Consider the following 113,229-nt stretch of genomic DNA (forward strand, 5'->3'; position numbering starts at 1 on the left):
GAGGCCGTACGGGAGCTGCGCGCTCTCGGCCTGTCGCCGGTGCTGCTGACCGGCGACAACGAGGCGGTGGCCCAGGCGGTGGCCCGCGAGGTGAGTATCGACGAGGTCGTCGCCGAGGTCATGCCGGAGGACAAGGTCGCGGTGGTCAAGCGGCTGCAGTCCGAGGGCCGTACGGTCGCCATGGTCGGCGACGGCGTCAATGACGCGGCGGCGCTCGCTCAGGCGGATCTGGGGCTGGCGATGGGGACCGGTACGGACGCCGCGATCGAGGCGGGCGATCTGACTCTGGTACGCGGTGATCTGCGGGTGGCGCCGGACGCGATCCGGCTGTCGCGGCGGACCTTGAGCACCATCAAGGGCAATCTGGTGTGGGCCTTCGGCTACAACGTCGCGGCGCTGCCGCTCGCCGCCGCCGGGCTGCTCAATCCGATGATCGCGGGGGCCGCGATGGCCTTCTCCTCGGTCTTCGTCGTAACGAACAGCCTCCGGCTGCGCGGCTTTCGCTGAGGCCTGAACGCGAGGGCCTGAACGCACGAGAACGCCCCGTCGCGAGTCCCCCCACGGGCCCGTTGACGGGGCGTTCTCTTTCCCGGTCGGATTCCCCCCACGGGACCCGAGCCGGGGGCCTGCTGGCTGCGCGTACATACAGGGTGGCCGCTCAAAGCTCCCCGGCACATCAGCCCTTGCATGGCATCAGCTCCGCCGGGTGCGGATGCCACAAGGTGAGACCCACGACCCCTACGATCGGTTGTACACCCACCCCCTGTGACCTACATCACCAAGCCCCAGTGGGGACTCCCCTAACCCACCCCTTCCCAGAACTGGGGGCTGCCGCCCCCAGACCCCCACCCTGTTGTGGGCACTCGGTCCGCCCGAGGGGCGGAACGGGTGGGCACAACACCCGGCCACCGGCCCGCACCCGGCCACCCCCGGGGCCCCGGGGCAAAGCCCCGGTTCCCGGGAAGGGGCGGGAATGGGGAAACCACCCCCGGCACCCCGCAGCCGGGCGAAGCCCCGCCACGCGGCGCAGCCGCACACCGGCACAGCCGGGAAGAGGCGGGAATTGGGGGAACCCACCCCGGCACCCCGCACCCGGGGCGAAGCCCCGCCGCGCGGCGGAGCCGCATACCGGCACAGCCGGGGAGGGGCGGGCCAAGGGCGCGAGGGGGAAACGCGAGGGCCCCGGTTCGCCAGGAACCGGGGCCCTCAGCGCGGCAGCCAGCCGCTCAGCGCTGCTCAACCGGAACGTAGTCCCGCTGCACCACACCGGTGTAAATCTGCCGCGGGCGCCCGATCCGAGCCCCCGGCTCCTTGATCATCTCGTGCCACTGAGCGATCCACCCCGGCAGCCGCCCCAGCGCGAACAGCACCGTGAACATGCTGGTCGGGAAGCCCATCGCCCGGTAGATCAGCCCGGTGTAGAAATCGACGTTCGGGTAGAGGTTGCGCTCGACAAAGTACGAGTCGCTGAGCGCGTGCTCCTCCAGCCGCAGGGCGATGTCCAGCAGCTCGTCGGACTTGCCGAGCGCGGAGAGGACATCGTGCGCCGCCGCCTTGATGATCTTCGCCCGAGGGTCGAAGCTCTTGTAGACGCGGTGCCCGAAGCCCATCAGGCGGACACCTTCCTCCTTGTTCTTCACCTTGCGGATGAAGCTGTCGACATCGCCGCCATCACGCTTGATGCTCTCCAGCATCTCCAGCACAGCCTGGTTGGCGCCGCCGTGCAGCGGACCCCAGAGGGCGCTGATGCCCGCGGAGATCGAGGCGAACATATTCGCCTGGGAGGAGCCGACGAGCCGCACGGTGGAGGTCGAGCAGTTCTGCTCGTGGTCCGCGTGCAGGATCAGCAGCTTCTCCAGCGCGCTGACCACGACCGGGTCCAGCTGGAACTCCTCGGCGGGCACCGAGAAGGTCATCCGCAGGAAGTTCTCCACATAGCCCAGGTCATTGCGCGGGTAGACCACCGGGTGGCCGATGGCCTTCTTGTAGGCATAGGCCGCGATCGTCGGCAGCTTGGCGAGCAGCCGGATCGTGGAGAGGTCGCGCTGCTCCTCATCGAAGGGGTTGTGGCTGTCCTGGTAGAACGTCGACAGTGCGCTGACCACGGAGGACAGCATCGCCATCGGGTGTGCGTCCCGGGGGAAACCGTCGTAGAAACGCTTGACATCCTCGTGCAGGAGGGTGTGCTGGCTGATCTTGTTACGGAAGCCCACGAGCTCATCGACGGTGGGCAGCTCGCCATTGATCAGCAGATAGGCCGTCTCAAGGAAAGTGCCGCGCTCGGCAAGCTGCTCAATGGGGTAGCCGCGATAGCGGAGGATGCCCTGCTCACCGTCGAGGTAGGTGATCGAGGATTTAACGCCAGCGGTATTGCCATAGCCGGTATCCAGGGTCACCAGACCGGTCTGGGCACGGAGCTTGCCGATGTCGAAGCCACGGTCGCCGACCGTGCTGTCCACCACCGGGTAGCTGTACTCGCCATCTCCGTACCGCAGTACTACTGCGTCGTCGCTTGCGCGGTGTTCGCTCACGTCATCCCTCACCGACGTAGTGCCTCTTCTTCGAGGTGCCCTGACTGCCTCCACTGTCCCGCATTTGATGCCGTGCGGTGCACTCGGGGTCGGCCAAAGGGCTCCTAAATGGCACGGAGTGCCGCCTGAAAGCTACGCGCCGCCGACCGCGCCACGCAATCGGTAGGCCAGGGCGGTCCCGCGCCGACCGGCTGAGACGGTCCGTACGGCCTGGCCAAGCGCCTTTCGGGAGCCCACCAGCACCACTAGACGCTTCGCCCGGGTGACGGCCGTATAGAGCAAGTTTCGCTGAAGCATCATCCACGCGCCCGTGGTGACCGGAATCACCACGGCCGGGTATTCGCTGCCCTGGGAGCGGTGGATGGTCACCGCGTAGGCATGGGCCAGCTCATCCAGCTCATCGAAGTCATACGGCACCTCCTCGTCCTCGTCCGTCAGCACGGTCAGCCGCTGATCGTCGAGGTTGATGCCGGTGACCACACCGACGGTGCCGTTGAAGACACCATTGGCACCCTTCTCATAGTTATTACGGATCTGCGTTACTTTGTCCCCTACCCGGAAGACCCGCCCTCCGAAGCGCTTTTCGGGCAGTTCCGGCCGGGCCGGGGTGACGGCCTGTTGAAGCAGGCCGTTGAGGGTCCCCGCGCCCGCCGGGCCACGGTGCATCGGCGCCAGCACCTGGACATCCCGGCGCGGGTCCAGACCGAACTTGGCGGGGATACGGCGGGCGGCCACATCGACGGTGAGCCGCCCGGCCTCCTCGGTGTCCTCCTCGGCGAAGAGAAAGAAATCCGGCATCCCCTGGGTGATGGGCGGCACCCCGGAGTTGATGCGGTGGGCGTTGGTCACCACCCCGGACTGCTGGGCCTGCCGGAAGATCCGGGTGAGCCGCACGGCCGGGACGGGCCCGCCGTCTGCGAGCAGATCCCGCAGCACCTCGCCCGCGCCGACCGAAGGCAGCTGGTCGACATCGCCCACCAGCAGCAGATGGGCGCCCGGCGGCACCGCCTTGATCAGCTTGTTGGCGAGCAGCAGATCCAGCATCGACGCCTCATCGACGACGACCAGATCGGCGTCGAGCGGACGGTCCCGGTCATACGCCGCGTCGCCGCCCGGCTTGAGCTCCAGCAGCCGGTGCACGGTGGATGCCTCCGCCCCGGTCAGCTCCGCCAGCCGCTTGGCGGCCCGCCCGGTGGGGGCCGCCAGGACGACCTTGGCCTTCTTCGCCCGGGCCAGCTCGACCACCGACCGCACGGTGAAGGACTTACCGCAGCCGGGACCGCCGGTGAGCACCGCGACCCGCTCGGTCAGCGCCAGCTTCACCGCGTCCCGCTGCTCGGGGGCGAGATCCGCCCCGGTGCGCTGGGCGAGCCAGGCCAGGGCCCGCTCCCAGTCGACGTCCGCGAAGGCGGGGATACGGTCCTCCGGGGCCCGCAGCAGCCGCAGCAGCTGGGCGGCGAGCGAGATCTCGGCCCGGTGGAAGGGCACCAGATAGACCGCGGAGATGGTGCGCGCCCCCGCTGGGTCAGCCGCGGCCTGCGGGTCGGGCACCTGCTCCCGTACGACCCCCTCCTCCTCACCCGCCAGCTCCCCGAGGCAGTCGATGACCAGGCCGGTGTCCACCTGGAGGAGCTTGACGGCGTCCGCGATCAGCTGTTCCTCGGGGAGATAGCAGTGCCCCTGATCGGTGGACTGGGACAGCGCGTACTGCAGCCCGGCCTTCACCCGCTCCGGGCTGTCGTGGGGTATACCGACCGACTGGGCGATGCGGTCGGCGGTGAGGAAGCCAATGCCCCAGACCTCGGCGGCCAGCCGGTAGGGCTGGTTCCGCACCACGGAGATGCTCGCGTCGCCGTACTTCTTGTAGATACGGACGGCGACAGAGGTGGAGACCCCGACCCCCTGCAGAAAGACCATCACCTCCTTGATGGCCTTCTGCTCCTCCCAGGCAGCCGCGATCTTGTCCGTCCGCTTGGGACCGAGCCCGGGCACCTCGATCAGCCGCTTGGGGTCCGCCTCGATGACATCCAGGGTGTCGGTGCCGAAGTGGTCGACGATCCGCTCGGCGATCCGCGGACCGATGCCCTTGATCAGGCCTGAGCCGAGATAGCGCCGGATACCCTGCACGGTGGCGGGCAGCACGGTGGTGTAGTTCTCGACGGTGAACTGACGGCCGTACTGCGGGTGCGAGCCCCAGCGGCCCTCCATCCGCAGCGATTCCCCTGGCTGCGCGCCCAGCAGCGAGCCGACGACCGTGAGCAGATCGCCATCGTGGCCCCGGTCCTTCCGCTTCAGCGGCGCGATCCGCGCCACGGTGTATCCGTTGTCCTCATTGGCGTAGGTGATGCGCTCAAGGACCCCCTCGAGCACCGCGGGTGGGAACGACATGTCACTGACGGTAGCGCCCTCCTCTGACAGAGCCGTCCTCGATACACTGCGTTGCCAGAAACGATCTCTCTGTATCGCTTCCTGACACCGTCGTCACTCTCAACTGCCGCCCACTGCAAGGAAAACGCAGCATGAGCAAGAAGAAGAGCACGACCCCCACCACAGCACTCGTCACCGCTCTTGTCACAGCCCTCGCACTCGCGCTCGCCGGTTGTGGCTCCGAAAATGCCGAAGGGACCAGCCCCAGCGCCGGGAAACCGTCCGCCATCACCCTGGGTCTGTCCATATCCGACCTCGACACCCCCTTCTTCGCCGAACTGCTGGCGGGCGCCCAGGCCGAGGCGAAGGCCCAAGGGGTGAGCCTGCGCGTGCGGGACGCGCGCGATGAGGTGTCCCGGCAGCGGCAACATCTGCTGGAGTTCACCGAGCAGAGCCTCGACGCGGTCGTCATCAACGCGGTGGACGCCGTCAAGGCGGCACCCGGGGTGAAGGACATCGGTAATGCGGGCATACCGGTGATCGCCGCCGATCGCATGATCGACAGTTCGGCTGTCGTCTCCACCGTCGCCTCCGACAATGTCCCGGGAGGGCAGCTGGCCGCTGAGGCCCTGGCCGAGGAGCTGGAGGGCGAAGGCACCGTCGTGGTGCTGCGCGGCGGCCCCGGCATCTCGGCCTCCCGGGACCGTGGCAAGGGCTTCACGGACGGGCTGAAGAAGTACCCGGACATCAAGATCGTGAACACGAAGGTGGCCGGCTTCGACCGGGATGAGGGCGAGAGAGCCATGGCCGGTCTGCTGGCGGCCCATCCCGACCTCAGCGGGGTCTTCGCGGAGAACGACGAGATGGCGCTCGGCGCCCTCAAGGCGCTGGGCTCCAAGGCGGGGAACGACGGGGACAAAGTACGGGTCGTGGGTTTCGACGGCACTCCGGCCGGGCTGCGGGCCATTGAGACGGGCACCCTCGCCGGGTCCGTGGCGCAGCAGCCGAAGGAGCTCGGCAAGGTCGCGGTGCGCAACGCCGTACGCGCGGCCCGGGGCGAGCCCGTGGACGCCGAGATCCTGGTACCGGTGCGGGTGGTCAACAGCCGGAACATCAGCGAGTTCAGCTGAACCGCGAGGGGCCCGGCCGCCTGGCGGCCGGGCCCCTCGTCTCCCCCTCGACCTCCGTGGTTCTCCCCTCCCAGGAGGTCCTACGGCGGGTTAGACCCACGACCGTCCGAAAGGGTTGTACGACGGTACGTAATTTTTTTCCGGGAATCTCCATCGGCCTCAAGATGCCGCCGAACGGGGACAGCTCTAGCGTTTGCCCTATGACTGATCAAGCACTGGAAGGCGACGTACTGGATGAACTGGGCCCGGACCGGATCCAGGAGATAGCCGACATCCTCGGTACGGATACCGCAGGGGCCATAGAGGTGATCCGCACCTCCCTGGCCTACGTCAGCAGCGCCTTCGGCAGGACCGCGACCACCGGGGACAGGACCAAGGCGCTCACCCACCCCGCGGCCGAGTCGGTGGTTCACAAGACCGGACTCCCGGACGAGGCGGTGGTCGCCGCCATGGAGCGGCTGGTCCCGATCATGCTGACCGTGCTCGACAGACGCGGTAGCGCCTGACCGCGCACCGTTACGGCACGGGCCTTGTCGGACAGTACCGGCATCTGATCCTGTGACCCCATGCGACTGGCTTTCTCCACCCTCGGCGCCCCTGGCCTGCCCATACGCGATGTGGTGCGGCTCGCCGCGGACTGCGGCTTCCATGGGGTCGAACTGCGGGCGCACCCCGAGGAGCCGGTGCGTCCCGGGCTGACGCTGAACCAACGGGTGGACGTGGTGGAGGCGTTCAGGAGCGCCGATATCCGGATCCTCGCCCTGGCCGGTTACACCCATGTCGCCGAGCCCGGCGCGGACGAGCCGGTGCTCGCTGAGATCCGCCAGCTGCTGGAGCTGGCCCGGGATCTGGGCGCCCGGTATATCCGGGTCTTCCCGGGCGGTGGGGACAGCTCCCCGGTGGAGGGCGAGGCCACCGCCGCCCGGCGGCTGGGGGAGGTCGCGCCCTACGCCGCCGATCTGGGCGTGCGGGTGCTGCTGGAGACCCATGACTCACACCGCACCGGCGCCGCGGCGGTCCGCTGTGTGCAGCCGGTGGGGCACGGCAGCGTCGGCGTGCTCTGGGATGTACTGCACACCTGGCTGGGGGGCGAAGCCCCGGCGACCACCCATGAGCTGCTCGCCCCGTATCTCGGCTATGTGCAGGTGAAGGACATCGCCGCCGCCGGGGACACCACACCGCTGCCGCCGGGCACCGGCGTGCTGCCCCTCGCCGAGGTGATCGGGCTCCTCAGCCGCGCGGGCTGGGACGGCTGGCTGTGCTGGGAGTACGAGAAGCGCTGGTATCCCCGGATTCCGGAGCTGGCCGGGCTGTTGCCCGCCGCCCGGGCCCATCTGCTGCGCCTGCTCGCGGGCTGCGCGGACCACGCAGATCACGAGGACTCCCCTGAATGACCCGTGGGCCCGCCCCGAAGGCATCCGCGCACAGCTGAATGAACCAGCGCAGCCCGGGCACGATCAGCAGCCAGCCCAAGAGTGCCCAGCCAAGGTGGAGATGGCCGAGCATCCGGCCAACCGCCGCGACCCCCTCAGCCCGTACCGCTCCATCGTCCGACTCATAGGTGATACGCCGCAGCGCCCGTGGATGCTCCTCGGCGGGGACGAGCCGCAGCCCGGCCGGCCGGCGCCGCGCCACCCAGCGGCCAAAGGCGCTGCACGGACCACAGCTCCGCGCGACATACAGCCGGGCGGCCGCGGTGCCGGACCACGGCCGCCAGCGGGGCAGCCAGGGCCGTACCCCGGCGCGATACGCCGTCCACCGCTCACCGTGCTCCGTACGGAGCCGGGCACCCTCATGCCAGTCGGCGAGCCCGGCGCCATAGGCGAAGGCGGTACCGGCGGCGGCCAGCAGCCGCCAGTCGGTGGCCAGCACCCCGATCAGTCCATAGCTGAGCACGATGGACAGCTGCATCGGGTTCCGTACATACGCGTACGGCCCGCTGGTGACCAGCCGTTTCGGTGGGTCGTACGGGAGGGGTGTGCCGCCGCCCCGCTGAACGAACTCCCGTACCGCGACGGCCCCCAGAAGCAGCGGCAGTGCGACCAGCTGAACGGTGAGCGAGAGCCCGGCAGCGCCGCCCGACAGCCGCGGGGCGGCGAGGGCGAGCGGCAGCGCGAGCATCAGGGCACCGCTGAGCAGCAGCTGTGCCCCGGCTCGCCAGACCAGCCGCTGGGACCGCAGCGTCCAGCGGGCGAGCAGCAGCCCGGGAAGCAGAGCAGCGGCGATGGCCAGCGCCTCACCCAGCAACCAGGCATCACCGAGCCGGACCACGGGCCCGGTGAGCGGCATCGCCAGCAGATCCAGCCAGCCCAGCACGGCGACCGTCAGCGGCAGCGGCAGCCGGTCGGCACCCAGCAGCACGGGCAGCGCGCCCCACAGCAGCGCCCAGCCGAGCAGCAGATCCACCGGCAGTCCGGCCACCGCACCGCCCTTCACATCGAAGCTCCACCAGCCCATGGACACCGCCACCAGATTGACGGCGGGCAGCCAGGCCAGATTCCAGCCGGTGGCCAGCAGCGCGGCGGCCAGCGCCCGCTCACCAGGGGGTCGCCGGGCCGCGGCGAACGCGGTCGCCAGCAGCGGCACAAAGAGACAGCCAGCACGGACGAGGCCCAGGTCAGCGCCGGTCATCGCCGCTCCCCCGCTCCTTCCGGGGTGAAGGTGTCGGCGAGATAGGCGGCGGCCTGCGTCATGCCGTACTGCTGAATCGGGCCGAAGTACCAGCCGGGGTCGAAGGTGCGCTGGTAGTCGAGTGTCCAGGTCATCTCGGTGGCGCGGCCACCGGCCGTGGACCGCCAGCGGACCTCGGCGGTGCGCAGATTGAGCCAGCGGGCGAGGGTGCTGTCCTGCCGGACATCGAAGACCACCCGTCCGGGCTCGCTCTCGGTGATCACCAGCCGCATGGAGCGCGGGGTGGTCGTGGCGCCGATACCCAGGGTCTTACGTGGATTGAAGGTGATCAGCCGCTGATCGCCGGTCTCCAGCCCGGCGCCGGTGGCCCGCTGGGGCTTGGGGAACGGAATCTGCCGGAGGAAGACCGGCTCGGGGTCGGCGAAACGGGGTGGTGCGGCGAGCGCCCGCGCCAGCTCGTCGGGGGTGGCGGAGACCGTACGGGTCACGCTGGCGGTGTTGTCGCGGGGCAACTCGTAGACGCCGCTGCCCTCCAGGGCGAGGCCGAGTACGGCGATCAGCGGGACGGCTGCGAAGGCGTGGAACCGGTCGTCGTAGCGCCGGAGCTTGTCCGCGAGGGCGCCTATGACCGCCGCGAACAGAAAGAACAGCGGCGCTGCCATGACCAGGCAGATCACTCCCTCACCCAACATCGCACCGGCCAGCGTGAGCCCCACCGCGGTGCAGGCGAGCGCGGTGCCGGTGACGCTCTTCGGGCGGGCCCACAGGGCGATCGCCAGACCGATGAAGGCGGGCATCCCCACATAGAAGAGCGCCGTCTGTTCCAGCTTTCCGGCGTGCAGCATCTGATACAGCAGCATGGCGCCGAAGAGCACCGCCAGCACCCCGACCAGGGTCCAGCGCGCCCGGGAGGGCCGCTGCCGCTCCTCCCCCCGGTCCTCCCCCTCCGGCTCGCCCGCACCCGGACCCTCGCCCGCACCCTCGACTATGCCGTTCTCGTCCATGACCCACCGCCCCTTCATTTTTCATCGACCGGTTTAATCAAGCGATTAAACCGTATGATGAAGCACGGCGAGAGGAAGGTCAAATGGCAGAGGACACCAAGGACCGGCTCATCGAGGCGGCGGCGACCGTGCTCACCACGCACGGCTATGGCGGCACCAGTGCGCGCACCATCACCAAGGAGGCCGGGGTCAACTCGGCGCTGGTCTTCTACCACTTCGGCGGTGTCGACCAGCTGCTGCTCGCCGCGCTCGACCGCTCCTCCGCCGACCGGATGGCCAGACACCGGGCCACCGTCGCCGAGGTGCGCACCCTGGAGGAGCTGGCCGAGGCAGCCGCCCAGATCTACCAGGACGATCTCGAAGGCGGACACATCACGCTCTTCACCGAGCTGGTCGCCGCCGCGCTCGCCAAGCCCGAGCTACGTACCGAGGTCACCAAACGGGCCGAACCCTGGATGGAGTTCATTGAGACCACCCTGGAGCGGGTGATCGGCGGCACCCCGCTCGCCAAGCTCACTCCGCCGCGCGATCTGGCGAACGCGGCGATCACCTTCTACCTGGGCGTCAATCTCTTCACCGTGCTGGACGCCGACCGGTCCCGTACCGACTCGGTCTTCGCGATGGCCCGGCGGCTCGCCCCGCGCGCCAGGCTGCTCACCATGCGCCTGCCCCGACGACGGCCCAAATCGCCCGGGGCGGAACCTGGTTAGGCCACCGTACGTCCCACCAAGGTGCCCCGGAGGGCTACCGCGGTGCGGTGTCGGCCTCGCTACTGGCGGCGTCGCTGACCATCCTCTCCCCCGCCTCGCGGCCGGGCACTCCGCCACCGGCGCGCACCTCCGATGTGCCGGTGGCGGACCCGCGCGGCGGCGCAGTGCGGCCACCTCGCGCTCCCGGCGCACCACCGGCTAATCAGTACATATGCCGGGCGCCCCTGGCGAGTCGCCGCTTGGCAGGTCACGCTGGACGGGGCGAGCGGGGGGACATGCGTATGCGGATCCATCGGGTGCGGGCTGCCGTGGCAAGTGCGGTGCTGCTGGCGCTGGCGGGAGTCACCGGCTGCACACAGCAGGCCCGTGGCGCACCCGGGGACGAGGTCACCCGGTCTGCTGCGACATCTGACCCTCGCGCGGTCTTCCTCGACGACGGCGAGTGCGGCACCCGCGAGCGCAGACACTTCCGGCAGGTGCCCTGCGACAGCGAACGGGCGGTCGCCCAGGTGATCGCCCGGCATCAGGGCCGCCAGCAGGACGGTCCGCGCTGCCCGGCCCGTACGGACTTCGTCCTGCGTGTCGACGACCAACACCAGGTGGGCTACGCCTGTATGCGCAAACTGCGGCCCCCGCATCCGGGCGACCCGGGCAGGGGCGGCGGGCCGCGCACCATCGCTCAGGACTGTGTCTACACCGCACGCAAGGGCCAGGTGAAGGAGACCGCGTGCGATGGCTCGGGGCAGCATCCACCCGAGTACCGGATAACCAAGATCGTGCCGAAGCGCTCCGGCTGCCCCGCGGACACGGCACTCTATGTGGATGTCGGCGGCAGCGCACCGGTGGGCTGCGCCCGGCCGTATCGAGGCTGACCGGGCGCAGCGATTCCCTACGGCAGAGCCGGGGGCCGCTTGTCGACCATCGGCTTGTCGAGCTTCGGGTCATGCGGGACCAGCGGCTGAGGTGACGCCGAGCGCATCGACGGCTCCGCGTAGTCCTGGCCGGCCCAGCGCAGCAGCGTACGGGTTGCCGCCAGCCGGTCGTCCTGTTTCAGCCTGGCGATGTTCGCACCGTGGTTGGCGCCGGGCGCGACATAGATATGCGTGTCCTTGCCGTGCTTTCCCACCCGGAAGGGCTCGGCGCGCCAGGGGTCGTTCTCACCGTTGATGAAAAGCATCTCCGAAGAGCGCTTGTACACCCACCTGTCGATGTCGCGCATCGCCCTCTTGTCGAAGGACGGCATCGGGATGTCACGCGGCACCACATTGCGCGGGTGCTGGATCCCCGGGTAGCGCAGCAGGCCGTCCAGCTGCGGGGTCTGCACGGTGGGCCAGCCGAGCTGGGTACCGGCCTGGTAGTAGTACGGAGCGTACGGCGACACGCCCTGGTCGGTGCCGAAGTCAAAGCCCACGACCCTGTCCATGAACGCGTACAGCTCATCGGTGGGCACATCGGGGTCCGGCACATCCTTGCACTGTGCCTCGTCCTGGTACTGCCAGAAGGCCCACACCAGGTCCAGCGCGAGCACCTCGTACGCCCGGTCCGCCGACCCGTACAGATCGAAGGTGTAGCCCTCGTCCGTGGCCCACTTCTCGTACCGCTCGACCATCTCGTCGCGCCGTACCAGCGACTCCCGCTCCACGGCGGCGAGCCGCTTGCGGCATTCGGGCGTGGAGACACCGGCGAAGAACCGGTCGTAGGACGAGTCTTCCTTGTTCCGCACATTGTTGGGCGCGACATAGGCGACCGTGCCGTCCATGTCCTGCGGGTAGAAGCGACGGTAGTACGTCGCCGTCATACCGCCCTTACTGCCGCCGGTGGACACCCACTTCTGGTCGTAGATCCCGCTGAGCGCGGTGAAGATCCGGTGCTGGTCGCTGGCCGCCTGCCAGATGTCCAGCTTGGTCCAGTCCGCGGGGTCGGGGCGGGACGGCGAGAAGAACCGGTACTCCATGGAGACCTGGTTGCCGTCCACGATGCGGGTCGGCTCACTCCGCGACGGGTTGGTGCGCAGCCCGTATCCGGAGGTGAAGAAGACGGTGGGCCGGTCCTCGGACTTGTGCAGGATGGATATCCGCTGCTTGAAGGTGCCCAGCTTGGGCTGCCGATGGTCAATCGGCTGCTCATAGTTGAGGACGAAGTAGCGGTACCCCTCGACCGGCTTCTCCTCGACGAGGCTCATGCCCTCGATCGCGAGGATCCGGTCCTTGATGTCGGTCTTCGCCGCGGTGGCGGCACCCGCCGACGCGGTGCCGAGGCTCGCCGTGCCGATGAGCACGACGAAGGCCAGCACCCATCTGAGTGCTTTACGCATACGTAACTCCCCTGGTTCGCAAAGGTCGTCGCGAACCTATCGGCGCAACTACCCTCACGCCACCCCCACTTACCCGCCAGCCCTCGGCGGCCTTCCCCAGCCCCGCCCCTTCCCGGCTCTACCGATATGCGGCCCCGCCGCGTGGCGGCACTTCGCCCGGTTGCGGAGGTGCCGGGGTGGGTTTCCCCGTATCCCGCCCCTTCCCGGAACCGGGGCTTCGCCCCGGGGCCTCGGGGGTGGCCGGTGCGGGCCGGTGGCCGGGTGTTGTGCCCACCCACAGCCCCTCGCGGGGCTGCGAGTGCCCACAACACTCGGGGGTCTGGGGGCGGAGCCCCCAGGTTCGGGAAGGGTGGGTCAGGGGAACTCCCACCTCGGGCCGTACCGCATACGCTCGGCCCATGACCGACAAGCCGCTGGCCACCGGCCCGCGCCAGATGGCGCTGCTCGCCTTCGACCAGGTGCCCGAGGGGACATTCCCCTCGGCCTATGTCCTGGTCGCGCTCTGGCACCAGGAGCGGCTGCTCCTGGTGCATGTGCGGCACCGCGACTGCTGGGAGCTCCCCGGCGGCGGGATCGACCCCGGCGAGACGCCACGGGAGGCGGCCGTAAGGGAGCTGTACGAGGAGAGCGAGCAGCGCGTCGCCCCCGACGCGCTGCGGTTCGTCGGCTACGCGACCACCGCCATCGGCCCGGACCAACTCGTCCTGCGCGGCGCCGTCTTCACCGCCGAGACCACCGACCCGCAGCCGTTCCTCCCCAATGACGAGATCGCCGCGGTCCACTGGCGCGAGACAGCCGAAGAACCCCCGGGTACCGCCCGCGTCCAGACGGTCGACACCTATCTGGCCGCCCTCACCCGCCCCTGAGCCCCCTCAACGCCCTGAGCCCCCCGAAACCCCTGTCCCATGAACGTCCGCCACAGCTCCGCGTAGGGGCCCTCCCGCGCCACCAGCTCCGTGTGAGTGCCGTCCTCCACCACCCGGCCGTGGTCGAGGACCACCACCCGGTCCGCGCGGGCCGCCGTGGTGAGGCGGTGGGCCACCACCAGGGTCGTGCGGCGCCCCGCCAGCCGGTCCGTGGCCTGGTTGACCAGCGCCTCGGTCGCCAGGTCCAGCGCGGCCGTGGCCTCGTCCAGCAGCAGAATGCCGGGGTTGACGAGCTCCGCGCGGGCGAGCGCGATGAGTTGGCGCTGGCCGGCCGACAGATTACGGCCACGTTCGGAGACCGGATGCAGGTAGCCCTCGGAGAGGGAGGCGATCATGTCGTGGGCGCCGACCGCGCGGGCGGCGGTCTCCACTTCGGCGTCGGTGGCGTCCGGACGGCCATAGGCGATGGCGTCGCGGACCGTACCGGGGAAGAGGTAGGGCTCCTGGGGGACGACGCCCAGGCGCTGACGGTAGCCGGTGAGGTCCAGATCCCGTAGGTCCATGCCGTCCGCCAGGACCGCGCCCGAGGTGGGGTCGTAGAACCGGGCGACCAGCTTGACCAGGGTGGACTTGCCCGCACCGGTCTCGCCAACAAAGGCGACCGTCTGTCCGGCGGGAATGGTCAGATCGATATCGGAAAGCGCCTCTTTCTCTCCGTCTGTCTTCCCGACTGGCTCCCCGTCTGCCTCGCCGCCCGGACTCATCGAGCCGCCGTAGCGGAAGCTGACCTGCCGGAAGGTGACTTCACCACGGAGGGAGTCAACGGGACGCGCTCGCCGGGCCGCCGGTGTCGTTGTCTCTTCCCGCAGCAGCTCCTGAATACGGCCGAGGGAGACCGCCGCCTGCTGGTAACCGTCAAAGACCTGGGAAAGCTGCTGCACAGGCGCGAAGAACAGCTCGATATACAGCAGATAGGCGACCAGCCCACCCGCTGTCAGGGTCCCGGCGCTCACCCGGCCCGCGCCGACGATCAGTACCGCGGCCGTCGCCAGCGAGGCCAGCAGCTGGACGAAGGGGAAGTAGACCGAGATCAGCCACTGGCCACGCACCCGGGCCCGCCGGTAGCCGTCGCTGCGTTCGGCGAAGCGGTCCGCGCCAAGGTCCTCACGGCGGAAGGCCTGCACCATACGGAGACCGGCGACCGACTCCTGCAGGTCCGCGTTGACGACGCTGACCCGCTCACGCGCCAGCTCATAGGCCCGGACGCTGTGCCGCCGGAAGAAGACCGTGCCGATGATCAGTGGCGGAATGGTGGCGAAGACCACCAGGGCGAGCTGGACGTCGATCGCCAGGAGGGCGACCAGGATGCCCAGGAAGGTGAGCAGCGAGACGACCGCCGTCACCAGACCGGTCTGCAGGAAGGTGGACAGGGCGTCCACATCCGTCGTCATCCGGGTCATGACCGCGCCGGTCAGGTGGCGCTCGTAGTAGTCGAGCCCAAGCCGCTGTAGCTGCGCGAAGATCTTGACGCGCAGCGCGTAGAGCACCCGTTCACCGGTGTGCCCGGTGAGCCGCATCGCGGTGAACTGCGCGGCCCACTGGCCGATGACGACCAGCAGCGCCAGCGCGGCGGCGAGCCAGACCGCGCCCAGGGCGGCCCGCTCCACGCCCTCGTCGATGCCGTGCCGGATCAGGATGGGCAGCAGCAGCATCGCGATGGCGTCGAGGGCGACAAAGGCGAGGGCGACCGTGAGCGGTGCGCCGAAGCCGCGCAGCAGCCTGCGCAGGCCATACGATTCCTCGCGGCGTTCGGCCGCCGCCTCATCCACATCAGGGGTGTCGTTGGCGGGCGGCAGTGCGGCCACCTTGGCCAGCAGCTCGGGGCTGCCGGGCAGATTGGCCATCTCGGCGGCGAAGCTGCCGGGGCGGCCGCTCTGCGCGGCCGCGGTGCCACGGCCATCGGCGCCGACGGCCGACTGTGCGGAGCCGTTCTTACGGACCCATAGCTCGGGGGAGACGCCGTCGACGCGGCGGTGCTCATCGTGGGACGCCTGCCCGGCCGGGTCACGCTCGATCTGGCCCAGCTCATCGGGGTCGGTCAGCAGCCTGCGGTAGAGCGCGCAGCGCGCGGTGAGCTCCTCATGGGTGCCGACATCGGCGAGCCGTCCGCCGTCCAGGACGGCGATCCGGTCGGCGAGGGCCAGCGTGGACTGGCGGTGGGCGATCAGCAGGGTGGTGCGGCCCGCCATGACGCTCCGCAGCGCCTCGTGGATCTCATGCTCGATCCGGGCGTCAACGGCGGAGGTGGCGTCGTCGAGGAGCAGCAGCCGGGGGTCGGTCAGAATCGCCCGGGCCAGGGCGATGCGCTGCCGCTGGCCACCGGAGAGGGTGAGCCCCTGCTCCCCGACCGTTGTCTCATATCCCTGGGGCAGCTGCGAGATAAAGCCGTCGGCCTGGGCCGCGCGGGCCGCCGCCCGTATCTGCTCATCGTCCGCACCCGGTGCGCCGAAGGCGATGTTCTCGCGTATCGACTCGGAGAACAGGAAGCTGTTCTCCGGCACCAGCCCGATGGCGGAGCGCAGCGAGCCCAGCGTCAGATCGCGCACATCGTGGCCGCCGACCCGCACCGCGCCGCCGGTCACGTCGTAGTAGCGGGGCAGCAGCAGGGAGACGGTGGACTTGCCGCCGCCGCTGGTGCCGACCACGGCGACGGTCTCGCCGGGCTCGATCCGCAGGCTGAAACCGTCCAGCACCGGGTGCTCCGGATCGTAACCGAAGGTGACATGGTCGAATTCGACCGAGGCGTCGGCCGCCGCGGGCAGCTCATGGGCGTCCGCCCGCTCGGCCATCCGTGGCTCGGTGTCGATGAGGTCGAAGACCCGCTCCACACCGGCCCGTGCCTGCTGGCCGATGGTCAGCATCATGGCGAGCATCCGGACCGGCCCGACGAGCTGCGCGAGATAGGTCGAGAAGGCGACGAAGGTACCCAGGGTGATCTGCCCCCGTACGGCCATCCAGCCGCCGAGCGCCAGCATGGCGACCTGGCCGAGCGAGGGGATGGACTGCAGGGCGGGGGTGTAGCGGGCGTTCAGCCGTACGGTGCGCATCCGGGCGGCGAAGAGGGTGCGGCTGATGTCACGCAGCTTCTGGGTCTCCTGCCGCTCCTGACCGAAGCCCTTCACCACCCGTACGCCCGTGACGGCCCCGTCCACCACCGAGGCCACGGCTCCGGCCTGCTGCTGGGCGTACCAGGTGGCGGGGAAGAGGCGGATGCGGCTCAGATTGGCGATCCACCACAGCAGCGGGAAGACGGCGAGCGAGACCAGGGTGAGCAGCGGTGACAGGCTGACCATCACGACCAGTGCGACGGCGAAGAGCAGCACATTGCCGATCATCATCGGCACCATGAAGAGCAGGCTCTGTACGAGCTGGAGGTCGCTGGTGCCCCGGCCGACGACCTGGCCGGTGGACAGCTCGTCCTGGCGGCGCCCGTCGAGCCGGATGATCGCCCGGTACATCTCGGTGCGCAGATCGTGCTGGACGTCCAGTGCCATCCGGCCGCCGTAGTAGCGGCGCAGATAAGTCAGCCCGTAGATCACCAGCGCGGCGGCGATCAGCAGCCCGATCCACAGCGCCATGCCGCCGCCGTCACCGATGACGACCTCATCGATGATCACCTTGGTCAGCAGCGGGACGAGGGCCATAATGCCCATCCCGGCGAGCGAGGCGCCCAGCGCGAGCAGCACATTGCGCTTGTACCGCCAGCAGTACGCGACCAGCCGGCGCGCCCATCCGGGTCGCCGTTCCCCCGACTCCGTCCCCACCACGCCGCGTCCTTCTTCCGATGATCCGACTAACGCTGCTGCCGGATGATCTAACGCTGGCCCGTGCGGATTTCATCCCGCCATCCCGCCATAACGCCGCAGATTCGGTGGCTCACTCTTCGCTACGGCCCTCGCTGGCACGCAGACCGACGGCCTCCAGCCAGGACGGACCGCTGCCGCCAAGGATCTCGGCCAGCAACAGCAGCCGGGTGAGCGGGTCCCAGTCGGTGTCCCCGGCGGCTCCGGCGGCTCCGGCGGCTCCGCCGCCGTACTGCTCGCTGTACGGACGTATCGCGCAGTCAGCGGAGAACTTGGCCCATACGGCCTTGCCGGAGGGGCCCGGCGTGGTCCAGCCCCAGTCGTCGCTGAGGCAGTCCACGATATGCAGACCACGCCCTGTCTCGGCGAGGTCATCGGGCCCCCGGACCATGGGGACCGTGCTGCCCGGGTCGACCACCGCGCACAGCACGGTGGGCCCCTGCCGCAGCAGGCTCAGCACGACCGGCTGTGGGGTCGCGGGATCGGAGGGACGGCTGCCGTACCGAAGTGCGTTGGTCACCATCTCGGACACGGACACCGCGATGTCGTCAACGAGCTCGTGCATGCCCCAGCCACAGAGGGCGGAGCGTGCGAAGTGCCGTGCTATGCCGGGCGACTGAGGGTCGGGCTCAAGTGTCCAGGCGGCGAATCCCGAGGTGTCGACGGGCTTGGCCTCCGGGCTCGCCGCCCGCACCAGGGACAGCGATGGGTGTGCTCCGAAGCCGTTGACGGGTCTGCGGGCGTCATTGACTGCCCACCTCGCCGATTGTGCCGCCATGACGAACCCCGCAGCCGTCTCTTGGGTGCCGGTGTACCACGCTTGCGGACCCCATACTCTGCTATCTGTACTTACGGCTGCAAGTGCAGCTGCAAGTACAGCTGCAAAAACAGCTGTGCGTGAGGCAGTATTCGGCCAGTGATCACGGTGGTGTGCGAGTGACGGAAGAGGCAGAGATGCAGCAGGTTGACAACGGCGTGCAGGCGGCCCGCCTTGAGGGCGTCGTCTGGCGGAAGAGCCGCCGCAGCAACCCCAGCGGTAACTGCGTTGAGCTGGCCCTACTGCCGGACGGCGGGGTCGCGATGCGCAACTCACGCCACCCCGCGGGCCCCGCACTGATCTATACGGACGCCGAAATCGCCGCATTCATCCTCGGCGCCAAGGACGGCGACTTCGATGACCTCGTTGACAGCAACTGACAGCAACTGACAAACGCACATGACCCCCGCAACTGCACGGCTGTACAGGCCTGGTGGGGGGTGGGACACTGAGCGGTCGTTTCTTCACTCAGAGCAGCGGGAGCAGGCACCATGTCAGCCCAGCCGGAACACGCTTCCTCGATGCGGCGGGTCCTCGACCAGCCGCGAGGCGGACCGACGGTGCTGCGTATCGTGCTCGGTACGCACCTTCGGCGGCTCCGTGAGTCCTGCGGTATCACCCGGGAGGCCGCCGGAGAGGCGATCCGGGGTTCACACGCCAAGATCAGCCGCCTGGAGCTGGGGCGGGTGGGCTACAAGGAACGCGATGTAGCCGATCTGCTGACACTGTACGGCGTACGTGAGGCGGCACAGCGTGAGGAGTTCCTCAGCCTGGCCCGGCACGCCAACACCCCCGGCTGGTGGCACAAGTACGGCGATGTGCTGCCGAGTTGGTTTGAGACGCTGCTCGGCCTTGAGGAAGCCGCCTCCATTATCCGCACCTATGAGGTGCAGTTCGTTCCCGGTCTGCTGCAAACCGCCGACTACGCCCGGGCCGTCACCATGCTCGGGCACGCCTCCGCGCCGGAGATCGAAATCGAACGACGCGTCAGCCTGCGGATGCGGCGCCAGCAGCTTCTCGCCCAGCCCGCCGCACCCAAGCTGTGGGCGGTGATCGACGAGGCGGCGCTGCGCCGGCCGCTCGGCGGAGTCGCGGTGATGCGGGCTCAGATCCAGCATCTGCTGGACATCGCCGAGCAGCCGAACATTACGCTTCAGGTCGCCCCGTTCCGTATAGGAGGCCTCGCGGCGGCGGGTGGCCCGGTCACGATCCTGCGGTTCCTGGAACCCGATTTGCCGGACATCGTCTATCTCGAACAGCTGACGAGCGCTCTCTACCTCGACAAGCGCACCGAGGTGGAGGCCTACAAGCTGGTCATGGACCGGCTGTGCGCCTCGGCCGAGACCCACCAGAGCACCACCGCGTTCCTCACGGATCTCCTCAAGGAGTTCTAGAGCTCAAGGAGTTCCAGGGCGCTGATGCCTTACGGACCTGCCCTCACGGACTCGCCCTCACGGACTCGCCCTTACGGCTTGCGTCCGACGCCACCGAAGGCGTCCAGCTCGGCGGGGGTGCCAGCGCTGCCCTCGGGTCGCCACAACGGGCAGGAGACCACCCCGGGCGCCACAAGTTCCAGCCCCTCGAAGAAGCTCGCGATCTCCTCCGGGGTACGGAGGGTGTACGGAATCGCGCCGGTCTCGTTGTAGCGGTCCTGCGCTTCGGCCACCTCGGCGGCGATGACGCTGGTGCCGTCGTTGATGGAGACATAGCTGCCGGACGGCAGCTCCGCCAGCAGCCGGCGCACAATCGACCGCGCCTCATCGGTGTCGGAGACATGCCCGAGGATTCCGCTCAGAATGAGGCCGACCGGCTGGCTGAGATCCAGTGTGTCGGCGGCGGCTGCCAGGATCTTGTCGGGCTCCCGCAGATCCGCGTCGATGTACTGGGTCACTCCTTCGGGTGCGCTGGTGAGCAGGGCACGGGCGTGCGCCAGCACCAGGGGGTCGTGATCCACGTAGACAATCTTCGACTCCGGAGCCACCCGCTGGGCGACCTCGTGGGTGTTCTCGATGGTGGGCAGACCGGTGCCGATATCCAGGAACTGCCGGATCCCGGCCTCTCCCGCGAGATAGCGGATCGTACGCGTGAGAAAGCTCCGGGAAGCGCGGGCGACCTCGACCACACTCGGAGAGACCTTGCGGAACTCATCGCCCGCCACCCGGTCGACCTCATAGTTGTCCTTGCCGCCCAGCCAGTAGTTCCAGATCCGCGCCGAGTGCGGCACCGTGATATCGATCCGGGCCAGTACATCCTGGTCGGGAGCGGTTGCAGAGGTAGCCGACTCGTCTGCCATGGGGTCTCTCCTGCGGTGCGTCGCGCCAACTGTCACCGCACAACGTAGGCGCATGAGCACAACACGGCTAGATGGCGCCTTAAACGGGCGGTATCCGCCAGTTCCACTCCACCACGGGCGGACGCGACGCCATCCCCGCACGGCCGGTGGCCCAGCGCAGCACCTGCCATGGGCTGTCGGCTCCCACCTCGGCTTCCGGCAGCAGCCGGGCGAGGAGCCAGCGGCAGGTATCCGGTGGAGCGTCAAAGGGAACGCCCAGGGACGCGGTGATGTCGTCGGTGTGCAGCAGTGTTTCGGCGGCACCGAGGGCGATCAGGCTCTCGGGGTCGGTCATGCCCGCCGGATGGTAGGCCCGGGTGGACTCCGCCACGGTGGCTCCCACCGTGGCGAGCAGCTGACCGCCGGCCAGGATCACCTCGGTGAGCTGCTCAGGTGAGGCGTCCTCTTCGGCGCGCACCAGAAAGGCGAGACGTTCAGTGGCCTGCCGGGCGAGGGAGGCGGCGTACCAGATGAGATTGTCGGCAATGTGTTCGGCAGCGGCCCGGCAGTCGTTCTCCAGCCCTCGTGCCCGCACGCCCCAGTCGCGCGCCGTGGCGCCGCGCAGGGTCTGGACGCTAGTCTCCACCGCGGCCAGCAGTTGCTCGGCGGGGGCCACCCGGCCGGACTGCTCGGTCATCCAGGAACTCCTCGCCAGTCCGACAACCAGAGCCGGAACCAGAGCCGGGAACGGCCCCAGAGAGTCAGGCCTCTCTCCAGGGCCGTTCCCGCAGAGGTGTCGCGCTGGTGGCACAGGCGGACCAGCACCCCCCACAGGGCCAGCACCGCCGCCTAGCGACTCGACACCCCGTCCCGCGGGTTGCGAACTGAGTCTGTCGAGAATCTCCACGTCTCGCACATCGACCGAACAGAATCAGTAACGTTGCGTATTAAATAAGTGGCAGGAAGTGATGCGCTGAGGCCAGCGTGGCATATCCGGAGACCCACGCCCACCAGCACTGTTCCTCCGCCACCGCCCCGCCGTGTGCGTTACGTGATGTCAACAGGGGGATACGAGCCGCATCGAACACGGCTGGAAACAGTCGGAGACGTTGCCGAAATCGACCGGTTCGCTGGCTGACTACCGGCGCTGCCTGGCGGCAGCACTGTAACTACCGGCGCTGCCTGGCGGCAGCGACCTGCCGGGACATGATCGTGGTCAGCTCGTACGCGGTGTGGGATGCCGCCACCGAGGTGATCTCGGCGTGATCGTACGCCGGGGCGACCTCCACCAGGTCGGCGGAGACCAGGTGGCAGTCCGCCAGCCCACGCAGGATCTCCAGCAGCTCGCGCGAGGTGAGCCCGCCCGCCTCGGGGGTGCCGGTGCCGGGTGCGTGGGCCGGGTCCAGCACATCGATGTCGATAGATATATAGAGCGGCCGGTCACCGATACGCTGCCGGAGCTGGTCGGCCACCTCGTCCACACCCCGGCGCATGACATCGGCCGAGGTGACGATGCCAAAGCCCATCTTCTCGTCGTCGTCCAGATCCTTCTTGCCGTACAGCGGACCACGGGTGCCCACGTGGGAGAGGGCGGAGGTGTCCAGGATGCCCTCCTCGACCGCGCGCCGGAACGGCGTGCCATGGGTGTACTCCGCGCCGAAGTAGGTGTCCCAGGTGTCCAGATGGGCGTCGAAGTGCAGCAGCGCGACCGGGCCGTGCTTACGGGCCACCGAGCGCAGCAGCGGCAGCGCGATGGTGTGGTCACCGCCGAGGGTCATCATCCGGGCACCGCTGTCCAGGATGTCGTCCGCCGCGGCCTGCACCGTCTCGACGGCCTCATCGATGTTGAACGGATTCGCAGCGATGTCCCCCGCGTCCGCGACCTGGGCGAGCGCGAAGGGAGAAGCGTCCTGCGCCGGGTTGTACGGGCGCAGCAGCCGGGAAGCCTCCCGGATGGCGTTGCCGCCGAACCGGGCCCCCGGCCGGTAGGAGACGCCCGTGTCGAAGGGCACACCGACCACCGCGACGTCCGCCCTGCCGACCTCATCGAGGCGGGGCAGCCGGGCAAAGGTCGCCGGACCGGCGTAGCGCGGGATACGGGAGGAGTCGACGGGGCCGACCGGACCGCTGGGCTGCTGGGGGATGGTCTCGCTGCACATACGCTCGAGCGTAGGCAGCGACGGGGTCACCACCACATGGACGTTTCTGAGCGGGCGGGCGCCACCTTTTGGACACTGCGTCCATCTACTGCTCGTACGAGCGACAATGACCCTATGTCTCTGCCCTCAACATCCTCAGCGCCGTCCCGCCCGGAGCTCATAGAGCACCTCGTAAGCACCAGGATCGCCGGGGATGTCGCCACCCCGCGGGACAACAACCTCGCCCACTACCGCAAGCTCGCCAATGGCGACCGGCACTACTGGCTCGGTCTGGAGCTGGGCGACCGGTGGACCGATGAGCAGGACGTACTGGCCGTGATGGCCGAGCGCTGCGGGGTCGCCGACGACCCCGACCACCGCTTGGGGCAGGACACCATCGACCCCGGCCTGACCGTCGACGCCCTTGACCGGGCCGCGGTCCGGCTGCGCAAGGCGGCCGACGACAGACAGCGGGTGCTGTTCGCCACCGGCCACCCGGGTGGGCTGCTGGATGTCCACAGCGGCGTCGCAGCCGCGCTGCGCGCCGCCGGGTGCGAGATCGTCCGTATCCCGCTGGGGCTCACCGCCGACCAGGGCGTGGTCGTGCAGCTCGCCGATGTCGCGATGCATGAACGGGGGGCGACGCTGTGGCACACGCACTCCCCGGAGCCGATGAAGGAAATCCTCGACGCGCTTCAGCGGGAGGGCGAGCCGCTGCCCGACCTGGTCTTCGCCGACCACGGCTGGGCGGGCTGTGCCGGGCAGCGCGGGATCGACACGATCGGCTTCGCCGACTCCAATGATCCGGCGCTCTTCCTGGCCGAGGCGGAGGGGACGCTGGCGGTGACTGTTCCGCTGGACGACCATGTGCTCAACCCGCGCTACTACGAGCCGATGACGGCCTACCTGCTGGCCACGGCGGGGCTGACCAGCTAGCTCTGCACCGCCATCAGCCGACACGCGGCTCCGCCGCGTGCCGGGGGTTCCGCCCCGGCTGCGAGCGCGCCGTGGTGAGTGTCCCCGTATCCCGCCCCTTCCCGGTTGTGCCGATATGCGGCTCCGCCGTGTGGCGGGGCTTCGCCCGGTTGCGGGGGTGCCGGGCTGTGGGTTTCCCCATATCCCGCCCCTTCCCGGCAGTACCGATATGCGGCTCCGCCGCGTGGCGGGGCTTCGCCCCGGGGCCCCGGGGGTGGCCGGGTGCGGGCCGGTGGCCGGGTGTTGTGCCCACCCTCCCCCATAGCCTTAAGGGCATGGGGGGACCCCCATCGCCCCTCGGGCGGCCCGAGTGCCCACAACACCTCGGGGGTCTGGGGGCGTCAGCCCACAGTTTCGGGAAGGGAGGGTTAGGGGAATAGCCCCCGGCCGGGAACAGATGGGCGGCCCGGGATCGCGCGCCACCAAACGCGATCCGGGCCGCCTCCCCTGTGCCGACGTCGCCCATCACGCCGGCAGTGGGCTGCCTGAAGGGGACCGTCACCTCCCGTTCGGCAGCACGCTGCCAGCTATATGCCCAGCGCCGGCACACAATGCACCAGCTACTGGCGGGTAGATTAATCGATTCCCTTACGCCCAGGGGAAGTTGGGCCGAATCCGCCGAGTCAGCCGAATCAGGGGATGACGACCACGGGACGCTGGGCGCGGCGGGCGAGACGGCCCGCCACCGAGCCGAAGATCCGGCCGACCAGGCCATGCGTGGAGCCGACCACAATGGCGTCGGCCTCGTACTCCCGGCCGACCTCCTCCAGCTCATGGCAGATGTCGCCGCCCCGCTCCACGAGGATCCACGGCACCTCGGCCAGATAGTCCGCGCAGGCCAGCTCCAGGCCCAGCACCTCGGTGCGGTGGTCCGGCACATCGACAAAGACCGGCGGCTCGCAGCCCGCCCAGACGGTCGTGGGCAGCCGGTTGGCGACATGGACGATGATCAGGCCCGAGCCGGAGCGCCGGGCCATGCCGATGGCATAGGCGAGCGCCCGCTCGCTCGACATCGATCCGTCAAAGCCGATCACGACGCCATGCTGAAAGGCGGGATCGCAGGAGTGGCGGGCGTCTTCCGCCGTCTCGGGGATCGCCGAGGGATCGGCGACCTGCTTGCGGTCCGCTGGTTCGGGGATCTCGTGTCCGGCCATTGGCGTCTCGGCGGGGAGTCCTCTTACGGAGGGAACGACGGATAACGGATAGTTGCGAGCTCAATAAAACGTCTGGGAAACGTCTTCCCAACGCCCTTACCCCAAGGGTAAGGCGCTACACACCCCGTGCCCAGAGGTTGATGCCGCAGCATGCCGGAGCGTGGCGCGTAGCGCAATGCCGCCTGGTCGCGCCCATGAGCGCTGATGCGCCCCCTGGGGGTGACCTGAGGGGCAGGTGCGGCGTTGGACAGGGTATGTCCGGCCCTCCGTCCGTCTCCGGCGCCCACGGCCGTCGGCACGCTGAGCGTCCCCAGCCGTCGGCGGGGAGGTCCGATACCGCTCGGCGTCCCGGCACGAGCGATCAGGTGGCGGAAGTGGTCCGCTGGGGTGCCTTCAGCTGCGCCCTGGTGCCGGTCGTCCTCTTCATCTGCGGCTCCTCACCCGGTGGCGCCCTCGGCACGGCGTTCGGGCTGGCGGTCGTCACCGCGGTCTGCCGGGCGCTGCTGCGGCGGGCGGAGCGTGTCTCCGTGCGGCTGGCGGCGGAGCGGGCAGGCGGCTCACACCGTGCCCGCACTGGCGCACGCCCAGGCGGGGGCGGGCGACATGGACGCGACTAGCGCGGGACCAACGGCCCGGGCGTACGCTCGGGTATGAACGGGTCGCACATCTGATCCGGCATTCTTTTCGGCCAACTTGCAACCGTGGTACACACCTTGCCAGAGGCGACCCACAACACCCGTCTCACCTGGGCGGAAAGGAGCACTGCGGGCGTGTGCACCCTACGGGTAAGGGGCAGTGGGGCTAGGCGTACTTCCCAGCGGCGCCGACGAGTGGAACGCTTCGTGATCGAATGCTTTACGCCAAGTTGTCTTGTCGACATAGCGCTGAGTGTTGAAGTTGTCCCGTCAGCCTCATTCGACGCAGTAGATTCGATCTTGGCAAAACCACGGCGGGGGAAACCGTGCAGTACCGAGAGGAAGCGACCACTGAGGGGGGCTTAGAAGCATGAGCCAGGACCCAACGCACGGCCCCGCGTCCATCCGAAAGCTGGCAGCGCGCCGCCGCCGCGAGATCGTTGCGGTGCTGCTCTTCGGAGGAGGCCCAATTTTCGAGAGCTCGATTCCGCTCTCCGTTTTTGGAATCGACCGGCAGGACGCCGGTGTCCCCCGCTACCGCCTGTTGGTGTGTGCGGGCGAGGACGGCCCTCTGCGCACCACCGGCGGGCTGGAACTGACCGCGCCATACGGACTGGACGCGATCTCCCGGGCGGGTACGGTCGTCGTCCCCGCCTGGCGCTCCATCACCCAGCCGCCACCGCCCGCCGCGCTTGACGCGTTGCGACGGGCGCACCAGGAAGGAGCCCGGGTGATCGGCCTGTGCACCGGCGCCTTCGTACTCGCCGCGGCCGGGCTGCTGGACGGCCGTCCAGCGACCACACACTGGATGTACGCGCCAACGCTCGCCAAGCGCTATCCGGCTGTCCATGTCGATCCCCGAGAGCTCTTCGTGGACGACGGTGACATCCTCACCTCGGCAGGCACCGCGGCCGGTATCGACCTGTGTCTGCATGTCGTGCGCACCGATCACGGCGCCGAGGCCGCCGGCTCGCTGGCCCGCAGGCTGGTCGTGCCGCCACGGCGGGGGAACGGCACCGATGTGGGGCAGATGCGTCACTTGGACCGTTCTTTACCAGAGGAGATCGGTACCGACCCGCTCGCCGAGGTCGTCGCCTGGGCTCTGGAGCACCTCCACGAGCAGTTCGATGTGGAGACGCTCGCCGCCCGCGCGTATATGAGCCGCCGGACCTTCGACCGCCGGTTCCGCTCGCTGACGGGCAGCGCGCCGCTGCAGTGGCTGATCACCCAGCGGGTGCTTCAGGCACAACGGCTGCTGGAGACCTCTGACTACTCCGTCGATGAGGTCGCCGGGCGCTGTGGCTTCCGCTCGCCGGTCGCCCTGCGCGGCCACTTCCGGCGGCAGCTCGGGGTCTCCCCGGCCGCGTACCGGGCCGCCTACCGGGCGCGCAGGCCGGACGGGACGGGCGGGGACCCCATGGACGGCCTGGAGGGCGGACCACCGGGCGAGTGCCGGGTCCCTTCCGCGCGGACGGAGGCGGCGTCCCACAATTCCGGACTGATAACCGCACCCGCGACCGAGCCGGGTAAACCGGAGGCTGATGTGTACATCCCCAGGCTGCCCGGTCAGCGTAGACGCACTTCGCCGTGAGCGACGTAGGGTGACTCGCATGAACGATCGCATGGTGTGGATCGACTGCGAGATGACCGGTCTCTCGCTGTCCGACGACGCGCTCATCGAGGTGGCCGCGCTGGTCACAGACTCGGAGCTGCAGATCCTCGGCGAGGGGGTGGATATTGTGATCCGCCCGCCCGCCGAGGCCCTGGCCAGCATGCCCGAGGTGGTGCGCGAGATGCACACCGCCTCCGGGCTGCTCGCCGAGCTGGATGCAGGAACCACCCTGGCGGATGCCGAGCAGCAGGTCCTTGCATATGTGAAGAAGCATGTCCCGGAGCCGGGCAGGGCGCCGCTGTGCGGGAACTCGGTCTCCACCGACCGTGGCTTCCTGCTGCGGGACATGCCGACCCTGGAGGATTACCTCCACTACCGGATTGTGGATGTCTCCTCGATCAAGGAACTGGCCCGCCGCTGGTATCCGCGGGCCTACTTCAACAGCCCGGAGAAGTGCGGCAACCACCGTGCGCTCGCTGACATCCGGGAGTCCATCGCCGAGCTGCGTTACTACCGCGAGGCGGTCTTTGTGCCGCAGCCCGGCCCGGACTCGGACACCGCGAAGAGCATCGCGGCCAAGCATGTCCTTCCAGCGGAACCGACTGCCTGAAAAGGCGTGCGCAAGCACCCTCGCTGACCCTGTACACTCGTATCCGGCCGGTGCGGGAAGCACTCTCAAGCACCGGTCATGGTGGGTGTAGCTCAGTTGGTAGAGCACCTGGTTGTGGTCCAGGTGGCCGCGGGTTCAAGTCCCGTCACTCACCCTGAAAGATCAAGGCCCGGCCTGCGAAATCAGGCCGGGCCTTCGTCATGCCCGGGCGCGTGGGAGCACCACGGGAACACGACGCGCACAGTAGGTCGCCATGGGCTCAGCGCACGCCGCTTAGGGGATCCAGCTCTGGACAGTTCTTCTAACCCGTGGGTAGCTTGACCACTGAGCAAGCGCTTAGACGAGAGCGGTACCAGCCCAGGGAGGCGTGCATGCGTCGCACGGTGTTCAACGAGGACCATGAAGTGTTCCGGCAGACCATCCGTGAGTTCATCGCCTCCGAGGTCGTGCCGTACTACCACGAATGGGAGCAACAGGGCTTCGTCCCCAGGGACTTCTACAAGAAGCTGGGCGAGATGGGCGTCTTCGGCATCGAGGTGCCCGAGGAGTACGGCGGCGCGGGGCAGCACGATTTCAAGTTCATTGCGGTGATCACTGAGGAGTGCGCCCGCGCCGGGGTCAGCTTCGGCGGCTCCAGCGTGCACACCGGGCTGTGCCTGCCCTATCTCCTCGCGTATGCCACCGAGGAGCAGAAACGGCGCTGGCTGCCGCCCTTTGTCTCCGGCGACATGATGACCGCCATCGCCATGACCGAGCCCGGCACCGGCTCGGATCTGGCCGGGATGAAGACCACGGCCAGGCTCTCCGAGGACGGCACGCACTACATCCTCAACGGCGCCAAGACCTTTATCACCGGCGGAGTGCAGGCGGACAGGGTGCTGGTCTGCTGCCGCACCGCGCCGCCCACCCTGGAGGACCGGCGCGGCGGGATCTCCATTCTGGTCGTGGACACCAAGAGCGAGGGCTATGTGGTCGGGCGTACGCTCGACAAGCTCGGCCTGAAGACCTCTGACACCGCGGAGCTCTCCTTCACCGATGTCAAGGTGCCAGTCGAGGACCTGCTGGGCGAGGAGGGCAAGGGCTTTGAGTACCTCTCCCACAATCTGCCGCAGGAGCGGCTCGGCATCGCGGTGGGCGCCTACGCACAGGCGGCGGCCGCGGTGCGGTTCGCCCAGGAGTACGTCCAGGACCGTACCGTCTTCGGTAAGTCCGTGGCGTCCTTCCAGAACACCAAGTTTGTGCTCGCCGACTGCAGGTCGGATGTGGACGCCATGCAGGCCGTGGTCGACCGCGCCCTGGAGGCGCATGACGCGGGCGAGCTGAGCGGCGCCGACGCCGCCTCGGTCAAGCTCTTCACCACCGAGACCGCGGCCAAGGTCATCGACAAGTGCCTGCAACTGCACGGTGGCTATGGCTATATGCGCGAATACCCCATCGCCCGGCTCTACGCCGACACCCGGGTCACCCGTATCTACGGCGGTACCAGCGAGGTCATGCGGTCCATCATCGCTAAGTCCATGGGCCTCTGAGGCAACTGACCGAACTGAATATCGTTGAACCATGGACAATGCCCTGAGGTCTCTGCTCGATCTGCTCGATCTCGAACGGATCGAGGAGGACATCTTCCGCGGCGCCAGCCGCCCGTCCGTGGTGCCGCGCGTCTTCGGTGGCCAGGTGGCCGCGCAGGCCCTGGTCGCGGCCACCCGGACCGTACCGGACGACCGGCTCGCCCACTCCCTGCACGCCTACTTCCTGCGGGCCGGTGACCCCGGGGCACCGATCGTCTATACGGTCGACCGCATCCGCGACGGACGCTCCTTCACCACCCGCCGGGTGGTCGCGGTCCAGCACGGACAGCCGGTCTTCCACCTCTCGGCCTCCTTCCAGGTCTACGAGGAGGGCCTGGAACACCAGGAGCCGATGCCGCTCGCGCCTGACCCGGAGACGCTGCCGACCGCCGCGGAGATGCTGCCGCGCTACGCCCACCTCTTCCGCGACCCCGAGGTCGCCCGGCGCCTGGCCCAGGCCCGTGGCGCGGTCGATCTGCGCTACGTCAACGAACCGCCGTACGCCACCGCCGGCCAGCGCCCGCGCGAGGCGCGCTCACAGGTCTGGTTCCGTACGAACGGCAAGCTGGACGGCGAGCTCGACCAGCCGATGCTGCATATCTGCCTGGCGACGTATGTCTCCGATATGACCCTGCTCGACTCGGTGCTGCTCGCCCATGGCCGGGGCGGCTGGGCGGTCGGCGATGTGGTGGGCGCGAGCCTGGACCACGCGATGTGGTTCCACCGGCCGTTCCGCGCGGACGAGTGGCTGCTCTACGACCAGGAGAGTCCCACGGCCCAGGGCGGCCGGGGGCTCGGCAAGGGCCGTATCTTCACCGCCGACGGTCAACTGGCGGTATCGGTGATCCAGGAGGGCGTGGTGCGGATCCCCCGGGACTAGCCCCGCGCCCCTCAGAGACCAGCAGGATTGTCCTTGTTGACCAAGTTGCCCCTATTACCCCCCAAGCCCGGACATAAGCGACTGACTGGGGCCTGCCTGAGGCCCGTCGGTAACACCCGCGGTACAGACTTGCCCGAAACCGGGCAGGATTCTTGCGAAAACCTTCGTGCACCCGCAGTATCGACGGGTGCTCGAACGCCGGACGCCACATCATGACGACCTCATTGACCACTTGGTCCGCACAACCGCGCTGCAGCGTGGCGAAGCGGCCCGGGTCGTCCTTGATGTGCTGGCGTATTTCGACGAGACGGCCGAGGACTACGTACGCCGCCGCCACCGGGAGCTGCAATCGGGTGGGCTGACCAATCCGGCGATCTTCGAACAGATCATGGCAGAGCTGCCGCATCGCGCGGTGGCACCGCCTGAGCTCTCACTGCGGCAACTGCGCCGCATGGTCTACGGCTGACCGTTTCCGGCTGGGCACCCATGAACGCTGAAGAGGGAGAAGTGATATGTGCGGGATTGTTGGATATATCGGGAAACGGGATGTTGCCCCACTCCTCCTGGAGGGCCTTCAGCGACTGGAGTACCGCGGCTACGACTCGGCCGGTATCGCCATCCACAGCACCGGCACAGGCAAGAGCGCGGGGCTGAAGACGGCCAAGGCCAAGGGCCGGGTCCGGGAGCTGGAATCCCGTATCCCCAAGCGCTTCGCGGGCACCACCGGTATCGCGCACACCCGCTGGGCCACCCATGGCGCCCCCAGTGACGAGAACGCCCATCCGCACCTGGACACCGAGAACAAGGTCGCGGTCGTCCACAACGGCATCATCGACAACGCCAGCGAACTGCGCGCCAAGCTCACCGCCGACGGGGTGACCTTCGCCTCGGAGACCGACACCGAGGTGCTGTCCCACCTCATCGGCGGCTCCCAGGCCGAGACGCTGGAGGAGAAAGTCCGGCACACGCTCGCCGTTGTCGAGGGCACCTACGGCATCGCCGTGCTGCACGAGGACTTCCCGGACCGTATCGTCGTCGCCCGCAATGGCTCCCCGGTCGTGCTCGGCATCGGCGAGCACGAGATGTTCGTCGCCTCCGATGTCGCCGCGCTGGTCTCACACACCCGCCAGGTCGTCACCCTCGACGACGGCGAGATGGCCACCATCAAGGCCGATGACTACCGCACCTACACCACCGAGGGCTCCCGTACCGCTCCCTCGCCGACCACCGTGGAGTGGGAGGCCGAGTCCTACGACATGGGCGGCCACGACACCTATATGCACAAGGAGATCGCCGAGCAGGCGGATGCCGTCGACCGGGTGCTGCGCGGCCGGATCGACGACCGTTTCGCCACCGTCCACCTCGGCGGGCTCAACCTCGACGCCCGCGAGGCGCGCGGAGTACGCCGGGTGAAGATCCTCGGCTGCGGCTCCGCCTACCACGCGGGCATGATCGGCGCCCAGCTGATCGAGGAGCTGGCCCGTATCCCGGCCGACGCGGAGCCCGCCAGCGAGTTCCGCTACCGCAACGCGGTCGTCGACCCCGACACCCTGTATATCGCCGTGAGCCAGTCCGGTGAGACGTACGACACCCTCGCCGCCGTCCAGGAACTCAAGCGCAAGGGCGCGCGGGTGCTGGGTGTGGTGAATGTCGTGGGCAGCGCGATCGCCCGGGAGACCGACGGCGGAGTCTACGTACACGCGGGCCCGGAGGTCTGCGTGGTCTCCACCAAGTGCTTCACCAATACGGCCGTGGCCTTCGCGCTGCTCGCCCTGCATCTGGGCCGCATCCGGGATCTGTCGGTGGCCGACGGAAAGCGGATCATCGCGGGGCTGCGGAAGCTGCCCGAGCAGATCGCCGAGATCATGCGGAGCGAGCCGGAGATCGAGCAACTGGCCGCCGACTACGCACAGGCCAAGTCAATGATGTTCGTGGGCCGGGTGCGCGGCTATCCGGTGGCGCTGGAGGCCTCCTTGAAGCTCAAGGAGGTGTCCTACATCCACGCCGAGGCGTATCCGGCGTCCGAGCTCAAGCACGGTCCGCTCGCGCTGATCGAGCCCGCGGTGCCGACCGTGGCGATCCTGCCGGACGACGACCTGCTGGACAAGAACCGCGCCACGCTGGAGGAGGTCAAGGCCCGCAGCGGCAAGATCCTCGCGGTCGCGCATGGCGAGCAGGAGAAGGCCGACCACACAATCGTGGTGCCGCGCAATGAGGTGGAGCTGGATCCGATTCTGATGGGCGTCCCGCTTCAGCTGCTGGCCTACCACACGGCTCTGGCCCTGGGCCGCGACATCGACAAGCCGCGCAACCTGGCGAAGTCGGTAACGGTCGAGTAGTCCGCCTTGGGGCTCCGCCCCGGAACCCCGACCAGGCCCGCGGGGTCGGCGGGCGGTGTCGCGCCCGCCAACCCCGCACAGTGCGGCCCTTACGAGCGCTGGCCCTCTGCCCGGACGACCGCACGTGCGGCTTTCCATGCTTGATAGAGGGCCCGTCCACGGGGGCAGCACGCGCCGCCCACCGTATGGCAGCGCTGGCAGGCCTCAGCGTGCGCCAGCCACCGCCCCCACCGCGAACGCTCCAGCTCCTTACCGGTCATGGAGCACTCCCCTCACCCAGGAGCTCCCGCAGCTGCTCCGCCGCGAACAAGACTGACAGCGCGTATTCCAGCTCCGGGCTGGCGATCACCGCGAGCGCGTCACGGTGAGCACCCGCGTGCCCGGCCTCCCGAAGGCACGGCATCCCCTGCCAGCCCGGACTGTGCACCCCGCACAGGGCCTTGCCAATGGCGTTCACCGGGCCACCTCCACACCGTGGACGGCCCATGGCCCCACATCGATGCCGTCCAGCGCCAGCACAAGGGCGGCCCGCCGCTCCTCCTGCTCCTGCGCCACCAGATACGGCCGGACCATGGCGACGGCGTCACCATCGATCCGCCCGGCATCCCGCTTACGCAGCGCAGCGGGCAGGTACGGCGGGTCCCACGGCCGCACCACGGCCCGACGGTGTACGTGACGCACCTCGGCGACCGGGAGATGCGCTTCGGCCGCCCGTCGGCGGCCGGTACCCGGACCGAACAGGGCTCTCGCCCATTCGACCAGGTAGTGGATAATCGTCAACGTCATCAGCTCCTTTGCAGCTGCTGGCCACGCCCCGGGGTCGTGCAGGACTGCCGGGGTTTCTTTCTGACCATCCCAACTTGGCTATGCAAGCAAGGTATCGACTTCACCTTGGGTATACAAGTGGCTAACCAAGAGTGCCGATGACTGGCAGTCCAGAGGTACCGTTCATGGCATGCGGTTGACGGAGAGCGAAGCCATCGACCGGTTCCTGGCTGCCCGAGTGCTGCGGCTGGCAACAGCGGACACCCACGGGCACCCGCATCTCATTCCCGCGACCTTCGCCGAGTCCGGGGGCAAACTGGTGATCGCGGTGGATCACAAACCAAAGCGGCACCAACGCCTTAAGCGTCTGCGTAATATCGCCGAGAACAGCTCCGTCTGTGCTCTCGTCGATGTCTACGATGACGACTGGAACCGACTGTGGTGGGTCCGCGTGGACGGAGAGGCAGCCATGCTGGAGGATGCCGCAGCCAGAGCCGAGGCGGCGGACCAGCTTGCGGCGAAGTACCCGCAATACCGTGCAACTCGACCGGACGGACCGATTATCGCAATCTCGGTGCACCGCTGGAGCGGATGGTCGTACACGGAGACCTGAGTCCTCAGGAGGCGTGTCAGCAGGGTTACAGTGCCCTCCGCATTCATGCCAGGCCAGGAGTCTTCCCATGCCCGACAGCCACCCGAACCCGCCACGGTTCAGGGAGATCGCGGATGCTCTGCGGCGAGAGATCCACAGTGGCGTCCTTGCCTCTGGAGACCGAATTCCTTCTGAATATCAGCTGGTGACACGCTTCAGCACCACGCGATCCACCGTGCGGAAGGCCGTCGCGCTGCTACGAGCGGAAGGGCTCGTCGTTTCACATCAGGGCAAAGGAGCCTTCGTCCGCACACGTCCTCGTGTGCGGCTGCTCTCCGCCGGGTCACGCCACCGGCAGCACAGAGATTCCGGTGCGCCGAACTACAACGCGGAGGTGGAAGCGCAGGGACGGCACGCTGCACAGCAGCTCCGCGAGGTCGCCGAAGTCGCCGCCCCGGACGAGATCGCAGCACGGCTGGAGATCGCGCCCGGCACACCCGTCATCGTGCGCCGCCGACGTTTCACGGTTGATGACGAGCCCATGCAACTGGCGGACGGCTACTACACAACAGCCATTGCCCTCGGTACTCCGATCGCCGAGCCACGGCGCGTCAAAGGCGGTGTGCACGCCGTTCTTGAGGATCCTCAGGGACCGATCCGCCGCCGTGTCGCGCGCTTTGTCGAGGATCTCGACATCCGGATGCCTACCCCAGCCGAGTCGGAGCTGCTGGCCGTTCCCCCGGGTGTGCCCGTCGCGCGCATCCTGCGCACCGCTTACGACACGGACGGTGCGGCGCTGGAAGTGCTCGACTCCCTGGTGCCCTGTGACCGGCACATCTTCCGGTATGTGATCGACGTACCAGCGTGTTCATGACTCGCTGTTCCTCCACCGAGGCACTGCTGGTGGCCCCGCGACCGACGTGGTCCTCCGCGTCTGCGCCGCCCATGCCATGCGCCGATTACCCGACGCCGAGTTCGCGGGCGATCAGCATGCGCTGGACCTCACTCGTGCCCTCGCCGATCTCCAGGATCTTGGAGTCCCGCCACATCCGGGCGACCGGATACTCGTTCATAAAGCCGTAGCCGCCATGAATCTGCGTGGCCTCACGGGCGTTGGTGACGGCGATCTCGGAGGAGTACAGCTTGGCGATCGCCGCTTCCTTCTTGAACGGCTCCTCGGCGAGCAGCCGGGCCGCCGCGTCACGCCAGGCGATACGAGCCGTATGCGCCCGCATCTCCATATCGGCCAGCTTGAACTGAATGGCCTGGTTGGCCCCGATCGGCTTGCCGAAGGCGATCCGCGTCTGGGCGTAGGCCAGCGACTCATCGACACACCCCTGGGCCAGCCCGGTGGCCAGAGCGGAGATCGCAATCCTGCCCTCATCGAGGATGCGGAGGAACTGGGCGTAGCCGCGGCCCTCTTCGCCGAGCAGGTTGGCCAGCGGGACCCGGACGTCGGAAAAGGACAGCTCGCGGGTGTCGGAGGCGTTCCAGCCGACCTTGGAGTAGGGAGCGGCCACGGTGAAGCCGGGCGTGCCCGAGGGCACCAGGATGGTGGAGATCAGCGGGGAGCCGTCGTCCTTGCGTCCGGTGACAGCGGTGACCGTGACCAGGCCGGTGATGTCGGTGCCGGAGTTGGTGATAAAGCACTTGGTGCCGTTGATGACCCACTCATCGCCATCCCGGACGGCCGTGGTCTTGGTGCCGCCTGCGTCCGAGCCGCACCCCGGCTCGGTCAGCCCGAAGGCGCCCAGTGCCTCGCCGGAACAGAGCCGGGGCAGCCACTCCCGCCGCTGCTCCTCGGTGCCGAAGCGGTAGATCGGCATGGCGCCGAGTGACACTCCCGCTTCCAGGGTGATCGCCACCGAGGAGTCCACCCGGGCCAGCTCCTCCAGGGCGAGACACAGCGCGAGATAGTCGCCGCCCATGCCGCCGTACTCCTCGGGGAACGGCAGCCCGAACAGGCCCATACGGCCCATCTGGCGGACGATCTCATACGGGAACTCATGCCGCTCGTAGTAGTCGCCGATCTTCGGCGCGACGACATCGTGCGCGAACTCCTCGACGGTGCGGCGCAGTTCCTCGTGTTCGGGGGAGAGTCGGTGGTCCAGGGCCATGATGGTCACTGCTCCTTGTGGGGCTGTGTTACTTCAAGAGAGCGCACGTACGGTGCGGGATGGGCTGGGTCGGCCCAGTCGGTCGGCCATCCACGCGCTGGTGGTGGTGAGATGGCCGAGGTCGACCCCGGTTGCGATGCCAAGGCCGTGCAGCATCCATACGAGGTCTTCGGTGGCGAGATTGCCGGTGGCGCTCTTGGCGTAGGGGCAGCCGCCGAGGCCACCCGCGGAGGCGTCCACGGTGGTGACGCCGTGCTGGAGCGCGGCGAGGGTGTTGGCGAGGGCCTGGCCGTAGGTGTCGTGGAAGTGCACGGCGAGGCGGTCGGTGGGGATGTCCGCCGCGTTGAGGGCGGTGAGCAGGGCGGTGACATGGCCTGGCGTCGCGACGCCGATGGTGTCGCCCAGGCTCAGCTCATCGCAGCCCAGCTCGATCAGGCGGCGGCTGACGCGGACCACCTGCTCGATGGGGACCGGGCCCTCCCAGGGGTCGCCGAAGCACATGGAGAGATAGCCGCGGACGCTCGCGCCCGCCTCCTTGGCCTTGGTGACGACCGGCTCGAACATGGTCAGGGCCTCGTCGACCGTACGGTTGAGGTTGGCCTTGGCGAAGGACTCGGTCGCGCTGCCGAAGACGGCGATCTCCTTGGCGCCCAGGGCCAGCGCGCGGTCGAGTCCGCGCTCATTGGGCACCAGGACGGGCAGCCGGACGCCTTCAAGCTCGGCGAGCCGGGGGAACAGCTCCTCCGCGTCGGCGAGTTGGGGCACCCACTTGGGATGCACGAAGCTGGTCGCCTCGATGGTGGTCAGACCGGCTTGGGCGAGGCGGTGGATGAACTCCGCCTTGACCTCGACGGGGACGGCGACCTGCTCGTTCTGCAGCCCGTCCCGGGCGCCCACTTCATGAATACGGACCCGGGCGGGCAGTCCGTCCATCGGAACCCGCATCGGCAGCCCAGTCATGAGGTCACTCCTCCTCACGTCTCCTCAAAGGGATCGACCACGGCGAGCACCTGGTCCATGGCGACGGTGCTTCCGGCGGTGACGTCCAGCTCGGTGACGGTCCCGGCGTGCGGCGCGGAGATGACGTGCTCCATCTTCATCGCCTCGACGATGAGCAGCGCCTGTCCAGCGGCGACCTCGTCCCCGACGGCCACCTTGACGACGGTGACGGTGCCCGGCATGGGGGCGGTCAGGGCGTCCACGCCGTGGGCGCCGGGGCCGCCTTGCAGTGCGGCCGCCACGGGGTCGTGGTCCTGTACGTGCCAGGAGTCGCCGTCCCGGCCGAGCCATACGCCCTCCGGGCTGGGGGCGGCGGCGAAGGTGTGCGTGGCGCCGTCCCAGATGACGGTGACGATGTCGGCGGTGGTTTCCCCAACCCCTCCCCTTCCCGGAACTGGGGGCTCCGCCCCCAGACCCCCGAGCCGGACTTCCCCGTCCGCTGCGCTGCCGCGCACCCAGACGGTCACCGGCTCCTGACCGGGCACCCGGAAGTGGTGTGCCGTCCAGGCGGCTTCGCCGCCCAGGCGCCAGCCGCTCGGCACCGAGAACGGGTCGGTCCAGCTGCCAACCACCCCGCCCGGCTCCAGCGCCGCATGCCGCAGCAGCGCGGCGGCCACGTACACCTCGCCCGGCACATCCCGTACGACCAGGCCGTCCACCTCACGCTCGACCAGCCCCGTCTCCAGCTCACCCGCCACCACCGCCGGGTGAGCCAGCAGGCGGCGCAGGAAGCCCGTGTTGGCCGGCACCCCGAGGATGACCGTGTCGGCGAGCGCGGCACGTAGCTTCCGCAGGGCCGCGGCCCGGTCCGGGCCATGGGCGATGACCTTCGACACCATCGGGTCGTAGAGGCTGCCGACCGCCGTGCCCTCGGACAGGCCGGAGTCGGTCCGTACGCCGTCGCCCTGCGGCTCACGCAGGGCGAGCACCGTGCCGCCGGAGGGCAGAAACCCCCGCGCGGGGTCTTCCGCACAGATACGGGCCTCCACCGCGTGGCCGTCCAGGGTGATGTCCGCCTGCCCGAAGGGCAGCCGCTCGCCCGCCGCGATCCGCAGCTGCCACTCCACGAGATCAAGCCCGGTAATCATCTCGGTCACCGGGTGCTCGACCTGCAGGCGGGTATTCATCTCCATGAAGAAGTACGAGGCCGGGTCGCTGCCCGGCACGATGAACTCCACCGTGCCCGCGCCGCGGTAGCCGCACGACCGGGCGGCGTTTACCGCCGCCTCGCCCATGGCCGTCCGGATCGCCTCGTCCAGCAGTGGGCTGGGGGCCTCTTCGATGATCTTCTGGTGGCGGCGCTGGAGCGAGCACTCGCGCTCGCCGAGGTGCACCACCCCGCCATGCCCGTCGGCCAGCACCTGGATCTCGATATGCCGGGGCCGGTCGATCCACCGCTCCACCAGCAGCGTGTCGTCGCCGAAGGAGCCCCGCGCCTCGCGCCGGGCCGCCGCGATCTCCTCCGCCAGCGCCCCCTCGTCGCGCACCAGCCGCATGCCCTTGCCACCGCCGCCCGCCGAGGGCTTCAGCAGCACCGGCATTCCGGTCTTCCGGGCGGCCTCGGCCAGCTCGGCGTCGGTGAGCCCTCCCCCGGATGACCCGGGGACGACCGGCACCCCTGCCGCCCGTACCGTCTCCTTGGCGCGGATCTTGTCGCCCATCAGCTCTATCGCGTCGGCGGGCGGACCGATGAAGGTGAGCCCGGCCTCCGTCACCGCCCGGGCGAAGGCGGCGTTCTCGGCGAGGAAGCCGTAGCCGGGGTGCACGGCCTGGGCGCCGGTACGGGCGGCCGCCGCCAGCAGCGCCGCGCCGGACAGATAGCTGTCGGCGGCGGCCGCCGGGCCGATACGTACGGCCGTATCCGCCTCCCGTACATGCAGCGCGTCGGCGTCCGCGTCGCTGTAGACGGCCACCGAGCGGATGCCCTGCGACCGCAGGGTGCGGATCACCCGGACGGCGATTTCGCCCCGGTTGGCGACCAGTACGGTGTCGAACATCCCCGCCGTCTCCGTCATCCCCGCCGTCTCCGTCATCCCAGCCATCGCAGTCATCGCAGCCATTGCCCTCACATCCGGAATACGCCGAAGCCGGGCTGGCCGAGCGGCGCGTTGGCGCAGGCCGTGAGCGCCAGGCCCAGCACCGTGCGGGTCTCCAGCGGGTCGATCACGCCGTCGTCCCAGAGCCGTGCGGTGGCGTAGTAGGCGTTCCCCTGGGTCTCGTACTGTTCCCGTACCGGGGCCTTGAACGCCTCTTCCTCCTCCGCGCTCCACTCCTCGCCGCGCGCCTCCAGCTGATCGCGCTTGACGGTCGCCAGCACGGATGCGGCCTGCTCGCCGCCCATGACCGAGATCTTGGCGTTGGGCCACATCCACAGAAAGCGCGGTGAATAGGCCCGCCCGCACATGGAGTAGTTTCCGGCGCCATAGGATCCGCCGATGACGACCGTCAGCTTGGGCACCCGGGTACAGGCCACGGCGGTCACCATCTTGGCGCCGTGCTTGGCGATACCGCCCGCCTCGTAGTCGCGGCCGACCATAAAGCCGGAGATGTTCTGCAAGAAGAGCAGTGGCACGCCCCGCTGATCGCACAGCTCTATGAAGTGTGCGCCTTTCTGAGCGGATTCGGAGAAGAGAATGCCGTTGTTGGCGACGATACCGACCGGGTGGCCATGGATCCGGGCGAAACCGGTGACCAGGGTGCTGCCGTACTCCGCCTTGAACTCCTGAAAGCGTGAGCCATCGGTGATCCGGGCGATCACTTCCCGTACGTCGTAGGGCGTCCGCGAGTCCACCGGCACCGCGCCATAGAGCCCGGCCGGGTCCACCTTCGGCTCCTCCACGGGCCGTACCGACCAGGGCAGCGGGCCACGCTCCGGGAGGGTCCCGACGATGTTCCGTACGATCCGCAACGCGTGCGCGTCATCCTCGGCCAGGTGATCGGTCACCCCGGAGACGCGCGCATGCACCTCGCCGCCGCCCAGCTCCTCCGCCGTGACGACCTCACCGGTCGCCGCCTTCACCAGCGGTGGACCGCCGAGAAAGATCGTCCCCTGTTCCCGCACGATGACGGCCTCGTCGCTCATCGCGGGGACATACGCGCCACCCGCCGTGCAGGAACCGAGCACGGCGGCGATCTGCGGAATGCCCGCGCCGGACATCCGGGCCTGGTTGTAGAAAATCCGTCCGAAATGCTCACGGTCCGGGAAGACCTCGTCCTGCATCGGCAGAAAGGCACCGCCGGAGTCCACCAGATACAGACACGGCAGCCGGTTTTCCAGCGCCACTTCCTGTGCCCGCAGATGCTTCTTCACCGTCATCGGGTAGTACGTGCCGCCCTTGACGGTGGCGTCATTGGCGACGATCAGCACCTCGCGCCCGGAAACCCGCCCGATTCCCGCGATCACCCCGGCGGCCGGTGCCTGGCCGCCGTACATCCCGTCAGCGGCCAAGGGGGCGAGCTCCAGAAAGGGTGAGCCGGGGTCCAGCAGCGAGTCCACCCGGTCACGCGGCAGCAGCTTGCCGCGCGCGGTATGCCGGGCGCGGGCCTTCTCGCCCCCGCCAAGGCGCGCCCCGGCCAGCTTCTCGCGCAGCCGCGCGGCCAGCTCCCGATGCGCGGCCTCGTTGGTACGCCACGCCTGAGATGCCGGGTCTACGGCGCTGACCAGCGGTGGTGCCTGCTGCATGCCCTGAGCCCCCTTGCTCGCGGTTAATAAGCGTTAACCTGCTTCCCAGGTTAACGCTGGCTAACACCGTTGTCTAGAATCGTCTTCATGAGCACGAAAACCGGGCCCGGCGGGCTCACCCCGCCCGCCGCCCCGAACCGCCGCCGGGAGCAGATCCTGCGTGAGGCAGCCCGCCTCTTCGCTGAGCGCGGCTTCCATGGCGTCGGTGTCGATGAGATAGGCGCGGCTGTCGGCATCAGCGGCCCCGGCCTCTACCGCCACTTCGCGGGCAAGGACGCGATGCTGGCCGAGCTGCTGGTCGGTATCAGCGAGCGGCTGCACACGGGCGGCCGGATGCGGCTGGCCGAGGCGCGCGCCGCCGGACTCACCCCGGAGGCGGCCCTCGACGCGCTGATCGAGGGCCATATCGACTTCGCCCTCGATGACCGCTCGCTGATCACCCTGCACGACCGTGAGCTCGACCGGCTGCGCGACGCCGACCGCCGAAGGGTCCGCCAGCTCCAGCGGCAGTACGTAGAGCTCTGGGTCGGGGTCGTACGGGAGGTCCACCCCGCGCTGCCGGAGCAGGAGGCCCGGATCGCGGTGCACGCCGTCTTCGGCCTGCTCAACTCAACCCCGCATCTGAGCCGCCCCGCCGCGCTGCCGAGCCGCGAGGTGACGGCCGCGCTGCTGCACCGTCTCGCCCGGGGTGCCTTCACAGCAGCTGAACGCCCTTGCTCGCCAGATAGCTGACGGGGTCGATGTCCGAGCCGTAGTCCCGCTTGGTGCGTACCTCGAAGTGCAGATGGGGGCCGGTGGTCCGGCCGCTGGCACCGGTTTCCCCCAGGAGGGTTCTGGCCTGCACCTTCGCCGCTTTCTTGACCGAGATCTTGGACAGATGGGCGCTGAGGACAAAGTGGCCGTCATCCATCCGCAGCATCACCGCGTAGCCGTACTCCGAGTAGTACCGGGCGATGTCCACCGTGCCGGAGCTCACGGCGTAGACGGGGGTCCCGGCCGGTACCGCGAAGTCGATCCCGGTGTGATGACCCGCCAGCCACTTGCCCTTGATGCCATAGGCGGCGGAGACGGGGTACTTGTCCGACAGCGGGCGGGTCCAGACCGGCGGCCCGCCCAGCGGTTCATCCAGCTCACCGGACCCCGCTGACGCGCGGTGCGCACAGCCCAGTGCCGGGAGGAGCCCCAGTGCCGCCAGCGCACCACCTCGCAGCAGGATCCCCCGCCGGGGCAGCGTTCCTTGCCAGTCTCCACCCTGTGTACACATCCGGCCGTCCTCCCGTGCAGCGATGTCTTCACTGCGAGGACACGCCAGCCACCGGGCCGCTGCATCTTCTGGGCCGCCCGCCAAAGGACCGAACGGCGTACGCCACATCCGCCCCTGGATCGCCGGATAAGGCTCCTGCCTGGTGAGTTGTCACACCGGAAGCCATCCTGCGCAGCTCGCCCCGTACAGGTGAATGGAGTGGACCATTACCGGTAAATCAGGACTTCACGACTTCACGGGCGGTCAGTTGCACCACCAGAGGATGCAGTTGGTCTCCGAGGGCTCCGGCTCGGGAGGTGGTGGGGTGGAGGCGGGTGGTGGGGGCTCGGGCTGACTGGTGCGCGTCGACGACGGTCTGGGGGCGGGGCCCTGGGTCCCCGGAACCGCGGAGGTGGTGGCCGTAGCTGAGGAGGGCTCAGCGGACGCCCCCTCGCCGGGGCTGGCGGAGGCGGAGGCGGACGCGGAGGCGGAATCCATGACGCTGTCCGTGGGGGTGGCCTCGGGCCTGTCGGGCTGCTCGGCTATCGTGTCCGCCGGGCCTGTCTCCGGCAGAACACCCTCCTGGGGGGAGTCGGAGGGCACGGCCGTACTACCGCCCCCGTCGGGCTCCTGTCCGGGCAGCACATCACCGGCTTCGACAGCTATGCCGGTGAAGACGGAGCTGATGATGGCCGCGCCGATGGCAATACGCCGCCGCTTACCGCGTCGGCTCGCCCGGTGCGAGGCACGCCGCGACGCCCGGCCGGACGGGGATTCCGCTTCCGGTTCGTGGGCTGGTTCGCGGGGCGCTTCATGGGCTGGTTCGTGGACCGGTTCTTGGACCGGCTGGGGGAAGGGTTCGTGGACCGGCTGGCGGAACGGTACGCCTGCCGGTTGCCAACCCGGACCGGGTTCCGCTTCTGGCCCCGCTCGTGGACCTGGGGCGGTCTGCCGCAGCGGCATCGGCGCACCTGCCTGTGCCTGGCCGCACCCCGGGCACACCAGAGCCCCGTTGAGGTGGCGGCAGCAGGTCAGGCAGTAATCCACAGGACCGTCTCCAGCGGCGGGCAGCGAGGTGGCGGCCACCATACTGGGTAGTCGTAAACAGCAGGAGTCCTGCCCTCGCACTCCTTCCGCCGGGGCCCTGATTCATTCCGTTTCGGGGTGCTCTGGCTGTCCACCATCAGGATGAACCGCGCTGGATCAGCTCTGTCGGCAGCATCGTCCCGCCCACGGGCGAGTCTCGCCGCGCGAGCCGCGCCAGCAGCGTGCGGGCCATCTCCTGACCCATCTCCTCGATCGGCTGCCGGACACTCGTCAGCGGTGGATCCATATGGCGGGCTACGGCTGAGTCATCGAAGCCGACAAGCGCCACCTCCCCGGGCACTGAACGGTGTGCCTCGCGCAGGGCCAGCCGCGCGCCGGAGGCCATCACATCGGAGGCGCAGAAGACGGCGTCCAGCTCCGGGCGCCGAGCCAGCAGCTCCCGCATGGCGCGGTGTCCGCCGTCCTCGGTGAAGTCGCCATCGGCGATCAAGAGCTCATCCGGCGTCCGTCCGGCCGTATGCAGCGCCGCACGGTAGCCCGCCACTCGGCACTGGGCGACATACATATCCAGTGGCCCGGTGATGGTGGCGATCGTTCGGCGCCCGCGGTCGATCAGATGCTCGACGGCGGCCCGAGCGCCGCCGACATTGTCGGAGTCGACATACGGCACCGACTCCCCGCCGGAGCGACGGCCGCCCAGTACGGCGGGCATCTCGATCCGCTCCAGCAGATCCGGCAGCGGATCATCGGCGTGTACGGAGACCAGCAGCACACCGTCGATCCGGTGCGCGGAGGCGAAATGTGCGAACCGCTCCCGCTCCTTCGGCGTACGGATGAGGGTGAGCAGCAGCTGTATGTCCGTATCCGCGAGCACCGAGCTGACGCCGCGGACGATGCCGGAGAAGTACGGCTCGGCGAAGAGCCGGGTCTCGGGCTCAGGTATGACCAGGGCGACCGCGTCCGCGCTGCCGGCCGCCAGGGCGCGGGCGGCGCGGTTGGGGATGTAGCCCAGTTCAGTGACGGCGGCCTGGACGGCGGCCCGGGTCTGTTCGCTGACCCTCGGGGAGCCATTGATCACCCGGGAGACGGTCCCCCGGCCGACCCCCGCACGCGCCGCGACCTGCTCCAATGTGGGTCTGCCCCGCCCCGTACGGCGCATCGCCATGCCTGCCTCCCCTGCAGTATTCGCATGTACTGATCATTCAACTGCACGGCGTTTCTCAGTAGTTGTCGTCCGCCGCCTTGACACTCTCTCAGGTGTCCGGAACTCTTCAACTCATCATATCTGGGAGCGCTCCCAACGGACCTGACCCTTTCACATCCCGTACGTTCGGGAGGACGCGATGCACGGCAGGATCCACCCATGTCTGACCATCAGCCTGGCCGCCGCACTGCTCGCCGGGTGCGCCTCGGACAGCTCGGACGGAACTGACAACAAGGTCACGCTCTCCATCGGTGTCTTCGGGGTCTTCGGCTATAAGCAGGCCGGACTCTACGACGAGTACGAGAAGCTCAATCCGCATGTGAAGATCAAGGAGAACTCCACCGAGCGGAACGAGGACTACTATCCGGCGCTGCTCCAGCATCTCTCCGCAGGCAGCGGGCTCGACGACATTCAGGCCGTCGAGGTCAGCAATATCAATGAGCTGGCCACCATTCAGGCGGCCAAGTTCGTTGATATGGCGAAGGCCGAAGGGGTTGAGGAGAGCAGTTATCTGCCCTGGAAGTGGGAGCAGGCCAAGGCCGAGGACGGCAGGGTCATCGGGGTCGGGACGGACATCGGCCCCATGGGCGTCTGCTATCGCAAGGATCTCTTCGCCAAGGCGGGACTGCCGACCGAGCGCGCCGAGGTCGGCACAATGTGGCGGGGCGACTGGGAGAAGTACGTCGACGCCGGTGAGACGTATATGAAGAACGCCCCCAAGGGCACCAGTTTTATGGATGGCGCGGCAGGCCTCTACAACGGCTCCATCTCCAGCTACGCCGAGAAGAACTACAACGCCGACGGTGAGCTGATCTACCGGAAGAGCAAGGCCGTCAAGGCCTCCTGGGAGCTGGCGATGCGGGCCATCGAGGGGAAGATGACCGCCCGGCTCAAGCAGTTCGACACGGCCTGGGACCAGGCCTACGCCAATGGCACCTTCGCCACCGTCGTCTGCCCCTCCTGGATGCTCGGCTATATCAAGGAGAAGTCCGGGAAGAAGGGCGAGAACCAGTGGGATGTGGCACCCGCGCCCAAGCCCGCCAACTGGGGCGGTTCCTTCCTGACCGTGCCGGAGAGCGGAAAGAACAAGGACGAGGCGGTCAAGCTCGCCGCCTGGCTGACCGCGCCCAGGCAGCAGGCGAAGCTCTTCTCCGCACAGGCCAGCTTCCCCAGCTCCGCGGCCGCACTGGAGCTGCCCGAAGTGAAGGGCGCCAAGCATGGCTACTTCGGCAATGCCCCCATCGGGGAGATCTTCTCTTCGGCAGCCAAGGGCATTCCGACCGCGATACTGGGCCCCAAGGACCAGATCATCGGGCAGAACATCTCCGATGTCGGCATCCTCCAGGTCGAGCAGCAGGGCAAGTCGCCCGAGGCGGGCTGGAAGGCCGCGGTGAAGAAGATCAACGACGCGGTCGACGAGTGACCGGGGCCGTCGTATGACCTCCGAACGCCTCGACACCGCGCCCACCGCTCCGCCGCAGGGCGCGGTACCGCTTCCTCCGCTCCGGCCCGGACCGGCCGCCGGGCGGGAGCAGCGCAGGGCCGCACGGCGCAGCCGCCGCTATCAGCGAGACGCCCGCTGGAGCCCGTACGCGCTCATCGCGCCGTTCTTTGTCTTCTTCGCCGCCTTTGGGCTCTTCCCGCTGCTCTATACGGGCTGGGCCTCACTGCACCGGGTCTCGCTACACACCCCGACCCGGATGGAGTGGGCCGGGCTGCACAACTACACCCGGCTGCTGGAGGATGAGTTCTTCTGGAACGCCCTGCGCAACACCTTCACCATCGGGCTCATCTCCACCGTGCCGCAGCTGCTGATGGCGCTCGGCCTGGCACATCTGCTCAACTACCGGCTCCATGGCTCCATGTTCTTCAGGGTCGCGATGCTCACCCCGTACGCCACCTCGGTGGCCGCCGCCACGCTGGTCTTCGCGATGCTCTACGGGCGCGACTTCGGGATGATCAACTGGGCCCTGGGCCTGGTGGGCATCGACAGTATCGACTGGGAGAGCGGCACCTGGACCTCACAGGCAGCGGTCTCCACGATCGTCATCTGGCGCTGGACCGGCTACAACGCGCTGATCTATCTCGCCGCGATGCAGGCCGTGCCGGACGACCTCTATGAGTCGGCGGCGCTCGACGGGGCCTCACGCTGGCAGCAGTTCATCCATGTCACGATCCCCTCACTGCGGCCGACCATCCTGTTCACCGTGGTCGTCTCGACGATCGGCGCGACGCAGCTCTTCGGTGAACCACTGCTGTTCGGCGGTTCCCAGACCGGTGGCGCCTCGCACCAGTACCAGACCCTGGGGCTCTACCTCTATGAACAGGGCTGGTTCAACTACCACTTGGGCCGGGCCGCCGCCATCGCCTGGTCGATGTTCCTGATCCTGATCGTGATCGGCCTGCTCTACTGGCTGGTCGCCCGACGGCTGCGGAAAAGCCACTGAGGGGGATCCATCATGGCGTTTTTCACCACCCGGGTGAGCCGTGCGGGAAAGCATCTGCACGGCGGCCGGTTCACCTACGCCGTGCTGACCCTCTTCACCATCGGCTCCCTCTTCCCGCTGGTGTGGACGGCGATCGCGGCTTCCCGCAGCAGCGCCCGGCTCGCGGAAACTCCACCGCCGTTCTGGTTCGGCGGGAATCTGCTCAGCAATCTGGGCGCCGCGTGGAGCGACGCCAATATGGGCAAGGCGCTGTTCAATACGGTGTTTGTCGCGGGCACCATCGCGGCCAGCACCGTACTCTTCGCCACGCTCGCCGGATTCGCCTTCGCCAAGCTCCGCTTCCGGGCCAGGAATCTGCTGCTGCTGTTGGTGATCGGCACCATGATGGTGCCACCACAGCTCAGCGTGGTGCCGCTGTTTATGGCGATTGCCGAGCTGCAGTGGACCAACCAGCTGCAGGCCGTCATCCTGCCGATGATGGTGAGCGCCTTCGGCGTCTTCTTTATGCGGCAGTATCTGATAAGCGCGCTGCCGACCGAACTCATTGAGGCCGCGCGGGTCGATGGCGCGCACAGCCTGCGCGTGATCTGGCATGTCGTCTTCCCCATCGCCCGGCCCGCGATGGCCGTACTGGGCATGCTGACCTTCGTAATGGCCTGGAATGAGTTCTTCTGGCCGATCATCGCGCTGACCCAGGACAACCCGACGGTGCAGGTGGCGCTGACCGGCCTGGGCCGTGGCTATATCCCCGACCAGTCCGTGATCACGGCTGGTGCGCTGCTTGGCACCCTGCCGCTGCTCGCCGCATTCGCCCTGTTCGGCAAGCAGATCGTCGGGGGCATCATGCAAGGAGCGGTCAAGGGCTGAACCGGCGAACCGGCGAACCGGCGGAAAAACTCACCGTACGACTAGGAGCGCTCCCAGAATGACCTTCCCCGCTGATTTCCTCTTCGGCTCCGCCACCTCCGCCTATCAAATCGAGGGCGGCGTCCGGGAAGACGGCCGCACGCCGTCCATCTGGGACACCTTCTGCCACACTCCGGGCAAGGTGCTCAGTGGCGACCATGGTGATATCGCCGTGGACCATTATCACCGCTGGCGGGAAGATGTAGGGCTGATGGCCGAACTCGGCCTGGACGCCTACCGCTTCTCCGTCTCCTGGCCCCGGGTACAGCCCACCGGGCGCGGCCCCGCCGTGCAGCGCGGGCTGGACTTCTACCGGGCCCTCGTCGATGAGCTGCTGGAACGGGGCATCACCCCCTGGGTGACGCTCTACCACTGGGACCTCCCACAGGAGCTGGAGAACGCCGGTGGCTGGCCGGAGCGGATCACCGCGGAGCGCTTCGCCGACTACGCCACGCTGGTCGGCGAGGCTGTCGGCGATCGCGTGACGGACTGGACCACCCTCAACGAGCCCTGGTGCAGCGCCTTCCTCGGCTATGGCTCCGGGGTACACGCCCCCGGCCACACCGACCATGCCGCCGCGCTGCGCGCCGCACACCATCTCAACCTCGCCCATGGCCTGGGCACCCAGGCGCTGCGCGCCGTGCTCCCGGCCCGCGCCAGGCTGGGCATCAGCCTCAACCCTGCCGTGGTCAGGGCTAGTACGGACGCCCCCGGGGATCTGGACGCACAGCGCAGGATCGACGGGCTCGCGAACCGTATCTTCGAAGGCCCACTGCTGCGCGGCGCTTATCCCAAGGACCTGCTCGCCGATACCGCCCGCATCACCGACTGGGGCTTCGTACGGGACGCAGACCTCGCCACCATCAAACAGCCCCTCGACATGCTGGGGGTCAACTACTACACGCCCTTCCTGGTGTCGGCCGATACGGAGAGCCGCACGGTCGAACGGCACGACGGCCATGGCGCCAGCGAGCGCTCCCCCTGGCCGGGGGCCGCCCAGGTCGCCTTCCACCAGACCCCCGGCCCCACCACGGAGATGGGCTGGACGGTCGACCCGACCGGGCTGTACGAACTGCTGCTGCGCTACCGCCGCGAGGCCCGTGGGGTGCCGCTCTACATCACCGAGAACGGTGTGGCCTGCGATGACAAGACGGCCGCCGACGGTACCGTGCACGACCCGGACCGGATCGCGTATCTGCACGACCATCTGGCCGTGGTGGAGCGGGCCATCGCCGATGGCGTCGATGTGCGCGGCTATTTCCTGTGGTCGCTGCTGGACAATTTCGAGTGGTCCTATGGCTACAGCAAGCGCTTCGGGCTGGTGTACGTGGACTTCGAGACCCAGGACCGCACCCCCAAATCAAGCGCCGCCTGGTACACCCAGCTAACCCGTACCCACACCTTCCCACCGGCTAAGCCTTTCCCCTGACCCTCCCCTTCCCGAACTTGTGGGCTGCCGCCCCCAGACCCCCACCCTGTTGTGGGCACTCTCCCCCAGCTAACTCCCCCAGCTAACTCCCCCAGACTTCGTCTAGGAGGTGCCCCCAGGGGTGCCCCCAGGAGGTGCCCCCAGCCCCGCGAGGGGCGTGGGCCCGCCCTGCTACGCAACCACCCACCCACCCCAGCCACGACGCTCCGGCCAACCCCGCAACGGAGCTCGCGACGCTTGGTGGGCACAACACCCGCCCACCGGCCCGCACCGGCCACCCCCGGGGCCCCGGGGCAAAGCCCCGGTTACGGGAAGGGGCGGGATACGGGGACACCCACGCCCCCAGCACCCCCGCAGCCGGGCGAAGCCCCGCCCCGCGGCGGACCGCAGATCGGTACAGCCGGAAAGGGGCCGGGACCGGGGAAACCCCGGCTGGCCGACCTCGTGTCTCAGAGGTGTCATCGACGCGCGTACAGGTCGTCACCACGCCACAGCGTCGGCGCCCCCTCAGTAGGGAGCTGAAGCTGCCGGTACAGCGTCGCCCGCATCTCACGCGTATACACAGGCTCAGGCATATCCGCGAACCGCAGAACAGCTCCCCGCACGCCACACCACTCAGCGAACTCAGCGGGATCGGCCATCACAATGTCCAGAACGCGCTGTGATGGAGTGATGAACATCAACGGGCGGGGGTCATCCTCACGACCCCAGAGCATCGCCTCACCGCTGCCACATTTAGCAGTCGAGATCTGCTCGTTCACCTCGTGGCCGCCGTGCTCACGAGCCCACGTACGGCACATCAGCATCTGACCGGCTTCATCCACGATCCAGGGGTCGGCATCAAGCTGCTCGGACGCGACCAAGCTGGTCAAGGCCACGGTTCGGTACTCGGGCATCAGATCCTCAGCTCGGGCTGGCGTAACCGCAGGAATGGCAGACCTTCCATCCGTCCTGGTTGACGGCGAGCACGCCGCCACACTGAGGACAAACCTCTGACGTGGGAGGCTCAACGTCGGGGTCGGCCGGACTCGGCAGGGTTGTTGTAGTTGCCACGCTAGTTCCTTTCCAGCATGGGATGAATACTGCCAGCTTGCGACCAAGGGGTCATGCCCAGGATCTCCCGCAGCTGCTCACCCCCGAACAACCGTGCTCAGCCGCCGACGGACGGTGCCCGGCGGCGGCGCCCCCGGCGCCGCTCGCCCCGGGGTGCCCCGTCACCGTGCAGGGCCAGCCAGAGCCGTACCTCCGTACCGCCCAGCACCGACCGCCCGATCCGGACATCACCCCCCGTGGACTCGGCGACCCGCCGCACAATGTCCAGGCCCAGCCCCGTAGAGCCCGGCCCGCCGTCGCCGTGACCACGGCGCAGTGCCGCGTCCGGGTCGGCGATACCCGGCCCGGCGTCCGATACCAGCACGATCACCGCGTCGCTGGCGGCCCCACCGGTGTGCACATCCACCGCGAAGGCCGTGCCCTCGGGAGTGTGCCGGAAGACATTGCCCAGCATGGCGTCGAGCGCGGCAACCAGTTCGGCGCGGCCGACCGGCACCCGCACCGGCCGGTCCACCCCGGCGACCCGCGTCTCGCGGCCTTCGTCCTCGGCGAGCGCGGACCAGAAGTCCATACGCTCCCGGATCACTTCGGCGGCATCGCTGCCGACGCAGACGCCGCTTCCCGCTGTCTGGGCGCGCTGGTCGCGCGCGGTACGGATGATCTGGTCCACCTCGCGTTCCAGCTGGGCGACGGCCGCCCGTGTCTGCTCGGCGGCGTCGCCGTCGCCCAGCGAGGCGGTGTTGAGCCGGAGCACGGTGAGCGGCGTACGCAGCCGGTGCGAGAGATCCGCGGCGAGCTCGCGCTCATTGGCGAGCAACTGAACGACTTGGTCGGCCATGGAGTTGAAGGCGACAGCCGCGGAACGCAGTTCGGCCGGGCCCCGTTCGGGGACCCGTACGCCCAGCTTGCCCTCGCCCAGCTCGTGCGCGGCCTTCGCCAACCGCTCGGCCGGACGGACCATCCGGGTGCCGAGCCGGTCGGCGATGGCGACGGAGCCAACGATCAGCGCGAGGCCGACGCCCGCCAGAATGAACCACGATGTGGTGACGCCCTTGCTGATCTCCTCCTCCGAGACGAAGACCTCCACGACCGCCACCTGCCCGGTGGCGACGGCGGTCGGCTGGAGCAGCGCGAAGCCGCCGTCGACGCTGACGATGGAGGCACGCCCGAGCCGCTGGGTGGTCTCCAGGGCCGTACCGGTCGCGCGGCGCGCACCGATCTCGATGGCGTCGCCGTCCTTGCCCTCCGCGGGTACATGCACCGCGATACGGCCTTCCGCACCCGCCTGGGTGCTGGCGACGGCACGCTGCAGCTGGTCCCGGTCGGAGGTGATGGCGAGCGCCGGGCCGACGGCGGCGGCCTGCCGTTCAGCGTTGCTGAGCGCCCGGTCGCGGGCCATCTCCTTGACGACGAGTGCGAGCGGCACGGCGAAGGCCACCACCACCATCGCGGTCACGGCGAGGCTGACCTTGACCAGCGCCCATCTCACGGCCGCGGTCCGGGCGGGGGTTCCAGTTTGACGCCGACACCGCGCAGGGTGTGCAGATAGCGGGGCTTGGCCGCCGTCTCCCCGAGCTTGCGGCGCAGCCAGGACAGATGCACATCGATGGTCTGGTCATCGCCGTAGGCCTGCTGCCACACTTCGGCCAGCAGCTCCTTGCGTGGTACGACCACACCGGGCCGTCCGGCGAGAAAAGCGAGCAGATCGAACTCCCGGCGGGTGAGGTCGAGCGTCACGCCGTCGAGCAGCGCCTGCCGCCGTAGCGGGTCAATGGCCAGCCCCCCGACCCGCAGGACCCGGTCCTCGGCCAGCCCGCCGCCCGGGCCACCCGCGCCGCCGCGCGAGCGGCGCAGTACGGCAGCCATCCGGGCGGAAAGATGCTCCACGGAGAACGGCTTGACCAGGTAGTCGTCCGCGCCGTCATTGAGCAGTCGGACGATCTCCGCCTCGTCGTCCCGGGCGGTAGCGATGATCACCGGCACCTGGGTGATCCCACGCAGCATCTTCAGTGCCTCCGCGCCATCGAGGTCGGGGAGACCCAGGTCGAGGATCACCACATCGAAACCGACCTGCGCGACCTCCCGCAGCGCCTCCAGCGCGGTGCCCACACTGCGTACCGTGTGGGACGCCTCGGTGAGGTGCCGGATGAGGGCGGAGCGTACGAACTGATCGTCTTCGACGACGAGCACACTTGCCATGCGCGGCACCGTACGCCATTAGGGTGACCCTGATGCAACGACGACTGGTTCACGCCGGGGCGTGGACGCTCGCGACCGGGGCAGCGGTGACGCTGTCCTGGTTTGGTGTGCATACCGTGCTCTCCAGCACGGCCTATGATCCGCCGAGGGCCCTGCCGATCCCCTCGGGCGACCCGGCCGACGGCGCCGCACCGCGGGACGCCGCACCGCAGGACTCCTCCACCCAGCGGCCAAAGCCGCCCAAGCCCCCGGCGTCGCTGACCTCGTCACCGTCCTCGTCACTGCCCTCGTCACTGTCTCCCTCATCGCCGTCTCCCTCATCGCCCTCCTCATCAGGGGTGCCGTCGTCGGCGGCGCAGTCAGGGAACGTCCGGAGCTACCGGGCCGACGGTGGCCGGGTCGTCTTCGACCTGGGGCGCAGTTCGGCGACGCTGGTCTCGGCGACCCCCAACTCCGGCTGGGAGATGCAGGTCTGGAAGCAGGACACCTGGATCCGGGTCACCTTCACCCAGGGCGAGCGCGCGTCCTCGGTCTTCTGCACCTGGCACGACTCCGCCCCCCGGGTACAACGCGACGAGCGCTAGGTAAACGTTCCGGCTGGTGGGGCCGGGGAGGGGGACGCGGTGGCGTCGGTCACGGCGAGGGCGCCGCCGGTGAAGTCGGTGAGCGCGCGGCCGTGTTCCACCCGGCCGGGGTGCGGGTCCCCGGCGGTGCGCCGGGTCAGTTCGGCGACCGGCAGCGGCCGGGCTCCGGCGAGCAGTACGGCGTTGCCGAAGCGGCGCCCGCGCAGCACGGCGGGGTCGGCGATCAGACAGAGCTCGGGGAAGACGCTTCGCGCGGTGGCGATCTGGGCCCGTAGGTGACCGAGCGGCGGGCCGTCCGCGAGATTGGCGGCATAGAGCCCATCGGGCCGCAGCGCCCGCCGCGCCTCGCCAAGGAATTCGGTACTGCCCAGATGCGCGGGGGTGCGGGCGGCGCTGAAGACATCCGCGATGACGATGTCCGCCCAGCCGTCCGGGATCTTCGCCAGCCCGGCACGGGCGTCGGTGCCGCGCACCCGTATGCGCCAGCCGCTGTCCAGCGGCAGCTCTCTGCGGATGAACCGCACCAGTTCGGTATCCACCTCGATGACCTGCTGGGTGGAGCGCGGCCGGGTGGCGGCCGTATAACGGGCCAGTGTCAGCGCGCCGCCACCCAGGTGGACCGCGTGGACGGGACGGCCGGGTGGGGCGGCCAAGTCGATGATGTGGCCGAGCCTGCGCTGGTACTCAAAGCCGAGATGCGCTGGGTCTTCGAGGTCCACATACGACTGCGGGGCGCCGTCCAGCAGCAGGGTCCAGCCCTGCGACCGGTCGGGGTCCGGCATCAGCTGGGCGAGACCGCCACCGACCGGCTCGGTCACCGCCTCGCGGGCCTGCTTGCCGCCGCCCTGCCGTCTTTTCTTGGCCACACGGCCAGTATCCCCGCTCCGGGGTCAGGCTGGACTACTCGCAGCGATCGGCGGCCTCGATGGTGCGGGCGGCCTCGCCCAGCGCCGCGCGCAGCTGGACCGGCTCGGTGGTCCAGCCGTACGCCCGCTCCGGGGGAACCAGCCAGCCGGTCCCGGCGACCGGGGGCTCATCGGTACGGCGCGGCGCGCGGCTGAAGGTCTGGGTGCAGGCGCTGCCAGGCAGGTCCCAGCCAGCCGCGGTGCCCGGCGGCACCAGAAATCCGAGGGTGTCGCAGGCGCCGTCGTGCAGTACCGGCCCTACGCCGTCGCGCAACCGCAGGATGTCCAGGGCTTCCAGACCCTGCCGCGCGGGCACGGTCACCAGGTCGCAGGGTTCATCGGCCGGACCGGCGCTGCGGTCCGGGGCGGGACGGTGCTGAGCAGTCGTTCGCGAGCCACCGGTGTCCAACACTGGGACCCCTCCTCCGCATTCGCTGATACGAGGTTCAACGGTCAAACTCGTCAACGGCTACGGCGATAGGCCATCGCAAAGGATGGCAGTTCATGGCAGATCGCGGGTGAGATATCCGTTTTGTAGTCAAACTCTGTGTGGTTATCGGGTTACGGCGTGTACCTTCCGGGGCATGGCGTCGTCACCTTCAGCGTCAGCCGGATCGGGTCGTCAACCGAATGTGGCCTTCCGGCGATTGCGTGGTCGGCTCTCGCCCGGCGAGTTCGCGGCGGCCGTCCGCAAATCCGCACGGGACATCGGAGAACAGGTCTCATGCGACGCGCGGTACATCGGGCGGGTGGAGGCCGGAGAGATCCGGTGCCCCAACTACGCCTACGAACGTGTGTTCCTACACATGTTTCCGGGGTACACCCTCATCGATATGGGCTTCGCGCCCAGAGAGGCTGTCCGCGGGCGTGCGGCGCGTAAACGGGGGGCGTACGGGGGTGACGAAGCGCCTTGGGAAACACCCATGCGCGGAGCACCTGCGCGCGATGCGCATGACCGTACCGAGACCCGTATCCAACCCGATGAGGAGAGCGACGTGCTGCGTCGCGCGTTCATGACCGGCGGCCCGGCCGCCATAGCCACCACTTCACTGGGCATGACCCTGGGAGCCCGGCCCGCCTCCGCCGCGCCCGGCCGGGCCGGGGAGGCCGAGGCGTCCGCTGTTGAGGAGGCGGTCCGGCAGATCCGGCTGCTGGACGACCGGCATGGCGCGGACGGCCTCTATCCGCGCGCCGGGAATTCGCTGCGGGCCGCCTACGAACTGCTTGACGTGGGGGCACAGCGGCAATCGGTCACCGACCGGCTGCACACCGGCGCGGGGGAACTCGCTATCTCCGTAGGATGGTTGGCCCATGACTCCGGTCGCCTGGCTGACGCCCGCTCACATTACGCCGAGGCGCTGGCCACTTCCCGAGTCTCCGGTGACCCGGGGCTGGAAGCACACGCCTTCTGCAACGCCGCCTTTCTGGCCCGCGATTCGGACCGCCCCCGGGAGGCCGTACGGGCGGCGCAGGCCGGGCAGCAGGCCGCGAAGCAGGTGGCGTCGGCACGGCTTCAGTCGCTGCTCGCGCTGCGCGAAGCGGGCGGATGGAGCGGGCTCGGCGACCGCTCGGGCTGCGAGGAGGCGCTGGGCCGGGCCCAGACCCTCTTCGCCCGTGGCCCCTCGGACGCCGATCCGGAGTGGATGACGTTCTTCGGTGAGGCCGAGCTGGCCGGACTTGAGGCTCAGTGCTGGTCGGCGCTGGGCGACTGGGACCGCGCGGCACGCTGTGCTCGGCGGGCGGTCGCGATGCAGCCGCCGCACTTTGTGCGGAACACCGCGCTGTTCACGGCCGAGCTGGCGGGGGATCTGGCGGGGCAGGGGGAGCCGGAAGAGGCGGCGGTCCAGGGCAACCGTGCCCTGGACCTCCTGGACACCGTTCGGTCGTCCCGGATTCGCGGCATGCTGATCGCGGCGGGCCAGCGGTTGGCGCCGTACCGGCGGGAGGCGGCCGTCCGCGTCTTCCTCAAACGCCTCTAGTGCGGCTCCGCCCCGCGGCGGGGCTCCGCCCGGCTGCGGGGGTGCCGGGGGGGGTTCCCCAATTCCCGCCCCTTCCCGCAACCGGGGCTTCGCCCCGAGCCCCGGGGTTGCCGGTGCGGGCCGGTGGCCGGTGTTGTGCCCACCCGTTCCGCCCCTCGGGCGGACCGAGTGCCCACAACACTGTGGGGGGGCTGGGGGCGTCAGCCCACAGTTTCGGGAAGGGGCGGGGTTGGGGAAGCGGGCCGCTACGGGTGCCAGGGCACGCGGTGTTCGTTCAGGTGGGCCAGGACCGCGTGGTTCGCCTCCCAGCCGTCCGGGAACTTCACCGTGACCCCGAGCTGGACCGGCTCAGTCGAGGGGTGCTCGTCCAGCAGCTCGGGCACACCCGCCCGGCAGACCACAACGCAGGCGTGCCGGTGCCGGGAGGCCAGCACACACAGCCGGCCGGTCTCCAGATGGAAGGCCGTCGCGTCCGGGCGGCCGGACAGCGGGTGGAGCACCACCGTCACATCGAACTCCCGGCCCTGGAGACGGTTCGCCGTATCCACCGTGGCCCCGGTGATCCCGAGCCCGGCCAGCGCCGACCGAACCGCCGCCGCCTGATCCCGGTGCGCGGTGCCCACCGCGATCCGGTCAGCGGTGAGCGGGACCGGATCCGGGGCGCGTTCGCTCACCGCCACCCCTCCCCGGTCCAGCAGCCGCCGCACCACCCGCGCCACGGCCGCCACCGCCTCCGGGTCCGTACGGGGCGTATGGCGGGCCGGGAGTTCCAGCAGGCCCCAGCCCGACTCGGCCGCCTCGTCCAGCACCCGGTCCGGGGTCGAGCCGTCCGAGCGGACGCCGAAGGTCAGCCGCCGGTCACCGTGGCCGGTGCCGCTGCGGAACCGGGTGTACGGATAGAACGCCGCCGAGACCAGCGGCGCGGCCGAGGCCGGCAGCCGCCAGGAGACCGGCAGCCGGTGCTGCGGCAGCCGTGGATTGTGGGCCAGCAGGGTGGCCACCGCGCTCGCCGACGGGTCGTAGGACAGCCCCGCCCACTGCTCGGTACCGACCTGGCTGAACGGGTCCAGCTGGCCCGGATCGCCCACGAACAGCGCGTGCTGAAAGAGCCGGGCCACGGTGAGCAGCGCGTCGGAGCGCATCTGGTACGCCTCATCCACGATGGCGTGCTCCCAGGGCTCCAGATCGCCCACGGTCTCCCACTTGGCGGCCGTCGAGACGACCACATCCAGCCCGGCCAGCTCGCCCGCCTTAGCCGACTTGACGACTCCCGGGTGCCGGTCCAGAGCCGGGTCGTAGAGCCGCTGGCCCGTGCTGCTGTGCAGCCGTCCCACCGGCAGCTCGGGGTCCTCCCTCGCCAGCCGGTCGACCAGATCATCGACTTGGGCGTTGGTCTGTGCGACCACCATCACTGGCCGTCCGGCACCGGCCAGCTCCCGGGCGGCCCGCACCACCAGGGTGGACTTCCCGGCCCCGGGCGGCGAGTCCACCACGACACCGCGCTCCCGCGCCGCGAGGGTGTCACGCAGGATCGCCTCGGTGGCCGAGGCGGCCGCCGCACCCGGATCCGGCAGCTGGGTTGTCGTATCGCTCACGGCAGATCCTCGCTGGTGACGGTGGACGGCGCGGTGGCGTTCAGGGCGGGCGGGCCGCCGTGGGTCCACGGGGTGTCTTCCGGCTCGGGGAAGCCCGTCCGGCCGCGCGGCGCGTGCTCGAAGAGCGTCCAGCACAGCCGGTCGCCCTCCGCCGGCACGGTGCCCGGCTTCGCGGTCTTGCCGGAACCCATGCCGCTGGTCAGCCGCACGGTGAGCAGACCCGCCCCGGGGCTCGCCACGAACTCCGCCTTCTGTGGTGTCCTGGCACCCGCCAGCGGGCGGTACACCTCGGTACCCGCGTCGAGGTAGGGCGAGTCCTCGGTCCGTACCGTGACCAGCGGACGAGGACGCCCCTTGGCCGAATACGCCATCTCCACCGCGACCACCTCCCCCGCGAACGCGTCACCGGCCAGCCGCCGCCCCGCCATCACCAGCGGATCATCAAGCGCCTCCTGGGCCGCCAGCCGTGCCTGGTCCCGCTCCCGGGTGGCGAGCTTACGGGCCGCCGTCACCGCGTCGTCCCGCCTGGGCTGCGGCGGCTCCCCTGCCCGCAACCGGTCGCGGTGCGCGGTGTACGACCAGCGGTCACCCTCCCAGCGGGCCGCGACCCGCGCACCGGGCGGCAGCGAGCGCAGCAGCTCGACGCCTTCCCACATCGCCTCCCAGGTGGGCCGCAGCTGGGAGGCGATCAGCGTACGGATCTCCTCCTCCGCGCCCGGCAGCTTCGCGTCGAAGCGCTCGATGGCCGGGGCCAGCCGCCGGTTGTCGAAGGCCGGGTCGGTGGCCGGTCCGGCGGGCGGGACGCACAGCAGCCCGGCCCGGTCCCGCGCGGTCTCCGCCCGAGCCGCCGCCGCGGCTCCGCCGCCGTCCGCCGGGGCCCGGAGCCAGGCCAGCAGTGCCCCCAGATGCTGGTCCTCCAGCCGGCTCTGCCCCGTCGCCCAGTGGCGGCCCAGCACCTCGGTCATCGCCAGCAGCAGCGAGGAACCCGGCACCCGGGCCCGCTCCCCGTAGTGCGTCAGCCACCGCCCGAGAAGTGGCAGACTGCCCCACTGCGGGGTGGGCGCCGGGTGGGCCGCCTCCGGATCCTCCTCGGCGCTCCGCCGGAACCGCGTCGAGCGGCCCAGCAGCCGTACGTACTCCACGCCCCCGCTGTTCGGCACCAGCAGCTGCGGAACGTCCGCACACGGCCCGGCCTCCTCTTCCACCTCATCCCGCGCCGACTCCAGATGCGGCAGTACGGCATCGGCCAGCTCGGCCAGGAACGCGAACCGCAGATCCCGGTCCCGTGGCTGCGCCACGGTCAGCAGCCGGGGCCGCTCCGGGTCCGTGCCCACCATCGCCCCCAGCGGCGCCCCGGCCTCACCGGCGGTCGTCAACGGCACAAGGACGAGCGGCCGCTCGGCCAGATGCCGGTGACGCACCGTCGTCAGTGGCTGTGCCCGGCCGGAAGCCACCGCCTCCATCCGGGCCAGTGTCGACATCAGCGTCATGCCGCACCGCCGCCCCGTACCTCCGCGAGCACCTCGGCGCGAAGCCGGGCCGCCCGCCGCACCGCGGCGACAGCCGGGTCGTCACCCTCCCCGGCCTCGCCGCGCGCTGCCGCCAGCGTCGCCTCCACCGTCGTCAGCCCGCCCAGCTCACCGCGCACCCCACGCCCCAGCGCCCCCACCTCGCCCGCCTGCCGCGCCCGCTCCCGGCAGTGAAAGGCCAGCTCACAACTGGCCAGGCACTCCGGGGCGTAGGCGGCCGGAACCGACTCCACGGCGGCGGACAGCTCCCCTGCCGGGCGGTCCGGGTCAAAGCTGGTGCCCTGCGGCAGCGCGGCGGCGATCTCCTCGATCCGGGTCAGCCGGGCCAGCTGCCGCCGCACCGTGGCGAGCTGTTTACGGATGTCCATGGGCGCGGCCGTCGGAACGTTGGAGAAGTCCTTGGGGCAGACCAGCAGCGCCCGGTCGCTGACCGTGCCACCCAGCCGCTCCAGCGCCAGCGCGTAGACCGCTGCCTGCCGGGCGGCCGCGCCGACCTTGGCTGGGTCGGCGGCGCCGTCCAGGATCGGGAAGGACTTGATCTCGATGACCGTCCAGCCGCCATCGGGGGCGACGGTCACCGCGTCGGGCTCCAGATAGGCCGGCGACCCGGCGACCTCCAGCTCCACCATGGGGTGGTCCAGGAGCGTCCACACCCCCGCGGTGGTGGCCTCCGCCAATGCGAGCCGGGTCCGCTCGGCACGCCCGGCGGGCCCATCGGCGGTCAGCTCCGGGACCACGGTCTCCCCCGGCTCCGGCGCTGTCCCGTGCAGCAGCCGGATCAACTCGGCCCCGCCATCCCCCTTCACCCGCGACTCAAAGGCATGACCCCGTACGAAGGCGAACTGCGACTGCCCGAAGGACGTCGGCGCGCCCAGTGCCTGGGCCAGCGCGCCCTTGTCGACCCCGGCGCCGTCCAGCAGCGCGCGGCGCTCGCAGCCGGGGTTGGCGGTCAGCGCGGCGAGCGCCCGGGCATCCAGCGGGCGCGGCGCACGGTCGGCGCCGCGCAGCTCAGCGAGGCGTCGCCGCAGGGCGGTCGTCGGCGGCGCTGTCCCGGTCGGTCTGTCGTGGGAACGGTGGGGCAACTGCGTCACCCGGCGAAGTCTGGCATCCGCCACTGACAGCGCGGGCCTTGACCCAGCCGGTGACCCAGTCCGTGAGCCGCATGGCGGGGCGGGCGAGCAGGTATCCGGTCCCCATCACCGCAGCTCCCGCGACCGCGTCGAGGAAGTAATGGTTGGCCGTGCCCATCACGACTATGACGGTGAGCAGCGGATAGCCGATGGCGAGCGTACGTACCAGGGTTGACTGCCTGCCGTACTGCCACAGCACCACCCCGCACCACAGGGCCCAGCCGACATGCAGGCTCGGCATGGCGGCGTACTGATTGGTGAGCCCGCCGAGCCCGCTGGGGGCGCTGGCCTCGGCGCCCCACCAGCCGAACGCGCTGTACTGCTCCATCGTATCGACAAAGCCATAACCGGCGGCAAGCAGCCGTGGCGGGCAGGTGGGCAGCAGGGTGAAGCCGATGAGCCCGAGGAGGGTGGAGACCATCAGCCAGGTGCGGGCCAGCCGATAGTGCGTACCACGACGACGGAAGAGCCAGATGAGGATCGCCGGCGTGACCAGGTAGTGCAGCGTGGCGTAGGCGAAGTCAGCCGGGATGCCGAGCCAGGCGTGCTCGGTGAACAGCCGGTTGAGCGGATGCTCGAAGTTGAGCGAGAACACCTGCTCCAGACGGAGTATCGCCACTCCGTGACCGATGGCGGTCGAGACATCCCCACGGGCTAGGAGCCGCCCCCCTGAGTAGGCCGCGTAGACCACCACGATCAGCGAGAGCTCGGCCCACCAGCGTGGGGCCTGCTGGTCACGGGACATCCGAAACGTTCTCCAATTGTCGCTGGGTGGTCAATCCGCAGTCAGATAAAGGTACGGGGCGGCATCGACCGATGAGACGCTAGGGGTACCGCGGACCGCGTGAGGCCACTGCGCGATGATGCAGGGAACGGTTTCGTACAAATATCCGCACAAATAGGGGAGAGGTCTCCTTATGGCAGCGCGCATACTGCTCGTCCGGCACGGCGAGACCGCCTGGTCACGGCGCGGACAGCACACCGGACGGACGGATGTCCCGCTGCTGGACGAGGGCCGCCGGATGGCCAAGCTGCTGGGTGAGCGGCTGCACCGTTCCCCGTGGGACGGACTGCCGGGTGCCGAGATCCGTACGAGCCCGCTGGTCCGGGCCAGCGAGACCTGCGAGCTGGCCGGTTTCGGCGGGGGGCGCGCGGAGGCCTGGGACGCGCTGATGGAGTGGGACTACGGGGCGTATGAGGGGCTGACCCCGGCACAGATCAAGGAGCGGGCGGGGCAGGACTGGCTCATCTGGCGGGACGGGGTCCCCGATGGTGAGACCCTCGCCGAGCTCTCCGCCCGGGCGGACGCGGTGGTGCGGTGGGCACGCAGCGCGGACCGTGATGTTCTGGTCTTCGCGCACGGCCATATCCTGCGCGTCCTGGGCGCCCGCTGGCTCGGCCTCGACCCGGACTTCGCCGCGCGTATCCGGCTGGCGCCGGCCTCCCTGTCCATCCTGGGCTGGGCCTACGACGCCCCAGCGATCGAACGCTGGAACGACACCGGCCACCTCTCTTAAACGGCGGCCTCGCATTGATCGGCCCCTGGGGGCCTCACAAGCTTCGGACGCCTGCGCCGGACTCCGTCCGTCGGGTGGTGGCTGGGCGCCGCTACCGCCGGTGGGAGTTCCCCTAACCCGGCCCCTTCCCGAAACTGGGGGCTACGCCCCCAGACCCCCACCCGCGTTGTGGGCACTCGCAGCCCCGCGAGGGGCTGTGGGTGGGCACAACACCGGCCACCGGCCCGCACCCGGGCCACCCCCGGGGCCCGGGGCGCGAGCCCCGGTTTCGGGAAGGGGCGGGAATTGGGGAAACCCACCCACGGCACCCCCCGCAGCCGGGACGAAGCCCCGCCACGCGGCGGGAGCCGCACACCGGCACAGCCGGGAAGGGGCGGGCACCTCCTGGGGCGACACCCACCCACCCCGCGAGCCCGCGCCAGAATTCCCGGGCCCCGGGGCGGAGCCCCGCCACCAGCCCCGCCACGTGGCGGAACGCGGGCGCGCCCAGGCTTGTGAGGCCCCTGGGGCGGAGCAATACGCGGAGCAATACGAGACCGCCGTCAAGAAAAGGTCACAATGGGGAGTGGTAGCAACCATGACGGAGGTATACGTATGCCCGAGCCGCACTCGGCTCCGGATCCCCGCGGCGGGGCGCCGCGCTTTCGGCGGCCCACGCCACTGACCTTCGAACCGTCCGAGCCCACCCCAGAGCCAGAGCACTTCTTCGACCTGGAGTCGATCACCGACCCGCGTGAGCTGCTGGCCCGGTCGACCGAGCTGACGCTGGCCTTCCGCGCGGCGGCCGACCGGGCGATGGAGTTCCAGGCGATCGCAGCCGCCCAGCTCGCGGACCCCAAGCGCTTCGACCGGCTCCCGGAGGCCGCGATCGCGGACCGGGCGGAGTGGACGGAGGACTACGCCCGGAAGATGGTGGAGTACGGCCGCGAGCTGCTCGGGGAACGTACTGCCGAGTAGTGCTTACTGTCCGTGCGGTCCGCGCAGGTCGTGGCGGGGGTCACCGGATATCGATTTTCACTCTGCCGGATGCGGGTGCTAAGGTCTACGACGTCAGCAGGCGCCGCTAGCTCAGTTGGTTAGAGCAGCTGACTCTTAATCAGCGGGTCCGGGGTTCGAGTCCCTGGCGGCGCACAGACAGTGGAAGGCCCCTCGCGAAAGCGAGGGGCCTTCCGCATGTGCCCGGATGTGCCCGGTCACCATGTGCCCGGTCACCGCTTTGTGATCTTCACCGTCCACTCGCCGGACACCGAGCGTGCCACCGCCGTCACCCGCACCGCGCCGTCGTCCACCGACAGGCTCTCTCCCTGCCGCAGCGGCGCGTCCGCCAGCGGCGGATGCACCGAGGCGCTGTGGCAGGCGCCGCTGCCGGGGTGAGCGTCAAGCACCTCGACGGGGCCACGCGCCGACGCGGTATCGCTCTTCACCCGGTAGACCAGCACTCCGCCGCTGCACAGCGAGACGTCGTTGCCGACCGGCTCCCGCACCTCGACCGCCAGCACCTCCGAGGGGCCGGTACGCACCGCGACCATCCGGGATCCCGGCGCGGCCACCTTCTTCGGGGCGAGTGGCGCGCTGAGCGGCCGGAGCGTATGCACGGTCGTGCCCGGCTCCTGGACGCAGTCGACCTGCTCCTCGCCCAGCCAGCCCAGCTTCCACTTGTGCCAGCCAAAGGGGTCCGGGGCCAGCCCGAACTGGCTGCCCATCAGGTCCCAGTCGCCGACATACGTATCCCAGTCGCCCTTGCCGTCCTTGGGCCGGTTGTAGAGGTCGGGCAGATCGAAGACATGCCCGGTCTCATGGGCGAGGACATTCCGGTCGGCCGGATACCGCTCGAAGACCGTGACGATACGGCGCAGCTCGGTGCCGTCCACGGAGACCGGGTTCTGGAAGTTGACGACCTTGGTCGCGTCGGAGTCCACCCCGGGGGCTTCCGGGTCGGCGATGAAGTAGACGATGTCGTACCGGCTGAAGTCCACATAGGGGTCGGTGACGGTGATGGCGTCATGCAGATACGCGGAGCGCATATCGGTGTTCCAGTCACGCGCTATGTCATACGCACGCGACTCGGCGGGCATCTCGATCCACTTCTCCACCGGGTGCGCACGCAGCTTGAACTGACCATATGAGGCGCGCTCAAAGAAGTTGCCGGTGGCGGGGAAGTAGTCCTCGGCCAGCTGGGCCGGGGAGGTGAGCGGGCGTGATTCGGGGAAGGAGAGGAAGAGCAGCACGGCGTTGACCGTGCCCTTCGGGCGTACATAGGAGTCGTTCCAGGTGTCCAGGCCCAGCGAGTGATGGGCATCCGTGCGCTGGAGGGCACACGGGGGCGCGGCCGCGATCGCCTGGGCCGGACCGGCCATCGAGGAAGTGCCGATCACCGCGGTGAGAGCCGTGAGCACCGACACCGGGCGGCGCAGCCGACGCTGGAGCGGCTGTCCGGCCGGTATGGGCGTAGCGCACATCTGGACCACGCAGACCTCCCGGCAGTGCTTCGGGATACCTCATCCAGCTTGTGGTGGTCTGTCGCCCTATGCCCTGTTCCGTTAGACCGTGCGAGTCATGGCAATACGATTACCTTGCGTAAGGTCCTCCACTTGGCTCAGTCGCTCGTACTGGCATACGAACATGTCCCCTCCGTGGGTGGCGCCACCCACGGCCATGCTGGCCCGCCCCCGGCGGAAGCCCCTATGATCGGCGGACTTTCCAGCGACGAATCCCCTCCGGGAGCGATCGGTGAACGGAACCCTCGATGGGCCTGATAAAGGCATTGGCGGCACTGGAACGGCGACCCTGCCAGTAACGGACGGTAACCTCTCTGACCATCCCAGCCCCTGTGCGCCTGTTGAAGGTATGGACTTCCAAGCCGCTTTCAACACCGCCCAGCTCGCGATGGCCGTAGTCGACCAGGAGGGCCGGATGCTGACGGCCAACCACGCCCTCGGCCGGCTCCTCGCTACCGACCCGACCAAGCTCACCGGCGTCCCCGCCATCGATCTCGCCGGGCTCGGCCTCGACCACCGCGCCCGCGGGGCCTGCCACGCGGTGCTGCGCGGGGAGAGCGACCAGATGCGCTGCACCCGGCGGCTCAAACATCCCGATGGACATCTCTACTGGGCAGAGGTCACCCTCGTGCCCATCGAGCGGCCCAGCTCCGCGGCACTGCTGTCCATCATGGACATCAGCGAGCGGCGCGATCTCCAGGAACGGCTGCGCCATCTGCAAATGCACGACCCGGTCACCCGGCTGCCCAATCGCACCCTGTTCTTCGAGCGGCTGACCGCCGCGCTGGCCGACAGCACCACCGGCCGCATCGGGCTGTGCTATCTCGACATCGACGGCTTCAAGGCGGTCAACGACATCCTCGGCCACCGGGTGGGCGACCAGCTGCTGGACGCGGTCGCCCAGCGGCTCACCGAGTGCGCCACGGAGCTGCAGCCGGGCGGCGGCCATCTGGTGGCCCGGCTGGGCGGCGATGAGTTCGCCCTGCTGGTGGAGGGCTCGACCGGCACCAAGCAGCTGACCGAGCTGGCCCAGCGGGCGCAGACCAAGTTGCAGCATCCCTTTGATCTGGCCGGCCAGCGGCTGGACGTATCCGCCAGCATCGGTGTGGTGGAACGGTCCGCCGAGGGGACCACCGCGACGGAGCTGATGCAGGCCGCGGACACCACGCTCTACTGGGCCAAGGCGGACGGCAAGGCCCGCTGGACCCTCTTCGATCCGGAGCGCAACGCCCACCGGGTAACCCGGCAGGCGCTCTCCAACACCCTGCGCCCGGCGGTACAGCGAGGCGAGTTCGCCCTGGAGTTCCAGCCGATCGTGGGCCTGGCCGATGACACGCTGCGCGGGGTCGAGGCGCTGGTGCGCTGGCGCCATCCGCAGTTCGGCACGCTCGGGCCGAACCAGTTCATCGCCCTCGCCGAGGAGAACGGCGCGATCGTACCGCTGGGCCGCTGGGTGCTTGCCGAATCGTGCCGCCAGGCCCGCCGCTGGCAGCTGGAGCACTCCGGGCCACCGCTGTACGTCTCCGTCAATGTCGCCGTGCGGCAGGTGTGGGACTCGGATCTGGTGGCGGATGTCGCGGCGATCCTGGCGGAGACCGGGCTGCCAGCCGGGCTGCTCCAGCTGGAGCTGACCGAGTCGGCGGTGATGGGCTCGGCCGGGCGGCCGCTCAAGGCGCTGCAGGCGCTCTCCGAGATGGGCGTGCGGATCGCCATCGACGACTTCGGCACCGGCTACTCAAACCTCGCCTACCTCAGCAGACTGCCGGTACGGGCGCTCAAGCTGGACGGCACCTTCGTACGCGGCTTCCGCACCGCCCGGCAGCTCAACCCAGCTGATGAAACGATCGTGACGTCGCTGGTCGAGCTCGCCCACAAGCTGGGCCTGACCGTCACCGCCGAGTGTGTGGAGGGCCCGTCACAGGCGGAGCGGCTGCGCCGGATCGGCTGCGACACCGGCCAGGGGTGGCATTACTCCAAACCGGTGACCGCGGACTGCATCTCCGAGCTGCTGGGCGACGGGTAGGGGCCGGTAATGGGCCGGTAGGGGTTCTACCCGTCGCCGAACAGCGCTCCCAGGGCGGGACAGACGACCGGGTGGTCGATCAGGCGCAGGCCCTCCCAGGCCGTCACCTGATTGGCCGTGAGAACCGGCTTGCCCAGCGCGAGCTCCAGGTCGACAAGGTGCGCGGCGCTGTGCAGCGCGGTGTCGGGGAGCAGCACGGCCTGGGCGTCCCGATGGTCACCCGCACCCGCCAGGGTCAGCACCTCCTCCTTGCCCCAGGTGCCGACCTCGGCGGCGGTGATGATGCCGCTGCCGCGCGCGGCGACGACCTCGATACCAGCCGCCTTGAGAAAGGCCGCGAAGTGCTCGGCGACATCCTCCGGATAGGTCGCGGCGATCGCGACCCGCTCCACCCCGAGCGCCTTGGCCGCGTGGACGAAGGCGAAGGATGTGCTGGAAGCGGGCAGCCCGGCTGCCGCGGACAGCTCACGCACCTGCTCCTGCGCGCCCTCCCAGCCGAAGACGAAGCTGGCGCTGGTGCACGCCCAGAGCACGGCATCGGCGCCACGCTCCAGCAGCTCACCCACCCCAGCGGCGAGCCGGACTGCGGAGCCCATCTCCAGCAGCGCGTCAACACGGTGCGCGTCAACGCCGATGTCGGTGTGCACCAGCGGCAGCCGCACATCGGCGCCCGCCCCCCGCAGGATCCTCTCCAGCCGCGGGTAGTCGTCCTCCGCGGAGTAGCCCGGGTAGAGGAATCCAACCGTGTGCGCCATCTAGTCTCCTCCCTGTGCGCCTAAGCCGGCGCTGTTCTTTGCGCCTAAGCCGGCGCCGCTCTCGCGGACCTGGTTGGCCGCCGTTGTGGTTGCTCAATTGATGGTTGGGGTGGTTTGGCTCCCCGGTCTCGCGAGGGAGCCCTGCGGGAACCCCTCATACGGGGGGCTGGCCGCCCAGGTCGTCTGGGTATGGGGGCTCGGCCAGGGGGTCCGTCGGCTCGGCCTCCGGGCCCGGGCCCACCGTCCCGGCGAGCGCGGCCTCCGGCTCGGCCTCCGGCTCACGTGGCGGCTCCGGCGGCGGTGGCAGGGACGACATCGCCGCCGGGCCACGTCGGGCTACCGGGTCGAGCAGCGCCTGGTAGGGGCCTACGGCCTCCTTGCCGATGCGGCGCAGCGCGGCCCAGACGGTCACCTGGTTCGCCGAGAGGACGGGCATCCGCAGCTCCGCCTCCAGCTGCGGAATGACGTCGTACGTAGGGAGGTTGGTACAGCTGATGAAGAGCGCGTCGGGGGCTTCCACGACCGCCTCGCGGGCCATGTCGACCACATGCCGGTAGGGCACCCGCCAGATCTCTCGGGTCAGCCCGAGGTAGCTGCGCCCGGTGACCTCGATGCCCCCTTCGCCGAGGTACTCCTCCAGGGAGTCAGTCACGGACTTCGTATAGGGCGTGACGACCGCGATGCGCCGTGCGTCGATCTCGATCAGCGCGTCCAGGAGCGCTCCGGAGGTGGTGAGCGCGGGAATCTCACCGGCCTGTTCCATCGCCGCGCTCATGGCCCGCTCCCCCGCGCCGCCGCCGACGAAGGAGCCAGAGGTGCAGGCGTACGCCACGACCTCCGGGGCTACCGCGCACAGCGCATGGACGGCTTCGCGTAGCGTCTCGTGCTCGCTGACCAGCCGGGCCAGGTCAAGGCTCACCTCGACCGGGACGAAGGGGGTGCGGGTGAGATGCAGTGACACATCATCCGGGACCCAGCGCCACAGCTCACGGTCGAGGGCGAAGTCGAACGGCGCGACGATCCCCACGCCACGCTGCGGCTCCGGGCCGCCGAGGAACGAGACATCCATTTCGAGCCCCTCAAGATACGCAGGGACGGCCTAAGGGCCGGGGAGAGGAAAAAGAGCCGGACTAGAAGCCGGGACGCCGGGTCAGATGCCTTTGTTGACGAAGGTAGTTTCCAATCCCTACCGTGGTCAATCCTCGCATCTCCCCCAGGATCCCGCCTTGGCGTCCCCAGTCAAACTGATCCTCGTTTCGAAATGGTTTCTCGCCTATGTCCGAAACCAGTGTCCTCGTCCTCGACGACGACCCGCTGCCGGACCTCGACCGGCTCGCCGGCCGGGCCCGCGTGCTGCACGCCGACGAGCGGACGCTGGCCCAGCGGCTGCCCGAGGCCGATGTCCTGCTGGTCTGGAACTTCACCTCGGACGCGGTGAAGAAGGCCTGGCCCGGGGACGGGCCCCGGCCGCGCTGGGTGCATACAGCCAGTGCCGGGGTGGACCGGCTGCTGCCGGAGCTGGCTGACTCGGACGTGGTGATCACTAATGCCCGGGGAGTCTTCGACCAGCCGATCGCTGAATATGTTGCCGGACTTGTGGTAGCCATGGCCAAGGATTTCCGGGGAAGCTGGGAATTGCAGCGCCAACGGCGTTGGCGGCATCGGGAGACAATGCGGCTGGGGGGAACTCGGGCGGTAATCGTGGGTTCCGGTCCGATTGGCCGTGCTATCGGTCGAACACTTATGGCACTGGGTGTCGGGGTGGAACTCGTGGGCCGTCGGCAACGCGACGGCGATCCCGAATTCGGGCTCGTCTGGCCCAGCAGCGCGCTCAACGAGCTGCTGGCGGAAGCCGATTGGGTGGTCTGCGCCGCTCCGCTCACCGAAGCCACCACCGGGATGTTCGACGCCGGCGCGTTCGCCCGGATGAGACCTGAGGCGCACTTCATCAATGTCGGCCGGGGCCAGCACGTCGTCCAGAGCGACCTCGTCGACGCGCTGCTCCGCCACCGGATCAAGGGTGCGGCGCTGGACGTCTTCGCGGATGAGCCACTGCCCGCCGACAGCACGCTGTGGGATGTGCCCGGGCTGCTCATCTCCCCGCATATGAGCGGCGACACGATCGGCTGGCGCGACGATCTCGCCCGGCAGTTCCTCGACAACTTCGACCGCTGGGCCGCGGGCGAGCCGCTGCGCAACGTCGTCGACAAGCGACTGGGCTACGTCCCAGCGGACTGAACCCTCTCCCGGAGGATCCGTTGACCGATCTCACTTCCATGACCGCGACGGATCTCGTCGCGGGATACGCCGCCGGTGACTTCTCACCGGTCGAGGCGACACGCGCCACGCTGGAGCGCGCCGAAGCCATCCAGCCGCATGTGAACGCGTTCGTACGGATCGACAGCGAGAGCGCACTCGAACAGGCGCGCGCCGCCGAGGCGCGGTGGCATCGGGGAGAGCCAGCCGGACTGGTCGACGGGGTGCCGGTGACGGTGAAGGACATTCTGCTGCTGCGCGGTGGCCCCACCTTCCGGGGCTCCTGGGGGATTTCGGCGGCCGGCCCCTGGGACGAGGACGCCCCGGCGGTGGCCCGGCTGCGTGAGCACGGCGCGGTCTTCCTGGGCAAGACGACCACCCCGGAGTTCGGCTGGAAGGGGGTCACCGACAGCCCGCGGCACGGGGCGACCGGCAATCCGTATGACCCGTCCCGCACGCCGGGGGGCTCCAGCGGCGGTGGCGCCGCGGCCGTGGTGCTGGGCGCGGGGCCGCTGACGCTGGGCACGGACGGCGGGGGCTCGGTCCGTATCCCGGCGTCCTTCAGCGGGCTCTTCGCGCTGAAGCCGACCTATGGCCGGGTGCCGATCTATCCGGCGAGCGCCTTCGGGACGCTCGCCCATGTCGGGCCGATGACACGCGACGCGGCCGATGCCGCGCTGCTGATGGATGTCATCTGCGGCCCCGACTGCCGGGACTGGTCCCAGCTCGCTCCGGTGACCGGCAGCTTCCGGGACCAGCTGACCGGAGGTGCAGCCGGGCTGCGGATCGCCTACTCCCCCGACTTCGGCGGCCGGGTCACCGTCGACCCACAGGTCGCGGCGGCGGTACGGCGGGCCGTGGACCGGCTGGCGGAGCTCGGCGCGCGGGTGACGGAGGTGGACCCCGGCTTCGAGGATCCGGTCGACGCCTTCCACACCCTGTGGTTCAGCGGTGCGGCCCGGGTCACCCAGGGCTTCACCGCCGAGCAGCGGGAGGCGATGGACCCGGGGCTGCGGGAGGTCTGCGAGCAGGGGGCGCGTTACTCGGCGCTGGACTATCTCGCGGCGGTCGACGTACGGATGGCGCTGGGCAAGACGATGGGAGCCTTCCATGAGACATACGACCTGCTGGTGACCCCGACCGTGCCGCTGACCGCCTTCGGCAAGGGCATCGAGGTCCCGGAGGGCTCGTCCTGCACCCGGTGGACCGGGTGGACGCCGTTCTCCTACCCGTTCAACATGACGCAGCAGCCCGCCTCCAGCGTCCCGTGCGGGCTGGATGACGCCGGGCTGCCCATCGGCGTGCAGCTGGTGGCCGCACGCCATGCGGACGGGCTGGTACTGCGCGCCTCCCACGCGCTCTACGGCACCGGGATCGCGGATCTGCCCGCGCCCCGGCTGCTTTCCTCCCTCACACCCGCCGGAAGTTGAGCGACTCGCCGAGCGCCCCGGCGCGCCACAGGTCCTGACAGGCCTCGGCCATCCGGTCGAGGCCGTCCACCACAGTGCCCCAGACGATGCCGGGCACCCACCCGGCGTCGCCGTTGATCAGCAGGTTGTTCCGCTCATAGAAGAGGGCAAGATCGACGACGGTCGCCTCGCCATGGTGCTTGGCGTGCGGCTCATAGCCATACGACTTGGTGCCCAACTGGACGTCGCTGAAGGTGAAATAGCACAGATCCCCGGGGATGGGGGTGATGGTGGGGTTCTCCAGCGGGGGCTCTTCGGGGGCGAAGGGCGGGATGAGGGCGTAGATCTCATTGCGTGCGTACTTGGCGTGATAGACATCGCCGCCGAGCGGCAACGCGTCCCACACCGCGGCGCAGGTGATCGGCGCCCGGTCATCCAGGAGCTTGGCGGTGCAGCTCACCCCGCGCTTTTCCAGTGAGACTTCAATGAAGCGTTCAGCCATCGTGCCTCCAGTTCGTGACTCCTGGCGATGGTGACATAACTCAAAGGCCCCCCGCTGGTGCGAGGGGCCTTCGGTTGTCTGTGCGCCGCCAGGGACTCGAACCCCGGACCCGCTGATTAAGAGTCAGCTGCTCTAACCAACTGAGCTAGCGGCGCCCGCCGACACGCGTCGCGAGCTCCGTTGCGGGGTAGGCCGGAGCGTCGTGGCTGGTGTGGGTGGGCGGTTGCGTAGCAGGGTGGGCCCACGCCCCTCGCGGGGCTGCGTGCCCACAACGGTCAGATGGAGAGGGAGAGCAGGACTGGGGCGGCCTGGCGGTTGAGTTTGTGGGCGGCCGTGCGCAGCCGATGCGCGTGTTCGATCGGGAGGGACAATGCCAGACAGCCGACAGCGGATCCCGCGGTCACCGGGACAGCCGCGCAGACCGTACCGATCGCGTACTCCTGGAGATCGAGGACGGGCACGGTCGGCGGCTGGCTGTCGAGCTGAGAGAAGAGCACCCGCTCATTCGTGGTGGTGCGGGAGGTCAGCCGGATCGTCTTGTGCCGGGACAGATGGTCCCGTCGGCCGTCGTAGTCAAGCTGGGTGAGCAGACACTTCCCGACCGCGCTGGCATGGGCGGCGGCCTTGAAGTCGACCCACTCGGTGACCGCAGGCGTACGCGGCCCGGCCGCGAACTGGGTGATCTTGACCTCGCCATCCAGATACCGGCTGATGTAGATCGCGGCGCCGAGATCATCACGCAGCCTGGTCAGATGCCGTTGAAGCTTCTCCCGCTGCATCTGGTTACGGTCCCCGCCCGAGCTCAGCAGGACGAAGGATTCGCCCACCACGAAGCTGCCATCCACAAGCTGCTCCAGATAGCCTTCCCGGCGCAGCATCAGCAGTAGATGCGCCAGGTGCCCCGGCGGCAGCCCGGTGCGCCGGGCGAGCTGGTCTTCGGTGACTCCGTCGCGCTGCTTGGCGACTGTCTCGAGCACACGCAGGGCGTACTGCACCGAGCGGAATGGCACGATCGGCACTGGCTTCGGCGCCACGGTGTCCCCCTTGGAGGTTGTGACCGCTTGCGTTGTGACCGTAGCTACCGGTCACGGAAGTACGTATCACGATAGCGCCCAAGGGCCCAATGAGGACCACCTGTTGCTGCTATCGGCATATGCCTCTGGCCTCGAACAAAAGCACTGTGCCCCCGGCCTCGGTCCCGGCCCTCGAAAAGGGCCGGGACCATACCGGTCAGAGCACCGCGCCCAGAAACTCGCGGGTCCGCTCATGATCTGGGTCGTTGAAAATCTTCTCCGGGGAGCCGGACTCGATCACGCGACCCTCGTTGAACATCAGCACCTCGTCCGAGATATCGCGCGCGAAATTCATCTCATGCGTCACGCACAGCATCGTGATATCCGTCGTGTGGGCGATGTCCCGGAGGACATCCAGCACCCCGGCCACCAGCTCGGGGTCGAGCGCGGAGGTGACCTCGTCCAGGCACAGCACCTGGGGCCGCATGGCGAGCGCGCGAGCGATGGCGACCCGCTGCTGCTGGCCGCCGGAGAGCTGCGAGGGGTACTTGTCGATGTGCTCGGTCAGCCCCACCAGCTCCAGCAGATCGCGGGCCCGCTGATCGGCCTCGTCCGCGGACAGGCCCAGTACATGCACCGGCGCCTCGGTGATGTTCCGCAGCACCTTCATATTGGGGAAGAGGTTGAACTGCTGGAAGACCATGCCGATCTTCTTGCGCACCTCACGGATGTGCTTCTCACTCGCGGGAACGAGTTTGTCGTTCTTCTTCTCGTGGGTGAGGTAGTCACCATCGACCATGATGGTGCCCTCATCCGGCTTGAGCAGCGTCATCAGCAGCCGCAGAATCGTGGTCTTGCCCGATCCGGAGGGGCCGATCAGGGTGACGTGCTTGCCGGAGCTGACGCTGAACTCGAGGTGGTCCAGGACGACATTGCTGCCGAAGCGCTTGGTCACTCTGTCGAACCGGATGAGCTCGCTGCCACTGGCGCGACTCTCCTCCGGGGTGTCCTTGGTCGTGTCCACCACGGCCTCCGGGGTCTCGTTCTCGGTCTTCTCAGGGGAGTTGTCAGTAGGTGGCAAGACGACGCTCCAGGGCTCGGATCAGCAGCGAGGCCGGATAGGCGATCAGGATGAACGCGATGCCGACGATCGTGATCGGCTCCATGTACTGGAAGGTCTGGGCACTGAACCCACGCGCCCGCCCCAGCATGTCCAGGGCGCCGATCAGGGCGATCATCGGGGAGTCCTTCAGCATCGCCACCACGTAGTTACCCAGTGCGGGCACCACCCGGCGGATCGCCTGCGGCAGAATCACCGCGGTCCAGGTGCGCCGCGTCGGCAGGCTGAGCGCGGTGGCCGCCTCCCACTGGCCCACCGGCACTCCGTCGATTCCGGCCCGGTACACCTCCGCGGTGTAGGTCGAGTAGTGCAGCCCCAGTCCGATGGCGCCGGTGACCAGTGCGGACATGCGCAGTCCCGGGCCCCACTCGGGAAGCACGAAGAAGAGGAAGAACAGCTGCACCAGCAGCGGGGTGTTCCGGATGAACTCGGTGAGGATGTTCACCGGCCAGCGGATCACCGCGAATCTCGACCGCTGGGCGATCGCCCAGAAGAGACCGAGGGAGAAGGCGATCAGCGTACCGAACGCCACGGCCTGCAGCGTTACCCAGACGCCCTGCCAGAATTGCGGCAGGAACTCCGCGACGACGTTCCAGTTCCAGTTCACTTGGCACCTCCGGTGGCGGCCACCGTGCTGGCGTCAGCAGACCCGCGGCGCAGTGAGAGCTTGGCCAACAGCCCCTTGTCGGACGGCGGGGCCTGTCCGATCCGTGTCTTGGCGTGCCGCTCGAGCACGCGCATACCCCGGGTGATGAAGAAGGCCAGTACGAAGTACATCACCAGGATGACGGTGTAGATCGGCCCGCTCTCCTGGGTGGTGATCCGGATCAGATTGGCGGAGAACGTGATGTCCGCCACCGAGATGGTCGAGACCAGCGCGGTGCCCTTCAGCAGCTCGATGGAGAGGTTGTTGAAAGGAGGGACCATCTCCGGCCAGGCCTGCGGGATCTCGATCCGGCGCAGCCGCTGCAGCCGGGTGAAGCTCAGTGCGATACCCGCTTCCCGCTGTGCTTCGGGCACCGACGCCAGCGCGCCGCGTACGATCTCCGAGCCGTACGCGCCATAGGTCAACCCCAGCGCCACCACACCGGCCCACATGGGCACCAGTTGGTAGCCGAACATCAGCGGGAAGGCGAACAGGAACCAGAAGAGCATCACCAGTGCGGAAGCGCCCCGGAAGATCTCAAAGTAGCCTCCCGACAGAAAGCGCACGATCCACAGCCGTGAGGTGCGCAGCGTGCCGATGGTGAAGGAGACGGCCAGGGCCAGGGCCGCGCTGTACAGCGTCACCTGAATGGTGATCCACAACCCGGGCAGCATCCAGTTGTTCCACAGACCCCAGGTCATGGCGAACACAGCTCCTTGGCGGTCAGATCGGTCATGTCATCCGCGGTGAAGCCGAAGGGCTCGACGATCTCCAGCAACCGCCCACTGTCCTTGAGCTTGTGCAGCTCTTCGTTGAAGGCGTCCCGCAGATTCGTTTCGATCGGTCGGAACGCGAAGCCGCCGGCGCCGATCTGCTCCTCGCCGTCGACCTCGGGGATGAACGGCTCCGAGGCCTCGACACCTGGTGCGTTCTCCACCGCCTTGACGATCGTCGGGCTGGTCCCGGCGAAGGCGTCGGCCCGGCCCTGGCGTACGGCGTCCAGGCCCGCCACCTGGTCGGCGTAGAACTGGATGCGGCTCCTCTTGTAACCATTGCCGGTCGCGTAGTCCGCCTGGAACCAGCCGTTGCCGGTGGCGAACCTGACGCCCGGTTTGGTGAGGTCCTCGTAGGTATGGAGTTCCTTGGGGTTGCCCTTGGCGACGATGAAGGCGTCCTTGGCCACATAGTCGGGGTCGGAGAAGATCACCTGCTCGCAGCGGTCCGGGCTGATCCACATCCCGGCGGAGACCACGTCGAACTGGAGGGACTTAAGCCCGGGGATGAGCGAGCCGAACTCCGTGGGTACGGGCTCCATGGTCTCGATGCCAAGGTTCCCAAAGATGACCTTGGCGATAGCTGGTGCCTGGCCAGTCAGTTTTCCCTGGCTGTCGACATAGGCGTAGGGGATTTCACCGGCGATTCCCAGCCGCACCCTTCCCTGCGCCCGCATCCGGTCCAGGAGATCGCCGCCCCGCTCGGCAGCCTGGGTATCAACCCGGGCACAGCCGGTCATACCCACTACGCCAAGAGACGCCGCTCCTGCGAGCAGCGAGCGGCGGCTGATTCCTCTTCCGTTGTTTGTCTCGTTTTTCCTCGATGGTCGGGCCATGGGCGCGCGGCTACCCACCCTCCGTGAAGATATGCGCATCGTTTCGGGCCAGTGATCCTGACGACGAGCGGCGCACAGGCGCCGGAGCCAGCATCATGCACGGCTTTCGCAGGCCGGGCGGTCCGGCGCGCACGGCGTAGCTCGGTGGTCCCCACCTTGGGCCTACTGCGCGCTGTGGCGTGGTGCGAAGCCCTCCCCACCAGGGAAGGTAGGCCGCATGCGCACCGAGGAACTCATGGAGCGGGCATGGCGGCTGGCGGAGACGCATGGGCGGCGGCCGCGTGCCGTGCTGGGTCTGGTCGGCCCTCCGGGCTCGGGCAAGTCCGCCCTGGCGCGGGCACTGGTGTCCGGGCTGCTGGAGCGATACGGGCCAACGGCGGCCGCCTACGCGCCGCTGGACGGCTTCCATCTCTCCAACGCCCAGCTCAGCCGGCTCGGGCTGGCCTCCCGCAAGGGCTCGCCGCCGACCTTCGACGTGGCGGGCTATGCCGCGCTGCTGTCCCGTATCGCCGCGCCTGGCGAACACGACATCTACTGCCCTGATTTCGACCGGACCGTCGATGAGCCCATCGCCGCCCGCCATGTCGTCCCCCCGGACACCCGGCTCGTCATCACCGAGGGGAACTATCTGGCCTGCGAGCTGCCGGGGTGGGCGGACGCGCGCCTACATATCGACGAGCTGTGGTACGTGGAGACGCCCGATGATGTACGGGAGAAGCGACTGCTGGAACGTCAGCTGGCGGGTGGCCGGGGTGCGGCCGGGGCACAGGAGTGGGTGCGTACGAATGACGCACCCAATGGTGAGTTGGTCAAGGCATCACGCAGCGCTCCATGGATCAACGACATCGTGCACTGGAGTGGCCCGGACGGGTGGTCATCGGCACCCCTTTGCATCGGGTAAGCTCTCTTTCCGCCGGTCACGGACCGGCGCCCGCGCCGCTAGCTCAGTTGGTTAGAGCAGCTGACTCTTAATCAGCGGGTCCGGGGTTCGAGTCCCTGGCGGCGCACAGACGGTCGGAGGCCCTTCGCGGAAGCGGGGGGCCTCCTTCGTTGCGGATCACTGCGGGCACTCGGTGCCACCTGCGGGTTTCCGGTCGCGGGTCTGGAGCTGCTCCCTCACACTGAGTGGTGTCTACGGTAGATCGGACAGCTGGCGTAGGAGGGCATCCATGCCGGACTCACCTCGCTTGGGGCGGCCGGAGCGGCCGGCCCGTTCGGAGAACCGCGTGGCCCGCCGCCCGGGGGCCCGGTCGGTGTGTTTGCATCGTTTACGGAAATGGCCGAGTTCCACGGCGGACTCCCGGACTGCCATGCCTGACCCCATGCGAGGGAGTTGACGATGAGCACCCCTGTGCAAGAACGCGAACGGCTGGACGAGGAGAACCCGGCCGCCTCGGCCCCGGTACTGCTGCTCGCGGGGGAGGACGAGGACGACTGCGCCGGAGAGCCGCATATCTGCCGGAGCATCGACTGACCCAGGCTTGTGACCCAGGCTGGTGACCCAGGCTTGCGGATCTCCTTGCAGATCTCTTTGGTCACAATCGACCATATACCTTGGCGATTCTGGGTAAACAGCTAGTATCACTCTTGCGATCATGTTGTGAGATCCGCGAAGCTGATCCACAGTCACTGGCTCCGGTCAAGCCCCTGGTTGGGGAGACCAGAGGCAAAATCATGGAACCGGAACACCGTCCTCCGGCGTCTGGTGGAGCGGCGGTTACTAATGCCGCGCCCGTCTCGGCCCGTTCAAGGGGGTATGGGTCATGGACGCGGGTGAGAACGAGCACACGCAGCCCGCTGCGTGCGGGGGGATGGATTCATGGCGTCGGCACCACGTCCGACTCAGTCGCGTGCCTACGACGACCCGTCGCAGACGACGAAGCTGCGGGTTCCCCGACAGCACCGCACCGGCCAGCACAACACGCTGGGCCGGGGTATGCGCTGGCCCCGCAAGGCACCACCACGCTATGACTACGAGCACTACAGCAGACTCGCGGGCCCGCTGACCCAGCCGGACCCCGGTAAGCCGTACCGCGTCAGGTACCGCAGTCTGATCGCCGATGAGCCGCACCGGATCCGGGCCGGGCTACTGCTGGCCGCCGCGCCGCTGGTCTCACTGGGCCTCTTTCTCTGGCTGATGCAGCCCCAGCACTGGACCGAGCGCGACGAGGGCTCGGTCTCCGATCTGGTGCTCAAGCTCGACATCGTGATGCTGGTCGCGATCGGTCTGATCGAGCTGTTCCGCACCATGAACGTCCTCTCCAACTCGCACGCCACGCTGGTCGCCCGGGACCCCGTCCCCGTGGTGCCCGAGCCCGGCACCCGCGTCGCGTTCCTCACCTCCTTTGTGCCCGGCAAGGAGCCGATCGAGATGGTCACCAAGACCCTCGAGGCGGCCGTCAGGATCCGGCACCGCGGCACCATGCATGTCTGGCTGCTGGACGAGGGTGATGACCCAGAGGTGAAGGCGGTCTGCGCGCGCCTGGGCGTGCGCCACTTCAGCCGTAAGGGCGTAGCGAAGTGGAATACGGCCAAGGGCGCCTTCCGCGCCAAGACCAAGCACGGCAACTACAACGCCTGGCTGGACGCGCACGGCGATGACTACGACTTCTTCGCCGGGGTCGATACCGACCATGTGCCGTTGCCCAACTATCTGGAGCGGATGCTCGGCTACTTCCGCGACCCGGACGTCGGCTTCGTCATCGGCCCACAGGTCTACGGCAACTACGACAACTTCGTCACCAAGGCCGCCGAAAGCCAGCAGTTCCTCTTCCACGCGCTGATCCAGCGCGCCGGGAACCGCTATGGCGCACCGATGTTCGTCGGCACCAGCAACGCCGTCCGGATCAAGGCGCTCAAGCAGATCGGCGGTCTCTATGACTCCATTACGGAGGACATGGCGACCGGCTTCGAGATCCACCGCCACCGCAATCCGGAGACCGGCAAGAAGTGGCGCTCGGTCTACACCCCGGATGTGCTGGCCGTCGGCGAGGGCCCCAACGCCTGGACCGACTTCTTCACCCAGCAGCTGCGCTGGTCCCGGGGCACCTTCGAAACCATCCTCAAGCAGTACTGGAGGGGCTTCGGCACCCTGCCGCCCGGCAAGCTCTTCAACTACACGCTGATGATCATCTTCTATCCGATCTCGGCGCTGAACTGGATTCTGGCCGCGCTCAGCTGTGGGCTCTTCCTGGGGCTGGGCGCCTCGGGTGTGCAGATCGACCCGGTCATCTGGATGATGCTGTACGGCAACGCCTCCGCCCTCCAGGTCGGTCTGTACATCTGGAACCGGCGGCACAATGTCTCCCCGCATGAGCCCGAGGGCTCCGGCGGCCTGGCGGGCATGCTGATGTCCGCGCTCTCCGCCCCCGTCTACGCCCGCTCGCTGATGGATACCGTGCTGCGCCGCAAGAGCAAGTTCGTGGTGACGCCCAAGGGGGATTCGGCCAGTCCGGACACCCTCTTCGGCACCTTCCGGATCCATCTCTTCTTCATTCTCGTCTTCGGCGGTTCGCTGGCCGGCTCCTTCTTTCTGGGCCATGACCACCCAGCAATGATCACCTGGGCGGGCCTGGCGCTGCTGATCACAGCGGCGCCGATCATCGGCTGGCAGGTGACCGTACGGGCCGAGAAGAAGAAACGACAGCGGGAGCGGCACCACCGCAAGGGCGGCGGCGTCTCCGCGCCGATGCCCGAGCCGGGCGCGCACCCCGTCATCCCGCCCGGGTCCGTCAGCGCCGCCGCCCCGGCGGAGACGACGGCGGCGGGTGCGGACGGGGAACCACGGCCCAGCTGGGCCGCCGATCCCGACGAGACCATGCAGATCGCCCTTGGGGGACGTAAGAAGTGAAATACCGTCCGAGCCGCCGTGCGAAGCGTCTGGGCCTCGCCACGGCGGCGGTGCTCGTCGTGGCGGGAATGAACGCGCCATGGCTGATCCGCTTCGGCAGTGAGCAGTACCACCAGTGGAACATCAACCGCCCTGTCTACAAGGCCCAGAACGGTCTGTGGCAGGTAGTCGACGTTCCGGAGAAGTACAAGATCAACACCATTCACGCCGCGCTGCTGCACACCGGCAAAGTGCTGCTGGTGGCGGGCTCCGGCAATGACGCCGAGCAGTTCAAGGCGAAGACATTCCGCAGCGTCCTGTGGGATCCGAAGAAGAACACCTTCAAGAACATCCCCACCCCGAAGGACATGTTCTGCGCCGGTCACACCCAGCTGCCCGATGGCAAGCTGCTGATCGCGGGCGGCACCCAGCGCTACGAGACGCTTGAGGGCGACGTCGAGAAGGCCGGCGGTCTGATGATCGTCAGCAATGAGAACCCCGACAAGCCGATGACGCTGCCCAAGGGCACCAAGTTCAAGGGCAACAAGAGCGGCAAGACCTTCGTCACCCAGCAGTCACTGCTGGTGCCCCGGGCGAAGAAGGTCACCGACCCGGTGACCGGCGATGCCAAGGTCACCGCCCGCCAGGCCCGTATCTATGTGGAAGCCCAGGAGAAGGGCAGGAAGCACGCCACCGGCGACACCGAGCAGTACACGGTCCTGGGCCTGAAGGGCCAGGACCGGGAGAACGTCTACGGCATCGCGAACAAGCTCTCCTTCGACAAGAAGGACTTTCAGGGCATCAAGGAGTCCTACGAGTTCGACCCGGTCGCCGAGCGGTATATCGCGGTCGACCCGATGGAGGATGCCCGCTGGTATCCGACCCTGACCACCCTGGAGGACGGCAGGGTGCTCTCCGTCTCCGGTCTCGATGACATCGGTGAGGTCTCCAAGAAGGTCGAGCTCTATGACCCGGCGACCAAGAAGTGGCGGACGCTGCCCAAGGAACGTTACTTCCCCACCTACCCCGGCCTCTTCCTCGCGGACCAGGGCAAGATCTTCTACTCCGGCACCAGCTCCGGCTACGGCCCCGCGGACCAGGGCCGCGTGCCCGGTCTCTGGGACTGGCGGACCGACAAGTTCCAGAAGATCCCGGGTCTGAGCGACCCGGACGCGCTGGAGACCTCCATGGCGGTGCTGCTGCCGCCCGCCCAGGACCAGAGGTACATGGTGCTCGGCGGCGGCGGGATCGGTGAGAGCTCCAAGGTCACCGATAAGACCCGGATCGTTGATCTGAAGGCGGACAAGCCCAGGTTCACCGACGGCCCCAGGCTGTACGCCCCCGTCCGCTATCCCAGCAGCGTCATCCTGCCCGATGACACCGTGCTCACCACGAATGGGTCCGGTGGATACCGTGGCTACAGCGACAGCGATGTTCTGAAGGCCGAGCTGTACAACGCCAAGACCAATACATCCCGCAGCGTCGCCGATCCCCTCGTCGGGCGGAACTATCACTCCGGTGCGCTGCTGCTGCCCGACGGCAAGGTCATGACGTTTGGCTCCGACTCGCTTTTCGCCGATGAGGCCAATACGAAGCCCGGTCAGTTCGAGCAGCAGATCGATATCTACTCGCCGCCCTATCTCTTCCGGGACTCCCGTCCGGAGCTGCGGGACGGCTCTGACACGCCACAGAGCGTCAAGCTGGGCGGCAAGGCCGAGTTCCAGTCCAAGGACGCCGACCAGATCCAGGAGGTCCGGCTGATCCGGCCGAGCTCCTTCACTCATGTGACCAACGTCGAACAGCGTTCCATCGCCCTGGAGTTCGAGCAGACCGCGGAGGGTGTCGAGGTGACCCTTCCGGAGGATCCGACACTGGTGCCGCCGGGGTACTACATGGTCAATGTCCTCGATGCGGAGGGCACGCCATCGGAGGCGGTCTGGGTGCACGTCCCCGTGGCAGCCCCCGGGGAAGTGCGAAGCTGACCCGATTGGTGGAGTTCCGGATGCGGGGCGGGCTCACCGGGGGGATCTTCGGGAGTACCGAGCCCGGAGGTTTCCACCCATGCGCATCGCACGCCCCGCCACGGTCACACTCCGTACATCGCTGATTGCCCTCGCCATCTGTGCCGCGGGAGCCGCTCCCGCGGCCGCCGACCCGGACGGTACAGCCGGGTCGGTCATCGTGACCCCGCCTCAGGTCCGTCCGGGAGGAGAGGTCAATATCCGGGTCGACTCCTGCGACGGCGACAAAGGGATCGCGCGGTCCAGGGCATTTGTGTCCGCCATCGCGCTGAAGGCCACCGCGGATGACGCGCTCACCGCCGACGCGAGCGTACGTGCCTCGGCGCAGCCCGGCGCATACCGGATCACGGTTGACTGCTACGACAAGACGGGAAACCTCAAGAAGGCCATCGCGGAGGGCCGGTTCTCCGTCGTCGGCGGCAAGGGGCCCCACCCGTTCCGGCCTCCCCGGCCCAGCGAGCCCACTGGGCACAGTGGGTACGGCGAGCACAGTGGGCGCGGCGAGCACAGTGGGCGCGGCGAGCACGGCGAGCACACTGTGCACAGCGCACCGGTCGCCCCCGTACGTGCCGGTGGCGGCGGCACCGCGGGAGAGAGCAGCGCCGGAGTGCCGCACTCGCTCGCCCTCGGGCTGAGCGGTGCCGCCGCGCTGGGCATCGCGGGCGCCGCGCTGCTGCGCCGACGTACCGTGGCGCGGCACGGCGGCGACAGCTGACCGGCGATGTCCGAGGAGGAGCGTTCCACCGGCGGCGGCAGGCTGCTGACCGGGGTGGCCTGGGCCGTACTGCTGCTCGGACTGTGGCTCTGGGGCAAGGATCTGACGGATGGCGACTTCGGCGTTCCGGTGCTCGGTGATGTGTCCCGGGCCGGCGGTCTGGTGGACGGGCGCCCGCTGCCCGCCGCACATGAACCGCTGAGCGGCGAGTCGAAGCCGCAGCGCATTGAGATCGAACGGCTGGGCGTGGCAGCCCCGGTGGTCGAACGTGGCCTGGACCGGGATGGTGCGATCGATCCGCCACCGCTCAGTGCGGCGGACACCGTTGGCTGGTACGCGGACGGCCCGGTGCCGGGTGCGGAAGGCGCGTCGTTGCTGGTCGGTCATGTCGACACGGAGAGCGAGAAGGCCGTCTTCTATGGGCTGAGCACCATGAAGCCGGGCACGGTGGTGAAGGTGACGCGGGCCGATGGCACGGTGGCCGAGTTCACGGTGGAGGAAGTCGACGTCGTTCAGCGTGGTGACTTCGACGCGAAGAAGGTGTACGGCGCACGGTCGAAGGGCCGGGCTGAGCTGCGCATCATCACCTGCGGTGGCACCTTCGACCGCGCGGAGCGCGCGTACACGGCCAATGTGGTGGTCTCTGCCTACCTCACTGGCTCTCAGCGGGAGTAAGCGCCTCCCGCGTGCGCTCGCTGGCCGCCGCGCGCAGACCCAGGGCACCGAATGCCGCCCCCAGAGCGCCCCACAGCAGGGCGTGTGAGGCCAGGGAGAGCACCCGGAAGTCCCAGAGGAGCGGCGCCGGGACCGGCACCGGGTCGGGGTTGCCCGGCAGGAGGAAGAGCACCCCCAGAATGGCGATGACCGTGCCGGCCACCGTCAGTTGCCGTACCGGCGCCGGACGGTCGGTGAGTCGCCGGTGGAGCTGCCAGGCGAGCAGCATGCCCAGGACGCCGATCACCAGCGCCGCCACCCAGAGGGCTTGGCGTTCGGAGACCGTGCCGCCGTCACCGACCCCCGGAGGGTTCGCCGGGTAGCGCAGGCCCGGCAGGAGGGAGAGGGCGAGGAAGCCCGCGCCCGCCAGGGTGAGGGCACGTGGCCAGGGCCGGTCCTCGGGGTTCGCCCGGTGGATCAGCGCATAGGCGACCGCGAAGAAGACCCCGAGGGCGAGGCCGACGACCACCGCGGTGACGAGCAGTCCGAAGTGCTGTGTGCCGCGTGAGAACAGCTCTTCGGCCTCATGCGTATGGGCGGAAGGCGTATGGGCGGAGTGCGCATGGGCGGACGCGGTCTGCCGCTCTTCCTCAAGCCGGATCGCCCGGTCCATCAACGGCTCCGCCAGGAGCAGCGAGAACAGCCCGGCGGCCAGGCCTGCCAGACCGCCCGCGAGCAGCCCCCGCCGGAGCAGGGGCAGCACGGGGTAGGGAGTTGTCGAATCAGACATGGTGCGGACGGCCCCGATCAGTGGCAGGGGGCACCGAAGAGGTGCCGTCCATCGTGGGAGAACTCGTGCAGATACTCGCCGGTCGCGGCGATGACATGGCCGTTGTCCATAAAGACGGCGTAGAGCGCGATCAGCGCGATGATGACCGCGGCGCCCGCGATCAGCCAGTCACGGGTACGAATCGTCGCGCTAGCAGCCGTGTCGGGTGCGACAGTGGTCGGTGAACCGGTGTGCAGGGACATCCGCGGTGCCTCCTCCTGGGGTTTCCACGCCCCAACGGTGGGAGAGCGACAGGTCAGTTCCTGACTTCCGCATGGGAGGCCCATGCGGTCACAGTGGCGGGACCGTCCCGGAGTTGCACCGGGTTCCTGAACACCATCGCCTCTTTATCCAAATGTGTCTGATGGAGAGTCCCAGGACCCGTCTGACCTGTCAATGTGCCACGATGGGGGCGACCGGTTTGCACCGTATCCAAAGGGGAGTGGATGTACGGCACCGACGCCGGCCGCAGGCACCGAGCAGTTCGCAGGCACCGAGCAGTTCGCACCGGCCTGACCGTGGGTGGGGCAGTGGTGGGTGCGATGGCCCTCCTCACCGCCTGCTTCTCGTCATCGGGGAAGAGTGGAGACGTGAAGAATCCGGACGAGGGGAAGCCGTCCCAGGCGGGCAAGCCCTTCTGGGTGAACCCTGATGGCAGCGCCGCCCGGGCTCTGGACAAGCTCCGCAAGGAGAACAAGGCCGAAGAGGCGGCGCTGATCGAGAAGATCGCCAGCCAGCCCGTCGGGGAGTGGATCGGGACGGACGATCCCGAGGGAGAGACGCGCCACATCACCAAGGCCGCCGCGAAGGCGAATACGAGCGCGCTGCTGGTGCTCTACAACATCCCGCACCGCGACTGCGGGCAGTATTCACAGGGCGGCGCGCCAGATGGCAACACCTACCGGGACTGGCTCAACAAGGTTGTCAACGGCATCGGGGACCGTAAGGCCTCGGTGATCGTGGAGCCGGACGCACTACCGCACATACTGGATCCCGGCTGTGTGCCCCGCGCTCTCCATGATGAGCAGTACGCCCTGATCAAGGAAGCGGTGGAAAAGCTCAAGGGGCTCCCGAACACCAAGGTGTATGTGGACGCGGGCAATCCGCACTGGATTCGGGACGCGGGCGCCCTGGTCGGGCCGCTGAAGCGGGCCGGAATCGAGCGCGCCGACGGCTTCTCGCTCAATGTCTCCAACTACCAGACGACCAAGGAGAACATCGCATACGGCAAGAAGCTGTCCGCGATGGTTGGCGGCAAACACTTCGTCATCGACACCAGCCGCAACGGCAATGGCCCCATAGAGGGCGAGGGGGCCGAGGAGGACGCCGAGGCCTGGTGCAACCCGCCGGGCCGGGCGCTGGGCGAGCCCCCGACCACGGACACCGGTGAGGAGCTGGTCGACGCCTATCTGTGGATCAAGCGGCCCGGGGAGTCGGACGGCACCTGCAAGGGCGGCCCCAAGGCGGGCGAGTGGTACCACACGTACGCCCTGGAGCTGGCCCGCAACAGCCGCTAGGGGGTGACTGGTGGATCTCCGTGGAGGGAGGAGCGGCGTCTGGTGCGTGCGATCGCAAGGCGGAGGAGGAAGCCAACCTGGTTGGTTGGCGACCGACGACAACGCAGCGAGCGTGCGTGCCAGGCGTCGCGACGCCGCGGAGATCCACCAGACACCCCCTAGGGCTCCTCGTCGTGCCGTGGCGAGCTGTGGTCAACCGGTTGTTCGTCAGTTTCTGAGTCGCAGGTGACCTTGTCCCGGGGCACATACCGGGTCTTGAAGGTCTCTCGTTTGACTTCCTTGCCACCGGACCGGAAGACGCGGTCAACCTTGACGTCGAAGCCATCGAGCGGAGTCTGCGGCTGACAGTTCTCCTTGGCTCCCGGGCGGCTTCCCGGCTCTTTCACCTTGGTGCGAGGGCCTTTGACCGCTTTGACCGAGTCGTATTTCTTGGTGCCGAGAAAGGTGACGGTGACGGAGCTGTCCGTAGCACTGGCCTGGATATAGATGGCGTTACCCGAGTCGTTGAGGAACCTCAGGTCGAGACTGCCCCAGGCCACCGTTGCTTCCCGCCCTTCCGGGTAGCGTTCGATGTAGAACGAATGAGCCCCGTACTCCACCGGTTTGACGCCGGCGAAGAACACGGCGTTGAAGATGGTGGTGGCGACAGCGGAGACGCCACCGCCCGTAGCCTTGGCGTACTTGTCGTCGTAGATGATGGTGCCGTCCACGAAACCGTTGGCCTTGGTCCGCTCCCCCACGGTGCGGTTGAAGCTCCAGGTCTCGTCGGGCAGCACGAGCGACCCGTTGATCAGTTCCGCGGCACGGCCGATGTTCGTGGTGCGGTATGCGGCGGGCTCGAAGTTGACCGTGAAGGTGGACAGCTTCTCCTTGATCCCCAGTCCGCCGATGGTGTCGCGGGTGAGCTTCGGCTGCACCTTCTCGGTGGCCACCGCCGCGGTGCGGGCCGACCCGGACTTGGTCAGCAGAGGCAGTACAGCTTGCTTGATGCCCCTGGCCGTGACCTCCTGCCCGGGTTCGCCGTCCGAGGCCACCACCACCCGTTTACCGTCCAGGCCCAGTTTCGCCTCGACCGCCTCGTCGGTGGCCCGCTCCAGGGGGCGGGCCACCGCCGGATCGCCCCGGAGCCCCTCGCCGTTGAGCCGGGGCGTCAGCCGGTTCGTCTTGTCCGGTTTCATCGTGAGGTGTTCACCGACCGTCACGGGGCTGATCTCGACCTGCCGGCTGCCTATGGTGAGCGTGACCGGCGCCGACATGGCGGGCGTGGCGAACTCCCTCATGGCGCGGGACACCTCTGCCGCATCGACACGGGGTTCGGTCCGCTGAACCGGCAGCCGGACCGGGTCAGCCCCCTGGCCGGGAACAGCGGAGCTCAGGACCGCGAGGGCGCGGCCCACCCGCAGCGATTGCCCGGTGACCGGCTGTACGGGCACCGGCTTGCCCTTGTCGAAGGTGATCGCGCCGTCCCGGGCTTTCCGGTCGTACTTCTTCGCCGTCCTGGCCAGCACCGCACGGGCCTTCGCCTCGTCCACGCTGATCACCGGCTCGACATCGCGGTCCCCGGTGGTGAACAAGCCGCCGATCACAGTCAGCGGGCCGGTCCCCGCTCGCATGGCACGGGCAACGGTCTCCTCGCTGTCCAGGGAGAGACCGGCCACCCGTGCGTCGATGGTGTCGGTACGTTCGCCGATGCGCACCTTCACCGGCGACGACCAGGCCTCGCCTAGCTGCTTGTCCAGTTTCTCCTGGGCCTGCGCGCGGTCCAGGCCCCCGATGTCCACGCCGTGCACCCGGGTACCCACGGGGACGTCGTCACCGGACGCCAGCAGGCCCACCAGATACAGCCCGCCGAAACCGAGACCTGCCGCCCCCGCTATGAGCACGGCGGGGTGTATTCGACGACGATCAGCCAGCGTGGTGTCGGCGGGCATGCCGAGGCGCGGGAAGCGATGCACTGGATCTCCTTGTCGATGGCCGTCGCGTCGCGCGGACAGGCCTCAGGCAACGGTCACACATCGGCCAATCGTAAAAAAGTCCTAGCGCGGACTCTGTGAGCTCCGCTGACTACGGGCGCTCGGCGTGTCCACGTCAGAAAACGCGGCAGCTCGCAGGCCAGGGGCCTGCGCGGGACCTGACGACTGGATTCATGTGAGTTGCGACTCACCGCGCCGCTGCCGCCGCTGGGAGTTCCCCTAACCCGACCCCTCCCCGAAACTGGGGGCTACCGCCCCCAGACCCCCACCCCGTGTTGTGGGCACTCGGGCCGCCCGAGGGGCGGCACGGGTGGGCACAACCCCCGCGCGGGCCCTGACGACCGGATTCGTGTGAGATGCGGCTCACCGCGCCGCTGCCGCCGGTGGGAGTTCCCCTAACCCGACCCCTCCCCCGAAACTGGGGGCTACCGCCCCCAGACCCCCACAGTGTGTTGTGGGCACTCGGGCCGCCCGAGGGGCGGCACGGGTGGGCACAACACCCGGCCACCGTCCCGCACCGGCCAACCCCGGGGCCCGGGGCGAAGCCCCGGTTACGGGAAGGGGCGGGATTCGGGGAACACCCACCCACGGCACCCCCGCAGCCGGGCGGAGCCCCGCCACGCGGCGGAGCCACGGCACCCCCGCAGCCAGGCGGGTTGCGCGGGCATGGCCCGGCGACCGGGCCACCCCGCGAGCCCGCGCCAGCATGCGCGGGCGGCACCGGGCAGCGGGGCGATCAGTTACCCGGTGAAGCTAGACGCGTTCGATGAGGTCGGCGATTGAGTCGACGACCGTCGACGGCTTGAAGGGGTGCCGGTCGACATCCTCGGGCCGGGTCAGCCCGGTGAGTACCAGGAAGGTCTCCATCCCGGCCTCCAGGCCGGCCAGCACATCGGTGTCCATCCGGTCACCGATCATCGCGCTGGTCTCGGAGTGCGCCCCGATCTTGTTGAGCCCGGCCCGCATCATCAGGGGGTTCGGCTTGCCCACGAAGTACGGCTCCTGGCCGGTCGCCTTGGTGATCAGTGCGGCGACCGACCCGGTGGCGGGCAGCGGCCCCTCGGCCGAGGGGCCCGTCTCATCGGGGTTGGTGGCGATGAACCGTGCGCCGTTGTTGATCAGCCGGATCGCCTTGGTGAGGGCCTCAAAGCTGTACGTACGCGTCTCGCCCAGGACGACATAGTCCGGGCGGGCGTCGGTGAGGACATAGCCGATGTCGTGCAGGGCGGTGGTGAGCCCCGCCTCACCGATGACATAGGCGGTGCCGCCCGGCCGCTGGTCGTCCAGGAACTTCGCGGTGGCGAGCGCGGATGTCCAGATGTTCTCCACCGGGACCTCAAGCCCCAGCCGGGACAGCCGCGCATGCAGATCGCGCGGGGTCTGCATGGAGTTGTTGGTCAGTACCAGGAACGGCTGCCCGGACTCCTTCAGCCGTTTGAGAAAAGCGTCGGCACCCGGGATGGGGATTCCTTCGTGGATCAGCACCCCATCCATGTCGGTGAGCCATGATTCGATCGGCTTGCGTGTCGACACTGTGGGACTCCTGCCGTGCGCTGTTCGAGGACACGCTCAGCCTAATGCTCGGCCAGCCCGGCTCAGTCGGCAGCTTGCTGCCGGTACCAGTCGATGGTGCGGGCCAGGCCCTCGTCCGCGGGGACGCGCGGTTCCCACTGGAGTTTGCTGCGGGCCACGGTGATGTCCGGGCAGCGGACGGCCGGGTCGTCCGTGGGCCGTTCGATGAAGGCCACCGTGGAGGTGGAGCCGCTCAGTGCGATGATTTTACGGGCGAGGTCCAGCATGCTGATCTCGTCCGGGTTGCCGATGTTGACGGGGCCGGAAAGGTCGGAGGCCGCCATGGCGAGAATGCCGCGCACCGTATCGTCGATGTAGGAGAGGGAACGGGTCTGCCGGCCGTCTCCGGTGACGGTCAACGGCTCATCCGCCAGCGCCTGTCGGATGAACGTGGGCACGGCCCGGCCGTCATAGCCGCGCATCCGTGGCCCGTAGGTGTTGAACAGCCGCACGATGCCGGTGTCGACGCCATGCGTCTCCGCTTCGGCCGTGGTCAGCGCCTCACCGAACCGCTTGGCCTCGTCGTACACGCTCCGCGGCCCAACGGGGTTGACGTTGCCCCAGTAGCTCTCGCTCTGGGGCCGCTGCTGGGGGTCGCCGTACACCTCTGATGTGGAGGCGAGGACGAACCGGGCCCCGTGCCGCTGTGCGAGCGCCAGCGCGTTTCCCGTTCCGACGCTGCCCGTGCGCAGGGTGTGCATGGGCAGCCGCCGGTAATCGGTGGGAGACGCCGGTGAGGCGAAATGCAGTACGAGGTCGACGGCCCGGTCAACGTCGAAGGGCTGGGTGACATCAGCCCGCAGCAGGCTGAAGCCGGGCCGGTCCGCCAGCTGTGCCACGTTCTGCCAGGCGCCGGTGCAGAAGTCGTCGACGCAGGTGACCTCCGTGCCTTGGGCCAGCAGTGTGGCGCACAGATGGGAGCCGACAAATCCGGCACCTCCGGTGACCACGGCGTGGCTCCAACGTGGCTCGTTGACCGGGACCATGGGACCTCCGTTCAGTACGTCGGGCTCATTTGCCCTTGAAGAGGGCCTGCTCGACCTTGTCCGGTCCGTCGAACCGCTTCTCGCTCAGATGGGAGATCTCCTCGACCATCTTTTTGTCGGCTTTGTTCTTCTTCGCGGTCTCCACGAGCTGTTCCCGGTCCGCCGGGTAGCTGGCTCCCTTGAGGGCCTTCTGCAGCTCGATGGGGTTTGGTTTCGCCATGATGTGCTCCTGATTCTGCTGAGCGCGAGTGAGTGCGCGTGAGTCCGGGTGGAGTTACCGGCCACCCAGGTACCCCGTTTTTTATCAATCAATCGGACATTTCCGGCTTCTGTCGTCCTTACGGCCAGGTGCTTTCGCTGCGGGGTACAACCACGAGTTCCGGCATAACGCTGCCAGCGGGAACGGACAGGGCGTAGAGCACCGTGTCGGCCACGATGTCGGGGCTCTGCAGCAGCGAGACGTCCGTGTCCGGGAAGCGGTCAAGGATGAACGGCGTTTCCATGCCGCCCGCGATGACGCCGGTGACACCCACACCGATGCAGTCGCGCTGTGCCTCTTTGAACAGGGTGTGGGTGAAGGCGCGCAGCCCCGTCTTCCCGGCGGCGTAAGGGCCTGCCTCGGTCCAGGTACGGTTCGAGGCCGTGGACAGGATGTTCACGATGTGCCCGCCGCCCGCGGCGACCATGCGCCGGTATGTCTCCAGGCACATATACATGGGGCCCAGCAGGTTGGTGGTGACCACACGGGTCACTTCATCGGCCGACAGCTCCTCAACCGGCTTGGTCACATCCACGGCCGCGCAGTTCACCAGAACGTCCAGGGGGCGCGGGACCGTCTCGTCCAGATCCCGGAAGACTTCGGCGATCGCGGCCGGGTCGCGCACATCCAGCTCCACGAACTGGGCTCGGAAACCCTCCTCCTTGAGCTCCACGCACAGGTCCTCCGCCTGCTCCCTGCGCAGGTCCGCCACGCGCACATCGGCGCCCGACTCGGCGAGCCGCCGGGTGATGGCCGCTCCCAGGCCGCGGGCCCCGCCGGTCACCAGGGCGAGTTTGCCGCGCAGATGGGTGTGTGGTGTGTGGTTCACCGTCGTCCTCCTCAGTGTTGATGTCGTTTCGCGGTTTCGTTTTCAGCCGACGTAGCGGCGTGCGGTGGAGCGTCGTTGCTCCCGTTCGAGGGCTGCCAGCCGTTCCTCCACCCACGGGGGCACGACACGCCGTTCCCGGAGCACCCAGGGAAGCCCCGAGGCCGCCCGGACGAAGGCCCGCAGCGAGGCCCCGTCCCGTGGGACGGTGCGGGCGAGGTACCAGGTACGGCGCACAGCTGACCCCACGGGGCGGCGCAGCCAGCACAACCACAGGGTGTTGCGCAGGCCGTCGACGCGCCGCCGGGTGGCGTCCCGTTGGGCCGAAGGGGCGTGATGGGCGGTCAGCTCCTCGGCGAAGGCGAGCCACCATCCCCGCGTCATCAGGTCGGTGGCCAGCAGCTCTTCCTCGCCGCCGAGCCACAGCCGCGGCGAGAAGCCGCCCACGGAGCGGAACGCGTCGGCGCGCAGCACCGTGGCCGCGGCCAGGAAGGAACCAAGTGCCGGTCCCGGCAGCCAGGGTGGCCCGGCGAGTGGTGAGTCGCGCAGCTCCCGCACCACCGGGTCCTCGGTGCCGTGGGGTTCCACGACGATCCGTGCGGTGACCGAGGCGAGGTCGGGGTGCGCGTCGAGCAGGTCCGCGGCGCGGGCCAGGGAGCCGGGAGCCCACCAGGAGTCATCGTCGCAGAAGGCGATGTAGGGCGTACGAGCGTGGCGTACCGCGAGGTTGCGCCCCACCGCACCCAGATTGCGGCCGGGCCGCAGCAGCCGTACCCGCGGATACTGCCGGGTCACCGCCTCCGCCGTGCCGTCGGTGGAGGCGTTGTCGGTGACAAGGACGGGCGGGCTCTCGGGCAGGGCCGTCAGCCGGTCCAGCGTACGCAGCAGTTCGTCCCGCCGGTTGTGGGTGATCACCACGACGCTCGTACGGTCATCCGGCATGGCTCTCAGCCCCCTCACGGGAATCCTCGATACGCCGCACCGCCGACTCCACATACGGCGGCAGTTGTCTGCGGTAACGCAGCGCGGCGGGCAGCCGCGCGAACGCTCCGCGCAGCGCGAGGCGTGCTTCGCGGTCCCGTCGCGCCGCGGCGGCCAGCGCGGTGGTGCGGCGCAGCGCGATCGGCAGCGGGCGGCGCAGCCAGGTCGTGAGCAGTTCGTTGCGCCGCAGCAGGGCGCCCCGGCCGGTACGTGTGCCCGGCGCCGGGTCGTGGTGGGCGATGACTTCCCGGCAGTACGTCACGCCCCAGCCGCGCGCGGCCAGGTCGTAGGCGAGCAGGCTCTCCTCCGCCCCGAAGAAGAGCACCGGATGGAAGCCCCCCGCGTCCAGAAAGGCCGAACGCCGCACCACAGCCGCGCAGCCGAGGAACCCGAGCACCTGACGGCCCGGCAGATCCGGTGCGCTTCCCAGAGGTGAGGCGCTGAGCACTGCCTCCAGTGGGTCGGCGCGTCCTTCGCTGCTGACCCGCACACCGGCGGCGAGCAGGCCCAGCCGGGGGTGCTGGTCGAACAGCTCGGCGGCGGTGGCCAGGGCGCCGGGTTCCCACCAGGAGTCATCGTCGCTGAAGGCGATGTACGGGGTGCGCAGCGCGCTGACACCGTGGTTGCGGGCGACCGCGCCCCGGTTCTCCGGCAGCGGCAGCAGCCGGACGCCGGGAAAGCGTTCGGTCACCATGGTGCGGGTGTGGTCGGTGGAGCCGTTGTCGGCCACCAGCACGGTGGGCTGTTCGGGCAGCGCGAGCAGCCGCTCCAGGGTGCGGGCCAGGGTGTCCGCGCGATTGCGCGTGGCGATCACCACACCGATGGGCGGGGAGCTCATCGTTTCCCTCCCTTCTCGAGCATCCGGAGGCCCTCCAGCTCGGCGAGTGCGGCCAGCACTTCGTCCGTCCCGATGCGCAGCAGCAGCGGATCGGGGCGGTCGCCATGCGGGTCACCCGGCGGGCCGGGATGCCACAGCGCGCGGTGGCGCGGCAGCGGCGGCGGGCCCCACAGGCGTGGCGAGACCGGACCGAAGAGGGTGACGGACGGGGTGCCGTGGGCGACGGCGAGATGGGCGATGGCGGTATCCCCGCTGACGACCGCGCCGGCATCGGCGACGAGGGCCGACAGCCGTTCAAAGGAGAGGTCGGCGTAGAGGTCGGTGCCGGGGAGGCGGGCCGCCGTGCCGACGCGGGCGAGCAGTGCGTCTTCCCCGGGCCCGGCCGTGACCGCGATACGGGCGCCCTGGCGGCGCAGTGCCGTGATGACGGCCGCGTAGCGCTCGACGGGCCAGCGCCGGGAGGGCGAGCCCGCTCCGGGATGTACCACGATGGCACCGGGCGCCGGGGAGGGCCCGGATGGCCGTGGCAGGTGCAGCGCGCTGGGGTTGGCGGGGATTCCGTAGGCCCGCAGCAGGCGGCACCAGCGGTCCCGTTCGTGCTCGTCGGCGCGCCATGGCGGCCCCTCGATCTCCGGTACGGCCGGATGGGCGAACGCCAGGATCCGGGCGGGTGCCAGCCCGGCCAGCAGCCGGTGGCTGGGCGGTCCGCTGCCGTGCAGGTTCACCGCGATCGCGGGTGGCGCCCCCCGCCACCGCAGGGTGCTGGGTACGGCCCGGCCGGGGGCGGAGGCGGGCAGGAGCCGGTCCACCGCGCCGGTCAGCGCGGCCGGTGCGGCCAGTTCCGGGGGTGCGGCGAGGACGATCTCGTAGGAGCTGAAGGCGCGTCGCAGTCCGCGGAGCGCGGGCACGGCGGTGAGCAGATCCCCGAGTCCCAGCGCTCGCAGCACGAGCAGCCTCGGTGGCCCGGTCACGGGGCCTCGCCCCGCATCCGGGCGGCGATACGCGTCGTGGAGTGGCCCTCCCGGTAGGGCAGCATCAGCACATGGCCACCCCAGCGCTCAAGCATCGCGGCCTCGGGCAGATCGGCCAGCGCGTAGTCGCTGCCCTTCACCCAGATGTCCGGGCGCAGCCGTGACAGCAGCGTTTCCGGCGTGTCCTCGTCGAAGACCGCGACGGCGTCCACGCACTTGAGGGCGCGCAGCACCCGGATCCGGTCGTCCAGCGGAGTGATGGGGCGGCCCTCTCCCTTGCGACGCCGTACGGAAGCATCGGAGTTGAGGCAGACGATGAGGCAGTCGCCGAGTTCCCGGGCCGACTCCAGAAGACCGATGTGTCCGGGATGCAGCAGGTCGAAGCAGCCCCCGGCGGCAACGACGGTGCCGCCACGGGCGCGAACCCGGGCCACCAGCCGGCCTGCTTCGGCCGTGACGCCCGCCAGCTCCCGGGCGACCGCGCGCGCGGATGGCCGCCAGCCGCTCAGCGCCGGGGCCACCGCCTGCTCCGCGCGGGTGAGGCAGCGGCTGAACTGGGCGGGGCCACCGTCGGCGACATAGGCGGTGGCCGCCGATACGGCCCCACGCACCGCCTCTTCGGGCAGCGCTCCGTCACCCAGCAGACCGGCGGCGGTCACGGCGAAGCGGTCGCCGGCGCCGCAGCTGTCGCCGTCGTGTGCCTCGGGCGCGGGGACGAGCAGGGGGCTGCCGCCCTGCGACAGCAGAACGCCCTGCTCGCCGAGCGTCACGGCGACGGAGGCCGCCGCCCAGGCGCGGGCGAGCGTGCCGGCGTGCCGCGCCACGCTCCGCAGCCCGTCGGCGCTCTCCTTCTCGTTCTCGGTGGCCGATGTCCCACCGGCCTGGGAGGCCCGTGCGAAATGGCGCGCCTCGTCGATGGTCGGGGTGACCAGCCGGGCGCCGGGGACGGGACGACCGCCACGGGGATGGGGGTCCCAGGCCACCGGGGTGCGGCGGGCGACCCGGGCCAGCAGCCCACGGAGGCTCTCGGGGGTGCCGCGGCCGTAGTCCGCGACCAGCACCGCACCGGCTGCTTCGATCGCCGACCGGGCGTCGTCCGTGGCCTTCCCGGCGCGGCCGTCACCCCGGTCGACGCGGACCACCGGCCGGCCCCGGGCGAGTACGCGGGTCTTCTCGACCAGGGTGCCGTCCAGCTCCACGGTGACCAGGGTGACCCGACGGGCCAGCAGCTCGCGGACCCGGCAGCTGGCCGGATCGCCCCCGAGCGCGGTGACGAGGGTGACATCACGGCCGTCGCGGGCCGCCATCAGGGCGGCCAGGGCGGCTCCGCCGGGACGTACCCACTCCATGCACTTCTCGACCACCGGAATGGGTGCGTCCGGTGCCAGCCGCTCTGTGGTACCGGCCAGGTCACGGTCGAGAAGGGCATCACCCACGATGACGAGTGGCACCGGATCAGGCGGCATGGCTCCTCACCCCCAGCTTTCCGTCGAAGGCGGTGCAGATCATGTGGACGGCCACCAGGTGGAGTTCCTGGACCGTCGCCGTGGAGGTGCCGGGCACACACAGGGCCGTGTCGCTGGCCGCCGCCAGCGGGTTGGGAGAAGGGCCGGTCAAGGCCCAGATCCGCATGCCCCGCTGGCGTGCGGCCCGCGCCGCGGAGAGCAGGTTGGCGCTGGCACCGCTGGTGGAGAGCAGCATCAGCACATCGCCGTCGCGTCCGTGTGCGCAGACCTGCCGGGCGAACACCTCGTCCACGCCGTAGTCGTTGGCGATGGCCGTGGTGCTGGAGGTGTCCGCGTGCAGGGCTATGGCCGAGAACGGGGGCCGGTCCTCGCGGTAGCGGCCGACCAGTTCGGCGGTGAGGTGCTGGGCCTGCGCGGCACTGCCGCCGTTGCCCGCGGCGAGCAGCCGCCCGCCGCGGGTGAGCACGCGTTCCAGCTGCTCACCCCAGCGCTGGGTGGCGGGCACGGCGGACGCACGGAAGGGGCCGAGCGCGGCCAGCAGCGCGTCGCAGTGGTCATGGACCTCCGTGGCGGGGTTCGGCTCCAGCCTCATCGCGCCACCTCCGTGGCGATACGGGGCCGGTCCACCAGCCGCTCGTACAGCTGGGCGGCACCGTCCGCGACCCGCTCCCAGGTGTAGCGGGCCAGTACGCGCCGGCGGCCGGCCTCGCCGTAGCGCCGCAGCAGCTCCGGTGAGCCGAGCAGTTCCGCGAGGGTGGCGGCGAGCGCGTCGACGTCGCCCGGTTCCACGAGGCGGCCCGTGACCCGGTCGTCGACGGTGTCCAGATGGCCGCCGACGCGGGTGGCGACCACGGGGACGCCGCAGGCCATCGCCTCCAGCGGCACAATGCCGAAGGGCTCGTAGCCGGGCGTCGTCACCACCACATCGGCGCTGCGGATCAGGTCGGGCATCCGCTCGTGCGGGACTGAGCCGGTGAGCCGGACCCGTTCCGCCACGCCGTACTCCGCCGCCAGCCGCAGCAGCCGCTGCGCCTCCGGGTCCACGCCGAGGTGCGCGGGTTCGGGACCGCCCGTGATGAGGAGTTCGGTGTGCGGCAGCCGGGCGAGGGCGCGGATGGAGTGTTCCATGCCCTTGCGGGGCACCAGACGGCCGATGGTCAGCAGCCGGTGCCGTGCGGAGCGGCGTTCGGAGCTCTCACCGGGCCGGAACAGTTCCGTGTCCACGCCGCACGGCACCACGGCGGCGTGCTGCGGCGGCACGCCCATGGCCTTCAGCTCCGCCACCTCGTCCGTGCAGGTGGCGAGGATGCCGGCGCAGGTCAGTCCGATACGCCGTTCCGTGGCGATGCGCTGGGCGGGGCTGCTGTCCTGGTCCCCCTGGTGGCGGCGCTTGACGGTGCCGAGGGCGTGGAAGGTCTGTACGACGGGGATCCGGTGGTCCCGCGCGCCGTCCAGCGCGGCCATGCCGGACATCCAGAAGTGCGCGTGCACCACATCGGGTGGAGCGCCCGCCCAGGTATGGGCCAGATACGCGCCGAAGCCGGGTATAAAGGGGAAGAGCGCGTCCTTGGGGACGGAGTCCGGCGGTCCGGCCGGTACATGTTCGACGGTGACACCGTCGGCGAACCGCTGTCGGTGCGGCAGGTCCGGGGCGTCGCGCCGGCTGTAGACGGTGATGTCGTGGCCGCGGCGCCCCAACGCACGGGAAAGCTGGGCGACATAGACGTTCTGGCCGCCGGAGTCGGGGCCGCCGAGGCTGGCGAGCGGGCTCGCGTGCTCGGACACCATGGCGATCCTCATCGTGTCACTTCCTTTATGAGCTGTTCCCAGTCGTCGAGGAAGCGGCCCAGGCCGTAACGGGCCAGCACCGCCGCCCGTGCTTCCGCACCGGCCGCGCGCGCGTGCGCGGGGTCGGCCAGGAACCGGCGTACCGCGTCGGTCAGCACGTCGAGGCGGTTGGACACCACACCGGCGCCCTCCGGCACCGCCGCGGCCACCTCGGTCGTGGCCAGCGCCACCACCGGCATGCCCAGGTGCATGGCCTCCAGCAGTGAGAGGCCGAGCGAGGTCCAGCGCACGGGGTGTACATACACCCGGCGTGCGGCCAGTGCCCGGTGGAGTTCGCGCTGTGGGAGGTGGTGGACGCGGCAGCGGTCGTCGGGCAGGCCGAGGTGGGTGGCGAGGCCGTTGGTGCGCATCCCGAACACATCGAGGGGCGCGGCCCGGGCGAAGCCGGGGAGCAGATCGGTCCCGGTCGTACGGCCCCGTCTGACGGGGTCGTTGACGACGACGGCGGCTCGTGCCAGCTCTCCGGTCCAGCGCCGGCCGGGGTCCACGATGCCGTGTTCGATGACGGCGGTGTGGGTCCGGCCCGCGTCCCAGAAGAGCTGGTTGAAGTGGGTGACATGGACCAGCACCAGATCGGACCGGTCCGCTGCGGGGTGCCGGGTGTGCGGCACATCGCCGCGGGGGGTGTTGTGCTCGACGTACACGGCGGGCACGTCCCGGCCCGGGCGACGGCCGCCGAGCCAGCGGGCGGCGAGCTCGGCCTCGTGCGGACGCTGCAGTACGACGAGGTCGACGTCGGTGTCCCGGAGCTGGTCGGGCGTCAGTTCGTACACGCTGTCCGGCCAGGTGAAGGTGGCGGCGCGGCCCAGGCCGTCCGGACCGCGGTCGGGGGTGACGGGCACCAGGTAGGTGTGCGGGCCCTGGACGAAGGCCGTCGTCCAGGAACCGTGCACATGCCAGAGCAGGATCCTCATGTGGCGCCCCCGGAGCAGAGCTTGTCGACCGCGGCGACCACATCCCCGACGGTCACCGTGTCCAGGCACGGATGCCCCGGTACGGGGCACTGCCGCGCCCTGCTGCCCGCGCACGGCGCGTCCTGGTCGCCGAGCAGCACCGTGGGGATGCCGTAGGGCGCCCAGCGCTCGGCGGGTACGACGGGCGCGAAGAGCGAGACGACGGGTGTGCCGACCGCCGCCGCGAGATGTGCGGGCCCGGTGTTGCCGCAGACGAGCGCGTTCGCACCGGCCAGGACGGCCGCCAGCTGGCCGTGGTCGGTGCGACCGCCGAGGTCGATCCCCTGGCGCCCCGCGACGGCGGCGGTCAGCTCGCGTTCCCCGGGGCCGCCCGTGACGACGACCCGGTGGCCTTCAGCGGACAGCGCCTGGACGGCCTGCGCACATCGCTCGGTGCTCCACTGGCGTGCGGGCACGCTCGCGCCCGGGTGCAGCACCACGTAACCGGGCGAGCCGGGCAGCCCCGCGACTGGCGGCTCCACCGGGGGCACCTTGACGCGCAGCCGTCCGTCGTCCTCCGGTGGCAGGGCGAAACCCGCCGCCGCGGCGAGCTGCAGCGCCGCCCGGACCTCGTGGGCGTGCTCGGCGCGCTGGTGGCGCAGGTCCAGCAGCGAGCCGGGGTAGTCCACGCTGTCGGCGGCGATACGGCCCACGCCCGCCATTCGCAGCAGCAGCGCGGTGGGCAGCGGGCTCTGGTGGAACGAGGTCAGCACGAGTGCGGTGTCGGCCGCCGCCCGGGAGAGCTGGTCGACGATGCGGTCGATGCCGCGCCGGGTGACCTGCGGAGGTTCAAATCCGGCCCAGGGGGCGTCCCAGACCAGCACCTCGTCGACGCCGGGAAGCAGCCGCGCGGCGGGCTCGCCGCGCGGGCCGCACAGCAGGACGACGCTGTCGCTGTGCGCGGCGACGGCACGGATGGCGGGCCCGGAGAGCAGCACATCGCCGAAGCTGTCGAGCCGTGCGACCAGAGTTCTCACCAGGGCTGTACTCACGAGGGCTCCTTCCCTTCGTCCCCTTCACCGAGCAGCCCTTCGCCGACCAGCCCTTCGCCCAGCACCCCTTCGCCGAGCAGGCAGTGGACCGCGGTCAGCAGATCGGGGGCCACGCAGGGCGCGGCGTCGATCTCCGCGTGACGGGTGCGGCCGTTGGGAACGAGCACGCCGATGGCACCGGCGGCGCGGGCGGCCGCCACATCCGACCCGATGTCGCCGATCACGGCGCATCGGTCGGGCCGTACGCCCAGCCGGGTGGCGGCGTCCAGGACCAGGCCGGGTGCCGGTTTACGGCAGGGGCAGCCCTCGCCGGGGTGATGGGGGCAGACGGCCCAGACATCGAAGGGGCCCAGCAGCCGCTCGATCCGGGCGTGTACGCGGCGCAGGTCATCCCAGCCGAGCAGGCCGCGGGCCAGCCCTGACTGGTTGGTCACGATGCCGGTCAGAAGCCCACGGGCGCGTACCGCCTCGACCGCCTCACGGGCGCCGGGCAGCAGCCGTACCAGGGCGGGGTCGCCGTTGTACGGCACATCCTCGACAAGGGTGCCGTCGCGGTCGAAGAACACCGCACGCGTCACACCCCGCGCCGGCCTCATGCGCGCTCACCCCGCGCGCCCCGTACCCGGGTGACGGCACGCCAGCGCCACTGCCCACGGAGGCGGTGCGCCGTCGCGACCGGTGGGATCAGCACGCTGGTCACCAGCATGGTGGCGGTCTCCTGCGGGGTGCGCGGCCCCGGGCTGATACGGGCCCAGGCGAACTCGGCGGTGGCCAGCGCCCAGCCGAGGGCGGCCAGCGCCGCGGCACGCCGCTTCCCCGCGGCTGCCAGCGGCAGTACCGCGCCCGCCATGGCCGTGGTGGCGAGATGGCGGCGGATGCGCCCGGGCGGCGCCTGGGCCCGCCAGCGCCAGCCGGGTCCGTGCAGCCGCAGCATCAGGGCGTCGTCGGCGTTTCCGCGTTGCGCGCTCACCGAGACCCAGGGGCCGGTGCGGCGCACCGGGTGTTCCGTCTGACGTTGCCCGACCCGCAGGTCCCAGCCCGCGTTCAGGACCCGCAGCGCCAGGTCCGCGTCCTCGCGGAACGCCCGCTGGAAGCGCTCGTCGAAACCGCCGGTCTCGCGCAGCGCCCGGGTCCGGTAGGCCATGTCCGCCGTCGCCCAGCGGGCCCGGGCGAGCCCTGCGGTGTTGCGTTCCCAGTCGGTGGGCCGTCGGCTCAGCGGCAACGGCACCTGGAGCACACCCTGCACCCCGCCCGTCTCCTCGCTGGCCGCGGCGAGATCGCGGATGAGCCGCGCGCGCCAGTCACGCCCGACACACACATCGTCGTCGAGGAAGACGGTCCAGGGCGCCTCCACCATGCGCCATCCGGTGTTGCGCGCCGCAGCGGGCCCACGGGCCTCCCCCCTCGCCACCCTCGCCCGCCCGCGCAGCGGACCGAGCGCGTCCAGCGGCAGCTCGCCACCGGCTGCCCGCCCGGGGGGCCGGTCGTCGACCAGCACGATGCTGTCCGGCTCCGGGCCCGTGGCCTTCGCCAGCGCGGTCAGGCACCGGGCGAGCGTGTCGCGGCCGAGGGTCGGGATGACCACGGCGTAGCCGGTGGCGAGTTCGCCGGTGGTGGGATCACGGTCTGCGGTCATGCGAAAACCCGTTCCCTCCGTACGGCGTATGGGCCGATCGCCAGCAGGTCGATGGGGGTGGAGCCAAAGCACTCCAGGACATCGCGTGGGTGGTCGACCATGGGACGGCCTGCCGTGTTGAGGCTGGTGTTGATGACCACGGGCAGCCCGGTGCGCCGTTCGAAGGCCCGCAGCAGGCGGGCGGTCAGGGGTTCATCGGCGGCGTCCACCGTCTGTACGCGTGCGGTGCCGTCGGTGTGCACCACGGCGGGGATGCGGTCGCGCCAGGCGCGGTGCACCTGGTGCACAAAGAGCATGTACGGGCTGGGCAGCTGCCCCTCGAAGATTTCCGCGGCCCGCTCGGCGGCCACCATGGGGGCGACCGGGCGGAACTCCTCCCGGCCCTTGATCTGGTTGAGCCGGTCCAGGTTGGACTCCCGTCCCGGGTGGGCCAGCAGCGAGCGGTGGCCGAGCGCGCGGGGACCGTACTCGCTGCGGCCCTGGTACCAGGCGACGATCCCGTCCCGCGCCAGTACGTCGGCGGCGGCTTCGGCGATGTCCTCGGGCTGCTCGTAGGGAATGCGGGCCTGTTCCAGCCGGGTACGCAGCTCCTCGTCGGACCAGCCACGGCCGAGATCCGGGCCCGGCATGGGCGAGGGCTCCTCCCCGTGCGCGGCGGCCACATGCAGCGCGGCGCCCAGGGCGGTGCCCGCGTCACCGGCCGCGGGCTGCACCCAGACGTCCTGGTAGGGGCCCTCCGCGGCGATACGGGCGTTGGCCACGCAGTTGAGCGCGACGCCGCCCGCCATGGTCAGGGCGGTGCTGTCGCCGCCGTTCTCATGGAGCCAGCGCACCAGGTCCAGCAGCACCTCCTCCAGGCAGGCCTGCACACTCGCCGCCAGATCGGCGTGGTCCTCGTGCCAGGGCTCACCCGGCGCATGGGCCGGGGCCAGGGAAGCCAGATCGACACCGTGTGCGTGGAAGCCCCCGTCGCCGGTGGCGCGCACCCACTGCCTCAGCTGCGGCTGGAACCTGGGCTTTCCGTAGGCGGCGAGGGCCATCACCTTGTACTCATCGCTGCTGCGGGCGAAGCCGAGGTGCGCGGTGAGCTCCTCGTAGAGCAGGCCGAGGGAGTGGGGCAGCGACTGGGAGCTGAGCACCTCCAGCTGGGAGCCCCGGTAGCGGCCGGACAGATGGGAGTGGGCCTCGCCCCGGCCGTCGAGTACGAGCACGGCACTGTCCGGGTGCGGGGAGGCGATCCCCGCCGAGGCGGCGTGCGCCACATGGTGGGGTACGAACCGCACACGCGCCGGGTCGAGCCCGGGCAGCGCCTCGGCGAGGCAGCCGGGTGCCCGGCGTGCGTATGTCTGCCGCAGGTGGTCCCAGGGGTCATCAAGGCCCAGCGATTCGGCGGGGGCGGCGAGCTCGGGATCGAAGGAGTAGGCGACGGCATCGAGGTCACTCGCGGTGAGTCCGGCTTCCCGCAGACACCAGGCCGCGGATTGTTCCGGCAGCTCCCAGGCCGAGAACGGGACGGGCCGCTTGGCATGCTTACGGCGGCTGAACCGCTCCTCCTCCGCGGCGGCGACCGTCCGGCCGTCAATCACCAGCGCGGCCGCCGAATCGTGGAAGACGGCGTTGATACCAAGGATGCGCATAAGCCCTCCGGGTGGTCATACCCGCACAAAAAGTAAATCTGCCGTGGGGTAACCCACAGAAGCGGAGCTAAACGCAGCGTGGTCGACTGACCGGTCGAGTGGCTGGTCGGCTGGCTGGTCGACTGGCATAAGGGCGCGTGTACACGTGTGAGAGCCGCGTGCAAGAGCCGCGTGTAAGAGCGCGGCCACGGGCAACCCCCCTGTCATGGCAGCCCAGGGACACAAAGCCCTGCTGACCGGGTGGTTCAGTTTCCGGCATGGTGAGATCACCGCCGGGGACGCGCTGGCGCTGTGCCACGTCCAGAAGCGGCTGGACGACGCTCGTATCGCTTACGACACCGCCTGGAGTCCCGCTTTCCGCCCGGGCGGGCTGAGCCTCGACGACGCCGATCCGGACGACTACACGCACCTGTTCTTCGTCTGCGGTCCCCTCCACGGGCGGCAGGTGGCCGACCTGCACCAGCGCTTCCCGCACGCCACCCGGATCGCCGTCGGCACCTCCACCATCGATCCGGACGACCCCGCGGTGAGCGGATTCCATCGCGTTCTGGCCAGGGACGCACCGGGCGGCGGGCCCCGGCTGGACCTCGCCGCGGCGGCGCCACCGCAGGCGCTGGTACCGGTCGTTGGGGTGATCCTCACGCATGGCCAGTCGGAGTACGGCGCACGCCGTCGGCACTCCGCCGTGACCAGCGCGGTCACCGGCTGGCTCGCCGGGAAGGACTGCGCCCGGCTGGAACTGGACACCCGGCTGGACGCACAGGACTGGCGGCACTGTGCCACGCCCGGACAGTTCCTCGCCGCGGTCGGACGCACGGACCTCGTCGTTACCGACCGGCTGCACGGTCTGGTCCTGGCGCTGCGGGCGGGCGTTCCGGCCATCGCCGTCGATCCGGTCAGCGGCGGGGCCAAAGTCTCCGCACAGGCGCATGCCTGCCGCTGGCCCGCTCTCGTACCGGCCGAGTGTGTGGACGGAGCGGACCTTGAGCACTGGTGGTCCTGGTGCCGTGGGCCGGGCCGGGAACTGGCCGAGCTGCGGTCGCAGCAATTCGCCGTCGCTAACGGTCACTGACGTACGGCCGGATGCCCGATACGAGCGTTTAGCTCCACCGGGGGCCGGGAACTTGACTGCGGCCTGCGGCCTGCCACATTCGGCATGCCGCCCATATTTGCGCCTCAGGAGGCAGCATGGCAGACAACGGCTCAGTCATCGATGAGCTGACTAATGACCACCGGGAAGTCGAAGAGATTTTTGGTCGCATCAACGCGTGTGGACCCGGGGATCCCATGCGCAAGACCTACTCCGAACAGGCGACCATTGAGCTGGTCCGGCACTCCGTCGCGGAAGAGGAGTACCTCTACCCGGCGGTGCGGGAACACGTTCCCCAGGGTGACTCGCTCGCCGACAAGGAGATCAAGGACCACGCCGAAGCCGAGAAACTCATGAAGAAACTGGAGGGGCTGGAGGCCGACAACCCGGAGTTCGACCAGACCCTCGGAAAGCTTATGCAGGAGATTCGCTCGCACGTTGAGGACGAGGAGAACAACCTCTTCCCCAAGCTCCGCGACGCCGTCACACCGCAGATGCTCAACGAGCTCGGCGCGAAGGTCCGGCAGGCGAAGAAGATGGCACCGACACGCCCGCACCCGTCGGCCCCGGATCAGCCGCCGGCGAACAAGCTGCTGGCGCCCGGGGCTGGCCTGGTCGACCGGGCACGGGACATGGTGTCGGGCCGCGGCCGGAAAGACTGAGACGAACTCGCGCCGCGGGGCACGGCGCGGGGGCCGGGGATACGCGGCCCGCTTCCGCACACGCGCCCCGCGGTCACGGTTCCGACCGGTTCTCCACCCGCTGGCGGAGCCCGTCACAGGCGCGGCGCAGCAGCCGCGAGACGTGCATCTGGGACATGCCGAGCTCTTCGGCGATGCGGCTCTGCGACATGTAGCAGAAGTACCGCAGATACAGAATCCGCCGCTCACGCTCCGGCAGACGGCGCAGGTAGGGCTTGACGGCCTCCCGTTGGACGACGAGGTCGAAGCCGGGCTCGCAGGCGCCCAGTGTGTCCCCCAGGGAGCGCCCGAAGTCACCCCCGGGCGGCTCCGCGTCCAGGGACAGGGCGCTGTAGCTCTCCAGCGCTTCCATCCCCAGGAGCACATCCTCCTCGCTGAGGCCGGTGTACTCGGCGACCTGTGCGACCGTCGGAGAACGGCTCAGCTCCGGTCCCAGCTCACGCAGGGCGACCCGCACCCGATTACGGATCTGCTGTACGCGCCGTGGCACATGCACATCCCAGGTGAGGTCCCGGAAATGCCGCTTGATCTCACCGGCGATGGTGGGCACCGCATAACTCTCAAAATCCGTGCCACGGTGCGGATCGTATCGGATAACGGCCTTCACCAGACCGAGCGCGGCCACTTGCTGAAGGTCCTCCAGTGATTCCCCCCGGTCGCGGTAACGCCAGGCCAGCCGATGCGCCACCGGAACCCAGGCACGTACGACCCGCTGTCGCAGTTCTTCCTTGCCGCGGCCATCGGGCAGATCCGCAAGGCGCCGGAACTCGGCAGTGGTATCGGGGGTTTCGTGGTGATGACGAGGCGGGCGCTTTTTACGACCGTCGAAACCGTTCATGGCATAGCTTTCCTGGAATGCGTTGAATTTGCACTCGCTGAAATCCGTACCTCCCGAACGAGACCGTTCATCTTCACGCTACCCAGGGGAGGGGAAAGCCGCGACGCGAGTCAGCCGTCCGTGCATTGCCTGTGCACAGAGGTCCAGGGCGTCACCTCGGGGCCGGGGCACCCGGGGGCGCCAGGGGCGGGGCGCCGGGGGCGCCGGGGGCGCCGGGGGTGGACGCCGAAGACCCTGCCCGCGCCAGGAGGGTCAGTCGGAGCGCGGACAGGGCCTTTGACGGGTGGGACGCGGCTGCTTCGGCGCCCTCACAGGCGCCGAGGTCCCACCAGAGGGCACCGCCGACAAGGAGGAGAGCTCGGCCAGCGGCCAGGAACATCCCACGCGTAGAAACGGGTATAACCGGTCAGGCGGCACATAGTCCACTCCCCGGCTAAATTCCCCTCGTTCAGAGCATTTTGCTTTCCTTCCTATTTCCGGGAAAGACCCTCACGGGAAGGAAACGGGGAGGGGCAATCGCATGCACGTAGCATGGCGCGCGTGAACGAACACCGCACCGCCCGCGTCGGCCTGATCGGCTACGGCCTGGCGGGCTCGGCCTTCCACGCCCCGCTGATCGCCACGACCGATGGGCTGACCCTCGACACCGTCGTCACCGCGAACCCGGACCGGCAGCGGCAGGCCCGCGAGGAGCACGCGGGCGTCCATACCGTCGCGACCGCGGATGAGCTCTTCGCCCGCGCCGACGCGCTTGATCTGGTCGTCGTCGCCTCCCCGAACCGCACTCATGTCGCGCTCGCCACCCAGGCATTGGAAGCCGGACTGCCGGTCGTGGTGGACAAGCCGATCGCCGGGACCGCCGCCGAGGCGGAGGAGCTGACCGCCCTCGCCGACGCCCGTGGCCTGCTGCTGTCCGTCTTCCAGAACCGCCGCTGGGACAACGACTTCCGCACCGTGCGCCAGCTCATCACCGAGGGCGCGCTCGGCGAGGTGCAGCGCTTTGAATCCCGCTTCGAGCGCTGGCGCCCCAGGCCCAAGGGCGGCTGGCGCGAGTCCGGTGACCCGGCTGAGATCGGCGGGCTCCTCTATGACCTGGGCAGTCATGTGGTCGACCAGGCGCTGACCCTCTTCGGCCCGGCCACCACGGTCTACGCCGAGTCCGATATCCGCCGCCCGGGCGCGGCGGCCGACGATGACACCTTCATCGCGCTCACCCATGCCGGGGGCGTCCGCTCCCATCTGTGGGTGAGCGCCACCGCCGCGCAACCCGGGCCGCGCTTCCGGGTGCTCGGCAGTGCGGCGGCGTACGTCAAGTACGGGCTGGACCCCCAGGAAGCCGCCCTCCGTGCGGGGGCCCGCCCAGGCGCCGACGCCGACTGGGGCGTCGAGCCGGAGTCGGCGTGGGGCACCCTCGGCTCCCTGGACGAGTCCCGCCCGCTGCGCACCCTGAACGGCGACTATCCCGCGTATTACGCGGGGATCGCCGCCGCGTTGCGGGGCGCTGCCGCGCCGCCGGTGACGGGGGGTGAGGCGGCTGCGGTGCTGCGGGTTCTGGAGGCCGCGCGGCGCGCTGCGGCTGAGCGCCGCACGATCCCCCTCACCACCGGCTAAGCCCGGGGCGGGGCCCCGCCCCTTCCCGGCGGTACCGCCCTGCGGCTCCACCGCGCGGCGGGGCTTCGCCCGGCTGCGGGGGTGCCGGGGCGGGGCTCCCCGTATCCCGCCCCTTCCCGGGGGTGCCGATGTGCGGCTCCGCCGCGTGGCGGGGCTTCGCCCGGCTGCGGGGTGCCGTGGGTGGGTTTCCCCGTATCCCGCCCCTTCCCGGGGGTGCCGATGTGCGGCTCCGCCGCGTGGCGGGGCTTCGCCCGGCTGCGGGGGGTGCCGTGGGTGGGGTCCCCCAATTCCCGCCCCTTCCCGAAACCGGGGCTTCGCCCCGGGGCCCCGGGGTTTGCCGGTGCGGGCCGGTGGCCGGGTTGTGCCCACCAAGCGTCGCGAGCTCCGTTGCGGGGTGGGTCGGAGCGTCGTGGCTGGGGTGGGTGGGTGGTTGCGTAGCAGGGCGGGCCCACGCCCCTCGCGGGGCTGCGAGTGCCCACAACATGGGGGGGCGGTGTTGCGCCCACCAAGCGTCGCGAGCTCCGCTGCGGGGCGGGCCGGAGCGTCGTGGCTGGGGTGGGCGGATGGTTGCGTAGCAGGGCGGGCCCACGCCCGGGGGTCAGGGCTTGTAGTTGGTTTTTTCCATTTCGGCGATTTCCTCGTCGGACTCACGGCCCGGTGTCGGGAGGTTGAACTTGGTGATCGCGAAGCGGAAGACCGCGTAGTAGACCGCGGCGAAGCACAGACCCACCAGGACCAGCCCCAACGGCTTGGTCGCGATACCGAAGTTCAGTGCGTAGTCGATGGCGCCAGCCGAGAAGCCGAAGCCGTCCTTCATGCCGAGCGCCCAGGTCAGGGCCATGGAGACACCGGTCAGCACGGCGTGGATCGCGTACAGCACCGGCGCGATGAACATAAAGGTGAACTCGATGGGCTCGGTGACACCGGTGACGAACGCGGTGAGACCGATGGAGACCATCATGCCGCCGACCACCTTGCGGCGCTCCGGGCGGGCGCAGTGATACATGGCGAGGCAGGCTGCCGGGAGGGCGAACATCATGATGGGGAAGAAGCCGGTCATGAACTGTCCGGCCGAGGGGTCTCCGGCCAGGAAGCGTGCGATATCGCCGCTCTTGCCCTCATAGGAACCGGCCTGGAACCACGGGAAGGAGTTCAGCAGGTGGTGCATGCCGATCGGGATCAGCGCACGGTTGAAGACACCGAAGATGCCCGCGCCGACCGCGCCGGAACCGACCAGCCACTCGCCGAAGTGGTGCAGACCGCTGCCGAGCACCGGCCAGATGTAGCCAAAGACGATGCCGATGATGAGACCGGCGAAGGCCGACACAATCGGCACAAGGCGGCGGCCGCCGAAGAAGCCGAGCCAGTCCGGCAGCTTCTTGCGGTGGTAGCGCTGGTAGAGCAGGGCGACGACGATGCCCATCACGACACCGCCGAGGACACCGGCGTTGACCGGTGCGGCGACCTCGACGATCTTGCCGTCCACGACCTCCTGCTGCATCGGGAGGTTGCCGTCGGTGAAGACCTTCAGCACATTCTGGAAGACCAGATAGCCGACCACGGCAGCCAGGCCGGTGGAGCCATCCGCCTTCCTGGCGAAGCCGACGGCGATACCGACGGCGAACAGCAGCGGCATATTGTCGAGCAGAGCGCCGCCACCGGCGGCCAGGAACTCAGCGAGCTTGGTCAGGAACGCCGGGAAGCTCTCGCGGCCCAGCATGTCGTCCTGGCCGAGGCGGAGCATCAGGGCCGCCGCCGGCAGGGTGGCGATCGGCAGCATGAGGCTGCGGCCGATGCGCTGGGCGACGGCCATCGCGCCGGAGCCGCGGCCCTTCTTATCAGCTGCCGGGGCAGCGCTAGCCGTGGACATTCACTTCCTCCAGGGGGCAAGGCGCCGCCGAAGAGGTGTGAAGGGGAGAGACGGCGGCGTCTCCGTGCTGGTGGTGTGTGGTCTACACCACCTAGTGGTGTAGACCTTTGTAGCACGGTGCGGCCCGGATAAGGAACCTGCTGTTCCAGCCGCCGGATAACAATCGCGTAGAGCGGCTGGCAGCAGGTTCGGGGCGGCTGGCTCAGGGTTTGAGATTCTCGCGTTCCATCTCGGCGATCTCCTCGTCCGACTCACGGCCCGGGGTCTTGAGGTCGAACTTCCGGATCACGAATCGGAAGAGGATGTAGTAGATCACCGCGAATCCCAGGCCGATCGGGACGATCAATTCCGGATTTGTCGCCTTGTCCCAGTTCAGTACGTAGTCGAAGAGTCCCGCGGAGAAGGTGAACCCTTCACGGATGCCCAGCGCCCAGGTGAGGGCCATCGACGCACCCGTCAGCAGGGCATGGATGCCGTACAGCGCCGGGGCGAGATAGACAAAGGAGAACTCGATGGGCTCGGTGACGCCGGTGACGAACGAGGTCAGCGCGACCGACATCATCATGCCGAGTACGACCTTGCGCCGCTGGGGCTTGGCACAGTGCGCGATGGCCAGGGCGGCGGCCGGCAGGGCGAACATCATGATCGGATAGAAGCCGGTCATAAACATCCCCGCCTCCGGGTCACCGGCCAGGAAGCGGAAGAAGTCGCCGTGGATCTCCTTGCCGTCCTCATCGGTGTACGAGCCGAACTGGTACCAGGCGAAGGTGTTCAGCAACATATGCATCCCGAAGGGGATCAGCAGCCGATTGAGCACGCCGAACACCCCGGACCCCCAGGCGCCCCACCCCGCCAGGGTCTCAGCGAAGCTGTTGAGGCCATTGCCGACCGGTGCCCAGAAGTAGCCGAAGAGCACGGCGAGACCGAGGGCGACAAAGGACATCACCACGGGAACGAAGCGGCGGCCGCTGAAGAAGCCCAGCCAGTCCGGGAGCCGGGTGCGGTGGTATCTCTCCCACACCTTGGCGGTGACGACGCCGACCACAACGCCGCCGAGCACACCCGGATTCACCGGATCCTCGGTGACCGGGTCGATAAAGGCCGTGCCCAGCACGCCCGTGAACACCATGTAGGCGACCACCGCGGCAAAAGCGGTCGAGCCATCGGCCTTCCTGGCGAAGCCGATCGCCACCCCCACGCAGAACAGCAGCGCGATATTGCCGATGATGCCATCGCCCGCGCCCGCGAAGACATCCGCCAGCCGGTCCCAGCCCAGGCCGTCCTCGCCGAGGACATCCGGTTGCCCGAGGCGGAGAATGAGGCCCGCGGCGGGCAGGGCGGCGACGGGCAGCTGAAGGCTGCGCCCCAGCTTCTGCAGGCCCTGCAGGGTGATCTGCTGCCAGCTCTTGCGCGGCTTCGCGTCCGGGGCGGCATCGGAACTCATCGGCGCTCTCCCGTTTTGCCTGCGGGCGCGGACTGGTGTAGACCAGTTGTGGGACGGTGTCGGCGCGGCCCTGAAGCACGGCGGCGACGACTGCCATCATTCGGCAGAAGCACCGCTTTCGCCCCTGAAGTTGGGCCAACCGTGGGTTACCGTTGCCATCTGATCCAAGGGGCGAGATGGGCTGCCTGAGACACAGGTGAGACACAGGAGAGTGATATGGCCAGCAAGGCTGAGAAGATCGTCGCCGGACTCGGCGGACTCGACAACATCGAAGAGGTCGAGGGCTGTATCACCCGCCTCCGAACCGAGGTCTCGGACGCTTCTCTCGTCGATGAGGCCGCTCTCAAGGGCGCCGGAGCGCACGGCGTCGTCAAGATGGGCACCGCCATCCAGGTCGTCATCGGCACCGACGCGGACCCGATCGCCGCGGAGATCGAAGACATGATGTGAGGGGCGTTCGCCGCCGCTGAGGAGAAGGCCCGTTTCCGTTCCCTGCGGATCGGGCCTTCCGCTTTTACGACTACGCTCGCTCCCATGTCTCGTATCGACGGCCGTACGGCCGAACAGCTCCGACCCGTCACCATCGAACGCGGCTGGAGCAAGCACGCCGAGGGCTCCGTCCTCATCTCCTTCGGCGACACCAAGGTCTTCTGCACCGCCAGCGTCGCCGAAGGCGTTCCGCGCTGGCGCCGGGGCAGCGGCGAGGGCTGGGTCACCGGCGAGTATTCGATGCTCCCGCGCGCGACCAACACGCGTGGTGACCGCGAGGCCGTCCGTGGCAAGATCGGCGGCCGTACCCATGAGATCTCCCGGCTTATCGGCCGGTCCCTGCGCTCCGTTGTCGACTTCAAGGCGCTCGGCGAGAACACCATCATCCTGGACTGCGATGTCCTTCAGGCCGACGGTGGCACCCGTACCGCCGCGATCACCGGTGCGTATGTGGCGCTGGCCGACGCCGTCACCTGGGCTCAGGAGAAGAAGCTGATCAAGGCCAAGGCCCAGCCGCTCACCGGTACCGTCGCCGCGATCAGCGTCGGTATTGTCGGCGGCGTTCCGCTGCTCGATCTCTGCTATGAGGAGGATGTCCGCGCGGAGACCGATATGAACGTCGTCTGCACCGGCGATGGGCGCTTTGTCGAGGTCCAGGGGACGGCGGAGGGGGAGCCCTTCGCGCGTGAAGAGCTGACCGCCCTGCTCGATCTGGCGGTCGCGGGCTGTGCCCAGCTTGACGGTGCGCAGCGGCAGGCCCTGGCACGGACGTCCTGAGCCTCGCGGACGTCCTGAGCCTCGCTGACATCTCGGAATGGTGTCAGGGGGTGTCTGGTGGGTCTCCGTGGAGGAAGGAGCGGCGTCTGGTGCGTGCGATCGCAAGGCGGAGGAGGAAGCCAACCTGGTTGGTTGGCGACCGACGACAACGCAGCGAGCGTGCGTGCCAGACGCCGCGACGCCGCGGAGATCCACCAGACACCCCCTAGCCCTCCCGGTCGCACAGTCCACGGTTGTGCGACCGGGCGGTTCCCCGCCCATACCGGTAGCGCCCCACAGCGGTGGCCAGCCGGTTGGCGGTGTTGCGACAGCAGCTGTGGTCCGTAACCGTGAGATACAGACGGGCCGCGTGCATCCTTTTGCTCACTGTGAGCGTCTAACCATGAGTGAACCCCTGCGCTTGATCGCCGGTTCGGGTGACAGGCGCAGGCCAAATGGCCCGTCGCGGGCCTGTCACAGGTGTGGTCCACCCCCACTGGCCGTGGGAGTGCCTCCCGGGCCGCCAGGCCCGGGGGAAGATGATGCGACAGTGCTTTATGGGGGCGTACAACACGAATCGCCCGAAAAGTGGACGGGGAGTCCCTACAGAGATGAGTGACGAGTCGAAGAGCGGCGAAAGGCGACCCCAACGGACAGGGGTGCGCCGACTGCTTCCCACCTGGCGGATGGTGCTGGGTGGGGTACTGCTCTTCCTCCTGCTGGTCTCGGGGGCCCTGGTCGCCGGATACCTGCTGGTGAACATCCCCGAACCCAACAAAGCGGCGGCCGCGCAGAGCAATGTCTATCTCTACTCGGACGGCACTCAGATCGCCAAGGACGGCAAGGTCAACCGCGAGAACATCTCGCTCGCACAGGTGCCCAAGACCGCCCAGCACGCGGTGCTCGCCGCCGAGGACCGGGACTTCTACAACGAGTCGGCCGTGGACCCGAAGGCCATGGCCCGGGCCGCCTGGAACATGATCCGGGGCGAGGGCAAGCAGTCCGGCTCGACCATCACCCAGCAGTACGTCAAGAACTACTACCTCAGCCAGGAGCGGACGGTCACCCGCAAGGCCAAGGAGTTCTTCATCGCTGTCAAGCTGGACCGGGAGGTAAGCAAGAACGACATACTCCGTGGATATCTGAACACCAGTTACTTCGGCCGCAACGCCTACGGCATACAGGCCGCCGCACAGGCGTACTACGGCAAGAAGTCCGAGGACCTGACCACCGCTGAGGGCGCGTATCTCGCCGCGCTCGTCAACTCGCCCAGCGCGTACGATGTCTCGGCCCACCCCGAGAACCGCAAGAAGGTCATCGCCCGCTGGAACTACGTCCTCGACGGCATGGTGAAGCAGGGCTGGCTGGAGAAGTCCGAGCGGGCCGGTATGAAGTTCCCCGAGCCGCGGACCGCCAAGGCCCCCACCGGCCTGTCCGGGCAGCGTGGCTATCTGGTCGAGGCGGTGCGGAACCACCTCATCTCCCAGGACATCGTCGATGAGCAGCGGCTGGCCAGCGGCGGCTTCCGGATCACCACGACCATTGACCCTGACAAGCAGGACGCGATGGAGTCCGCGGTCAAGGACCAGCTGATGTCCAAGCTGAGCGATGACCGCGAGGCGGACCGGTACGTCCGCGTGGGCGGCACCTCCATCGACCCGGAGACCGGCAAGGTCGTGGCGATGTACGGCGGCATCGACTACACCAAGCAGTACGTCAACAACGCCACCCGGCGTGATTATCAGGCGGCATCCACCTTCAAGCCGTTCGTCTATACCTCGGCGATCCAGAACGGTTCCAGGACCCAGTACGGGCAGAAGATCGGTCCGTACACGATCTACGACGGAACCAGCAAGCGCCGGGTGATAAGCGATGGCCGTCCCACCGAGTGGGCCCCGCAGAACGAGGGCGATGTCGATCACGGCAAGGTCTCGGTGACCGAGGCGATGGACAAGTCGGTCAACTCCGTCTTCGCTCAGATGGGTGTCGACGTCGGCCCGCAGAAGGTCAAGGACACCGTGGTGCAGCTGGGCATCCCGGCGGAGACTCCGGAGCTCGACAAGGCCCAGAGCTCCATCGCGCTGGGCACCGCGACGCCCAGCACCCTGGATTTGGCGCAGGCCTACGCCACGCTCGCCAACCATGGCGAGCGTGGCCGCTACAGCCTGGTCGAGAAGGTCAGCCGTGGCGGTGAGGAGATCAAGCTCCCCGGCCGGGACACCCAGCAGGCCGTCCCCCGGGAGGCCGCCGACGCCACCACCGCGATGCTGCGCAGCGTGGTGCGGAGCGGTACGGGCACCGAGGCACAGACCGCGGGCCGCCCGGCGGCGGGCAAGACGGGTACGGCCGAGGACGATCAGGCGGCCTGGTTCGCGGGCTACACCCCGGACCTGGCGACCGTGATCGCGGTGATGGGCCAGGACCCGGAGACCGGGGCGCACAAGTCGCTGTACGGCGCGGCGGGGCAGCCGAAGATCAGCGGCGGCCACTACCCTGCGCGGATCTGGGGCCAGTACACCGCGGCGGCCCTGAAGGGCTCCCCGGTCAAGAAGTTCGACCTGGAGACCAGCGACGGCAGCCCGTCCCTTGAACCCAGCACCCCGGAGACGACCCCGAGCGCCTCCGACGAGCAGTCACCGCCCCCGGCCAGCTCCAGCCCCCCGGCGACGGGTGGCACGGACAGCGGCGGCGCGGACAACAGGGGACCGGACAGCGGGGGCACGGACAGCGGCGGCCCGACCGACGGCGGCACCAGCAC

Annotated in this window: 101 protein-coding genes, 4 tRNA genes, 1 pseudogene and 1 riboswitch (2 of these 107 only partly in view); of the genes and pseudogenes, 47 read left to right on the forward strand and 59 right to left on the reverse strand. The window is 69.3% G+C overall.

Features of this window, described 5'->3' with window-relative positions; all coding sequences use genetic code 11:
* Positions 1–507, forward strand: partial view of a heavy metal translocating P-type ATPase gene (locus test1122_RS07155; RefSeq protein WP_232268321.1) — the 3' portion only. It extends 1,770 nt beyond the left edge of the window; 507 of the gene's 2,277 nt are visible here — the last part of the coding sequence; its start codon lies beyond the left edge, outside the window; its stop codon occupies positions 505–507.
* A 719-nt stretch (positions 508–1,226) separates the two neighbouring features.
* Here test1122_RS07155 and test1122_RS07160 read toward each other — a convergent pair.
* Positions 1,227–2,531 carry a citrate synthase gene (locus tag test1122_RS07160; RefSeq protein WP_232268322.1) on the reverse strand — a complete coding sequence of 435 codons (1,305 nt, stop codon included), beginning with the start codon at positions 2,529–2,531 and terminating at the stop codon, positions 1,227–1,229.
* Between the two features lie 132 nt (positions 2,532–2,663).
* Complete coding sequence (gene recD2 / locus test1122_RS07165; protein ID WP_232268323.1) at positions 2,664–4,919, reverse strand: SF1B family DNA helicase RecD2; 2,256 nt, start codon at positions 4,917–4,919, stop codon at positions 2,664–2,666.
* A gap of 131 nt (positions 4,920–5,050) precedes the next feature.
* Between recD2 and test1122_RS07170 the strand changes: the two genes are divergently transcribed.
* The 3 genes from test1122_RS07170 to test1122_RS07180 all read left to right on the forward strand — a co-directional run bounded on the left by test1122_RS07170 (position 5,051) and on the right by test1122_RS07180 (position 7,422).
* Positions 5,051–6,028, forward strand: a complete 978-nt coding sequence (locus test1122_RS07170; RefSeq protein ID WP_232268324.1) for a substrate-binding domain-containing protein — start codon at positions 5,051–5,053, stop codon at positions 6,026–6,028.
* A 200-nt stretch (positions 6,029–6,228) separates the two neighbouring features.
* Positions 6,229–6,534, forward strand: a complete 306-nt coding sequence (locus test1122_RS07175; protein WP_232268325.1) for a DUF937 domain-containing protein — start codon at positions 6,229–6,231, stop codon at positions 6,532–6,534.
* A gap of 60 nt (positions 6,535–6,594) precedes the next feature.
* Entirely contained in the window at positions 6,595–7,422 is an 828-nt protein-coding gene (locus tag test1122_RS07180) for a sugar phosphate isomerase/epimerase family protein (RefSeq protein WP_232268326.1), read from the forward strand.
* Positions 7,423–8,655: 1,233 nt separating this feature from the next.
* Here test1122_RS07180 and test1122_RS07185 read toward each other — a convergent pair.
* Positions 8,656–9,663 (reverse strand): hypothetical protein, encoded by a 1,008-nt coding sequence (locus tag test1122_RS07185; protein WP_232268327.1) that lies wholly within the window; start codon positions 9,661–9,663, stop codon positions 8,656–8,658.
* 83 nt (positions 9,664–9,746) lie between these two features.
* Between test1122_RS07185 and test1122_RS07190 the strand changes: the two genes are divergently transcribed.
* Positions 9,747–10,373, forward strand: a complete 627-nt coding sequence (locus test1122_RS07190; RefSeq protein ID WP_232268328.1) for a TetR/AcrR family transcriptional regulator — start codon at positions 9,747–9,749, stop codon at positions 10,371–10,373.
* Positions 10,374–10,654: 281 nt separating this feature from the next.
* The gene (locus tag test1122_RS07195) at positions 10,655–11,245 is read left to right on the forward strand and encodes a hypothetical protein (RefSeq protein ID WP_232268329.1); all 591 of its coding nucleotides are present in this window, start codon (positions 10,655–10,657) and stop codon (positions 11,243–11,245) included.
* Positions 11,246–11,262: 17 nt separating this feature from the next.
* Here test1122_RS07195 and test1122_RS07200 read toward each other — a convergent pair whose 3' ends face one another.
* Positions 11,263–12,687 (reverse strand): S28 family serine protease, encoded by a 1,425-nt coding sequence (locus test1122_RS07200; RefSeq protein WP_232268330.1) that lies wholly within the window; start codon positions 12,685–12,687, stop codon positions 11,263–11,265.
* Between the two features lie 398 nt (positions 12,688–13,085).
* On the opposite strand from test1122_RS07200, the gene test1122_RS07205 reads away from it, so the two are divergent.
* Positions 13,086–13,553, forward strand: coding sequence for an NUDIX hydrolase (locus test1122_RS07205; protein ID WP_232268331.1), 468 nt, complete (start codon positions 13,086–13,088; stop codon positions 13,551–13,553).
* On the opposite strand, the gene test1122_RS07210 is transcribed toward test1122_RS07205, so the two are convergent.
* Both test1122_RS07210 and test1122_RS07215 read right to left on the reverse strand, forming a co-directional pair.
* Positions 13,526–17,380 (reverse strand): ABC transporter ATP-binding protein, encoded by a 3,855-nt coding sequence (locus tag test1122_RS07210; RefSeq protein ID WP_232268332.1) that lies wholly within the window; start codon positions 17,378–17,380, stop codon positions 13,526–13,528. The genes test1122_RS07205 and test1122_RS07210 overlap by 28 nt on opposite strands.
* 109 nt (positions 17,381–17,489) lie before the next feature.
* Positions 17,490–18,194 carry an ATP-binding protein gene (locus test1122_RS07215; RefSeq protein WP_232268333.1) on the reverse strand — a complete coding sequence of 235 codons (705 nt, stop codon included), beginning with the start codon at positions 18,192–18,194 and terminating at the stop codon, positions 17,490–17,492.
* Between the two features lie 176 nt (positions 18,195–18,370).
* Here test1122_RS07215 and test1122_RS07220 point away from each other — a divergent pair, with 176 nt between their 5' ends.
* Together test1122_RS07220 and test1122_RS07225 are read left to right on the forward strand one after the other, a co-directional pair.
* Positions 18,371–18,613 (forward strand): DUF397 domain-containing protein, encoded by a 243-nt coding sequence (locus tag test1122_RS07220; protein WP_232271800.1) that lies wholly within the window; start codon positions 18,371–18,373, stop codon positions 18,611–18,613.
* 111 nt (positions 18,614–18,724) lie between these two features.
* Positions 18,725–19,627 carry a helix-turn-helix domain-containing protein gene (locus test1122_RS07225; RefSeq protein WP_232268334.1) on the forward strand — a complete coding sequence of 301 codons (903 nt, stop codon included), beginning with the start codon at positions 18,725–18,727 and terminating at the stop codon, positions 19,625–19,627.
* A 71-nt stretch (positions 19,628–19,698) separates the two neighbouring features.
* Here test1122_RS07225 and test1122_RS07230 read toward each other — a convergent pair whose 3' ends face one another.
* The 3 genes from test1122_RS07230 to speB form a co-directional block, all read right to left on the reverse strand.
* Positions 19,699–20,526, reverse strand: a complete 828-nt coding sequence (locus tag test1122_RS07230; protein ID WP_232268335.1) for an SAM-dependent methyltransferase — start codon at positions 20,524–20,526, stop codon at positions 19,699–19,701.
* Between the two features lie 79 nt (positions 20,527–20,605).
* A complete protein-coding gene (locus test1122_RS07235; protein ID WP_232268336.1) occupies positions 20,606–21,202 on the reverse strand; it encodes a hypothetical protein in 597 nt (198 codons plus the stop codon).
* A 472-nt stretch (positions 21,203–21,674) separates the two neighbouring features.
* Positions 21,675–22,664, reverse strand: a complete 990-nt coding sequence (gene speB, locus test1122_RS07240) for an agmatinase (protein ID WP_232268337.1) — start codon at positions 22,662–22,664, stop codon at positions 21,675–21,677.
* A gap of 114 nt (positions 22,665–22,778) precedes the next feature.
* Here speB and test1122_RS07245 point away from each other — a divergent pair, with 114 nt between their 5' ends.
* Positions 22,779–23,579 (forward strand): phosphatase, encoded by an 801-nt coding sequence (locus test1122_RS07245; RefSeq protein ID WP_232268338.1) that lies wholly within the window; start codon positions 22,779–22,781, stop codon positions 23,577–23,579.
* Between the two features lie 671 nt (positions 23,580–24,250).
* On the opposite strand, the gene test1122_RS07250 is transcribed toward test1122_RS07245, so the two are convergent.
* On the reverse strand, positions 24,251–24,772 hold the full coding sequence (locus tag test1122_RS07250) for a universal stress protein (protein WP_232268339.1): 522 nt from the start codon (positions 24,770–24,772) through the stop codon (positions 24,251–24,253).
* A 365-nt stretch (positions 24,773–25,137) separates the two neighbouring features.
* Here test1122_RS07250 and test1122_RS07255 point away from each other — a divergent pair, with 365 nt between their 5' ends.
* From test1122_RS07255 to glmS, 8 genes are all read left to right on the forward strand, one after another.
* Positions 25,138–25,389: a hypothetical protein gene (locus test1122_RS07255; RefSeq protein WP_232268340.1), complete on the forward strand. Its 252-nt coding sequence runs from the start codon at positions 25,138–25,140 to the stop codon at positions 25,387–25,389.
* Between the two features lie 388 nt (positions 25,390–25,777).
* Complete coding sequence (locus test1122_RS07260) at positions 25,778–26,998, forward strand: helix-turn-helix domain-containing protein (protein WP_232268341.1); 1,221 nt, start codon at positions 25,778–25,780, stop codon at positions 26,996–26,998.
* Positions 26,999–27,017: 19 nt separating this feature from the next.
* Positions 27,018–27,629 carry an oligoribonuclease gene (orn, locus tag test1122_RS07265; RefSeq protein ID WP_232268342.1) on the forward strand — a complete coding sequence of 204 codons (612 nt, stop codon included), beginning with the start codon at positions 27,018–27,020 and terminating at the stop codon, positions 27,627–27,629.
* Between the two features lie 81 nt (positions 27,630–27,710).
* Positions 27,711–27,783: transfer RNA gene (locus test1122_RS07270), tRNA-His, on the forward strand.
* Between the two features lie 217 nt (positions 27,784–28,000).
* Complete coding sequence (locus test1122_RS07275) at positions 28,001–29,158, forward strand: acyl-CoA dehydrogenase family protein (protein ID WP_232268343.1); 1,158 nt, start codon at positions 28,001–28,003, stop codon at positions 29,156–29,158.
* 31 nt (positions 29,159–29,189) lie between these two features.
* The gene (tesB, locus tag test1122_RS07280; RefSeq protein ID WP_232268344.1) at positions 29,190–30,077 is read left to right on the forward strand and encodes an acyl-CoA thioesterase II; all 888 of its coding nucleotides are present in this window, start codon (positions 29,190–29,192) and stop codon (positions 30,075–30,077) included.
* Between the two features lie 187 nt (positions 30,078–30,264).
* Entirely contained in the window at positions 30,265–30,543 is a 279-nt protein-coding gene (locus test1122_RS07285) for a hypothetical protein (RefSeq protein WP_232268345.1), read from the forward strand.
* Positions 30,544–30,589: 46 nt separating this feature from the next.
* Positions 30,590–32,416, forward strand: coding sequence for a glutamine--fructose-6-phosphate transaminase (isomerizing) (gene glmS / locus test1122_RS07290; protein WP_232268346.1), 1,827 nt, complete (start codon positions 30,590–30,592; stop codon positions 32,414–32,416).
* A gap of 256 nt (positions 32,417–32,672) precedes the next feature.
* On the opposite strand, the gene test1122_RS07295 is transcribed toward glmS, so the two are convergent.
* Positions 32,673–32,873, reverse strand: a complete 201-nt coding sequence (locus test1122_RS07295) for a hypothetical protein (RefSeq protein ID WP_232268347.1) — start codon at positions 32,871–32,873, stop codon at positions 32,673–32,675.
* Positions 32,870–33,202 carry a hypothetical protein gene (locus test1122_RS07300; RefSeq protein ID WP_232268348.1) on the reverse strand — a complete coding sequence of 111 codons (333 nt, stop codon included), beginning with the start codon at positions 33,200–33,202 and terminating at the stop codon, positions 32,870–32,872. Before test1122_RS07300 ends, test1122_RS07295 begins: the two co-directional genes overlap by 4 nt.
* Positions 33,203–33,371: 169 nt before the next feature.
* Between test1122_RS07300 and test1122_RS07305 the strand changes: the two genes are divergently transcribed.
* Positions 33,372–33,794, forward strand: a complete 423-nt coding sequence (locus tag test1122_RS07305; protein ID WP_232268349.1) for a TIGR03668 family PPOX class F420-dependent oxidoreductase — start codon at positions 33,372–33,374, stop codon at positions 33,792–33,794.
* Between the two features lie 67 nt (positions 33,795–33,861).
* Positions 33,862–34,647 carry a GntR family transcriptional regulator gene (locus tag test1122_RS07310; RefSeq protein ID WP_232268350.1) on the forward strand — a complete coding sequence of 262 codons (786 nt, stop codon included), beginning with the start codon at positions 33,862–33,864 and terminating at the stop codon, positions 34,645–34,647.
* 85 nt (positions 34,648–34,732) lie between these two features.
* On the opposite strand, the gene test1122_RS07315 is transcribed toward test1122_RS07310, so the two are convergent.
* The 4 genes from test1122_RS07315 to test1122_RS07330 all read right to left on the reverse strand — a co-directional run bounded on the left by test1122_RS07315 (position 34,733) and on the right by test1122_RS07330 (position 40,571).
* Positions 34,733–35,890, reverse strand: coding sequence for an acyl-CoA dehydrogenase family protein (locus tag test1122_RS07315; RefSeq protein WP_232268351.1), 1,158 nt, complete (start codon positions 35,888–35,890; stop codon positions 34,733–34,735).
* A gap of 33 nt (positions 35,891–35,923) precedes the next feature.
* Positions 35,924–36,850 carry a hydroxymethylglutaryl-CoA lyase gene (locus test1122_RS07320; protein WP_232268352.1) on the reverse strand — a complete coding sequence of 309 codons (927 nt, stop codon included), beginning with the start codon at positions 36,848–36,850 and terminating at the stop codon, positions 35,924–35,926.
* 14 nt (positions 36,851–36,864) lie between these two features.
* Positions 36,865–38,886 carry an ATP-binding protein gene (locus test1122_RS07325; protein ID WP_232271801.1) on the reverse strand — a complete coding sequence of 674 codons (2,022 nt, stop codon included), beginning with the start codon at positions 38,884–38,886 and terminating at the stop codon, positions 36,865–36,867.
* Between the two features lie 68 nt (positions 38,887–38,954).
* Complete coding sequence (locus test1122_RS07330; RefSeq protein ID WP_232268353.1) at positions 38,955–40,571, reverse strand: carboxyl transferase domain-containing protein; 1,617 nt, start codon at positions 40,569–40,571, stop codon at positions 38,955–38,957.
* Positions 40,572–40,658: 87 nt separating this feature from the next.
* Here test1122_RS07330 and test1122_RS07335 point away from each other — a divergent pair, with 87 nt between their 5' ends.
* Positions 40,659–41,303, forward strand: a complete 645-nt coding sequence (locus tag test1122_RS07335) for an SACE_7040 family transcriptional regulator (RefSeq protein WP_232268354.1) — start codon at positions 40,659–40,661, stop codon at positions 41,301–41,303.
* On the opposite strand, the gene test1122_RS07340 is transcribed toward test1122_RS07335, so the two are convergent.
* The 3 genes from test1122_RS07340 to test1122_RS07345 all read right to left on the reverse strand — a co-directional run bounded on the left by test1122_RS07340 (position 41,266) and on the right by test1122_RS07345 (position 44,026).
* Complete coding sequence (locus test1122_RS07340; RefSeq protein ID WP_232268355.1) at positions 41,266–41,835, reverse strand: M23 family metallopeptidase; 570 nt, start codon at positions 41,833–41,835, stop codon at positions 41,266–41,268. The two genes, test1122_RS07335 and test1122_RS07340, sit on opposite strands and share 38 nt — an antisense overlap.
* A 243-nt stretch (positions 41,836–42,078) precedes the next feature.
* Complete coding sequence (locus test1122_RS26790) at positions 42,079–42,903, reverse strand: SCO2400 family protein (protein ID WP_422396937.1); 825 nt, start codon at positions 42,901–42,903, stop codon at positions 42,079–42,081.
* Positions 42,904–42,997: 94 nt separating this feature from the next.
* Positions 42,998–44,026 carry a LacI family DNA-binding transcriptional regulator gene (locus test1122_RS07345; protein WP_422396938.1) on the reverse strand — a complete coding sequence of 343 codons (1,029 nt, stop codon included), beginning with the start codon at positions 44,024–44,026 and terminating at the stop codon, positions 42,998–43,000.
* Between the two features lie 178 nt (positions 44,027–44,204).
* Between test1122_RS07345 and test1122_RS07350 the strand changes: the two genes are divergently transcribed.
* From test1122_RS07350 to test1122_RS07365, 4 genes are read left to right on the forward strand one after another with little or no spacing between them, the layout of a single operon-like run.
* Positions 44,205–45,488 carry an ABC transporter substrate-binding protein gene (locus test1122_RS07350; protein WP_232268356.1) on the forward strand — a complete coding sequence of 428 codons (1,284 nt, stop codon included), beginning with the start codon at positions 44,205–44,207 and terminating at the stop codon, positions 45,486–45,488.
* 13 nt (positions 45,489–45,501) lie between these two features.
* Positions 45,502–46,512 (forward strand): carbohydrate ABC transporter permease, encoded by a 1,011-nt coding sequence (locus tag test1122_RS07355; protein ID WP_232268357.1) that lies wholly within the window; start codon positions 45,502–45,504, stop codon positions 46,510–46,512.
* Positions 46,513–46,524: 12 nt separating this feature from the next.
* A complete protein-coding gene (locus test1122_RS07360; RefSeq protein ID WP_232268358.1) occupies positions 46,525–47,379 on the forward strand; it encodes a carbohydrate ABC transporter permease in 855 nt (284 codons plus the stop codon).
* 58 nt (positions 47,380–47,437) lie between these two features.
* Positions 47,438–48,847 carry a GH1 family beta-glucosidase gene (locus test1122_RS07365; RefSeq protein ID WP_232268359.1) on the forward strand — a complete coding sequence of 470 codons (1,410 nt, stop codon included), beginning with the start codon at positions 47,438–47,440 and terminating at the stop codon, positions 48,845–48,847.
* 458 nt (positions 48,848–49,305) lie between these two features.
* Here test1122_RS07365 and test1122_RS07370 read toward each other — a convergent pair whose 3' ends face one another.
* The 3 genes from test1122_RS07370 to test1122_RS07380 all read right to left on the reverse strand — a co-directional run bounded on the left by test1122_RS07370 (position 49,306) and on the right by test1122_RS07380 (position 52,099).
* On the reverse strand, positions 49,306–49,743 hold the full coding sequence (locus test1122_RS07370) for a hypothetical protein (RefSeq protein WP_232268360.1): 438 nt from the start codon (positions 49,741–49,743) through the stop codon (positions 49,306–49,308).
* 254 nt (positions 49,744–49,997) lie between these two features.
* A complete protein-coding gene (locus test1122_RS07375) occupies positions 49,998–51,389 on the reverse strand; it encodes a sensor histidine kinase (protein WP_232268361.1) in 1,392 nt (463 codons plus the stop codon).
* The gene (locus test1122_RS07380; RefSeq protein WP_232268362.1) at positions 51,386–52,099 is read right to left on the reverse strand and encodes a response regulator transcription factor; all 714 of its coding nucleotides are present in this window, start codon (positions 52,097–52,099) and stop codon (positions 51,386–51,388) included. The genes test1122_RS07375 and test1122_RS07380 overlap by 4 nt, the downstream gene beginning before the upstream one ends.
* A 32-nt stretch (positions 52,100–52,131) precedes the next feature.
* Here test1122_RS07380 and test1122_RS07385 point away from each other — a divergent pair, with 32 nt between their 5' ends.
* Positions 52,132–52,683: a hypothetical protein gene (locus test1122_RS07385; RefSeq protein ID WP_232268363.1), complete on the forward strand. Its 552-nt coding sequence runs from the start codon at positions 52,132–52,134 to the stop codon at positions 52,681–52,683.
* On the opposite strand, the gene test1122_RS07390 is transcribed toward test1122_RS07385, so the two are convergent.
* Together test1122_RS07390 and test1122_RS07395 are read right to left on the reverse strand one after the other, a co-directional pair.
* Positions 52,680–53,549 carry a spermidine synthase gene (locus test1122_RS07390; RefSeq protein ID WP_232268364.1) on the reverse strand — a complete coding sequence of 290 codons (870 nt, stop codon included), beginning with the start codon at positions 53,547–53,549 and terminating at the stop codon, positions 52,680–52,682. The genes test1122_RS07385 and test1122_RS07390 overlap by 4 nt on opposite strands.
* A 34-nt stretch (positions 53,550–53,583) precedes the next feature.
* Positions 53,584–53,997: a hypothetical protein gene (locus test1122_RS07395; RefSeq protein WP_232271803.1), complete on the reverse strand. Its 414-nt coding sequence runs from the start codon at positions 53,995–53,997 to the stop codon at positions 53,584–53,586.
* Positions 53,998–54,172: 175 nt separating this feature from the next.
* Between test1122_RS07395 and test1122_RS07400 the strand changes: the two genes are divergently transcribed.
* Positions 54,173–55,567 carry an NsdA family TPR-like regulatory protein gene (locus test1122_RS07400; RefSeq protein ID WP_232268365.1) on the forward strand — a complete coding sequence of 465 codons (1,395 nt, stop codon included), beginning with the start codon at positions 54,173–54,175 and terminating at the stop codon, positions 55,565–55,567.
* A gap of 245 nt (positions 55,568–55,812) precedes the next feature.
* Here test1122_RS07400 and test1122_RS07405 read toward each other — a convergent pair whose 3' ends face one another.
* Genes test1122_RS07405 through test1122_RS07420 form a run of 4 tightly spaced genes read right to left on the reverse strand, consistent with a single transcriptional unit; the run spans position 55,813 to position 60,566 of the window.
* Entirely contained in the window at positions 55,813–57,162 is a 1,350-nt protein-coding gene (locus tag test1122_RS07405; RefSeq protein ID WP_232268366.1) for an AAA domain-containing protein, read from the reverse strand.
* Positions 57,159–58,652, reverse strand: a complete 1,494-nt coding sequence (locus tag test1122_RS07410; protein WP_232268367.1) for a hypothetical protein — start codon at positions 58,650–58,652, stop codon at positions 57,159–57,161. Before test1122_RS07410 ends, test1122_RS07405 begins: the two co-directional genes overlap by 4 nt.
* Complete coding sequence (locus test1122_RS07415; protein ID WP_422396939.1) at positions 58,649–59,782, reverse strand: hypothetical protein; 1,134 nt, start codon at positions 59,780–59,782, stop codon at positions 58,649–58,651. Before test1122_RS07415 ends, test1122_RS07410 begins: the two co-directional genes overlap by 4 nt.
* The gene (locus test1122_RS07420; RefSeq protein ID WP_232268368.1) at positions 59,700–60,566 is read right to left on the reverse strand and encodes a phosphatase PAP2 family protein; all 867 of its coding nucleotides are present in this window, start codon (positions 60,564–60,566) and stop codon (positions 59,700–59,702) included. The genes test1122_RS07415 and test1122_RS07420 overlap by 83 nt, the downstream gene beginning before the upstream one ends.
* Before the next feature lie 172 nt (positions 60,567–60,738).
* Here test1122_RS07420 and test1122_RS07425 point away from each other — a divergent pair, with 172 nt between their 5' ends.
* From test1122_RS07425 to test1122_RS07435, 3 genes are all read left to right on the forward strand, one after another.
* Complete coding sequence (locus test1122_RS07425; RefSeq protein ID WP_232268369.1) at positions 60,739–61,338, forward strand: histidine phosphatase family protein; 600 nt, start codon at positions 60,739–60,741, stop codon at positions 61,336–61,338.
* A gap of 594 nt (positions 61,339–61,932) precedes the next feature.
* Positions 61,933–62,295 carry a hypothetical protein gene (locus test1122_RS07430; protein ID WP_232268370.1) on the forward strand — a complete coding sequence of 121 codons (363 nt, stop codon included), beginning with the start codon at positions 61,933–61,935 and terminating at the stop codon, positions 62,293–62,295.
* A gap of 100 nt (positions 62,296–62,395) precedes the next feature.
* A tRNA-Lys gene (locus tag test1122_RS07435) sits at positions 62,396–62,469 on the forward strand.
* A gap of 77 nt (positions 62,470–62,546) precedes the next feature.
* On the opposite strand, the gene test1122_RS07440 is transcribed toward test1122_RS07435, so the two are convergent.
* Positions 62,547–63,797, reverse strand: coding sequence for a M6 family metalloprotease domain-containing protein (locus test1122_RS07440; protein WP_232271805.1), 1,251 nt, complete (start codon positions 63,795–63,797; stop codon positions 62,547–62,549).
* Between the two features lie 388 nt (positions 63,798–64,185).
* Here test1122_RS07440 and test1122_RS07445 point away from each other — a divergent pair, with 388 nt between their 5' ends.
* Positions 64,186–65,859 carry a putative bifunctional diguanylate cyclase/phosphodiesterase gene (locus tag test1122_RS07445; protein ID WP_232268371.1) on the forward strand — a complete coding sequence of 558 codons (1,674 nt, stop codon included), beginning with the start codon at positions 64,186–64,188 and terminating at the stop codon, positions 65,857–65,859.
* A gap of 26 nt (positions 65,860–65,885) precedes the next feature.
* Here the strand turns inward: test1122_RS07445 and test1122_RS07450 are convergent, their stop codons facing one another.
* Together test1122_RS07450 and test1122_RS07455 are read right to left on the reverse strand one after the other, a co-directional pair.
* Positions 65,886–66,614 carry a maleate cis-trans isomerase family protein gene (locus tag test1122_RS07450; protein WP_232268372.1) on the reverse strand — a complete coding sequence of 243 codons (729 nt, stop codon included), beginning with the start codon at positions 66,612–66,614 and terminating at the stop codon, positions 65,886–65,888.
* A 154-nt stretch (positions 66,615–66,768) separates the two neighbouring features.
* Complete coding sequence (locus test1122_RS07455) at positions 66,769–67,683, reverse strand: maleate cis-trans isomerase family protein (RefSeq protein ID WP_232268373.1); 915 nt, start codon at positions 67,681–67,683, stop codon at positions 66,769–66,771.
* A 206-nt stretch (positions 67,684–67,889) separates the two neighbouring features.
* Between test1122_RS07455 and test1122_RS07460 the strand changes: the two genes are divergently transcribed.
* Together test1122_RS07460 and test1122_RS07465 are read left to right on the forward strand one after the other, a co-directional pair.
* Positions 67,890–68,852 carry a D-2-hydroxyacid dehydrogenase gene (locus test1122_RS07460; RefSeq protein ID WP_232268374.1) on the forward strand — a complete coding sequence of 321 codons (963 nt, stop codon included), beginning with the start codon at positions 67,890–67,892 and terminating at the stop codon, positions 68,850–68,852.
* A gap of 20 nt (positions 68,853–68,872) precedes the next feature.
* Positions 68,873–70,300 carry an amidase gene (locus test1122_RS07465; RefSeq protein WP_232268375.1) on the forward strand — a complete coding sequence of 476 codons (1,428 nt, stop codon included), beginning with the start codon at positions 68,873–68,875 and terminating at the stop codon, positions 70,298–70,300.
* Here test1122_RS07465 and test1122_RS07470 read toward each other — a convergent pair.
* The 7 genes from test1122_RS07470 to ehuB all read right to left on the reverse strand — a co-directional run bounded on the left by test1122_RS07470 (position 70,281) and on the right by ehuB (position 75,169).
* Positions 70,281–70,781, reverse strand: coding sequence for a DUF3830 family protein (locus tag test1122_RS07470; protein WP_232268376.1), 501 nt, complete (start codon positions 70,779–70,781; stop codon positions 70,281–70,283). The two genes, test1122_RS07465 and test1122_RS07470, sit on opposite strands and share 20 nt — an antisense overlap.
* 81 nt (positions 70,782–70,862) lie before the next feature.
* Positions 70,863–70,936: transfer RNA gene (locus test1122_RS07475), tRNA-Lys, on the reverse strand.
* Positions 70,937–71,056: 120 nt separating this feature from the next.
* Complete coding sequence (locus test1122_RS07480) at positions 71,057–71,815, reverse strand: IclR family transcriptional regulator (RefSeq protein ID WP_232268377.1); 759 nt, start codon at positions 71,813–71,815, stop codon at positions 71,057–71,059.
* A 196-nt stretch (positions 71,816–72,011) separates the two neighbouring features.
* A complete protein-coding gene (gene ehuA / locus test1122_RS07485) occupies positions 72,012–72,821 on the reverse strand; it encodes an ectoine/hydroxyectoine ABC transporter ATP-binding protein EhuA (RefSeq protein WP_232271806.1) in 810 nt (269 codons plus the stop codon).
* Between the two features lie 40 nt (positions 72,822–72,861).
* Positions 72,862–73,521, reverse strand: coding sequence for an ectoine/hydroxyectoine ABC transporter permease subunit EhuD (gene ehuD / locus test1122_RS07490; protein ID WP_232268378.1), 660 nt, complete (start codon positions 73,519–73,521; stop codon positions 72,862–72,864).
* On the reverse strand, positions 73,518–74,261 hold the full coding sequence (gene ehuC, locus test1122_RS07495; RefSeq protein WP_232268379.1) for an ectoine/hydroxyectoine ABC transporter permease subunit EhuC: 744 nt from the start codon (positions 74,259–74,261) through the stop codon (positions 73,518–73,520). Before ehuC ends, ehuD begins: the two co-directional genes overlap by 4 nt.
* Positions 74,258–75,169 carry an ectoine/hydroxyectoine ABC transporter substrate-binding protein EhuB gene (gene ehuB, locus test1122_RS07500; RefSeq protein WP_422396940.1) on the reverse strand — a complete coding sequence of 304 codons (912 nt, stop codon included), beginning with the start codon at positions 75,167–75,169 and terminating at the stop codon, positions 74,258–74,260. Before ehuB ends, ehuC begins: the two co-directional genes overlap by 4 nt.
* A gap of 217 nt (positions 75,170–75,386) precedes the next feature.
* On the opposite strand from ehuB, the gene test1122_RS07505 reads away from it, so the two are divergent.
* The 7 genes from test1122_RS07505 to test1122_RS07530 all read left to right on the forward strand — a co-directional run bounded on the left by test1122_RS07505 (position 75,387) and on the right by test1122_RS07530 (position 82,409).
* On the forward strand, positions 75,387–76,070 hold the full coding sequence (locus test1122_RS07505; protein ID WP_232268381.1) for a nucleoside/nucleotide kinase family protein: 684 nt from the start codon (positions 75,387–75,389) through the stop codon (positions 76,068–76,070).
* Between the two features lie 32 nt (positions 76,071–76,102).
* Positions 76,103–76,176 (forward strand) — tRNA-Lys (locus tag test1122_RS07510).
* Between the two features lie 332 nt (positions 76,177–76,508).
* Entirely contained in the window at positions 76,509–76,643 is a 135-nt protein-coding gene (locus test1122_RS26555; protein WP_277879802.1) for a hypothetical protein, read from the forward strand.
* Between the two features lie 345 nt (positions 76,644–76,988).
* Positions 76,989–79,019: a glycosyltransferase family 2 protein gene (locus test1122_RS07515; RefSeq protein WP_232268382.1), complete on the forward strand. Its 2,031-nt coding sequence runs from the start codon at positions 76,989–76,991 to the stop codon at positions 79,017–79,019.
* Positions 79,016–80,980 carry a radical copper oxidase GlxA gene (gene glxA / locus test1122_RS07520; protein ID WP_232268383.1) on the forward strand — a complete coding sequence of 655 codons (1,965 nt, stop codon included), beginning with the start codon at positions 79,016–79,018 and terminating at the stop codon, positions 80,978–80,980. Before test1122_RS07515 ends, glxA begins: the two co-directional genes overlap by 4 nt.
* 79 nt (positions 80,981–81,059) lie before the next feature.
* On the forward strand, positions 81,060–81,734 hold the full coding sequence (locus test1122_RS07525; RefSeq protein ID WP_232268384.1) for a hypothetical protein: 675 nt from the start codon (positions 81,060–81,062) through the stop codon (positions 81,732–81,734).
* A gap of 6 nt (positions 81,735–81,740) precedes the next feature.
* Complete coding sequence (locus tag test1122_RS07530; RefSeq protein ID WP_232268385.1) at positions 81,741–82,409, forward strand: class F sortase; 669 nt, start codon at positions 81,741–81,743, stop codon at positions 82,407–82,409.
* On the opposite strand, the gene test1122_RS07535 is transcribed toward test1122_RS07530, so the two are convergent.
* Both test1122_RS07535 and test1122_RS07540 read right to left on the reverse strand, forming a co-directional pair.
* The gene (locus tag test1122_RS07535) at positions 82,387–83,178 is read right to left on the reverse strand and encodes a CbtA family protein (RefSeq protein WP_232268386.1); all 792 of its coding nucleotides are present in this window, start codon (positions 83,176–83,178) and stop codon (positions 82,387–82,389) included. The genes test1122_RS07530 and test1122_RS07535 overlap by 23 nt on opposite strands.
* A gap of 17 nt (positions 83,179–83,195) precedes the next feature.
* Positions 83,196–83,420: a CbtB-domain containing protein gene (locus test1122_RS07540; protein ID WP_232268387.1), complete on the reverse strand. Its 225-nt coding sequence runs from the start codon at positions 83,418–83,420 to the stop codon at positions 83,196–83,198.
* Positions 83,421–83,454: 34 nt separating this feature from the next.
* Positions 83,455–83,617, reverse strand: a riboswitch (cobalamin riboswitch).
* Positions 83,618–83,663: 46 nt separating this feature from the next.
* On the opposite strand from test1122_RS07540, the gene test1122_RS07545 reads away from it, so the two are divergent.
* Complete coding sequence (locus test1122_RS07545) at positions 83,664–84,734, forward strand: glycoside hydrolase family 6 protein (protein WP_232268388.1); 1,071 nt, start codon at positions 83,664–83,666, stop codon at positions 84,732–84,734.
* A 158-nt stretch (positions 84,735–84,892) separates the two neighbouring features.
* Here the strand turns inward: test1122_RS07545 and test1122_RS07550 are convergent, their stop codons facing one another.
* The 16 genes from test1122_RS07550 to test1122_RS07625 form a co-directional block, all read right to left on the reverse strand.
* Entirely contained in the window at positions 84,893–86,665 is a 1,773-nt protein-coding gene (locus tag test1122_RS07550; RefSeq protein WP_232271807.1) for a VanW family protein, read from the reverse strand.
* Positions 86,666–87,460: 795 nt separating this feature from the next.
* Positions 87,461–88,240, reverse strand: a complete 780-nt coding sequence (locus tag test1122_RS07555; protein ID WP_232268389.1) for an HAD-IIA family hydrolase — start codon at positions 88,238–88,240, stop codon at positions 87,461–87,463.
* Positions 88,241–88,302: 62 nt separating this feature from the next.
* A complete protein-coding gene (locus test1122_RS07560) occupies positions 88,303–89,265 on the reverse strand; it encodes an NAD-dependent epimerase/dehydratase family protein (RefSeq protein WP_232268390.1) in 963 nt (320 codons plus the stop codon).
* A gap of 25 nt (positions 89,266–89,290) precedes the next feature.
* Complete coding sequence (locus tag test1122_RS07565) at positions 89,291–89,485, reverse strand: DUF2795 domain-containing protein (protein WP_232268391.1); 195 nt, start codon at positions 89,483–89,485, stop codon at positions 89,291–89,293.
* A gap of 118 nt (positions 89,486–89,603) precedes the next feature.
* Positions 89,604–90,353, reverse strand: coding sequence for an SDR family oxidoreductase (locus test1122_RS07570; RefSeq protein ID WP_232268392.1), 750 nt, complete (start codon positions 90,351–90,353; stop codon positions 89,604–89,606).
* 42 nt (positions 90,354–90,395) lie between these two features.
* On the reverse strand, positions 90,396–91,292 hold the full coding sequence (locus test1122_RS07575; RefSeq protein ID WP_232268393.1) for a glycosyltransferase family 2 protein: 897 nt from the start codon (positions 91,290–91,292) through the stop codon (positions 90,396–90,398).
* Positions 91,282–92,169, reverse strand: coding sequence for a glycosyltransferase family 2 protein (locus test1122_RS07580; protein WP_232268394.1), 888 nt, complete (start codon positions 92,167–92,169; stop codon positions 91,282–91,284). Before test1122_RS07580 ends, test1122_RS07575 begins: the two co-directional genes overlap by 11 nt.
* Entirely contained in the window at positions 92,166–93,140 is a 975-nt protein-coding gene (locus tag test1122_RS07585) for a glycosyltransferase family 9 protein (RefSeq protein ID WP_232268395.1), read from the reverse strand. Before test1122_RS07585 ends, test1122_RS07580 begins: the two co-directional genes overlap by 4 nt.
* On the reverse strand, positions 93,137–94,606 hold the full coding sequence (gene rfaE2, locus test1122_RS07590) for a D-glycero-beta-D-manno-heptose 1-phosphate adenylyltransferase (protein ID WP_232268396.1): 1,470 nt from the start codon (positions 94,604–94,606) through the stop codon (positions 93,137–93,139). Before rfaE2 ends, test1122_RS07585 begins: the two co-directional genes overlap by 4 nt.
* The gene (locus test1122_RS07595) at positions 94,596–95,198 is read right to left on the reverse strand and encodes a D-sedoheptulose-7-phosphate isomerase (RefSeq protein WP_232268397.1); all 603 of its coding nucleotides are present in this window, start codon (positions 95,196–95,198) and stop codon (positions 94,596–94,598) included. Before test1122_RS07595 ends, rfaE2 begins: the two co-directional genes overlap by 11 nt.
* Complete coding sequence (locus test1122_RS07600) at positions 95,195–96,406, reverse strand: glycosyltransferase (protein ID WP_232268398.1); 1,212 nt, start codon at positions 96,404–96,406, stop codon at positions 95,195–95,197. The genes test1122_RS07595 and test1122_RS07600 overlap by 4 nt, the downstream gene beginning before the upstream one ends.
* Positions 96,403–97,368 (reverse strand): glycosyltransferase, encoded by a 966-nt coding sequence (locus test1122_RS07605; protein ID WP_232268399.1) that lies wholly within the window; start codon positions 97,366–97,368, stop codon positions 96,403–96,405. The genes test1122_RS07600 and test1122_RS07605 overlap by 4 nt, the downstream gene beginning before the upstream one ends.
* Positions 97,365–98,384: a glycosyltransferase family 9 protein gene (locus tag test1122_RS07610; protein WP_232271808.1), complete on the reverse strand. Its 1,020-nt coding sequence runs from the start codon at positions 98,382–98,384 to the stop codon at positions 97,365–97,367. Before test1122_RS07610 ends, test1122_RS07605 begins: the two co-directional genes overlap by 4 nt.
* Before the next feature lie 11 nt (positions 98,385–98,395).
* Positions 98,396–98,995, reverse strand: coding sequence for a D-glycero-alpha-D-manno-heptose-1,7-bisphosphate 7-phosphatase (locus test1122_RS07615; protein WP_232268400.1), 600 nt, complete (start codon positions 98,993–98,995; stop codon positions 98,396–98,398).
* A complete protein-coding gene (locus test1122_RS07620; RefSeq protein ID WP_232268401.1) occupies positions 98,992–100,035 on the reverse strand; it encodes a glycosyltransferase family 2 protein in 1,044 nt (347 codons plus the stop codon). The genes test1122_RS07615 and test1122_RS07620 overlap by 4 nt, the downstream gene beginning before the upstream one ends.
* Entirely contained in the window at positions 100,032–101,672 is a 1,641-nt protein-coding gene (locus test1122_RS07625) for a carbamoyltransferase family protein (RefSeq protein ID WP_232268402.1), read from the reverse strand. Before test1122_RS07625 ends, test1122_RS07620 begins: the two co-directional genes overlap by 4 nt.
* A 205-nt stretch (positions 101,673–101,877) precedes the next feature.
* On the opposite strand from test1122_RS07625, the gene test1122_RS07630 reads away from it, so the two are divergent.
* Together test1122_RS07630 and test1122_RS07635 are read left to right on the forward strand one after the other, a co-directional pair.
* Positions 101,878–102,744, forward strand: coding sequence for a polysaccharide pyruvyl transferase family protein (locus test1122_RS07630; RefSeq protein ID WP_232268403.1), 867 nt, complete (start codon positions 101,878–101,880; stop codon positions 102,742–102,744).
* A 116-nt stretch (positions 102,745–102,860) separates the two neighbouring features.
* Positions 102,861–103,424, forward strand: coding sequence for a hemerythrin domain-containing protein (locus test1122_RS07635; RefSeq protein ID WP_232268404.1), 564 nt, complete (start codon positions 102,861–102,863; stop codon positions 103,422–103,424).
* A 73-nt stretch (positions 103,425–103,497) separates the two neighbouring features.
* On the opposite strand, the gene test1122_RS07640 is transcribed toward test1122_RS07635, so the two are convergent.
* Positions 103,498–104,301, reverse strand: a complete 804-nt coding sequence (locus test1122_RS07640; protein ID WP_232268405.1) for a SigB/SigF/SigG family RNA polymerase sigma factor — start codon at positions 104,299–104,301, stop codon at positions 103,498–103,500.
* 540 nt (positions 104,302–104,841) lie between these two features.
* Between test1122_RS07640 and test1122_RS07645 the strand changes: the two genes are divergently transcribed.
* The gene (locus test1122_RS07645) at positions 104,842–105,912 is read left to right on the forward strand and encodes a Gfo/Idh/MocA family protein (protein ID WP_422396941.1); all 1,071 of its coding nucleotides are present in this window, start codon (positions 104,842–104,844) and stop codon (positions 105,910–105,912) included.
* A 598-nt stretch (positions 105,913–106,510) separates the two neighbouring features.
* On the opposite strand, the gene test1122_RS07650 is transcribed toward test1122_RS07645, so the two are convergent.
* Together test1122_RS07650 and test1122_RS07655 are read right to left on the reverse strand one after the other, a co-directional pair.
* The gene (locus test1122_RS07650) at positions 106,511–107,782 is read right to left on the reverse strand and encodes a PTS transporter subunit EIIC (RefSeq protein WP_232268407.1); all 1,272 of its coding nucleotides are present in this window, start codon (positions 107,780–107,782) and stop codon (positions 106,511–106,513) included.
* A 202-nt stretch (positions 107,783–107,984) separates the two neighbouring features.
* Entirely contained in the window at positions 107,985–109,226 is a 1,242-nt protein-coding gene (locus tag test1122_RS07655) for a PTS transporter subunit EIIC (RefSeq protein WP_232268408.1), read from the reverse strand.
* Between the two features lie 210 nt (positions 109,227–109,436).
* Here test1122_RS07655 and test1122_RS07660 point away from each other — a divergent pair.
* The 3 genes and pseudogenes from test1122_RS07660 to test1122_RS07670 form a co-directional block, all read left to right on the forward strand.
* Positions 109,437–109,676, forward strand: a pseudogene (locus test1122_RS07660) (PTS sugar transporter subunit IIB); the annotation flags it as partial.
* Between the two features lie 84 nt (positions 109,677–109,760).
* Complete coding sequence (gene rph / locus test1122_RS07665) at positions 109,761–110,492, forward strand: ribonuclease PH (RefSeq protein WP_232268410.1); 732 nt, start codon at positions 109,761–109,763, stop codon at positions 110,490–110,492.
* Between the two features lie 590 nt (positions 110,493–111,082).
* Positions 111,083–113,229, forward strand: the 5' portion of a protein-coding gene (locus tag test1122_RS07670) for a transglycosylase domain-containing protein (RefSeq protein ID WP_232268411.1). 232 nt of this gene lie beyond the right edge of the window; 2,147 of the gene's 2,379 nt are visible here — the first part of the coding sequence; its start codon is at positions 111,083–111,085; its stop codon lies off the right edge, out of view.

This window comes from Streptomyces gobiensis (assembly GCF_021216675.1).
GTDB classification, from domain to species: domain Bacteria; phylum Actinomycetota; class Actinomycetes; order Streptomycetales; family Streptomycetaceae; genus Streptomyces; species Streptomyces gobiensis.

Coding starts and splice junctions, on each gene's coding strand:
- recD2 (WP_232268323.1), bottom strand. CDS start 4,919: ATGTCGTTCCCACCCGCGGTGCTCGAGGGGGTCCTTGAGCGCATCACC.
- test1122_RS07170 (WP_232268324.1), top strand. CDS start 5,051: ATGAGCAAGAAGAAGAGCACGACCCCCACCACAGCACTCGTCACCGCT.
- test1122_RS07175 (WP_232268325.1), top strand. CDS start 6,229: ATGACTGATCAAGCACTGGAAGGCGACGTACTGGATGAACTGGGCCCG.
- test1122_RS07180 (WP_232268326.1), top strand. CDS start 6,595: ATGCGACTGGCTTTCTCCACCCTCGGCGCCCCTGGCCTGCCCATACGC.
- test1122_RS07185 (WP_232268327.1), bottom strand. CDS start 9,663: ATGGACGAGAACGGCATAGTCGAGGGTGCGGGCGAGGGTCCGGGTGCG.
- test1122_RS07190 (WP_232268328.1), top strand. CDS start 9,747: ATGGCAGAGGACACCAAGGACCGGCTCATCGAGGCGGCGGCGACCGTG.
- test1122_RS07195 (WP_232268329.1), top strand. CDS start 10,655: ATGCGGATCCATCGGGTGCGGGCTGCCGTGGCAAGTGCGGTGCTGCTG.
- test1122_RS07200 (WP_232268330.1), bottom strand. CDS start 12,687: ATGCGTAAAGCACTCAGATGGGTGCTGGCCTTCGTCGTGCTCATCGGC.
- test1122_RS07205 (WP_232268331.1), top strand. CDS start 13,086: ATGACCGACAAGCCGCTGGCCACCGGCCCGCGCCAGATGGCGCTGCTC.
- test1122_RS07215 (WP_232268333.1), bottom strand. CDS start 18,194: ATGGCGGCACAATCGGCGAGGTGGGCAGTCAATGACGCCCGCAGACCC.
- test1122_RS07220 (WP_232271800.1), top strand. CDS start 18,371: ATGCAGCAGGTTGACAACGGCGTGCAGGCGGCCCGCCTTGAGGGCGTC.
- test1122_RS07225 (WP_232268334.1), top strand. CDS start 18,725: ATGTCAGCCCAGCCGGAACACGCTTCCTCGATGCGGCGGGTCCTCGAC.
- test1122_RS07230 (WP_232268335.1), bottom strand. CDS start 20,526: ATGGCAGACGAGTCGGCTACCTCTGCAACCGCTCCCGACCAGGATGTA.
- test1122_RS07235 (WP_232268336.1), bottom strand. CDS start 21,202: ATGACCGAGCAGTCCGGCCGGGTGGCCCCCGCCGAGCAACTGCTGGCC.
- speB (WP_232268337.1), bottom strand. CDS start 22,664: ATGTGCAGCGAGACCATCCCCCAGCAGCCCAGCGGTCCGGTCGGCCCC.
- test1122_RS07245 (WP_232268338.1), top strand. CDS start 22,779: ATGTCTCTGCCCTCAACATCCTCAGCGCCGTCCCGCCCGGAGCTCATA.
- test1122_RS07250 (WP_232268339.1), bottom strand. CDS start 24,772: ATGGCCGGACACGAGATCCCCGAACCAGCGGACCGCAAGCAGGTCGCC.
- test1122_RS07260 (WP_232268341.1), top strand. CDS start 25,778: ATGAGCCAGGACCCAACGCACGGCCCCGCGTCCATCCGAAAGCTGGCA.
- orn (WP_232268342.1), top strand. CDS start 27,018: ATGAACGATCGCATGGTGTGGATCGACTGCGAGATGACCGGTCTCTCG.
- test1122_RS07275 (WP_232268343.1), top strand. CDS start 28,001: ATGCGTCGCACGGTGTTCAACGAGGACCATGAAGTGTTCCGGCAGACC.
- tesB (WP_232268344.1), top strand. CDS start 29,190: ATGGACAATGCCCTGAGGTCTCTGCTCGATCTGCTCGATCTCGAACGG.
- glmS (WP_232268346.1), top strand. CDS start 30,590: ATGTGCGGGATTGTTGGATATATCGGGAAACGGGATGTTGCCCCACTC.
- test1122_RS07300 (WP_232268348.1), bottom strand. CDS start 33,202: ATGACGTTGACGATTATCCACTACCTGGTCGAATGGGCGAGAGCCCTG.
- test1122_RS07305 (WP_232268349.1), top strand. CDS start 33,372: ATGCGGTTGACGGAGAGCGAAGCCATCGACCGGTTCCTGGCTGCCCGA.
- test1122_RS07310 (WP_232268350.1), top strand. CDS start 33,862: ATGCCCGACAGCCACCCGAACCCGCCACGGTTCAGGGAGATCGCGGAT.
- test1122_RS07315 (WP_232268351.1), bottom strand. CDS start 35,890: ATGGCCCTGGACCACCGACTCTCCCCCGAACACGAGGAACTGCGCCGC.
- test1122_RS07320 (WP_232268352.1), bottom strand. CDS start 36,850: ATGACTGGGCTGCCGATGCGGGTTCCGATGGACGGACTGCCCGCCCGG.
- test1122_RS07325 (WP_232271801.1), bottom strand. CDS start 38,886: ATGTTCGACACCGTACTGGTCGCCAACCGGGGCGAAATCGCCGTCCGG.
- test1122_RS07330 (WP_232268353.1), bottom strand. CDS start 40,571: ATGCAGCAGGCACCACCGCTGGTCAGCGCCGTAGACCCGGCATCTCAG.
- test1122_RS07335 (WP_232268354.1), top strand. CDS start 40,659: ATGAGCACGAAAACCGGGCCCGGCGGGCTCACCCCGCCCGCCGCCCCG.
- test1122_RS07340 (WP_232268355.1), bottom strand. CDS start 41,835: ATGTGTACACAGGGTGGAGACTGGCAAGGAACGCTGCCCCGGCGGGGG.
- test1122_RS26790 (WP_422396937.1), bottom strand. CDS start 42,903: ATGGTGGCCGCCACCTCGCTGCCCGCCGCTGGAGACGGTCCTGTGGAT.
- test1122_RS07345 (WP_422396938.1), bottom strand. CDS start 44,026: ATGGCGATGCGCCGTACGGGGCGGGGCAGACCCACATTGGAGCAGGTC.
- test1122_RS07350 (WP_232268356.1), top strand. CDS start 44,205: ATGCACGGCAGGATCCACCCATGTCTGACCATCAGCCTGGCCGCCGCA.
- test1122_RS07355 (WP_232268357.1), top strand. CDS start 45,502: ATGACCTCCGAACGCCTCGACACCGCGCCCACCGCTCCGCCGCAGGGC.
- test1122_RS07360 (WP_232268358.1), top strand. CDS start 46,525: ATGGCGTTTTTCACCACCCGGGTGAGCCGTGCGGGAAAGCATCTGCAC.
- test1122_RS07365 (WP_232268359.1), top strand. CDS start 47,438: ATGACCTTCCCCGCTGATTTCCTCTTCGGCTCCGCCACCTCCGCCTAT.
- test1122_RS07370 (WP_232268360.1), bottom strand. CDS start 49,743: ATGCCCGAGTACCGAACCGTGGCCTTGACCAGCTTGGTCGCGTCCGAG.
- test1122_RS07380 (WP_232268362.1), bottom strand. CDS start 52,099: ATGGCAAGTGTGCTCGTCGTCGAAGACGATCAGTTCGTACGCTCCGCC.
- test1122_RS07385 (WP_232268363.1), top strand. CDS start 52,132: ATGCAACGACGACTGGTTCACGCCGGGGCGTGGACGCTCGCGACCGGG.
- test1122_RS07400 (WP_232268365.1), top strand. CDS start 54,173: ATGGCGTCGTCACCTTCAGCGTCAGCCGGATCGGGTCGTCAACCGAAT.
- test1122_RS07410 (WP_232268367.1), bottom strand. CDS start 58,652: ATGACGCTGATGTCGACACTGGCCCGGATGGAGGCGGTGGCTTCCGGC.
- test1122_RS07420 (WP_232268368.1), bottom strand. CDS start 60,566: ATGTCCCGTGACCAGCAGGCCCCACGCTGGTGGGCCGAGCTCTCGCTG.
- test1122_RS07425 (WP_232268369.1), top strand. CDS start 60,739: ATGGCAGCGCGCATACTGCTCGTCCGGCACGGCGAGACCGCCTGGTCA.
- test1122_RS07430 (WP_232268370.1), top strand. CDS start 61,933: ATGCCCGAGCCGCACTCGGCTCCGGATCCCCGCGGCGGGGCGCCGCGC.
- test1122_RS07440 (WP_232271805.1), bottom strand. CDS start 63,797: ATGTGCGCTACGCCCATACCGGCCGGACAGCCGCTCCAGCGTCGGCTG.
- test1122_RS07445 (WP_232268371.1), top strand. CDS start 64,186: ATGGACTTCCAAGCCGCTTTCAACACCGCCCAGCTCGCGATGGCCGTA.
- test1122_RS07450 (WP_232268372.1), bottom strand. CDS start 66,614: ATGGCGCACACGGTTGGATTCCTCTACCCGGGCTACTCCGCGGAGGAC.
- test1122_RS07455 (WP_232268373.1), bottom strand. CDS start 67,683: ATGGATGTCTCGTTCCTCGGCGGCCCGGAGCCGCAGCGTGGCGTGGGG.
- test1122_RS07460 (WP_232268374.1), top strand. CDS start 67,890: ATGTCCGAAACCAGTGTCCTCGTCCTCGACGACGACCCGCTGCCGGAC.
- test1122_RS07470 (WP_232268376.1), bottom strand. CDS start 70,781: ATGGCTGAACGCTTCATTGAAGTCTCACTGGAAAAGCGCGGGGTGAGC.
- ehuC (WP_232268379.1), bottom strand. CDS start 74,261: ATGACCTGGGGTCTGTGGAACAACTGGATGCTGCCCGGGTTGTGGATC.
- ehuB (WP_422396940.1), bottom strand. CDS start 75,169: ATGGCCCGACCATCGAGGAAAAACGAGACAAACAACGGAAGAGGAATC.
- test1122_RS07505 (WP_232268381.1), top strand. CDS start 75,387: ATGCGCACCGAGGAACTCATGGAGCGGGCATGGCGGCTGGCGGAGACG.
- test1122_RS26555 (WP_277879802.1), top strand. CDS start 76,509: ATGAGCACCCCTGTGCAAGAACGCGAACGGCTGGACGAGGAGAACCCG.
- test1122_RS07515 (WP_232268382.1), top strand. CDS start 76,989: ATGGCGTCGGCACCACGTCCGACTCAGTCGCGTGCCTACGACGACCCG.
- test1122_RS07525 (WP_232268384.1), top strand. CDS start 81,060: ATGCGCATCGCACGCCCCGCCACGGTCACACTCCGTACATCGCTGATT.
- test1122_RS07530 (WP_232268385.1), top strand. CDS start 81,741: ATGTCCGAGGAGGAGCGTTCCACCGGCGGCGGCAGGCTGCTGACCGGG.
- test1122_RS07535 (WP_232268386.1), bottom strand. CDS start 83,178: ATGTCTGATTCGACAACTCCCTACCCCGTGCTGCCCCTGCTCCGGCGG.
- test1122_RS07540 (WP_232268387.1), bottom strand. CDS start 83,420: ATGTCCCTGCACACCGGTTCACCGACCACTGTCGCACCCGACACGGCT.
- test1122_RS07545 (WP_232268388.1), top strand. CDS start 83,664: ATGTACGGCACCGACGCCGGCCGCAGGCACCGAGCAGTTCGCAGGCAC.
- test1122_RS07550 (WP_232271807.1), bottom strand. CDS start 86,665: ATGCCCGCCGACACCACGCTGGCTGATCGTCGTCGAATACACCCCGCC.
- test1122_RS07560 (WP_232268390.1), bottom strand. CDS start 89,265: ATGGTCCCGGTCAACGAGCCACGTTGGAGCCACGCCGTGGTCACCGGA.
- test1122_RS07565 (WP_232268391.1), bottom strand. CDS start 89,485: ATGGCGAAACCAAACCCCATCGAGCTGCAGAAGGCCCTCAAGGGAGCC.
- test1122_RS07575 (WP_232268393.1), bottom strand. CDS start 91,292: ATGCCGGATGACCGTACGAGCGTCGTGGTGATCACCCACAACCGGCGG.
- test1122_RS07580 (WP_232268394.1), bottom strand. CDS start 92,169: ATGAGCTCCCCGCCCATCGGTGTGGTGATCGCCACGCGCAATCGCGCG.
- rfaE2 (WP_232268396.1), bottom strand. CDS start 94,606: ATGCCGCCTGATCCGGTGCCACTCGTCATCGTGGGTGATGCCCTTCTC.
- test1122_RS07595 (WP_232268397.1), bottom strand. CDS start 95,198: ATGAGGCTGGAGCCGAACCCCGCCACGGAGGTCCATGACCACTGCGAC.
- test1122_RS07600 (WP_232268398.1), bottom strand. CDS start 96,406: ATGAGGATCGCCATGGTGTCCGAGCACGCGAGCCCGCTCGCCAGCCTC.
- test1122_RS07605 (WP_232268399.1), bottom strand. CDS start 97,368: ATGAGGATCCTGCTCTGGCATGTGCACGGTTCCTGGACGACGGCCTTC.
- test1122_RS07615 (WP_232268400.1), bottom strand. CDS start 98,995: ATGAGGCCGGCGCGGGGTGTGACGCGTGCGGTGTTCTTCGACCGCGAC.
- test1122_RS07620 (WP_232268401.1), bottom strand. CDS start 100,035: ATGACCGCAGACCGTGATCCCACCACCGGCGAACTCGCCACCGGCTAC.
- test1122_RS07625 (WP_232268402.1), bottom strand. CDS start 101,672: ATGCGCATCCTTGGTATCAACGCCGTCTTCCACGATTCGGCGGCCGCG.
- test1122_RS07630 (WP_232268403.1), top strand. CDS start 101,878: ATGGCAGCCCAGGGACACAAAGCCCTGCTGACCGGGTGGTTCAGTTTC.
- test1122_RS07635 (WP_232268404.1), top strand. CDS start 102,861: ATGGCAGACAACGGCTCAGTCATCGATGAGCTGACTAATGACCACCGG.
- test1122_RS07640 (WP_232268405.1), bottom strand. CDS start 104,301: ATGAACGGTTTCGACGGTCGTAAAAAGCGCCCGCCTCGTCATCACCAC.
- test1122_RS07650 (WP_232268407.1), bottom strand. CDS start 107,782: ATGTCCACGGCTAGCGCTGCCCCGGCAGCTGATAAGAAGGGCCGCGGC.
- test1122_RS07655 (WP_232268408.1), bottom strand. CDS start 109,226: ATGAGTTCCGATGCCGCCCCGGACGCGAAGCCGCGCAAGAGCTGGCAG.
- rph (WP_232268410.1), top strand. CDS start 109,761: ATGTCTCGTATCGACGGCCGTACGGCCGAACAGCTCCGACCCGTCACC.